Source organism: Streptomyces angustmyceticus, from assembly GCF_019933235.1.
Classification (GTDB): Bacteria; Actinomycetota; Actinomycetes; order Streptomycetales; family Streptomycetaceae; genus Streptomyces; species Streptomyces angustmyceticus.
Map to the genome: position 1 here is coordinate 7,927,800 of NZ_CP082945.1, position 114,195 is coordinate 8,041,994.

Below are 114,195 nucleotides of genomic sequence, written 5' to 3' on the forward strand. Positions count from 1 at the left end.
ACGGGCTGCGCGGCGCCGAGTGGATCCTCGCCGCCTGCTCGTTCGAGCTGGGCGGACTCCCGGTGGCCTGGCAGCTGTCGGCGCGCCCCACCCCGCCTCGGCCATGACCGAGTGGAACGCCCACTTCACCGCAGGCGTCCCCCACGAGGCGCTCGCCGACCTCCTGCTCGCGCTCGACGCCCACCAGGCACCCGACACCGGGTTCGAGGGAGCGGAGGCGGTGCTCACCGCGCTCACCGCGCGAGGCTGGCTGCGCGATCTGGACCGACCGCGCACCACTGCCACGGACCCCCGGCTTCTGTGCCAGCGTCTCCTTGGAGACGCTGCCGTCGCTCGTCCACGACGTCGACCCGCGCGATGACCTCCTGGGGTGGCAGGCGTGGGCGGAGCCCGTGCTCGGAGCGCCGTACCTGTGGTGCGCTGGCTTCAGCGCGAGCGTCCCGCACGAACTGCTTGCGGCCTTCGCCTCCTCGCTCGCTGCACCCGGTCCGGTACCGCGCCACACGCTGCCGCAGGGCGCGAAGGACCGTCTCACCGTTGTCCGCCGCGGCTGACGGCCTGCTCATAGCTGCTGACCGAGTCGGAGATCGACGGCGGTGATGCCCCTTCAGTCAGGCCCGGTGGTGCCGTTCCCTTCACCGGAGCGGCACCACCGGGCCTTCGCCGTACCCCGCCGTCAGCAAACCCGACGGCACCCTGGAACCAAGATCGAGGCCGTACATGGGATCGCCGTCGTGGCAGACAAAGTGATCGGCAAAGGACCCTTGCGCGGCTACCTCCTGGACAGGGCTTCGGCGTGGTCGGCGGGCGTCCGTTTCGTGACCACTTGCAGTGAAGGGAGTGCGAGCTCTTGGTCAGGCGGGCTGTCTCGCGAGGTCATCGAGTGGAACGGCGCTTCGGCGTTCGTGAGTTATTTTCCGACGGCTCCCTGGGCCGCTCAGGGGTCGACCGGGTCCGGCGCATGCGTTCTCGGCGTTCTCTCAGGCCGAGAACGAGAGGTAACGCCGCCTTATATGGTCGGGGTGTCGTCAACAATCGGCCTGTGAATCTCAACGACCGGCTTCCACCCCGCGGAGAACTCGATGAAGTCCGCACGGGTGGGGTAGGTGTCGACCGCGCGACGGTCACGCTTGGGGCGGTCACTCCCCTTGCGCCCCCGGGGAATCTGCTCCTCGAAGATGTCGACCTTCACGTCGGGAACCTCCTTGAGGCCCTGGCGCCAGATCTGCACGACGTCGGCGCCGAAGGCCTGCCGGGCCGCAGCGTAAAGGGCCGTGAGGGCTCCCTTGTCCCCACCAGGGACGAAAAGTGCCAGGTCCAGCACGACACCGGCGGGCTGGAGGACCTCGATGGTCACCGAGCCGTTCTCGTCGGCCAAGTAGATTCCGGCTTCATTCTCGTCGTCGGGAAGGCAGGAGACCTCTTCCTGGAATACGGTTCTCGCCGTGATCGAGCCGCCCTCGAAATCCTCACCGGATTTGGTCAGAAAAGCAGGGACGTAGCAGTCGGGAAGCTTGAGTTCTGCCGTGTCGGCGGAAATGAAGAGCCTATCTTTCACGCCGAGCTTCGTCACCTCTTCCAGCGAGAGGCGGCGAGCGGCGATCTTCTCCGTGTTCACGATTTCCCTTTCAGGTTGCATTGTCCCTCCGAACAAGGACGCTACCACGAAACCATGAGGTCAACTGCCCAGTAATCTTTGGGTAGATGGCCTCCGATGACCTGCACGGGAGGATGTCGGAGCGAGTGTCACTCGGCCGGGAACGCGCATCCGCCAGGTAGTGTCCCTCGTCATGCTGTTGGAGATCAACTGGCGGTTGCATTGCGGTGCGTTGGGTGGCACGGAGGAACTAAAAGAGAGTTACGGCATATATCGCCCATATCCTCTTCGGGGAGGTGGCGGCGCGGTAAGGCGATCTATTCGTCATGCATCTCGAAGAGCGCAGCGGAAGTCAACCGGATGGTCCGACAACGCAACAGCGGAGACCCCAACCGGCAACATCTGGATGAAGCGCGAACCGGAAGTCGCGCACTGCCGCGCCCTCTCCGGTCAGGACTTCGGCGTAGTCGGCTGACGCCCGGTTGCTGACGTCTCGTCATGTTGACCGGGTTCGGTACACCGCAGGCACGGGCGTCCGCGATCACGGAGTTCTCTACGCTCTGTGACCTTGGACTGCCCGTGCCTGCCGACGCATCATCTCTGATCTCCCCTGCCTTTGAACAGCTCAGAGGGGAGTGGCCGGTGTGCCGGACCGGCAGGTCGGCGCGGGCGGTGAGCCGGGTGGTGACGTCGCCGACGGCTTCGGGGGAGGGGCCGGCGTCCATGATGGTGTGCCAGCGCGGGTGCAGGGCGCGGAAGGCGTAGCCGTCGGGGTCGCTCAGGCTGGCGGCTTCGGTCCAGGCGCGCCAGGCGCGGACGGGGCAGGTGGAGGGGCGGGAGCCGAAGGGCACCTTCACCTTGCGGGGGCTGGCCTTGGAGACGCGGACGTCGATGGTGATCTTGTACTCGGTGCGGCCGGTGACAACCACGCCGGACAGGCGGCGGTCGATGGTCGACGGTGAGGTGAAGGTGCCGGCCTTCCAGCCGGGCTGGACCCACAGCCACTCGACGAACGCGGTCAGGGCCCCGGGGGCGGCGGTGGTCGGCAGGCCGAGCAGCGCGCAGAAGGTCTCCCACTGCTTCCAGTCCGCGGCGTAGCCCTCGACGGTGTTCTGCGGCCGGAGGTCGATCTCGTGCTGGGCGGAGCGCTTCTCCCGCTCGGCGAGCTTGGCCAGGACCTCGTCGTCGAAGCCGGTGCCGGCCGGGGCGAGGTCGATGGGGCGGGCAGGTGCGCCTCGGTGATGCGGCACGGCTTCCGTTCCCTCGGATTTGGTTGGACCTTCCCCCTTGCCTGTTGCTGGTGGGATCCTCCCCGCATGTGACGTACTCGTGGGTTGGGGGCCGTCGCGGTCGCGGCAGCAGGATTGCTGCTGGTGACGGGGTGTGGGAATGACGGCGGGAAGAGGGACGGGAAAGTCGTCGCGGTCGCCGCAGGCAGAATCGTGCCAGCGTGTCGTGCCCACCGCATATCGATGACGAACCCCTTCGCGGCAGCCCTGGCTGGATTGTGGCTGGACAGTTGATATGGGCCGCCGGACCATGGCGCACAGGCGCGAGGCCGTTCAGGGGAGGACCGTCGGCGTGGGCTTGAACGATGGAGAAGAGCCAGGCGGACAGCGGCCCTGGCAGCGGTCGCGCGCTAGCGGTAACCCAGGGGCGGCTGGGTCTGGAGGCCCCAGTGGGCCCGGGGCACTAAGCCAGGGGCGGATCCCCTCAGGGGCGCAGATGCCACAGCCGGTAAAGAGCCTTCGCGTCTTGATGATGATCCTGGGCGGTATGCAGGCCCTCCTCGGACTTGCTCTGCTGACCAACAGCGTGGCTATCGCCACAGCCATCTGGGGCGAGGGCGACGCCTCGACCCCGTGCTGCACCACGCCAGGTGAGGCTCACTCCGGGAACATCGTATTCGCCGGAGTGCTCGTGCTTGCGGTTGCTGCATGGGGCATCACTACCGCTTTGAAGTTCCCCACGCGCCACCCTAATCTGCGCGTCTCCGCCTTCGCCTACGGTTGGACGGCGCTGCCCTTCACCCTGGCATTCTTCGAGGTAGCGCCCATTCTGGGTCTGATCTGGCTCGTGCCGGCCATCCTGGCAATCGTCCGCCCTAACCAGCCGGAAAGCCGTGCTTGGTTCGGTCATCAGCCCCTCTGAGGCGGGACCAGCGCAGCTGAACCTGGGCACCTGTTACGCGGCCTAAGAGCGGCTAGCACAGTGAGGTGTATCGCTCCTGATGGCCGTGCTGGACAGGCCAGTTGGACATTGTCCGGGCCATGGGTACTTCGCCGTGAATCGTGTCGGATGACCTGTGGGACCGGATCGAGCCACTGCTGCCGAGGAAACAGCGGCGGTTCCGATACCCCGGGCGTCTGCCGATCCCCGACCGTCAGGTGCTGTGCGGGATCCTGTACGTGCTGCACACCGATATCCAGTGGGAACACCTTCCCCAGGAGCTCGGCTTCGGCCCCGGAATGACGTGCTGGCGCCGACTACGGGACTGGAACAAAGCCGGCGTCCGGCAACGACTCCACGAGGTCCTACTGGCCGAACTGAACGCCGCAGCAAGGCTCGACCGGTCCCGCTGCGTAGTCGACCCCTCCCACGTCGCCTGGGCGCGTGCCCAGAAGGCGGTGGCGGTCTCTTTCTTCTCATCTGCGTGGATCTCGCTGTAGGCGAGGCGGGAGTGGTCGTCAACGGCGGTGTGGATGTAGCTGTAGCCGGCGCCGGCGCGGGTCTTTCGGCCTGCTTGGGCGGCCGGGGGCCTGGTGGCCGCCGCCGTCGGGGATGTTGCCGAGTTTCTTGATGTCCACGTGGACCAGTTCGCCTGGCCGGTCGCGTTCGTAGCGGCGTATGGGCCGGCCGGTGGCCCGGTCCAGGTGGGTGAGGCGGGCCAGGCCGAAGCGAGCCAGCACGCGGTGCACGGTCGAGGGCACCAGGCCCAGCAGGTGTGCGATGCGGGCAGGGCCCCACCGGCGCAGGAGTCGGACCTTGATGATCCGCCGTTCGGTGCGCGTCGGGGTGCGGCGCGGGCTCGTGTGAGGGCGGCTTGAACGGTCCGCCATGCCGGCCTCACCCAACAGCCGGTAGCGCTCAGCCCATCGCTGTGCCGTCGTCGGCGAGACCTGGAAACGCTCGGCCGCCCGACGCAGCGGCCAGCCGTCCTCGACCACGCAGCGGGCCAGGCGCAGCCGTCCGGTCTCGGTCAGGGGTGCATTACGGTGGGGCACGAGGGCCTTTCTGTTGGTGTAGACATCGCAATCCACACCGAACCGAAAGGCCCTCACCTGTTCAAGATCCCTCAGTCGAGACCTGGCTCACCCGTCCACAACCTCCCCGGACAGAACAACTAGGGCTCGTTGCGAACAGGGAGAGCACGCTGTCCAGATCGGCTGTGCCCCGAAGGGACTTGGCGAGGACGACGGCGTCCTACAGTGTTATCGAGGCCCCTTGCTCGGTCGCTGGTGAGGCCGCCTGCGCCGCATCACCGATGAGCAGCGTGCGCCCGGTGCGCCAAGGGCTGCCGGGCGGGACCTCGGTCGCACCGTTCCTAGTCACGACCGCTGTTGTTGGTCGGCGTCATGCTCAGGCGCTGGCGTCGGCGTCGGCGCTTCTCGGAGCGATGCACCAGCTCGCTCACGGCGAGCGTCACGGTCGCCACGCGGCGGGCCCAGCGGGGTCCGCCGCGCTCCGCCCACACCACACATGCACACCCGCCGACGGCGAGCACCACGACGCCGAGCAGCATCAGATTGATCATGTTCTTCACCCCTGCGTTCAGTTGTACGGTCCTGCTGATGGTCTCAGACCAGAAAGTGCCCCAGCGGGACGTCCGACGGAACGGACAGGCAGTCCGCAGCATGGCCAAGGAAGGCATCCGTAAGGAGTGGTGCGGGCCCTCCGTGTACTCCAGAAGGTCCTCGTGGGCCACCCCGGGGCACGCACTTCTCACCAGATGAGTACGCCCTCGCCCCCAGCTTCCAGAGCCCGGCGGCTCGCCGCGATGAAGTTGTCCAGCTTGCTCTCCACATTGACGAGGAGCGCGGGGTCAGAGGGTTCCCGCAGGCCGGCAACGAAGGTTTCGCTCTTGTTCCGAAGAGTCATGCACTCCTCAAGGAAGGCGGCGACTTCATCCGCTTCGACGTAGAGGTCCCCACTGGCCAGCCGGGGCAGGAAGCGAGCCCCCAGAGCGCGCGCGGATTCCGACCCCCATACGGCCGTGCGCCAGCGTTCCCCTCCGGCGAGGTGTCCCCCATCGGGCGGGTCCTCCGTCAGATCCCAGTCTCCGTCGGCGTTCCTTATGAAGGTGTGCACCAGAAGGCTCATGCAGAACTCCTTGTCTCTGAGCTGGCGATCTTGGCTTGGGTGGCTCCAACCTGCAGTCGAGATTCTTCGGCTGCTGGGGGTCTCCCGGGAAGAACTTCGCCGTTCCGTACCGCCCATCCCCGACAACGTGGCTTTGTTCATGAGAACGGGTTCTGGCCCAACTTCTGTGGAGCTCTCACGCTCTGTAACCTGCCGGGGGTGGGTGGCCCTACGTGACTCGTTGACAGACCTGTTTGGGATCATGCCCACATGGACTTCGGCCTCGCCCCGCCGACCGGCGTTGGCCCGTTGCGGATCGGTATGACTCGGCACGTGGCCAACACGGCGCTGGACTCGCTCCGCGATCTCTCTGCGATCTCGGAGTCTGATCGGTCGGGGCAGCACGTCTTCCGTCCCAGCGGGCTGATGATCAGCATCCACTGCATGCGAGACATGCTGGAAGCCATCGAGCTGGGGAGGCCGTTGTCCCAGGCGGACCGAGTGTTGTTCCAGGGTGTGGACGTGTTCGCACTTCCGGCCCGCGAGGTTGTCCAGCGCATGGGCGAGTTCACCTCGATCGAGGAAGATCCTGACGACGCTGCTTCGTTCATCGCCCCGGACTTGCTGCTGAGCTTCTGGCGTCCGTTGGCAGCCGACGATGAGCCTGAGGAAGAGCAGGGCTACCACTTCAGCTCGGTCCTGCTGGCACGGCCTGGCTACTACGACACCCCTGCTCAGGCGGCGGAGCGACTCCAGCAGAGCTCGTGACGGGCCCGTCAGGACGCCAGCAGGACTCGTTTCCGCAAGAGGCCGAAGCCGGCCCGGCCGTACATCTGGCGCTTGATCATTTTGATCCGGTTGACGTGGCCTTCGACGACGCCGGAGCTCCACGGCAGTGTGAGGCCGGCGGTGACGGCTACGAGATCGCGTTCGAGGCCGTTGATGAAGGTGTGGAGGCTGGGCAGGTTGTCGGCGCGGACCGCCTTGATCCATTGCGGGAGCTGGTCGCCCTGGAGCTGGGTGAGCATCTTCCCGAACGCGCGGACGTGCCCGGTGAGGGCATCCAGTTCGGGGCAGCCGGCGAGGATGGATCTAAGCTTCAGGCGCTCGCCCTCCGGCAGGGTATCGGGGTGGGTCAGGATCCAGCTGGTGACCGTGCGTGGGGACGGCGGGCGGGCTGCTGGTGAGGTCGGGGTTGTGCGGAACGGTTGGAGGTAGGCGCGGACGGCTCCGTAGCCGCCGGTGTAGCCGTGGGCCTTGACCTCTTCCCAGAGGGTCCAGGCGTTCGTGCAGCCTTCGGCCCATCGCTCGTGCAGGTAGGGCTTGAAGTCGTCGAGCTTGGTCGGGCGGTTCTGCCACTGCCCCTGAAACAGGTCTTCTGGCCTGGCGGCGTCGGCCAGCCGTTGGACGGTTCGGTAGGTCATGCCGAGCCGGCGCTGGATCGAGCGTCGACTGTGGCCGGCAACCAGCAGCGCGTGGACGATGGCGTGCTTGGCCCGGGTGCGATCGGCGAAACGGTGCCGGCCCCGGCCATCGCGACCCGCTCTCGGCCGGGGCCGGCGCCTTCTCCGGCACCGACTCTACGAAGATCGCACGGAGGCACGGACGGGAGACACACCGCTCAGCCGCTTCGCCGAGGTTGCGCCACAGGTGGAACCGGTCGGCGACCCGGACCGCAGTGGGCGCCCCGATCCTGGCCTCCTCGGCGAAGAACGGAGCACGGTCACGGCAGACGTCCCCGGGCGTACGGCCAGCCAGGCCGCGACAGTGCCCGCCTCACGATCCGGCAGCAGGTCAATCGGCCTGCGAGTCTCGACGTCGACCAGCACAGTTCCGTAGACGCGGCCCTTTCGCATCGCGTACTCGTCGACGCCGACCACCCGCGGGACCTGTGGCTGAGGTTCCGGGACGGCTTCGACCAGCCGCAGGACCGTATTCCGGCTGATCCTGGCCCCGAAGACGTCGGCCAGCCTGGCACCGGCACGGCCGGCCAATGCGAGGCCGACCTCGGCCAGGACTGACCGCATGCGTTCGGTCCGCTGGCTGTATCGCCGAGTCAGGCCAGCGACCTGCTCGACGAACGTCCGCCGCATACAGGCGACGTCCTCGCACGTGAAGCGTCGGACACGAAGCCGCAGCACCACCCGCCGTCCCGCCACGGGGAGGTCAGCTGGAAACCGCAGGTAGGAGCCGTGCACCCGCCCCGACCAGCTCCCACAACCCGGGCGCCGAGCCCCAGCCGTCCGGCATCTGACACCGACCCGAATCACCTCGCCATCGTCCTGCACCGACTCCACCCTGATCCCCGGATCCGCCAGGAAGAGCAGCTCTTCCAGTCCGGGCAGTACCTCGCGCACAGCCCGGAACCATCAGCCCGAACGTTGTCGGCACCAGCAGTTTCCAGACGATCCCGCGAGATCTACCAGCAAGATCAACAGTTTCAGGGAGTAGGCACACCACAGAAGTTGGACCAGAGCCCGTTCTCGGTTCTGGCACAGATCTTGGGGATTCGTCGCGGAGGGTGACGGTGCCGTTCGATTGAGGGCAAGGGTCCGGGGCCCGTCAGCGTTCTCGCATTCTGGTCCACCACCAGCCGAACACCGCCAACTCAATATTGTTGGGGTCGGGCAGGGTGCGGCGCTCGAATTCCTCATCGATGCGTGTGATCAGTCGGCCCAAGTCCCGTTGTGCTCCGGGAGGAAGGTGCCGCATCGCCCACTCGAGGTCATCACGGGCATCTCCCACCCCGGGCGATTCGAACTCGGAGGCGTCCAGATAGCGTCCCGGCTGGTTAAAAGCTCGCTCGAAACACGAGAGCGCATTGGCGACCGCGTTGGGCCACATCTTCTGGTCTTCGACCCTGCGGATCGCTGTACGAGTCCGCGCGGAGACACCACGGACTCTCAGGACCGAACACTGCCATCGTGGCCGCCACCGCTCTGCGCGGACGGCCTTGGGACGCCTACGCGGCATCGCCCTTTCGGATCAACATGAGGCCATCATGCACGGGTGGGCGGCTGCTCGCGCAGTGTTACTGGAGCAGGATCATCTTGCGGAGAAGTTCAAATCCGGCTCGGCCGTAGAGCTGGCATGTGATCTTCTTGACGCGGTTAACGGCGCCCTCGATGTTGCCGGAGCTCCAGTCGAGAGTGAGCCCAGCTATCACGGCGTCAAGGTCCCGCAGAAGGTGGAGCGCGAGCCGGTGAGACCGGGGAGCTGGCTGTCATCGACTGCGTCGATCCAGGTGGGGAGTGTGGAGCCGAGGCGGTCGGTGAGCATCTCGCCGAAGTCGCGGACGTGTCCGGCGGCTGTGTCCAGTTCAGGGCAGCGTGCAAGGACATCCTTCAGGCCGGCCCGGTCTTCCTCGCTCAGCGCAGTGGGGTGTCGGGTGAGCCAGCCGGTCACCTGACGCACCGTCGGAGTTCGGGGTGGCGTGCCTACGGGAGTCCTGCGGAGGGTGGCGACGTGGGCGCGGACCATCTGGTAGGTGACGGACGCGTTGTCGGCGACGAGTTCGCTGTGGAGCTGGGTGACGCTGGTGCATCCCGCGGCGAAGCGTCGCTCCAGGTAGAGCTTGTAGGGGTCCAGTCTGCTGGGGCGGGGCCGGTTTTCGCGGATGGTGTCCTGCCAGTTCGCGGCGTTCGCGTATCTGAGCACGGTGTTGAGACCCCAGCCCAGGTGCCGTGCAAACGCCCGGCGTGAGTGACCTTGAGCAAGAAGCTCGTGGACCAGGGCATGTGCTGCCTTCTTCCGCTCGGCCCGCCGACCGACGGGCACCGATTCGTCCTGCGGCAGACTCGAACTGGACCTGCGACCAGAGCTTGGGAGCGACGATGGGCTCCCACGTTCCCAGCAACGGGCGCCCCTCGTCGTCGAAGAGAACCAGGGACCAGCCGTCCCCGGCCGTGGCAGCTTGGAGTCGGTGCTTGCCGGAGTAGGAGACCATGCCTGCATAGCGAGGATTGCGGAGCATCTTTGCGATCATTGTGGACGACCAGGTGCGGGCGGACGGGGGCTTGATCCCTTCTGCGTTGAAGGCTTTGGCGATGCTGTAGGCCGATTCGCCCGATATGAAGTCCTGGAATATCCGGACGACGACGTCGGTCTCGTCCGGGACAAGCTGCCCCTTGTGCTCGCCTTTGCGGACCCAGCCGTAGGCGATGCGGCCTTGGGCGATTCCGTTCTGGGCGGCGGAGAGATGCCGGCGGGCGACGCGGCGTGCGGTGTCTTCGGAGGACTTGAGCGCCATGACGCACATCATGCGGGCCATGTGGCGGTCGCTGTCGTTGATGAGGTTCATGCGGCCGCCGGTTGCGCCGGTGACCGGCCGCTTCACGTACTCGACGATGTCGATGAGATGTTCAAGGTCCCGGGGTTGACGGACGAGCCGGTCGAGGTCGTAGAAGATGACTCCGTCGATGACGCCATGGGTGAGGTCAGCGAGCAGCTGGCGGAACTCGGGACGCAGGACCATCCAGTCAATGGCGCCGTCGGGCTTGACGACCTTCCGTTTTTTGAAGGCCGAGGTGTCGTTCTCCCGGTAGATCTTTGCAAACGGGCCCCAGCGCAGGCGGCTCCTGGAGTCCTCGGCGTCTTCGGGTTGGCGGTCGACGCCGGCTTCGAGGCCGAAGCGGTCGGAGGAGAGGCGCAGATAGGCTCCCGGTCGTTTGGGGGCGTAGGCGGCCAGGTGGTCGTAGAGGTTGAGGGTGACCTGGCCCCCACGGGCGTGCGCGGGGACATCGAAGTCCTCCCAGACAGTCACGGCTGTTGTCATGGCGTCGGCTCCTGGTGCTCGTCGGCTCCGATACCGGGCACTTTCCGCCGAACTCAGGGGTTTGGTGGTGCCGTGGATCCGCTGTAGGGTCCGCGGCCGCCTCCTGGATACTGATCACCATGCGTACCGACTTTGATCCCGCTGCCATGCCCCGCAACGAGTTCTACAAGCTCCTGACCGCGGTGGTCGTGCCGCGGCCCATCGCCTGGGTCTCGACGATCAGCCCCGATGGTGCTTCTGCGAACCTGGCCCCCCACTCCTTCTTCACGATCGCGAGTGTCGCGCCGCCCGTGGTGCAGTTCAGCTCCGTCGGCCGCAAGGACACCCTGCGCAATGTCGAGGCGACCGGGCAGTTCGTGGTCAACCTGGCGCCGGAGGGACTCTTCGGGCAGATCAATGACACGGGCACCGACTTTCCGCACGGGGTGAGCGAGTTCGAGGCGGCCGGGATCGACACCGAGCCGAGCCTGCGCGTCAAGCCTCCGCGGGTGGCGGCGTCGCCGGTGGCGCTGGAGTGCGAGGTGCACAGCACGCTGGGCATCGGGGATTCCACCGTCGTGTTCGGGCGGGTCGTGCATGCGGTCGTCGCGCAGGACGTACTGGTCGACGGGCACCCCGAGATCTCCAGGCTGAAGCCCCTGTCGCGGCTGGGGAAGGACGAATGGGGCACGGTTGGTGAGGTGCGGGAGATCTCCCGTATTCGGCACGCGGACTGGCGGGGGCCGGCGGGCGATCGGTAGGAGCGGCCCCTCCGGGGGAAGGCGACTGCGCGCGGTCGGTGCCCGTTTCTGTGCGTGAGCCCCGTGGCCGCACGAGTATCGGCTGGATACGGTGAGTGAGGCGAGGAGGTGGCGCCGTCCGCCCGCGCGTGGCTCAGCCGCTGATGCAGTCGGCGGCGGTTCGGCCGGTGGGCCGGCCGGCGGCTCGATCCGTGAACGAGCGGCGACTCAGGGCTGGGAGTGGCGGCGTCCGGCCGGGCCTCGGATCTGGAGGCCGTCGAGGAGTTCCTGGGTCGCGGCTGCCACGGCGTCGACGGCCTGGTCGAAGACCTCGCGGTTGTGGGCGGCCGGGGCGCGGAAGCCGGAGACCTTGCGGACGTACTGCAAGGCCGCGGCCCGGATGTCCTCGTCGGTGACCTCGGGGGTGGTGGGCGGGCGGAGGGTCTTGATGCTGCGGCACATGCGTCCAGTCTGCCTCGGGACGCGGCGGTTATCCGTCGAGTCCGGTGACCCGCATGGTGATGTTGAGGCGCCCGCTGGTCAGGCCGGACGCGGGGTCGCCGGTGCCCGGTCTGACCTTGGGCACGCCGTGGTACGCGAAGCGGGACGGCCCGCCGAAGACGAAGAGATCGCCGGAGGCCAGGTCGATGTCGGTGTACGGCTTGGTGCGCGTCTCCGTATTGCCGAACCGGAAGACGCAGGTGTCCCCGATGCTGAGGGAGATCACCGGCGCGTCGGAGCGCTCCTCCTTGTCCTGGTGCATGCCGAGCTTCGCCTGGCCGTCGTAGAAATTGATCAGTGCGGTGTCCGGCGTGTAGTCGTCGCCCGCGGCGGCGTCCTGATACGCCTCGACCAGCGCCCGGCGCCCCAACTCGACCATCCAGTCCGGGAATTCGGCCACTCGGGCACCGTTCACATCATCGGCCGTGCGGGTGTACGCGTACGGCTGCCAGTGCCAGCCGATGCACACGGTCTGCACGGACATCACACCGCCGCGCGGAAGCTTGGTGTGCCGGATCGGGGCCGGGCCGCGCGCCCAGCCGCGGCAGGCGGTGACGAGCTCGCGCTGCTGGGCCGTGCTCAGCCAGCCGGGGACGTGGACGGCTCCGGGGGCGATTTCCCGGCGGCCCGCGGTGGAGGGGCGGAAGGGTCCGGGACCCACGGGTTCCCCCAAGCCCTCGAAGCCGGGAAGTGGCGTGCTCATGTGCTCCTGCCTTGCCGCATCGCTCGCTGATTACAGCGTGCCATGGGGGTGGGCCGTCGGCCGAAAGGGCGGTAGGGGGTGAAGGGGCGGTGGGGAGTGGCTGACCCAGCCGCGATCGACGGTCCAGGTGCCGCCGTCCGCCGTGGCACCGCGCATGCCCTGCAGGGTCGCCGCCCCGGCCAGCGCAGGCACGCGGGAGTCGCCGAGGGCCGCGAAGCCATAGGTGCGCCCCGGATCCCAGTCGGTGCTGTGCCGCAGCCGGCGGCTCATCTGGGCCCAGCCGAGAGGCGCGGCGGCCACCACCCAGGCGTCGGGTTCGTCGGCCGTGAAGCGGCGGGCCGCCCGGAGCCAGGACGCGGCGGACTCCGGCCAGTCGATCACGGCGAGCACCGGCGGCCGTCCGAGGCCACGCCAGGTCTCGGCGAACGCTGCCGCCGCCGAGCGCGATGCGCTGTCCCGGCTGTGACCGACGACCACCGTGGCGATACGTGTGCCGGGCGCGGTCAACAGATGTAACAGGGCGGCGAGTTCGGTCTCGGAGTGCGAGGCGGGGGCGGGGAGGTCTCCGTACGCGGCCGCCTCTGCGGGGGAGATGAGGGGTGAGGAGGTCATGAGGGCAAGACGGTGAGGGGCGGGTCGTGAGGAGGAGGACATGGGGAGGGCGCCAGGGAGCGGGGGCTTCAGATGAGCGTGGGCTGGAGGGCGCCCTCGTGGGTGAGCAGCTCCACTTTGCGTGCGACGCCCGCCGCGTAGCCGCGCATCGAGCCGTCCGCGCCGATCACGCGATGGCAGGGGCGCACGATCAGCAGGGGATTCGCGCCGATCGCGGCTCCCAGAGCACGTACCTCGCTCCCGGGCACGCCCAGGCTCCCGGCGAGCCGGCCGTAGGTGGTCGTGGTGCCGTACGGGACGGCGTCCAGGGCCCGCCAGACGCGCTCCTGGAAGGCCGTGCCGGTCGTGCGGAGCTCCAGCTCGAAGCGGCATAGCTCCCCGGCGAAGTAGGCGCGGAGCTGCCGGACGGCCTCGTTGAAGGGGCCGGGGGCGCGATGCCAGTGCGGCTGTACGGTGGCCGCGCCCCGCTGCTGGGGCATGGAGAGGGAGGTCAGGGCGGTACCGCCGGGCGCGGTGGACGATTCTTCGCCGACGAGCAGCAGCTCGCCCAGGGGGCTGTCGAGGGTGGTGTAGCTGGGTGTGGTGGTGGGAGCGGTGGTGGTCGCCGCCGTGGGAGAGGTCATGGCGATGGCACTTCCTCGGTCGTGTGCACTGCTTTCACTTCCCGAGTCTGCGGGGTCGGCCTCGTGTCGGCTGGCGGAAATCGGACGTCACGATGGCTTGCGGCTTGATCACCCATGGCCAGTTGCCAGTGGCCAGCCCAGTGGTGAGCGGCGAGCGGTCAGTGGGATACCTGTCGTCGGCCATGGGGCACATCCCACCTTCCGCCGCCACCGGCGTGTCGCTCCTGTCGCACGGGCAGCGGCTGACACGCCGCCCGCCCGCCAGGGGCAGAAGCGAGAGCCACGGTCCCAACGGGGGGCGGCGTGCCGCTCTGGTGCGCATGGGGACAGGGGTCCTCCAGCGGCAGCGGGGATGACGCGACGCGGGCTCCTGACTCCGGGGCGATGGTCCGTCGTCCCCGAGCCGAGAGGCAAGCTTCCTGCCGTGCGGGGCCGGGAGGCCACTGCGCGGAGGTGTGCCCCCACATGCTGCCGCCGCCGTGGACGGGGGAGGTCCACGGCGGCGGGCTGGTCAGAGGTCTCGGTCACGGAGATGAACGGCCCGACTGGTCAGAGCAATTGGCCGCATCGCCTCGACGCTCAGGGGTGGTAGTGCTCGGCGACCTCCGTCGCCACGCCGTCCTCGACGGTGACCCGGACACTGACGGAGTTCGTCCTGGCGGCCTCGTCCAACTGCGATTCGGTGCACGGGGTGGTGCCGTAACCGTTGTCGTCCATCGTGACGTTGCCGTCCGGGTCACCGCACATGGCAGCGGCCCCCAGAACCTTGGTATCCGGGCCGATGTCAAAGCCCTGCTCTGCGCCGGAGTCCGGGGCCACGGTCATCTTGCCGGGGGCCAGGTACTTCAGGACGCCGTTCCAGGTGCCGCTCACACCGTTGGTGTCGGGCGTCGACCCGGAACCGGCCGTCGCGCCGGCACTTGCGCCGCCCCCGCTCGTGCTGCCACCGCCCTTCCCGCCGCCGCTCTTCCCGTTGTGGCGATCCGTGGTGCCGTGACCCGTCTTGGCACCGCCACCGCCGTTCTTCTCGGATGCCGTCCGGCTCGGCGCCGGCGTGCCCTTGGCGCTCGGCTCGTCCGCCACGTCTCCGAGGGCGTCGGCCTCCTTGGCCACATCCGAGGCATCGGGCCGCGACGAGACCTTGGTGCTCGCCTTCGCGTCGTCACCGTCGTTGCCACAGGCGGTCAGGGAGAAGGCGGCAACGGCGATCAGCGAAGCGGCGGCGATCCGACGTCCTCGGCGTAAGGCGGAGCCGGCGGTGGCGGCGGACGTGGTCGCGCTGCGGACGTCGGCGTCGACCTCGGAAGCCTTGTTCCAGGACATGAATCCCCTTTGCGTGCACTCGGCCGCACAGCGTCTCTGCGGGATCGCGCCGTTGCTGCGTTGGCGTGTGGAGGTGCGTTGCTCACGGCCATGAGGTGGCGCATGGCGCGCGTACCGCTTCCCGTCAGCGGTACGAGCACCAGGTTGGTGCCGGCCGCTGCCGATCTACTAACGCATCACTAACGCAGCGTTCGTGCACGACCTACGAGACCTACGAGACCTACGCGGCCTCGACGACCTCCGTGACCTCCGAGCGCACGGCCAGCGTCCAGATCTCCAACAGCACCGCGTACTCCGCCATGTCCTGAGCCGACCACGCCATCCCGCGTCGAGCGCGGACGAAACGCCGGATCGATTCATTGGCTTCGGAAGCAGCAACGGGCGCACCCGTAGGGGCAGAAGGAGTCGGGGACATATGAGCAATGCTAGGGGCAGACACTGACAACGCAGACCCGCGCGCAGGCGCCCGACGCTCGCAGCACGCGCCCCGGCCGATCCTCCGACGCCGTTTCAACTTTCTGACCAGCCAAGACAGTCGGCCCGTCGCGCGCCCCTCACTGCCTGCATGTGTCCATTCCCACACGCTCCGCGATCACTTGGTGTGACGGAGCGGGTCTGCGCGCCCGGCCCCGAAGGTGGTGCGGTGGCCGGCGGACCCGCGCCCACTCACCAACGGCTCGGCCCTCAAGGGAGGAAGAGACAGAACGGGTGCCCCGCCGGATCAATGAGCACCCGCACATCGTCCTGCGGCTGGATCTCCGCCCGTGACGCACCCGCCGCGACGGCATATGCCTCGGCCTCCGCGAGGTCGTCGACCCGGATGTCGAGATGCAGCATCTTCTGCTGCTCCTCGCCCTGTTCGGGCCAGATGGGGGGCCGGTATCCCGGCTCGGACTGGAACGAGAGCCCCGTGCCCCCGTCCGGGCACCTGACCAGCACCCAGTCCGGTTCGCTGGCCTTCACCTCCCAGCCGAGCAGCCGCTGATAGAACCCCGCCAGCGCATGGGCATCCGCGCAATCCAGCACCACCGTCGCAAGCCCGAACCAAGGCTTCCCCGCCATCTCGCTCCCCTCGACGCGCCGGCATCTGCCCGTACGGCCCGGCAGCTGCGCTCGGGACCTTCCCGGACAGGTGGGCGGGCGGGTGGACGAGCGTCGCGCCGTGGACATCTGGACGCTACCCCGATCGGGTGAGGCCGGAAGCCCTGGATCGGGCCGATGCCGACGGCCGATCCGCGTGGTCACCGCATGTACAAGCGATCACCCGCCCGTCCCTCCCGGGCGGAGGGGCTCGTCCTGTGCGCGCCGTCGAGGTCCGCCGGACCCGCCGTTGTCAGTGGTGCCCCCTACGGTGGATCTCGTCACTATCCGAGCTGCTGGCGCTTCTCGGACCCCGCCCCGCTCCCGTGACAGCGCACGGGAGCGGGGCGCACCTCCGCTCGGCGCGACGGGGACGGCTCGGCGTGCGTCCGCTCGCTGGGAAAACAGGCGTTTCCCTGTCCTCCTCAGGCGCGCCGGACGGCTGTGGGCGACGATGGAAGGGCCGAGGTGCAACGGCGCCCGTGCAGCGGTGCCGGGGAACGACTCCCGGAGCACCTGCAGAGTCGTATCGGGAGGTCCCGATGGATTACCCGGAATGCTACGAGCTGGTATTTCAAGCCCCTGCCGTCGAGGACGACGTCGTGACCGTCCACCGTACGGAGCGAGCCGGAGCGGGCGGCTATCCGGTCTACGAGGACGAGTCCGGGATCGTGCGCGCGGAGATCAGTGACCGGGGTGAAGTCCGCATGCTGGCCAGCGGAGGGCATCAGATGCTCCAGACACCGCTGCTGGCCCGACCGCTGACTCATCGCGACCGCTGACTCCGGGAGGGGCGAGGGGGTGAGGGGGCGGTGGGAGGGGCGCATGAGTGAAAACCTTCACGGTGCGTGAGGGTTTCATTGCTTTGGGTTTTCATCTGTGGATACTCCCGATGAGTGACGACATGCCGTGCGCCGCTCCGTCGAACGGAGAGCAGTCGCAGCCGCAACCACAGCCGTAGCCGCACTCGCTACCGAATCCGCTATCGCGGCAACCCTCGGTTACTGTCTGCCGTCTGCCGTCTGCCGTCTGCCGTCTGCCGCCTACGGCTCGTCGGCGCGCAAGAGTGGCTGATGCGAATGCGGGCACGTGGCGGGATCGGCTGCCCCGCTCCGCGGCTCAGAGGCCCCGTAGGTGGTTGCGTTTCCGAGGTGTCCGTCGGCCACCGTCGGGCAGGGCGAGGCGCCGACGGGGCGCGGTGTCCTCGTCGTCCTCGGCGTCTTCGTTCTTGCTTTCGCCGGCCACGCCGAGTCGGCGGACCTCGTCGTTCCCCGCGGGATCAGGATCGGGCTCGGTCTCGGTGCCGGCCGGTGCTGGGGGGTGGGTCATCTGGCCTTCGAGCACGGCCATGGCGCGTTCGAGCGTCTCACCGGTGACCTGTATCCGGATTCTGGCCAGTCGTTCTAACTCGCTACGCGACACCACGTCAGCGTACCTGCCGTGAGTTCAAACCCGCGCACGACCCAAGAATGCGTGTGGATCGGGTAGTTGGCGGTCCCATTGCGCTCAACCCGGACGGCCCTCGGCGGCTCGGCCCTGGCCCTGTACTGCACGCCCTGGATGTGGGTGGTGGTGACGGGACGGTGATGACGGTGGCAATGGCAATGGCAATGGCAATGGTGCGGGAGCGCCGTGCATTCCTTGCCGCTGGCCGTAGTGGCGAGCGTCGACGGTCGATGCGTCGGTATGGACATGTGCAACGCGCCGCCTCTAACCTGGCGTTGGTCTAGACCGCAGCCCCTCTGGCGGTCGTGGACGCCTCTCTGGTTGCCGTTGCAGTGGTGCAGTTGCCCGTCGTACGTCACCTGTTCGTGAACCTGGCCGTTTGATCGTCCCGTGCTCCGTCCCTCCGGCGCCCCCACGCCGGGACGCGTCAGCTGACGCATCTCGATCGACCACAGCTCAACCAGCCGTTCCGTACGGCGCGTAAGGCCCGTACGGCAACGCACCCCTGCGCAATCCGCCCGTTCGGTCAGTCCCCCCCCACATGCCGTGGCCCCTCCCGTCCGGAGGGCGGCCGCGCGAAGGAGTCACCGCGATGAGATCACGTATTGCCGCGCTGCTGAGTGCCGCCGCCGTAGCCGCGAGCCTGGCTGTCGCCGGACCGACGGTGCCAGCGGCCGCCATGGCGGGCTGCTCCGGCTGCGCCGAGGCTCCGGCCGGTGCGGACGTCCGGGCTGAGGGATTCGTCGTCAGCGAGGCGCAGTTCCAGCAGATGTTCCCGAACCGGAACGCGTTCTACACCTACAGCGGCCTGACCGCGGCCCTCAGCGCGTATCCGGAATTCGCGAACACCGGGAGCGACACCGTGAAGCGCCAGGAGGCCGCGGCCTTCCTCGCGAACGTGAGCCATGAGACCGGTGGCCTCGTTTACGTGGTGGAGCAGAACACCGCGAACTACCCCCACTACTGTGATGCCGCTCAGCCGTACGGGTGCCCGGCGGGCCAGGCCGCGTACTACGGTCGCGGCCCGATTCAGCTGAGCTGGAACTTCAACTACAAGGCGGCGGGCGATGCGCTCGGCATCGACCTGCTGCACAACCCCTCCCTGGTGGAGCAGGATGCAGCCGTCGCCTGGAAGACCGCCCTGTGGTACTGGAACACCCAGACCGGGCCGGGCACCATGACCCCGCACCAGGCCATGGTCAGCGGCGCCGGATTCGGCGAGACGATCCGCAGCATCAACGGATCGCTGGAGTGCAACGGCGGCAACCCCGGCCAGGTGCAGAGCCGGATCAACAGCTACCAGAGCTTCGTGCAGATCCTGGGCACCATCCCCGGCGCCAACCTGAGCTGCTGACGGGGCGGCAGTCGGCTGACAGCCGGCGGTCGGCGGGCTGACATTCTGCGGCCGGCTGGTCGGCGTTCCGGTCCCTCGGCGTCCGACCGCCGGTGTCCCGCGGCGTCCCATCGCCGGTGTCCCACCGCGCCACGCTGCTCAGCAGCGGGCGTGGGCCGTGATGTCCGCGCTGAATTCGTCGACCATTTCCGGGGTGACGGTCGGCCGGCACTGGGCGATGGCGGCGAGATAGTCCTCGGTGCTCGCCCCGAGCCGGCCGGGTGCGCCCGCGCCGGCGCCGACCGCCTCCAGGTCCCGTTCGAAGGACGCCTGGGCGGCCACCCGGGCGGCATGCTCGATGTCGGCCGGGGTGAACAGCTCACTGGCCGCCATCAGCGCCGAGACATCCACCTCGGCCCGGCCGTCCGTGTACCGGGACCAGATCGCCGACCGGGCCGCGGCGTCCGGCGTGCCGATCGGGATCAGGTAGTCGAACCGGCCGGGGCGCAGGAACGCCGGGTCGAGCGAGCGGACGGAGTTGGTCGCGCACACCAGCAGCCGTTCGTCCCGCTCCCGGAAGCCGGGTATGAGCTTGAGCAGCTCGTTGGTCACGCCGTGCAGCCCTCCCGGCTGCGCCGCCTCGCCCCGGACCGGTGCGATCTCCTCGACCTCGTCGATGAAGACGAGGACCCGCTCCAGCTCCGCGATCCGGGCGAACGCGCTGCGCAGGGCCGCCGCGAGACGGCTCACCCGCGCGGCGATCAGCCGCCGCTCCAGCTCCACCAGCAGCGCACTCGCCAGCCCCCGGCCGCGCCAGGCCGCCGAGATGGCGATCCGCATCACCCAGCCCCGCTCACCGGCCACACACGCGAGCGCCGCGCCGATCGGCACACCCTGGTGGACGGCCACCACGGCCGGCTGCCGCGAGGTCAGCGCGCTGATGCACTCGGCGAGCGAGAAGACGGACTCCTGCCCGAGTTCTGCCGTGGAGTCGATCAGGTGGACCACTTCGGCGAGATCGTGCTCGCGGTAGTCGTGGATGAGCCAGTGCACCGGTACCGCCCCTCATTGGTGATGGTGGTGATGTGGTGGCAGCGAGGCTAGGGGCGGCGGGGGAGCGGGTCCCGCTCCAACGTGAACAATCCGCGGCGCGCAAACGCTACGGTCCGTACGTAGCCGGATCCGCCGCGGGCGGGGTCGGCGCTCGGTGCCGGCGCACCCGAGAGATCCGGCCGGCCGATGGTCGACGAGGGCCGGCAGGAGAGCGGCGCGGCGCACCCGCGGCACCGCTCCCACCTGCGGTGACCGGCCGGAATCCGTTGGCTCGCCGGGCCCGCCCGATGGCATGCTGTGCGGCGTGAACGGTCCTGAGATCCATGTCAGCTTCGCTCCCGAGCTGCACCTGTTCGTTGCCTCGGAGTACTCCGCCGCCGGCCCCGCGCCCGTGGTGACCGATGGTTCATCGACGCTCGGCCATGTCGTCGAGTCGCTCGGTGTCCCGCTCACCGAGGTCGGCGGACTCGTCGTGGACGGGACCGAGGTCGCCGTCTCCCACGTCCCGGGGGCGGGCGAGAACATCGAGGTGCGGGCCGTCGAACGCCCGCAGCGGATCCCCGGCGCGCCGCTGAGGTTCCTGCTCGATGTGCACCTCGGCACCCTGGCGCGCAGGCTCCGGCTGCTCGGCGTCGACGCGGCCTACACCAACGAGGACCCCGGTGACGCGGCGCTGGCCACGCTCTCCGCCAAGGAGCAGCGGGTGCTGCTCTCCCGGGACCGGGGACTGCTGCGCCGCCGGGAGATCTGGGCGGGCGCGTTCGTCTACAGCGACCGCCCCGACGACCAACTCCGCGACGTGCTGGGCCGCTTCGCCCCCACGCTCGCCCCCTGGACGCGCTGCACCGCCTGCAACGGGCGGCTGGCCGACGCCGACAAGAACTCGGTCCGCGAGCACCTGGAGCACGGCACGCAGCGCACGTACGACGTCTTCGCGCAGTGCACCGCCTGCGGGCGTGTCTACTGGCGAGGGGCACACCACGCGCGGCTGGAGGCCATCGTCGAGAAGGCGCTCCGGGACAGCACGGCTTGAGGGGAGCGGGGCCGGCCGGCCCGCCGTATGCCATGGGACGGAGGCGACGGCCTGTCGGCTCGGCCCGTCGGCCGTACGAATTCCACACTTCGGGTGAGTTCCTTGGAATGCCCTTGAAGACCGCTTGAGGCACGGTTGGAGGGTCTTTGGAGTGTCCTTGGATTGCCTTTGGAGTGTTCTTGGAGTGCAATGAGCGCCTTTGAGTGACGGCCCGTGTGCGGCGGTCCCTGCGCGGAGACGGATTCCCTCGTTGTCGTGATCGGCCGCTGGTCGTGCGGCGAGGGCGCTGGTCCGGCTTCTGGGCGGTGACCCGTGGCGGCGCCGGCTGCGACGCGGCCGCGTCAACTCGCCCTCCGGCCGCGGGACATATCGCCCCGTCGCGTACCCCGGGGTGAGCCGAGCCGCACCTTGGTCCCCGCGCCGCCGAAATCGTCCCGCTCGTCACGTAGCGGAGGACCTGGCAGCCCCTCTCTTGCCGAACAACCCACTGAAGAAGGGAAGTTGAGGGAATCCGGCAAAGATGGTGACGGAGGCGGGTTCCGCGCCGATCCGCCGGCCCCGCTCGTACGGCCGTGCCGCGTCCGGCCTCGAACACCCGTTGCCGTACGCCGTCGTGTCGGCGGGTCACGGCGGCCCGCGCGCTCGTCGCGGCCCTCGGCGTGTCGCGGAGAGCCCGGCTCGCTGTGGGGGTTCCGGGCCTGGTCGTGGCGCCATGGAGGGCCCGCAAAAGCGCCTCTAGCCCACTCGTTGCGCGACACGCCGACGACGCGCGCCATCCAACGGGTGAATCCACCGGCTTCGGCCACCCGAAGAGCCCACGGCGTCCCTCGAATGCGACGTTCTCCGGTGGTGCGAGGCCGCGATCCGGCTGACGGTGATCACGTCGCCACTGCGATCCGATGGCCGGCAAAGAGTCAGCCTTCGCAGTCGCGCCGAAAGGAACATGTCCCCATGCGCACTGCTCGCACCCTGTTCGCCTCGGCCGCCATCACGGCGGCGCTCACAATCTCCGCCCCCGCTGCGCACGCAATGATCACGGCGGACATTGCCTCGGACAGCACTACTTCCGTCAGCGACGACGACCACGGCAGGAACGGCAACGGCGACCGCGATCACGGGCGCGGCGGCGACCGCGACCACGGCCGTGGCGGCGACCGTGACCACGGCCGTGGCGGCGACCGCGACCATGGCCGTGGCGGCTACGGCGACCGTGACCACGGCCGTGGCGGCTACGGCGACCGCGACCACGGCCGCGGCGGTGGCCGCGACAACTGCCGTGACAACGGCCGTGGCGGCTACGGCGACCGTGACCACGGCCGTGGCGGCTACGGCGACCGTGACCACGGGCGCGGCGGTGGCCGCGACAACGGTCGTGACAACGGCCACGGTGGCTACGGCTACGGCGGCCGTGACAACGGCCGTGGCGGCTGGGGCGGCGACAACTGCGGCGGCGGCGACCGGCGCCCGAGCGGCGGTGTGCACACCGGTGGCGGCGCGCTGGCCAAGGTCGTCGTGGCCGACTGGGACCAGGGCAGCGGCTACGGTGACGACCACGACAAGCACGGGCGCGGCGACCGCGACCACGGGCGCGATGGTGGCGGCCGCGACGGTGGCGGCCGTGACAAGGGTGGCTACGGCGGCGGCCGGGACGGTGGCGGCCGCGATGGCGGCGGCTACGGCGGCGGCCGCGATGGCGGCGGCTACGGCGGCGGCCGGGACGGTGGTGGCTACGGTGGCGGCCGCGATGGTGGCGGCTACGGCGGCGGTGGCGAGCACCGCAGGCCGCACGGTGGCATCCACACCGGCGGTGGCGGCCTGGCGACCGGTGGCGGCATGGCTGCCGGCTCCGTGCTGATGCTCGGTGGTCTCGGTGCCGGTGCGTACATGCTGCGTCGTCGCAACAGCTCGGGCGCTGCGGCGGCCTGATCCGGCTGCCCCATACGGGGGCCGCTGCGCTGTCGCGGCCACCGTTCCTCGTGGACGGTGGCCGCGGCGACTGCATTACCGATGGCCCCTACGTCTCGTCGCCCCGTTCATGAAAGGCACCTGCACATGACCGCCCAGCAGTCGCCCCAGCCGAATGCGAACCCATCCCGGACCGCCAACTCGTCGCGCCCCGTCGGCCGCGGCCTGCTGTGGTCCGCGGGAGCGTTTCTGCTGGGCTCCCTCCTTGTCTACAACTCCGTGGACACGTCTGCGGACCCCAAGCCCCCCTCACGCCCCGCCGTGGCGTCCTCCGTCGCGCCACACACCTCCGCGGACCCGTCAGTGCCCGATCTGGCCCTGTCGCGTTCCGCCCCGAAGCGGGTGACGATCCCGCAGATCGCCGTGGACGCACCCTTCACCCAGCTGACCATCGGCCCGACCGGGCAGCTCAACGCGCCGCCGGCGGGCAACAGGAACCTCGTCGGCTGGTACAGGGACGGTGCGGCGCCGGGCGAGCGCGGCTCGGCGATCATCGCCGGGCACGTGGACACCAAGACCGGACCGGCGGTGTTCCTGCAACTCGAATCGCTCAAGCCCGGCAACTCGATCAACATCACCCGTGAGGACGGCATCATCGCGACCTTCAGGGTCGACTCCGTCGAGACCTTCAGCAAGGCCCGGTTCCCCAACGACCGCGTCTACGCCGATGCCCCCACCGCGCAGCTCCGCGTGATCACCTGCGGTGGCGCATACGACAGGAAGGTCAGGGACTACGTCGACAACATCGTGGTGTTCGCCCACCTCGCCTCGTACCGACACGTCTGAGACCGTCGTCCGGGGCGCCCAGCCGGGGAGGACTCTCCTCCTGGGCGTCCCGGGGTGACAAAGGATCCGTAGGACAAGCAGCCCAGGCCGAGAACTCGTCGGCCTGGGCTGTGGCGTGGGCGCGGGTGAGGGCGTCGACGAGGGGGTGGTCGGCTTCACCGCGCCGATTCTGCCGCGGCTGGACGAGACCCCGGCCTTCCAGCGCGGCCTTCACCCCTCCCTCCGGGCCTCCTCCTGCACGTTGCCGTACCAGCGCCATGCGGTGCGGCGGGGGCGCCCCGGCAGCTCGGCGCGCCCCGTGGCCCACAGCAGGGTGGGCCAGGGATCGGCGGCCTCCTGGACGTCGGGGAACAGCCGGACCAGCACGCGTGCGCACACGTCGGCGGGCGGGTTCCAGGCGAGCCCGAGCCCGGTCGCCAGGTCATGGGTGTGCACCAGGGTCTCCAGGGTGCCCATGGCGGCGAAGCCCTCCGGGTCCGACACCCCGAACACATGATGGGCCCGCACCTGCGGCGACGCCGTACGCACCATGGCCACCAGCAGGGCGCCGCTCGCCTCCAGCACCTGCAGCAGCCCGGCAGGCCCCGCCGCGCGGTCGGCGTGCACGGCGTTCGCGGGACCCCCGGGCCGCCGACTCTGCCATACGAAGGGCACATTGCCCTCCAACGGCGGCCTCCGCGGGCCCAGTTGCACGGCGTAGGCGAAGAGATCGTCACTGAGGTGCTCGACGGTCTCCCAGCAGTCCCACTCCAGCGAGCCCGCCTTACCGTCCCACCCGGTCGGGGGAGCCGTGTGCAGTACGGCGACCGCGAGCTGCACGGCGCGGTCGAGATCGTCCGCGGCGACGGCGGACGACGGGCATGCGGCTGCGGCTGATCGCGACATGGGTGGACCGTACCTTGAGCACCGGGGGAGCGCGGGCGGAACGGGGCCCGATGGTGTCCGTGACAGGGGGCCTGACGGTCTATCGTGGGCCCATGTCCGCCCCTGAACTCATCCGTATCGTCTCCCGCGACTCGCCGATGGCCCTGGCCCAGGTGGAGCGCGTCCGCGCCGAACTCGGCGCCCTCCATCCCGGCATCGCCACCGAGGTCATCCCGGTCAAGACGACCGGTGACCGCTGGATGGGAGCGCTGTCCCAGGTCGAGGGGAAGGGGGCGTTCACCAAGGAGGTCGACGCCGCCCTCCTGGCCGGCGAGGCGGACCTCGCGGTGCACTGCGTCAAGGACATCCCGGGCGACCGCCCGCTGCCGGCCGGCACCACCTTCGCCGCCTTCCTCGAACGCGATGACGTCCGGGACGCACTGATCCACCCCGGCGGACTCACCCTCGACGAGCTTCCCGACGGCACCCGGATCGGCACCTCCTCGGTCCGCCGGATCGCGCAGCTCGCCGCCTCCCATCCGCACCTGCAGTGCGTGCCGATGCGCGGCAACGCCAACCGCCGTATGGAAAAGCTCGCCGCGGGTGAGGCGGACGCGCTGCTGCTGGCCGTCTCCGGCCTGGAGCGGATCGGCCGTACGGACGTGATCACCCAGATCCTGTCGGTGGACGAGATGTGCCCGCCCATCGGCGCGGGTGTGCTCGCGCTCCAGTGCCGCGAGGGCGACACCGGCACCATCGACGCCGTCAGCGGCCTCGGCCACCCGCAGACCTTCCAGGAGACCACCGCCGAACGCATGCTGCTGCACGTGCTGCAGGGCCACTGCAACAGCCCGATCGCCGGCTACGCCAAGACCGACCGCCGCGGCGAACTGTCCCTGCGCGCCTGCGTGTTCACCCCCGACGGCAAAACGGTACTCAACGCCCACGAATGGGCCGGCCCGCTCACCCCGGAGACCCTCGGCACCTCCGTGGCCGTCGCCCTGCTCCGGCAGGGCGCCCGCGAGCTGATCGACGGGATTGCGCACTGAGAACGGCTTTTCTGGCGGGCTGGGCGGCTCCGGTCGACTGCGGGAGGACCTGGCGGCCGAAGTCGGGGCGGAGGTCTCGGTGACCGGCCGGGGGCGGCCACCGGACCGCCCGTCCACCCCGGCCGCGGCCGAGGAGTTCGCGGCGCCGGCGGCCCAGAGGTCGTCCGGGCCGCATGCGCCACGCTGTTGAACCCGGCCCTACCGCCCCAGGGTTTCCGTCTCCCACGGCACGACGACCACCTGATCGTCGTCCTCGTAGATGACCCTTCCCGGGTTGGCGGACTCGATCCGCACGCACGGCACGTCGTGCGCGGCGAGCAGTTCCAGGTAGCCGTCCACCCGCTCGATGAGATGCACGGCCTGGGTCTTGAACCACGCCACCGCTCCCGGGTGGAGATCGCGGTCGTAGACCGTGGGATCGCGGTGTGACGGGTTGGTGTAGTGGGTGTCGTACCAGTCGTTGCCGGTGCGCCAGAAGCGGTACTGCTCGTCGGTCAACTCGCCCCGCCGGGCGAGGTCGTTGGCCAGGGCGAAGATGCCGGGGAAGTGCCCTCTCCGGCTGCGCGTCGTCCCCTGAAACCTTACGTATAACGCCCTGTCCACGAGATCTCCTCCACTGATGTGTCGAGCACCACTTCACCCGCTGTCCTCCCCGCGCTCAACTCGACTCAATTCGGCTCAACTCGGCGCGGTGTCGGGTGGCCGTGTCAGGCTGTCGGGGGAGGGGTGTGGGCGTTTGCGGGAGACCGTTCCGCCGGGTCGGTAGTGCGATTCGGACGTTCCTCCCTCAACGGTCTCGGGCTCTGGGATGATCTTTGCGTGCCTGCCGCGCTCATGACACGATGTCCAGCGCCCACGCGGGGGAGCGGCGGTCGAGTGGGGACGGCCTCCCTTGGGTGCACCGAGTATTCCACTGTGGTGCTCCCTGCCTCCCGGAGCGGCGGGAACCTACCGAGCCGCCGTCACAATCACAAGGGAACCGGACACCGACATGAGCACCTCCACGCGCACCGCCAGCCCCACCCCCATCTACGAAGAGCTCGTCGAGGAGCACGGGGACATCCTCGCCGAGGCCCGCGAGGCCGCCGAGCGTTCCCAGCAGACGGCGTCCCAGGCGCTGGACTGGAGCGATCTGCGCCGCCGGCCGTGAGGTGCGGTGGCTTGCCGACGGCCCTCGCCCCGGCTCGTCTTCCTTGCCCCGTTTCGGCGTCCCTCGACGGAACATGGTGAGTGAGAACGCTTCGGCCGGGGACGGGCGTCACGCAGCACTGCCCACCGCTCGATCCGTCTCGTCTCACCCGGGAAAAGCATCGACGAGTCGTGTCGGAGCTGCTTGTTTCCAGGAGTCCACGAGGATGTCCCGCAGCTCGTCCATGTCCTCCAGCTCGGCCAGCCGCACCCGCACCCAGGCGGAGGCGGCTTCGTGCGGCGGGACCCAGAACTTCGCCGGTTCCGCGGCAATCAACTCCCGCCGCTCGTGAATCGGGCATCGCACGGCGAATGACGTCTCATCGTCGGGGATCGTGATGAACATCTTTCCGGCGACCCGGAATGTGGGCATGTCCCAGGCCACCTTCTCCACCGTTTCGGGCAGGGAAAGGGCGATACGGCGGACGTCAGCTGAATCGATCACGATCACCAGCTTAGACGCGCGAGGACGGCGCCCTTCTGGGTTTCCTCGGCCGCGAGCCACTGTCTCCGGGCAGGGATCGTCACCAGTAACCGGGAAGCAAAGCCCGGCTCGGCCCGGCCCGGGCCGACGACCTCGTCCCTCGGTCAAGAGGGGGAGCGTGACCCCTTGTCCCGGATCAGGTTCTCGACGTGGTCGAAGCGCTCGTGCAGCGTGTGCAGCTCCGAGCGCAGCGCCTCCGCGTCCTCGCGGGCATGACTTCCCACGGCCTTGCCCATGCGGATCACGTCCTGCTCCGCGCGGCCGACGAACCAGGTGGCAAGGGCGGCCGTGATGACCCCGAATGCCGTAATGGCGCTGAGCATCAGGAATGAGGCAATGATGCGGCCCCATAGCGTGACCGGATAGAAGTCCCCGTAGCCCACTGTGGTCGCCGTCTCGATCGACCACCACAAGGCCCTCGGATAGGACGTGATATTGGCGTGGGGCGCACCGGATTCGGCGACCACGACCAGGGCGGCCCCGCCGAGAAGTACCGCGGTCATGACGAGGGTGACCCAGAACGCGGCTTGTGCGTGAAGCCGGCGCCACGATTCATTGCCGAAGAGGCGGTTCAAGACGGACAAGAGAAACGACGGCACCACCGGGCGTCACCTTCCACTGCGGGTCTGGTGGGAAACCAGCCTTGAGCCATCGCTGACATTAACAGGGCCCAAGCCCATGCTCGGATATGTCGATGAGTGAAGCCGCGGAAGGCGTAGGGGAAGGAGAGGAGAAGGGTGGGCGGATATTTTCTCGACCTGGCCCTGCTCACTTCGATGGCTGAATGGGGTGTGGTGTGGCAGGTGTGTCGCCGCGGACGGCGTGCAGATACAGCGCGAGCGTGTCGGCCGTGAAGTATGAACTGTAGGAGACGTCGGGGAAATCGCCTCCCGTGTGATATCCCCCGATGACGCCGATCAGGGCGTAACCGGTGAAGTCCCTTACCAGGAAAGGCCCTCCGGAGGTGCCGCCGATGTAGCCCGCGCAGGCGATCTCCAGGAAGTCGCCGGGCGCGGCCGGGTCGGTGCTGGTGTAGCGGTGCGTGGACGAGGTGCAGTCCAGGGGCTTGGGGTGGGTGGTGTCGCTGTTGCCGGGGTAGCCGATGAGCCGTACCTTCCGGTGGTCGTAGCCCGGGTACGGGAGCAGGTCGAAGCCGCCGGTCACCTCCTCCACCTCGGCCCCGTCCTCCCTCGCGGCGAGCCGCACCACGGCGTAGTCCCAGCGGGCCCCCGCGGCCGTACCGAGGTCGTAGTAGCGCTGGTCGAGGTAGATGCGCTCGACGGGGTAGATGCCGTGGGGCTTCAGGCCGTCGTGGTACTGCGGCACGAACGACAGGTGCCGCTTCGGGTCGGGAGAGCGCAGGCAGTGGGCGGCGCTGACCACGAGATCGTGGTGTGGGCTGCGGACGACCGTGCCGCCGCAGAACCGGCCGGTGTTGCTGCCGTCCGTCCAGAAGAAGGTCCCCACCTGGGGGAGGCCGTCGAAGGGGTGGCTCGGCGGAGAGGGTTCGGCCGCCGGGCGCCGGGCCTGCGAACTCCTGGCGGCTACAGCTGGTTTCGCTGCCGCCATCCGCTGTGCGGTCCAGTAGGTGTCGGCCGATGCGGCAGGGCGCCCGGGTCCGTCCGGCGGACTTGCGGCGTACGCGCGGGAGCCGGGCGGGAGAGCGAGCGGCAGGGCGAGCGGCAGTCCGAGAAGCAGGGTGGTGAGCAGGAGGGTGATGCGGCCGCGTGCGGCAATCGGTCTGCTCATGATCCGGGTCCTCCCCAGGTCGGGCACGGCGTACGGGACGGGGGACTGATACGAGGCGAGCGTGCCATCGTCCTACGGGAGGCGGGCGCGGGGCGAGAGGCCCGGCCGGAATTCCCGCTGGCGGGTGGGAGAGTTCGCGCCGGTTGCCGGAAGTGGGCCGGCCGCGCGGGCGTGGTGGAGCTGTGGTCCCGTTACCGGGCCGGACTCCCGGCCCGGTAACGGTGGCCTGTCAGGAGACGTCGGGATAGGCGGCGGTGGCCCGGATTTCGACGAGCAGCCCGGGACTGGCCAGTCCGCTGACGCCGATCAGTGACCAGGTCGGGTAGGGGGGATTGATCAGCTGCGCCTTGGCCTTGGAGAAGCCGGCCAGGTGCTGGTGGATGTCGACGTGGTAGCTGGTCACATCGACGAGCGCGGACAGGTCGATCCCTTCCAGCCGGAGGATTTCCTCGATGCGCCGGATGGCGATCCCGGTTTGTTCCTCGATGTCGTCGGGGATGGTGCCGTCGGCGCGGCGGCCGATCGTGCCGGCGATGAAGAGATGCCCGTGCGAGCGAACCGCGGCGGAGTAGCCGAAATTCGCGAAAGCACTGACGGTTTTCCCGAAGACCTCGGAGTCCTGGGGGATTTCGACGGTGTGGATGGCCATGTGTGGTGTTTCCCTTTCGTTGTGGCCGAATGGTGGGGGTCAGTTGCCCCAGCGGGACGAACGGCAGGAGTGCTCCATCCGGGTCCGGCCGAAGGTCTCGCGTTCGCGGAGGAATTCACCGGGGATCGCGTAGCGGGGCGCGTTCTTCGGGTTTTTCGCGGCGTGCGTGACAATCGCGTCGGTGAGCGAACGGGCCATGTCAAGGCGTGGGTACGCGGCGTGCACGGCATCGGCTTGCTCGTCGGTGAGCGCCTCGACGTGGTCGTTTCCCAGCGGTTCGCCGAAGTCGAGGGTGACGCCTTCGCGGACGAGCAAGCACAGCGTGCCGCGGCGCTCCGCGATACCCGGCGAGGTGTGCAACGCGATCGCCTGCCACACCTGATCGGCGTCCGAGGTGGACACCCCGCGTCCGACGAGGAACTCGGCTGCGCGATCGGCGCCTTCGACCTCGAACCGCTGACGGTGCGGGCCGTCCGGCGCGACACCGAGGTCGTGCATCACGCACGCGGAGAACAGCAGGTCGTCGTCGTAGTCGCGGCCCGCGGACAGGTCGAGGCGGCCCGCCACCAGCCGGGCGAACAGATAGCTGCGGACGCTGTGGTTGAACACCGACGGTGTCTCCACCGAGCGGATCAGACCCACCACGGCCTCGGCGAGCGGTGTACGGGGCAGTGCGATGAGGTCGGCCGACGCCTCGGTGGCCGCCTCATGAAGAGCTTCGGTCATGCCTTCAGCGTGCCTGGAACCGCTCTGACCTGGTGATAGGCAATATTGCCGTACGTCGATAGGATATTGCCATGACGGCTCATCGGATTGCGATCCTGGCCCTGGACGGGGTCATGCCCCTTGACCTGGCGATCCCCGCGCAGATCTTCGCCACTCGGCCGGAGACCCCGTACGAGACGACCGTGTGCACCTCCGCCGCGACGGTGCACACCACCGGGGCCTTCACGGTGCACGCCGAGGGAGACCTGGAGCAGGTACGTGCCGCCGACACCGTGATCGTGCCGGGCACCCAGCCACCCCGCCGGCCGCCGGAAGCCGTGCTCGCCGCACTGGCCGAGGCGCACGAGCGGGGCAAGCGGATGGTGTCGATCTGCACGGGCGCCTTCGCGCTGGCCGCGGCCGGCGTGCTGGACGGTCTGCACGCCACCACCCACTGGCAGTACATCGATGATTTCGCACGCGACTTCCCGGCTGTGTCGGTGGATCGCGACGTGCTCTACGTCGACGAGGGAAACGTCCTGACCTCGGCCGGGGTGTGCTGCGGCATCGACCTGTGCCTGCACATCGTGCGCCGCGACCTCGGAGCGGTGGTCGCCAACCGGATCGCCCGCGGCCTGGTCGCCGCCCCGCACCGCGAGGGCGGACAAGCTCAGTACGTGCCCGCCCCCGTCGCGGTGGCCGGCGACGCGTCGCTGTCCGGCACTCGCGAATGGGCTCTGCAACGCCTCAGCGAGCCGGTCACCCTGCGCCAACTCGCCCGGCACGCAGGCATCTCACAGCGCACCCTCATGCGCCGATTCACCGAGGAGACCGGCACGACCCCCTTGCAGTGGTTGCTCCACGCCCGTCTCGGCCGGGCACGAGAACTCCTGGAGACCACCGACCACCCGGTGGACCGCGTCGCACAGGACTGCGGACTCGGCACGGCCGCCAACCTGCGACTGCACTTCCGACGCGTCCTGGACACCACCCCCACCGCCTACCGGCGCACCTTCGGGAGCTGAAGCCGCCACGACAGACCCACGCCCGCCACAGCCCCCGCCGGGCAGCCCGGCCCACTGGGCCCGGCTACCTGCCCATGCGGGATGGCGGTGGTAAGCGCGCGGGCAGTGGCCGGGGCGCTCCGATACCCACCGTGGAAAGTGGCTACGTACAGTGATGTTCGCCCAGATGTCCGTGGTCTCCAGGTGACCAGGCACTCCGGCCACGTACCGCCCTGTCGCCCCGAGCCCGTCCCGCCCCCGCGCCCTCCGCCCCCGCCCTGAGGCAACTCGCCGCCCCCGATCTCGCGGAGGTAATCTGAAGCGACTGCTCCCGCAGCCCCGTCCCGGGGAGGTCGTATGACCGCCGCTGTGAGCCTCCGCCCGAGCAGGGCGGACGCACTCCGCTATACCCCCATCGCCGAGCACGGCCTGATCGGGGACATGCGTACGGCCGCGCTCGTCGGCACCAACGGCACCATCGACTGGTACTGCTGCACACGATTCGACGCACCCAGCGTCTTCGCGTCGATCCTGGACGCCGACCGGGGCGGCGCCTTCGAACTGGCCCCGGACGTCCCGGCCCGGACGAAGCAGTTCTACTTCCCCGACACCAACATCCTCATCACCCGCTTCTTCGCGGACCACGGCGTCGGCGAGGTCCAGGACTTCATGCCGATCGTCGGTGACTCACGCGAGGCGGACCGCCACCGGCTGATCCGACGGGTGCTCTGCGTACGAGGGGCACTGCCCTTCACCGTCCGGGTGGCGCCGCGCTTCGACTACGGGCGCAGCACGCACACGGTGCGTACCCGGCAGGGCCAGACCGTCTTCGCCTCCCCGGACCTCTCGCTGGCGCTGACCTCCAGTGTTCCGGTGGAGATCGACGGGCCGGACGCCATCTCGTCGTTCCTGCTGGGCGAGGGGGAGACCGCGGTCTTCGCGCTGGACCGGATCGGCGACGGGGTCGAGCCGCGGGCCTGTCCGCTGGCGGAGGCGGAGGACCTGTTCGGTGCCACGGTGCGGTACTGGCGCACCTGGCTGTCGCACTCGCGCTACCGGGGGCGCTGGCGGGAGATGGTGCACCGCTCCGCGCTCACCCTCAAGCTCCTCACCTACGCCCCCACCGGCGCCATCGTGGCCGCGCCAACGACCAGCCTGCCCGAACGGGTCGGCGGCGAGCGCAACTGGGACTACCGCTACGCCTGGGTGAGGGACTCCGCGTTCTGCATCTATGCCCTGCTGAGGCTGGGCTTCACGGACGAGGCGAAGGCCTTTGTGCGCTTCCTGTCCGAGAACCTCTGTCTCCAGGACGGCCCCGACGGACCGCTGCAGATCATGTACGGCATCGACGGCCGCAGCGAACTCCCCGAGGAGGAACTCCTCCACCTGGAGGGCCATTTGGGCTCCTCGCCCGTCCGGGCCGGCAACGACGCCGTCAACCAGCTCCAACTCGACATCTACGGGGCCCTCATCGATTCCCTCTACCTCTACGACAAATGGGGGGAGCCGCTGTCCAGCGATCACTGGGCCACCGTCGGCACCCTGGTCGACTGGGTCTGCGAGCACTGGGACCAGCCGGACGAGGGCATCTGGGAGACCCGCGGCAAGTCCCAGCGCTTCCTGTACTCACAGCTGATGTGCTGGGTGGCGATCGAGCGCGCGATGCGGATCGCCACCCACCGGGGCCTGCCGGCGGACATGCCCCGCTGGGCGCGGGCCCGCGACGCGATCTATCGGCGGATCATGCAGTGCGGCTGGTCGGAGAGGCGGAAGGCGTTCGTCCAGCACGAGGGCGACGATGTCCTCGACGCGTCCGTCCTGATGATGCCGCTGGCCAAGTTCATCTCGCCCACCGACCCGAAGTGGCTCTCCACCCTGGACGCGCTGGGCGAGGAGCTGGTGTCCGACTCCCTGGTCTACCGCTACGACCCACGTCGCAGCCCGGACGGACTGCACGGTGAGGAGGGCACTTTCTCGATCTGCTCCTTCTGGTACGTGGAGGCACTGTCCCGCGCCGGCCGGGTGGACGAGGCGCGGCTCGCCTTCGAGAAGATGCTCACCTACGGCAATCACCTCGGGCTGTACGCCGAGGAGATCGGCCACACCGGCGAGCAGATCGGCAACTTCCCCCAGGCCTTCACCCATCTCGGCCTCATCAGCGCCGCATTCAACCTGGACCGGGCCTTGGGCTGACGGCTCCTGCGCCCCGCCGGCGCGGCTCGCTTCCCTACGCGGTCAGGGGCCCGTCGAGCGTGCCCTTCCGACGCGCCCGCCCCGCTTCTCCCACCGACATGTACTGAACGCGGGAGCGGGAGGGAGGGCAGGGGGCGGAAGCCGGAAAGAAGTATGAGTAACTACCGCTAAATGGCGCATAGTTGACAGTTGATCAGCTTCTTCTTTCGGCATTCCCGGCAGAAGTCTTGACGGGTCGTTCACAGGTGATGAACATGCGTCGGGCAAGAGAGCGCTCCCATGAACATCACTCGTTCACTTCCTGAATCAGGAGAGCCGCTATGCCCACACCCCCCACGTCCTCGACGGATGACACGGCCTCCGGTACGCCGAGGCCCTCGCGTCGTGGAGTTCTCGCCGCGATGACGGCCGCGCTCCCGGTCGTCGGTCTTCCGGCGCTCCCCTCCCGGGCGTCCGCCGCGCCGGTCGCCACCGCGCCGGCCGCCGCCGCGCTGCCGGGCGGTGGCGACCTGGGACCCCATGTGCTGGTCTTCGACCCCGCCACACCCGGCATCCAGGGCAAGCTCGACGAGATCTTCCGCCGGCAGGAGAAGGCCCAGTTCGGAGACGGGCGGTACCAACTCCTCTTCAAGCCGGGCACCTACCACGGCCTGAACGCCCAACTCGGCTTCTACACCTCCATAGCGGGCCTGGGCCTCTCGCCCGACGACACCACCATCAACGGTGATGTGACCGTCGACGCCGGCTGGTTCGACGGCAACGCGACACAGAACTTCTGGCGCTCGGCCGAGAACCTCGCGCTCCGCCCCGTCAACGGCACCAACCGGTGGGCCGTGGCCCAGGCGGCACCGTTCCGGCGGATGCACGTCAAGGGCGGGCTCAACCTGGCACCCGACGGCTACGGCTGGGCCAGCGGCGGCTATATCGCCGACAGCCGCATCGACGGCACGGTGGGCCCGTACTCCCAGCAGCAGTGGTACACCCGGGACAGTGCGGTGGGCGGCTGGAACAACGCCGTCTGGAACATGGTGTTCTCGGGCGTCGAAGGAGCGCCCGCGCAGAGCTTCCCCCACCCGCCCTACACGACCCTCGACACCACACCGGTCTCCCGCGAGAAGCCCTTCCTGTATCTCGACGGGGCCGACTACCGGGTCTTCCTGCCCGAGAAGCGCACCCACGCCCGCGGCACCACCTGGGGCAACGGCACGCCCCGCGGCACGTCCCTGCCGCTCGGCGCGTTCTATGTGGCCAAGCCGGGCATCGACGCGGCGACCCTCAACGCCGCGCTGGCGCAGGGGCTCCACCTGCTGCTCACGCCCGGGGTCTACCACCTCGACCGGGCGATCGAGGTGCGGCGCGCGCACACCGTGGTCCTGGGGCTGGGCTACGCGACCCTCGTCCCGGACAACGGGGTGACGGCCGTGAAGGTCGCCGACGTCGACGGAGTGCGGCTCGCCGGCTTCCTGATCGACGCCGGCCCGGTCAACTCCGCCACCCTGCTGGAGGTCGGCCCCGAAGGCGCCTCCGCGGGTCACGCCGAGCATCCGACCACGGTCCAGGACGTCTTCATCCGGATCGGCGGGGCGGGCGTCGGCAAGGCGACCACCAGCATGGTGATCAACAGCAACCACACTCTCGTCGACCACACCTGGGTCTGGCGCGCCGACCACGGCGACGGCGTGGGCTGGGACATCAACCGGGCCGACTACGGGGTCCGCGTCAACGGTGACGACGTCCTGGCGACCGGGCTGTTCGTCGAGCACTTCAACAAGTACGACGTGGAGTGGCGCGGCGAGCGGGGGCGCACCGTCTTCTTCCAGAATGAGAAGGCGTACGACGCCCCCGATCAGGCCGCGGTGCAGAACGGCGGCACCAAGGGGTACGCCGCGTACAAGGTCGCGGACGGGGTGACCACGCACGAGGGGTGGGGCCTGGGCAGCTACTGCTACTACAACGTGGATCCCACCATCCGCCAGGACCACGGTTTCGAGGCGCCGAACGAGCCGGGGGTGACGTTCCACGATCTGCTCGTGGTCTCCCTCGGCGGCAAGGGCCAGTACGAGCACGTGATCAACGGCGTCGGCGCCGCGACCTCGGGGACCTCCACGGTGCCGTCGACGGTGGTGTCGTACCCGTGAGCGGCACCGGCCGGCGGCGCCGTGCCAGGGGGCCGTGACGGGTTGGCCGTCCACGCGGCCTACCGTAGGGCGGCGCATCTGTTGAGCCTGGAGAGTCATGACCATCGAAGAATCCGCCTTCCGAGGGCGGATGCCTGCCCGGACCGGTGACCTGGCGGTCGAGCGGCACGGCATCGAGCCGGTGCCCGAAAACAACCGCTACGGAAAATCTGCCCGCCTTTTCACCGTGTGGTTCGCCCCCAACCTCACCATGACGGGGGTGTTCTCCGGCACCGTGGGCGTCTCCCTGGGGCTGGACTTCTGGACGGCGCTCACGGCCATGGTGCTCGGCACGATCGTCGGCGCGGTGCCCGCCGCGTACCTGGGCACCTGGGGCAGCCAGACCGGGACGGGCCAGCTGCCGCTGTCGCGGCTGGCCTTCGGCCGCGGTGTGGCGCTGCCCGGCATCATGCAGTGGCTCTCCTCCGTTGCCTGGGACGCGCTCATCGGCCTCTTCGGCGGCGAGGCGCTGGCCCAGCTGCTCGGCTGGCCGTTCTGGCTGGGCGCGCTGGTCGTCCTGCTGCTCCAGGGGGCCGTCGGCGTCTTCGGCTACGAGGCGCTGCACCAGCTCCAGCGGGTGATGACCTTCGTGCTCGGCGCCGCGTTCCTGGTCCTGAGCGTCAAGCTGCTGGGCGGGGTGCCGCTCCCCGCATCGGGAACGGCGCACGGTGCCGACCGGCTCGGGGCCTTCGTCCTGACCAGCACCGTCGCGCTCAGCCTGGCCATCTCGTGGGCCCCGTACGCCTCGGACTTCAGCCGCTACCTGCCCCGTACGACGTCCCGGCCCCGGATGTTCTGGTACTCCGTGCTCGGCATGGTGCTCTCGTTCGGCTGGGTCCAGGCGCTGGGGCTGTGGGGAGCCGCGCTGTTCACCGATCAGACCGCCGCGGGCGTGCACGGCCTGCTGGGCGGCGGGGTCCTCGGCGCCTGCGGTCTGCTGGCCATCGCGGCCGCCGCGGTGTGCAGCAACGCCATGAACGACTACAGCGGCTCCCTGGCGCTCCAGACGGCCGGCATCCGGGTGCCGCGGCCGCTCGCCGCGGCGGCCGCGGCCGTACTCGGCTTCCTGCTGGTGCTGTGGATGCACGCCGCGGACACCACGACCCGGTTCCAGAACCTGCTGCTGTTCGTGGGCTACTGGATCCCGGGTTTCGTGGGCATCGTGCTCGTCGACGCGCGGCTGCGCGCCAGGGCCCGCCGCGGCGCGCCGATCGATGTGGCGGCCGAGTTCGCCCGCCCCCAGCCGTGGTGGCCGGCGTGCCTCGCGTTCGTCGTCGCGTTCGCCGCGGCCGTGCCCTTCATGGACACGACCGTGTTCATCGGCCCGGTCGCGGCCGCGCTGCACGGTGCCGATCTCGCGTACTACGTCGCGTTCGTGGTTTCCGTGGCCGTCTATGCCCCTCTGCGGCTCCTGCTGAGTGCCCGTGCGGACCGCGGGGCGGAGCAGGCCGCGGCCACGCCGGGCGCGGGCGGGTAGGGGCGGCACCAGCACGGTGCCGGGCGCGGCGCCGTCCTCCGCCGTGCCGTCATCGGGCTCCTCCGCCGCATCGGGTACGGCGCCTGGGTCGGGGGATGTAGTCCCCGGCCGCGCCGGCTCATGCCGGAGGAGGGTTTGCCGGTCCGTTCGTGTCGGGCCTGCCGGGACGCGGCTTCATCACCGGTGCCAGGGGCACACGTAGCTCTCGAAAGCTTGCGGGGTGCGGCGGTCCGGTGCCCGCCCGGGTGCTTCCGGAGCCGGGGCGACGAGTCCCACCGGCCCGGTTCGCTGCGCACGGAGGAATCCGGCGGACGACGCGAACGCACACGGACGTACCCGGACGCCCCTCCCGCCGGACGCGAAGGGAGAGCCGATGACCACGACGCACGGCACGACGCCGGCTCGGGGCTCCGCGGGGCGGGCCTGGGGGCGAGCGCTGCTCGGCGGCATAGTGATGGCGAGTGCGCTGGGAGCCGGGAACGCGCTGGGCGAAGCCCTCGCCCGGCTGCTCGGTGCCGACGGCTACGCGCGGCAGCTGCTGCCCGCCGTCCTGGTGAGCGCGCTGGCCGTCCCCGCCGTGCTGGGCCTGCGGGCCGTGCGGTCGGTGCGGCGGCTTCCGATGGGGCTCGGGCCCCGGACCGCGGCGCCGCTCGGCTTCCTCCGCGGTATGGCCGTCACCGTCTCCTGTGCCGCCGCCGTGCTCGGCGCCGGCACGGCACTCGGGTGGGTCCGCTGGTCCGGCCTGGACCCGGCCGCCCTCGCCGCCTTCCTGGTGGGCAACGCCCTGGTGGCCGTGCTGCTGGAGGCACTGCCCGAGGAGGCGACGCTGCGGGGCTACGCCTGGGTCTCCTTGCGCGACCGGCTCGGCGGCGTGGTCTCCGCGCTGGGGACGACCGTGGTCTTCCTGCTGGTGCCGGGGGTGTCCACGGTGGTGCAGGCCGGGGTGTCCCGGTTGGTGGGCGTGGCGCCCGTGCCGATGGGGCTCAGCCCCGAGGGGCAGGATCCGGTCGCCTATCTGGTGCTGCTCACGGTCTTCGGCCTCACGCTGGTGGCCGCGCGGACGGCGCCGGGCGCCGCGCCGCTGTGGACGGCGATCGGCACCCACGTGGCCTTCCTCAGTGTCAACCGTGTCGTGTTCGAGGGCGTACAGCGCGATGCGGGGTGGTCGGCGAAGGTCGCACCGGCCCACGCCGCGGTCCTCGAACTGGGATATCTGGCGGCCACGGCGCTGGTCTTCGTCGTGGCACGGCTGGTGTCGTCGCTGGTACGGGCGCGGGCGCGGCGGCTCGGGACCGGGCATCCGTCGGCGGCGACCGCACACAGCGTCGGCGACTGGACCGCGGTCGGTCCGCTGCCCGTCCCGGCCGAGCGGGACGGGCGGCAGGCCCCGGACATCGAGTGGGCGCGGGCGTCCTCGGGCGTCGAGCGTGTACGGGCGGCGGGCGCCGGCCGGCAAGGGCTGTCATGTGACCGGCGGGGTGCGCGGGTGTTCCGGCGTAGCGGAGTTTGACGGTTATGGGGGAATTGTTCGTGTTTATTGGTGTGGGGTGGAAATGAGCGGACGGGTGGTCGCCGGTCCGGCCCGGTAATCGGTGCGGGCGGGACGGCACGAGGGGCGAGGGGCCGGTGGGCAGCGCCGGAATCCCCTCGCCCCTTGCCGTGCGACGCCGTGAAGGAATCGACTTTTACCCATCGGGTCGAGAAGCAAACAGCCGTAATTTCCGATTGTTCTCGGCGGATGCGGGCACGCGATTGTCCAGAGGATGATGACGGTGGTTCCGCATCTGCCGGTACCGCCTCTCGCGCTGATCCTTTCGGCGCGGAGGCGCGGGGCAGGCCGTATGGGTATGCGGTGGTCGCACCAGCAGTCCGGCTGCCGAAGCGGCGTGAGGTGTTCCACAGCACGCCGCTCACCCTTGTCCGCTAAGGGCGGGCGAGGTGCCGGCCATTCCACCGTCGCGGCGAAACAAAACATTTCGTCCGACCTCGGAGAATTGTGGTTGATAGCCCGGGAAGAGGGCAAGCTTTCCGGCCTGAAGGCAAGTCCACGCGATTGAGGTGAGCTTTATCATGAGCACCGCCGAGGCCCCGCGCACCCTGACGGCGTCGCCGGTGCTGGAGCTTCAACTGGACTGTCGATCCGAAGCCGTCGGGCCCGCACGGCACCTTGCCACCGCCTTTCTGGAACAACTGGAACCCGCCGTGGAGAAGGACGCCAGGGAAGCCGTGATCCTGGTGGTCTCCGAGCTGGTGACCAATGCGGTACGGCACGCGGGCGGAAGGGCCTGCTCCCTGCGGCTGCGGGCCGGTCCGGAGTCGGTGGTGGTCGACGTGCACGACTCCAGCCCCGCGCTTCCCCGCCCCCGTACCCCCGACGTCACCGGTGAGGGCGGCGGTTTTGGATGGTCGATGGTCTGCCGCATTGCGACCGTCGTGAAGATCGATCGGGAATCGGCCGGTAAAACCGTGACCGCGATCATTCCCCGCCTGGGCCACGGTTCTTCCTGACCGGCCAGGCCGTGGCCGGTGAGCCACGGCCGAGCGCACAACGATCCGCCACGGCGGAGCACCGGGTCGACCGACCGGTCCCCGGATGACGCGAGGAATATCGCCCCCGCTGGACCGCCCCGATGGCGCTGGGTTGAGAGTGCGTCACCTTTCGGTGAACCCTCGTCAATCTCCCGCCGCGTGAATTCCCGGGCGACAGCACCGAATTCGCCGTGACGGCACGACAACCGTCGCGAAAACTCACTCCTTCCGGTCGGCATATTTCTGCGGATCAGGCAGCGGCGTCCGGCCAGGGAACTTGCGTCGCGGTCGGGGCCGTGTAGTCGATTCCCGGTACCGCGAAACCGTAGAGGCGCTGGACCTCGGCGTGGAACCAGTCGAGATCGGCGAGGCGGGTGATGGTCTCGGTCGTGGCCGACTCCCAGCGTTCGGTGACGGCGGCCTGGACCGCGCTGTTGAGCTCCCAGCCGTCGAGCCGGACCCGGCCGTCCTCGTCGGTCTCCAGCGGCCGTACGCCGGTCAGCTGGTCCCACAGGTCGGCCAGCTGGGCGATCGGCGGCACCATCCCCTCGCCGAGCGCCCCGCGCAGCAGGCCGACGTAGAGGGCGATGCCGGGGATGGCGGTGGAGGACTGGGTGACCGCGGCACCGTTGACGGAGGTCACCGCGCGGCCGCCGACCAGCTTGGCCAGACGCTCGTCGAGCGTGCGGGCGGTCGCTTCGAGATGGGACTTGGCGGCGCCGATGGTGCCCTGCCGGTAGATCCCGTCCGTCAGAGGGGAACCGATGTACGACAGGGCCGCCGTGCTGAATCCGTCGGCGAGCAGACCGCGGTCGGCGAGATGGTCGACCCACCGCTCCCAGTCCGCGCCGCCCATCACCGCCACGGTCTGCTCGATGTCGTCGCCCTCGGCCGGCGCGGTCTCCACCTCCTTGACCTCCGGCGTCCCGTCGCCGTCGAAGACGAGGGTCTTGGTGCGGTACGCCTCGCCGATGGGCTTGAGGGCCGAGGCGTAGACGGCACCGGTCTCCGGGTCGGTGCGCCGCGGTGCGGCAACCGAGTAGATCAGATGGTCCAGACGGCCGAAGCGCTGCCGCAGGACGTCCGCGACCTGGTCCTTCATCGCGTCGGAGAACGCGTCGCCGTTGAGGAACACCATCTCGTGGCCGTGCCGGCGGGCGAGTTCGGCGGTGGCGGCGGTGCGGTACCAGCCGGCGGTGGCGGTGCGCCGCTCGGTCGGAGCCTTCTCGAAGCAGACGCCGATGCCGCGGATGCCCGTCCGGGCGAGGCCGGCGATCGTCGCGGCCAGCCCGTAGCCGGCCGAGCAGCCGACGATCAGCGCCACCGGAGCGTCATCCGGGACACGGGCAGGCTCGGGGGCGGCCTCCCACATCTCCTGCACCAAGCGCTCGCAGCCGGCCGGGTGGGAGTCGAGGAAGAGGAAGCCGCGGCTGCGCGGGCTGATGACTCGTTCGCTCATGACGCACGTCCTTCGGTTCGTCGAGTTCGTCGCGGTGGAGAAGCGGCCGCCACCGGAGTACCTGCCGCCCTGCCAGTCTGCGACGCCGTACCTCCCCATGATCGTCTCGGCGGAGACAGTGTTGGCGGGGTGGTTTTGGAGGGTTCTCCTCAGTTCGGGCCGTGGGAGGTCTTCCCAGCCCTTCGCGCCTCGAATGTCCGGGGGCGGCCGGCAGGCGGTGGGCTGGGTGGCGGGGCCCTCCGGAGGTGCATCGGATTCATGATCTCCACGAGTTGCGGAACGGCGGAACGCGGCGAAACGCCGGTGGCGTAAGCGTCCCTTCCTGCGGAGAAGTGGATTTGCCCGGGACGAAGCGGAGCGTGATGAAACCGATAGCAAGCAATGCGTGAAGAGTATGTGAGAGTCGGTGTGATGCGTGGCACACTCCCTTCACCGGTCGCGAGCGACGAGGGGGGCGAGCGGGATGCAGCGGATTCCTGTGTGGTTCGGTGCGGAGTTACGCCGGCGAAGGATCGAAGCGGGGCTGTCGCTGGGAGAACTGGCGACCCTGATTCGCTTTTCCAAAGGTCACTTGAGCAAGATCGAACGCGGTGTGAAGGCGCCCAGTCATGATCTTGCCCAGTTATGCGACAGCGCCCTCAACGCCGGCGGGAAACTCAGCGGACTGATATCCGCACCCGAGCGCGGCGCCACCGCGACACCCCTCGCCGAAGCGGATGTCACCACGCCCTGGACATTACGCATGCACGCCGGCGGCGAGAGCGACTTCGTGGCATGGGACCCGGCGTCGCCCGGTGCCGGGATCATGCCCGCCACCCTGGTGAGTTGGTCCCTCGCACCCCCTCCCTTCGAAAGCGGGGAGTCGAATGCGGCATTGCCGTACTTCCGCAATGTCTTCGACGAGTTCCGTCGGATGGGGCAGCTCTTCGGGCCCGCGGTGGTCGCCCAGCTCTGCATCGCCGCCACCAGCGCCCTGCGGGGCATGGCGCACCAGACGCGCCCCGCCGACCGGGACGCCGTCCTCCGGCTCGCCTCCCGGTTCGCGGAGTACACCGGCTGGATGGCGCAGGAGGCGGGCAGCGACGCGGCGTCGCTGTGGTGGACCGAGCAGGCGGTCCAGCTCGCCGCGGACAGCGGGGACGACGAACTGGCCGCCTACGCCCTGGTCCGCCGGGCCGAACTCGCCCTGTACGCAGGCGATTCGGTGGCCACCGTCCAACTGGCCCGGCGGGCCGCCCAGCAGGCCCGCAGTGCGCGCATCCGCGGACTCGCCGCACAGCGCGAGGCACAGGGGCATGCGCTGGTGGGCGACCGTGACGCCTGCCGCCGGGCCCTCGACCGCGGTGCGGAACTGACCGCCGGCGCGGCCCCACCGGGCGGTGAGGAGCCGGTTCTCGGCAGTATCCACCTGCCGGATCTGACGGCCTTCGTCGCCGGCTGGTGCATGCACGATCTCGGTTCCCCGGCGGAGGCGGTCACCCTGCTCGGGGACGGTCTGGACGCCATTCCGCCGGAATCCCGGCGGGCCAGGGCCCGATACGGCGCCCGGCTCGCGCTCGCACTGGCGAACGTCGGCGATATCGAACAGGCCTGTGCGATCGCCGAATTGGTCGCCTCCCATGTCGCCCTCATCGACTCGGCCACGATCCGCGCCGATCTGCTGCGGCTGAGTCGTGCACTCAATCGTTGGCCAAAGAATCCCACGGTCCGCCGGACCCTTCCACACCTCGCGATCGGTCTGCACACCCACCGGGCCGGCCCGGAAAATCCGGCCTGACTTCTCACCCCTCGGCCCGCCCCGCGCGAAGGCCCCCGAAGAACCCCGTCCCGCCGCATCCGTGGTGTTCCGTTGCCCGGCCAAAAGGCCCGGGGCAACGCGTTGACCGCGCCCCAAACCCCTGTGAATCTCGGCTTCATCCCCCCTGCGCCCAGCGACAGCCCGAGTGGCCCGTGCAGCACACGGCTGCCGCAATCCACCGCTGTCACCGTGAGGAAAGGCAGAACAACATGGCCGGCGTTTTCATCAACTACCGGACCGGCGAAGGTGCCGAAGCAGCCGTCCTGCTCGACGAGGAATTGAAGGACGTATTCGGTCCGGAGAACGTCTTCCGCGACCGCCGCGCCATTCCGGCCGGCGCGCACTTTCCGCCCGACCTGTGGCGGGCGCTCGAAAGCTGCGGGGTCCTCCTCGTGCTCATCGGCCCGAACTGGCTCACCCTGCGCGACACCGACGGCCGGCGCCGGATCGACGTACCGGGCGACTACGTCCACGACGAGATCCGCTGCGCCCTGGAGTGGCGCAGGACCGTCGTCCCCGTGCTGATCGACGCGGCCGCGCTGCCCGCCAAGGAGCAACTGCCCGACGACCTCGCGGGGTTGGCGGAACGACAGGCCATGCACCTGCGCGTGCCGTACGCGCACCTCGACCTCCCCGTCATCACCGAGGCCCTGCGCCGCCACGTCCCCGTGAGCGGAACCGCCCGGCAGCCCTCGCCCCCCGCCGACGGGGGGCCGCACGCGGGCCGGGACATCACGTACCAGCGCAGCGCCGTCAGCTACGGCGGGCCCGCCACCTACCACGAGGGCCGGGACACGAAGAGCGGAGAGCAGCGGTGAGCGACACCGAACAGCCCGGCACGGAAAGCGGCGGGCCGGAGGACGCACCGGGTGCGGACCTCGACGCCGCCACTCCGGACGAGCCGGCGCAGAACGCACCCGAGCCGGCCGGTACCGACCCCGTCGCACCGGCCGCCGAAGCCGAAGCCGCCGCCACGGCTCCGGCCGCCGAGCAGGCGGCAGCGGACCCGACCGGCGACGCCCGCCCGCCGGCCCAGGACACCGGCCGGCCCGTCCGCCGACGCGAGACCGCCGACGGCGGCGACTTCACCCGCTACCAGCAGGCCCGGCAGCAGAACGCCCTCAACAAGCTCAAGCGCAGCGCCGTCGCCCACGGCAGCGGCTCCGCCTTCTACGCCGAGCAGCTGACCATCGGCGCGGACACCGGCGTCGAGATCCAGGTGCTGAACGTCTCCGCGCTCACCGTCGCCCAGCAACTGGACTCCCATCAGGACGTCGACCAGCAGGCGCAGATGGCGGCCCGGCTCGCGGCCCAGCACATCGTGGTGCTCGCCGGAAAGCCGGGCAGCGGCCGGCAGTCCACCGCGCTGACGCTGCTCGCCGGCTGCTGCCCCGACGACAGCGTCCGGATCCTGCACAGCGAGGCCCCGGGCATCCTCCAGGCGCTGTGCCGGCGCGCCGACGAACTGCTCACGCCGGGCGGCTACGTGGTGGACCTCGACGACCAGCCGCTGAAACTGTCGACGCTCGAAACGCTCGGGCACCTCGCCCGCAAACAGCGCGCCCACCTCGTCGTCATCGGCGAACCGGGCCCGGTGGACCCCGACCGGCTGCGGCCCCACGCCTTCGAGCACCGGCGCCCCGCCCCCGGGGACGTCCTGGCGGTGCACCTGCGCCGGCTGCTGGCCGGGCACCCCGGCGTCTGCACCCAAGAGGACTGCACCGACGAGCACACCACGTCCTTCATCACCCGGATGCTGGAGTCGCCGCAGGTGCAGCGCACCCTCGACGGAGCCCCGTCCGTGGGCAGCGTCGTGGAGTTCGCCGAGGTCCTGGCACAGAGCGTGCACACCGAGGACACCAGCCTCGGCGAAGTCATCAACCAGTGGCGCGACCGGCTGCGCCGGCTGGCCAAACAACTCCTGCACGTCCCCGCGGAGACCGCGCAGGGACCCGTCCTCGACCCGCACCGCCAGGCGTTCCGTATCGCCTACGCCTTCTTCCACGGCCACCCGCTCTCCGACGTCTTCGAGGCGGGCGAGGTCCTCAGGGCCACCGTCCTGCCCCGCTACGAGACCCGTGAACCGGCGCCCCTCAACCACGTCTTCGAGCGCGAGCTGGACCAGCTGATCCCGCAGGAGATGCGGGCCGCCGCGGACGCCACACCCGGCGCCGCCGACGACAACCCCCGGCGGGCCAGGCTCGTGGACGAGGAGCTGATGCACGCCGTCATCGAGGTGGTGTGGCACGACTACGACAGCCTGCGCGACCCGCTGCGGGAGTGGCTGACCGCGCTGGTCGCCGGGCCGCTGGAGCGCATCCGGGTGCGAGCCGCGCAGATCGCGGGGATCCTGCTCAGCCATGACTTCGACAGCGTCTACCGGGACCTGATCCGGCACTGGGCGGGGGATTCCGCGGCCTATCGGCAGTCCGCCGCGCTGGCCCTGGAGATGGCGGCCCACGACCCCCGGCTGGTGCACCGGGTGCGCGGCCAGATCAGAAGCTGGCTGAGCAGCCCCCGCTGGCAGCTCCAGGACAGCGCGGCCCGGGCGTACGGAACCCTGGTCGGCGCGCAGGACGTCCCGGACACCCTCTGGGCGCTGCGCGAACTCGGCACCCGTCCCGAACTGGCGCTCAGCAGCTCGGTGGCCTTCTCGATGTCCTGGCTCTACCTCGCCGGCGCCCCCGGACCGACCGCCGACGCCCTCGACCACTGGATCACCTCCGACAACGACCACCTGCACCGCCACGCGATCCGCACCCTGCTGATCCTCAGCCGCTACGGCGCGGGGCCCGACCGCCGCGACCGGCCCGTCCTGGCCGACACCGCCATGACCGACCAGGAACGCGCCGACGCCCTGGTACGCCTGTGGCGCCACGCGCTGATGGGGAAGGACAGCTCGACCCGCGCCTGGGACCTGCTGCGGCGCTGGCTGCTCGCGGGCGACGCCGACAAGGAACTCGCCGCCTTCCTGGAGGACCTCGTACCGCGCATCTGCGCCCGGCCGCTCTCCCTGCGCGCCGGGTTCTACCTCGGCATATGGGCCGGCCGCCACCCGGACTCGCGCACCATACGCCGGCTCCGCCACCAGCCGGTCCGAGGCGGCGTCGCGACCGGCTCCGCGTCCTGACCGACGCCCCGTACGAAGAGGAGAACGACCATGTCAGAGCACAAGGGACTGCGCGCCAGGATCCGCGACTGGTGGCGCCGGGCAACGGGCGGGAACGACGCCCGGACCGCCGGCGGACCCGAGGCCGCCGACGAGCCGGCGGAGGGCACCGGCAGCACGCCGGCCCACCCGGCGGCACCGGCCGAAGTGGCGGTGGAGCTGCCGCCGGGCGACGACGTGCTGTCGGTGGCGGCCCGCGGGGACGTGTTCGCCTTCGAGGTCGTCCCGCACTTCCGCTGGAGCAGCCGGGAGATGACGCTGGAGACCCTGCGCGAGCGCGCGGTGCTCCTGGAGGAGGCCGCCCGGTGCAAGCTGCTGCGCCGCGCCTGGTCCGTCGCCCGCACCTTCGACCCGGGCGATCCGGTGGCTGCGGAGAAGGCCGTCAACAAGGAGCTGCGCGGCGGGTGGTGCTACAACGACGAGAAGGGGCTGATCCGCTGCCGGGCGTCGGTGCGGATGCGCATCGACCCGGGCCTGCGCGAACATGTGCTGCCCTTCCACCTCGCCGAACTGAGGCTGACGGAGGAGCACCGCCTCGGTGAGCTGAAGGCGGGACAGGTGCAGGCGCGCACCGAGCGCTGGCTGCGGGTGATGAGCGAGCTGGAGCTCCTCGGCACCCTGGGCCCGGCCGAGCGGCGGCTGCTGGTGCCGTTCGCCGCGGCCCTGGCCGACGAGGACTTCTTCAAGGTCATGCAGGCGCTCAAGAACACCCGCCGCAACGGCGCCCAGGCGCTCGCCGACGTCCTCACCGCCGCGACCAAGCACCACGAGCAGGTGGGGCTGTTCGAGTACGCCAACGCCTACGACAAGGCGTTGAGCGAGTTCTGCCGACAGATGGGGCTGAGCCCCTTCTCGTGGGTGGACACCGTGACCGACGTCGAGGAGCTGGCCCCGTGAACCGCGTGCCCCCGCTCGCCGGAGCCCTGGGCCTGACGCTGCTGGCCGGCCTCCTCGGCGCATGCGGCGACTCCCCGCACCTGGACGCCTGCGCCTGGATGAAGGAACCCGTGGAATCCGCCGGCCGTACGGTGGTCCTCGTCGACGACTCCGCCTCCGTACGGGGCCGGAGCACCGGACGCGACTACGCCCACAGCATCGGCGCGCTCCTCGCCAAGGTGGTCGCGCGCAAGGACCTGGTCTCGGTGGGCAGCTTCAGCGGCGACTCGGCGCAGATCACCTGGATCGCCAAGGACCGGTCGGCCGACTGGGCGACGAACAACGACAACGCCATCAACCGGGAGAAGCGTAAGGCGCAGGCCGTCGGCTGCCTGACCGGCCTGGTCGGCAAGGCCTCGAGCACCGCCCCGCACAGCGGCGGCAGCAATGTCCTCGCGGCCCTCACCGCGGGCGCCTCCTCCCTGGAGGAGGCGCCCGGCCGGCGCAGTCTGCTCGTCCTGACCGACGGGCTCTCCACCACGGGCTGCGCCGATCTCCGTTCGGCCGCCTTCCGGGACACCAGCGAGATCAACGCCATCGCCCGGGTCTGCGCCGCCCGCGACGAGACCCCGGCCCTGACCGGCGTGCACGTCACGCTCGCCGGGCTGGGCCAGCCGGCCGCCGACCAGCCCGCCCCCACCACGGCCCAGCGCACCTGGCTGACCACCCTGTGGCGCACCCTGTGCGGCGCCACCCACCGGGCCGCCCCGGGCACCACCTGCACCGTCGCCCGGACGGCCATCGGCACCGCCGCACACCGCGTGGCGCGCACCAAGCCACCACACGACCTGGTCGTCCGCTACGCCGACGACCGCCCCGAGACCTACCAACTCCCCGGCGCCGCACTCTTCGACACCAACTCCTCCGCCGTCCGCGCCACGGCACTGCCGCTGCTCAACGACGTCGCGGTCCGGGCCCGCACCACCCCCGGAAGCAGGGTCACCGTCTCCGGATACGTCGACCCGCGCGGCCGGCCGGACAACAACCGGCAGCTGTCGCAGGCACGGGCCGACGCCGTGAAGAAGGTCCTGACCGGGCTCGGGGTGACGCGGGTGACGGCACACGGCAGGGGCCTGCCGACGGGGTGCGCGAAGCAGGCCCGCACCGCCGCGGGCCGGATGACGGCCGAGGACAGGCTCCAGTGCGACCGGCGCGTCGACATCGACATCATCAGAAAGTGAGGGTGGCGGTCAGCGATGAACACCATCAACGCAAAGCACCGGCCGGGGCCGGCCGCGCGCTACCAGGCGGCCGTCGACTGCGTCGGCCAGAACCCGGCCCTCGTCGGGCCGGACATCGGGAAACGCCCCGTGTCCCGCCCGGCGGACCAGACCGACAACCGGGAACAGGCCGCCCTCATGCGGGCCTTCACCGACGCCAACACCGTACTGACCGCTGCCCAGCCCGGACTCGGCGCCGCGGTCACCGCGGTCGCCCGCACCTTCCAGGAGGCACGCACCACCATCGAAGCGGCCGAGCGGTTCACCGTCGCCCGCTCCTCCCAGCGGGCCCAGGAGCAGATCGTCGAACTGCACACCCGGCACGCCGGCGACGGGCCGGAAAGCCTGCGCCGCCGCCCGGTGCTCTGGCGGCGCCTGCTGTGGCCCACCCTGGTCGCCGGGGTCGCCTTCGACACCATGTTCATCGGCACCCTGATGCAGCGCTTCTTCGGACTCGGGGAGGGGCAACTCGCGTACCACCTGGCGTACTTGCCCGGATTCGGAGTCGCCGTCTGCCTGCTGGCCGCCGGCAGCATGCTGGCCGAATCCCTCTTCCGCCGGCGCACCCGGACCGCCCGCACCCTGGAGCGCACCCGCCGCGGTCCGGTCGCCGCCCTGCGCGAGGCGCTCTGGCCCGGGAGCCCGCGCACCGAGCGGCGCAGGCCCGGCGAACTGCCCTGGCCGAACGCGGCAGGACCGGTGCTCTTCGCCCTGGCCATCCTCACGATGGTCGGCATCTGGGCCCGGATGCGCGCGGCCGACGCGGTGCGCGAGCACGTCGACCTGGCGCCGGACCAGAGCGCCGTCGTCATCCTCACCCTGGTGCTCAGCACCGCCGCCATCGTGGTCAAGGTGCTCGCCCACAACCCCTGTGCCGACAGCGACCGGGAGGCCGAGCGGTCCGTCGTCGCCGCGGAGAAGCGCGGCCGGCAACTGCTGGGGGACGCGCGGCGCAGGCTGGTCGGGCACACCGAGACCTGGTGGCGGCTGCACTCCAGCGTCGAGGCGGCGGCGAGCGACGCCCACCGTACGCTCGAAGAGGCGTGCATCCGCATCGTCGAGGAGCGCGCCCGCACCGGCGTGGCCGGCCGCTACGACTTCCCCCTCACCATGCCCGCCTGGCCGTACCCGCCGCCGGCACGCAACGGCACCGCCCCGGCCACGGCCGCGAGCGACCGGGCGTCCGGCCGGCCCACCCCGCCCCGCGCGCGCCTCGAACTCCTCGACCGCGCCTACGCCGCCCTCACGCGCTACGCCCCCGAACCGCTGGAGGACCGCCTCAACGGCATCGCCGACGACCTGAACGGGCAGTTCCATGCGGCTGCCGGGCCGCAGCCGGGGGAGCAGACCGCGGCTGCCGGGGAGGCCGCGGTCCCGCGGGAGACCCGAATATCCGAGGCTGCCCCGGCCTCCGAAGCTGTCCCGGCCTCCGAGGCGGCCCCGCTCGCCGAGGCCGACCGCCCGGCCCGTGATCCCGGGACGGCTCCCGCGAAGGAACCCCGTCCCGCCGTCCCGGAGGCTCCCGCCGCTCCGGACGCTCCCGCCACCCCGCCGCGTGCGGAAGGAGACACGGCACCATGACCACGTCACCGCGCTTCTGCCCGGAGGAAGTGAAGCACCTGGAGTTCCTCCAGGCCGTGATCGCCCGGCACGCGAATACCTCGTTCCTCGTGAAGAGCTGGGCCATGACCGTCAGCGGTGCCTTCATCGCGATCGCCACCCGCGGTCCGAGCTGGAAGACGGCCGCGGTCGCCCTGGCCCTGGCGGCGGGCTTCTGGCTGCTCGACAGCTACTACCTCCGCCAGGAGCGGAGGTTCCGCACCCTCTACGAGAAGGTCGCCGACCGCGGGACCCCGCGGGTGATGCCGTTCACCATGGACGCCGAGCGGTACGGCGGCCCGGTGCCCTGGCGCGCGGTGGCACTGTCCAGGACCATGCTGCTCTCCTACGGGGTCCTGGTCGCCATCGACACCATGACGGTCGTCTTCCTCGCCTGAGGGCGGGGCAGTGGTCACCTCTCCGCCGGCCGGGCGACGGTCCACGGCAGCAGCAGGCCGTCGCCGTCGGCGCGCGGGACGACGTGGAGATGGAGGTGGCGGACGGTCTGGGTGGCCGAGGGGCCGCGTGAGGTGATCACATTGCAGTCCCCGGCCTCCGCCGCGAGTTCGGCGGCGCGCCGCATCGTGGCCGCGGACACCTCCGGGTCCTCGGCGACATCTGCGACATGCACCCGGGGGATGACCAGGACGTGTCCGTCGGTGACGCCTCCGTGCCGGGGCCGGATGGCGATGGTCTCCGGCCACTCGCGCAGCACCGTGGCCGGTGCCCGGCCCCGGACGATGAGGCAGAAGGGACACCCGGCCCGCTGAGTCCCGCGGGGAGTGCGCGGCAGGCGCGGGCAGGGGCCCGGCACGTCATCGGACATTTCGTGGAACTCCCCATGACTGACCATGAATCCTCCGCACGGGGCTGTTCGGACCCGGCCGCACCGGTGGGTCCGGGGCGCACGGGTGGGGCCGGGGCCTACGGCTGGCGCCTGCCGTACCGTGCCCGGCCGGGCCGACCGTGCAGGACCGGTGACGCAGGCAGGGACGCACCTCTGCCTCGTCCCTGCCTGCGTCAATAATCGACCATGGAATCCGCTCAGGGGCGGCTTCGCCTCATTCCGGACATTTGACTGCTGTATCGCGGCCCGAGGGTCGCCGCCCGAGCACGGGGGCTCGTCACCACAGCTTGTCGATCTCGCCCGGGTACAACGCGATCCGGGAGTGCGGGAAGGCGGAACGGTGCCGCCGGGCCCGGGGCGAGAAGAAGTCGGCCATGGCGACCTTGTCGAAGCCGGGCCGGTCGCTGGGGAACGGGGCCGCCGGCGTACCGCCGACGAGCACCGCGCCGGGCAGGTGGTGCCAGCCCGCGCTTTCGTAGAAGGCGCGGAGCGGGCGGTCGCAGGTGAACAGGCCGAGGTCCAGGTCCATGCCGGCCATCGCCGCGTGCGCCGCCGTCACCAGGCGGCGGCCGTGGCCCCGTCCCCGGGCGGAGCCGCGGGTCACCACCGTGCTCAGTCCCGCGGCCCGGTAGCGCGCGCCGTCATGGTCGAGCTCCTTGGTGAGGACATCGAGTGCGGCGAGCACCGTGACACCGTCGACGAGCAGCATCGACACCGGTCGCAGCGCCGGGTCGTGGGCGAACGTGCCGGGCACCGTAGGGGATTCCGGTGGCCAAGCCTCGTCCTGCAGCTCGGCCACCTGCGTACGCAGCGCGGGCGGGACGTCGGCTTCCGGGAATGTCATGATCGGCACCCGCCCATTGTGGCTGGCCCGTACAGCACGGGCCAAGGGTTTCCCTGCCTCCAGGGCCCCAGGGCCCAGAGCTGCCGCCCCCGGCACTTCGCGCCCCATGGGTCTCCGACGACCCACGACCGATCGACCGGCCGGCAGCGTTCTTACGCGTGCGTTGCATGTGCCCCCTCGCCCAGGGAAGACGATCTCCATGGGATTGCTGCTGCGTTGGGAACGTGTGGTGGAGGAATGCGAGAGCGCGCTGATCGCCAAGATCTTCCGGATCGACCCGGTCCAACTGCTCGACGCGCTACGGGAGGAGTGCGACGCCCACGCGGTCGTCTGCAGCCAGAGCCGCGTGCTGGTGCCCAATGACTACACCGTCGAACTCGCACAGAAGGTGCATGACGAACTGGCCGCGCACGGCGGCGAGGTGGGACAGCATCTGACCGATGTGCTGGCCCGGCACGCCACCGACCACGGATACGAGTGGGCGGGCCCGCTCACCGTGCACGTCACCATCGGCGAGGTGCCGAACGGCCGGTACCGGATATCGAGCGCGGCCCTCGCCCACATCCCCGCGGACGCCGCCGGGCCGCGAGCCATGTGACCGGAGGGGGCCGGGCGGCCTCGAACCGGTCCGGCCCCTTCCCGCCGGTCTCCTCACTCCGCCGCGTCGGCGAGTTCGGCGATCACCTGGGCGTGGCAGGGCTCCGGAAGGCACCAGCAGCCGAGCCGCCGTCCGCGCAGTTCCGGCAGGAGCGCGAGCAGGTCGGGACGCTCCAGCAGATAGGCGCGGTACTTCGCTAGGACCTCCGCGCGGGACCCGTCCCGGCCCGGCCGGAACGGGCTGGCCAGCGGCGACGCGGCGAGATGCCAGCCGCCGCGGTGCATCGCCCGCCCGACGTAGACCACGTCGGCGTAGTCGGGGTCGTCCCGATGGCCCTTGAGATTGACGACCGTCGTGCGTTTCATGCCTGCGTCCTCACGCGACCCACGGTATCCGGCAGCACCGCGATGACCACACAGGGCATGCTCGCGGGCCGGACAGGCGCCGCGCGACCGGCTCGCCGGCTCCCCCGTGGCCGACCGGCCGGCCGCGCCGTGACCGACCGGGCGGCCGTCCCATCCCCCGCGGGAGGGTGTGGGGGACGGGCCGCCCGGTGCGGGCTCGCTGTCTGCGACTATCCGTCAGCCGCCCGATGCGGCGAGCGGTTTAGAGGGGCCGGGCCCACAGGTCCCACTGCAGACCCCCGCCGTCGCAGAAGGGGTCGGCCCACTTGCCGCTGCTGACCAGGTCGGTTCCCGCGGCCTGGCAGCCGCCGAGCGTCCAGAACTTCTTGCCGGTCCACACGGTTCCGGGCGGGCCGTCCATCGGCTTGGCCTGGACGTGGGCGGCGGCCGGTGCGGCCGCGGCTCCGGTGGTGGCGTGGGCCTGGGCGGCACCGCCCAGTCCGATGACCGTGAGTGCGGCGGCCGCGAGCGCAGTGGTGAAGATTCGCCTGTTACGCACGTGATGTCCTTTCCCCGTAGCGGCGGGCCCCGTGTGGGCCCGTCACCCTGCATACGGATAAGGCCGCTTCGCCGTATGACACGTCGATGTGTGATGTGGGTCACATGAGGGGTTTCGCTTCCTCCCGCGCGGGCGGTTCCTTTCGCCCTCGCCCCGCCGGGCGCGAACACGCATGACCGAAAAGCTATTTGACGAAGCGTCACAACCCTTCGGCGGCTCCGGGAGTCTGATTGTGAAGTGTGCCGGGGCGTCCGAGTTTGTCCGTCCGGGGTGACGTCGTGGTGGCGGCGGCTCCGGCGGTGAGGTGCCGGGGCGCGTGTGCGAGTGGCCGGCGGACGGAAGCGGAGGTCGTCGGGTGAACTATTCCGACCTGCCGGTTTACCTGTTCTTTTCGGGGTGTTGTCCGGAGTCGCTTGCCTTGGGGGTGCGGGCATGGATAGCGTAACCAGCACCTAAAGCTTTCTGGACAGCTTTAGTGAAAGCTAAACATCGTATTGGTCCCGGGTGGGGGAGAAACATGCAGATCAAGGTTGCGGTGGCGTACCACAGTGGATACGGCCACACCGCAAAGCAGGCGGCGGCGGTCGCGGCCGGCGCGGAGAAGGTCCCCGACACTCAGGTGCGCCTGGTCTCCCTCGCCGAGCTGAACGACGAACTGTGGGAGGTGCTGCAGGAGTCGGACGCCCTGATCTTCGGCACGCCGACCTACATGGGCGGCAGCAGCGCCGTCTTCCGCGCCTTCGTCGAGGCCACCAGCCAGGTCTGGGGCGACAACATGCGCTGGAAGAACAAGATCGCGGGTGGGTTCACCAACAGCGGCAACATGGCGGGCGACAAGCTCAACGCGCTGATCGACATCGCGCTGTTCGCCGCCCAGCACGGCATGATCTGGGTCGGTCTCGCCGAGTACGGAGGCTGGAACACCTCCGCCGGCAGCCCCGAGGACATCAACCGGCTCGGCAGCTGGCTGGGCGCCATGTCCCAGTCGAACAACGACGAGGGGCCCGACGTCACCCCCTGTGCCAGCGACCTGCGGACCGCGGAGGCGCTCGGCCGCCGGATCGCCGAGACCGCCCATGTGCACCGGGCCGGCCGCGCGGCAGTCGGCTTCGACGAGGTCTCCGCCTGACCTGCGACAGCCCGTACCGAGGCAGCTGCGACCGGGGAGGGGGACCCGATGCACAGCCGTCAGCGGCATCTGACGCCGGCCGTGGACGCGCCGTCCGAGGCGGCCCGCGGCGACCTGCTCAGCCGTCACGCCGGTAGCGGGGCGGCCGAGGCACCGGGCGTGGCCGCTCGCACCGCACCGGCGGGGGCGCCGCGTCCGGCCCCGCCGCCGTCCGTGTCGTCGGCGCGCGCAACTCCTTTCGAGGCAGCGCCTTCTGCCGCGGGGTCCTCGGGGTCGAGCCCCCCGGCCCCGCACCCGGCTCGTGCGCCGCGACGGAGACGGTCCGGCGACCCGTGCGACGTCCGATGGAGCGACCGACATCGACTATGGCGCCCGCCGCTCGACTCCCGGTGGAGCGGCGGTCGTGGGTCACACGGGGGCTCCGGTCGCCGCCCAGGGGCATCCCCGGGCGCTCCCCGGGCCGGGGGCGACCGCGTCCGGCACCATCCAGAAGGCCGGGAGGGTGCCACGGCACGGTTCTGTCCCCACGCCTGACCGCCGGCTCGCCACCGAGCCGCCGCCTCTCCACCGGACGCATCGCACGCACCGCACCACGCGGCCGCGGACGCCGTCGTCCGCACCGCACCGGCCACGGACACGGAGCCGGCGGGGAGCGTCGGCCCGGCGCCCCGTGAACCGCGACGTCCGGACAAGCGAGCGGTCCCGCCCGTGTCGTGACGGACCGGGGCACGGTCACGGCGTCGCGGCCGGAACATCCAACCGCACACCACCCGAGGGGTCCGCCCCTCGGCATCGCGTACCACGGCCGACACGGCGTGGCGCACCTCCTTCGCTCTTGTGGCACGGCCGGAGCCGCATCGCCCCGACGCGTATCCGCTCCCCGGTCCCGGCCGGCTGAAGCTCGTCCCCGTTCGGCAGTCCCATCGCTCTTCACCGTGCCCGCGGGCCGCCGCGCGCACGGCAAGCCCTGGCCGCGTGCCGTCCGCGCGGCCGTTGTCACCTGCCTTCCCGAGGAGATCAGCCATGTTCAAGACCACCACCGACGCCGAGCTGGCGGGCAACCCGATCGACGAGGTGATCGGCTCGACCATCCGCTACGCGGCCCTCACCTCCGCCGCCAAGCTCGGCATCTTCCGCACCCTGGAGGAGAACGGCCCCCAGACCCTCGACGAACTGGCCACGGCGATCGGGGCAAGCACCGACGGCACCCGCGCGGTGGCCGACGTCGCCGCGGTGCTGGGCTGGCTCACCCTGGAGGACGGCCGCTACCGCAACGGCCCGCTCGCCGAACGCTGGCTGGGTAAGGACGCCGAGTACGACTTCACCCCCGCGCTGCTGTGGGCCTACGAACTCACCAACGTCATGTGGGAGCTGCCGCAGGCCGTACGGGACGGCAAGCCCACCCAGTCGCTGTGGGAGCGCTGGGCCGACAACCCCGAGGCCGGGCGGGACTTCTCCGCGTACATGCGGGTCAAGTCGCGCCTGACCGTGCAGGCCATCGTCGACGCCGTCCCGGTGCCCGAAGGGGCGCGGCGCCTCCTCGACCTGGGCGGTTCGCACGGACTGCACTCCATGGCCATGTGCCGGCGCCACCCCGAGCTGTCCGCGACCATCCTCGACCTGCCCGAGGCGCTCGCCGACACCGGCGCCTCGATCGCCGAGGCCGGGCTGGCCGACCGGATCAGCCTGCAGCGCGGCAGTTTCCTCAGTGGCGACCTCGGCACCGGATACGACGTGGTCTTCCTCTTCGAGATCGTGCACAACCACACCGACGAGGAGAACCAGGACCTGATCGCGCGGGCCGCCGAGGCGCTGCGGCCCGGCGGCAAGATCGTGGTGCTGGAGGACGTCCGGGGCGAGCAGCTCGACGAGCACAACGCGGCATTCTCGCTCGCGATGTACGCCTGCTCCGGCGACCGCACCTACAGCCTGCCGGAGATCTCCGGATGGCTCACCGGGGCCGGCCTGAAGACCGTCGAGCGGATCGCGCTGCCCTCATCCGTGTCCCTGGTCGTCGGCACCAAGTAAGGCCGGCAGCCGGGGAAGGGGGGAGCACCGTGCAGATCGATCTGGCACACCGGGCGTCCAGCGCATGGCTGGACGCCGCGGACCTCGCTAGCGAGGTGTACGCCCAGGCATACGGCGCCGATGTGGCGCCCCGGCCCGACTCGTTCATCGTCGCCCGGCCGGCCTGCGGCGGGGCGGCGGAGCCCTGCCCGCCACTGGCCTGTGCGGGGCTCACCTTCGGCAGGGACCAGGAGCTGTTCTCCGAGCGGTACCTCGACACCGGGATCGAGGACGCCGCACTGGCCCACCTCGGGGTCACCGTGGACCGCAGGCGGGTGGTGGAGGTGGGGGCGCTGGCCACCCGCCGCGCCTCCGTCGGCCGCGAACTGATCAGAGCCACCCCGATCATCTCCTGGTGCCTGGGCATGGAGTACATCCTGTGCACCGTCACCCGGAGCCTGATCACGATGCTGGGCCGGACCGGCATCTGCTTCGTGCCGTTCGGGCCCGCCGACCCCGGCCGGCTGTCTCCCGACGAGGCGGCGCGCTGGGGCTCGTACTACGACCACGAACCACAGGTCGGCGTCATCGCGCTGAACGCCCTGGACCGGCTGTTCTCCGACGCCACGGGGCGCTACTCGGTCACCGACCTCCAACTGAGCATCAGCGCCATGGAGGTGGCCGGCCATGCGGGCCATTAGGGAGAGCCTGGTCCGGTTCGGCGAGTCCGCGCACCCGATGATCGAGGTGCTGGGGGAGGACGGCGTCCCGGCACGGACCCTCAGCTACCAGGAGGTCACCCGCCGGGCCGCGGAACTCGCCGACCGGATAGGACAGGGGGACGGCCGGCCGCCGCGCGTCGGCGTGGTCTGCGGCAACACCCCCGAATTCGTGGTCGCCGACCTGGCGCTGATCGCCGCACACGCCATCGAGGTGCCGGTCCCGCTGGCCTTCTCCGCCGAACAGGCCGCCGGCCTGCTGGAGGAGACCGACCTGTGCCTGGCGGACGCGGCCGGGCAGGAACGCCTGGAGCAGTGGGGGAGGGACCGGGTCCTGGGCCCGCACTGCCGGGTGCTGCCGCTGTCCGTGGACGAACCGGCGCCGGCCGCGCCGCTGGTGCTGCGGCCGGCCGACGCCGGGGCGGACTGGGAGTGCAAGGTCATCCACACCTCCGGCACGACCTCGCGCCCCAAGGGCGTGCGGATCAGGGCGGCGGCGCTGAACGAACTGCTGGGCTCGCTGCGGTCGGTGATGCCCCGCGGGGCCTTCGCCCGCTACCTCTCCCTCGTCCCGTTCAGCCTGCTCATCGAGCAGGTCACCGGCCTCTACCTGGTCCTGCTCGACGGCGGCACGCTGGTCCTGATGCCGCCGGGCAAGGCACTGGTCGGCACCGCCGCGGCGGCCGCCGCCGACGCCCTGCCGTATGTGACGGCGTCCCGCCCGACCGCGATGGTCGCCACCCCCGCACTCGTCGACGCCTTCGCCACCGCCGCCGACGAGGCCGCCGAGCGCGGACGGCCCGCGGCCGAAGCCCTGTTCGGGACGCCCGGCGCACCGCTCATCTGCTGCGGCGGCGCGCCCGTGCACCCCGAGCTGCTGCACCGCCTGGAGGAGCACGGCCTGCCCGTCCACGAGGGGTACGGGCTGTCCGAGAACAGTTCCGTGGTCAGCTGGAACACCCCGTCCGCCCGGCGTCCCGGCACCGTGGGCCGCCCGCTGCCGCACGTCCGCGTCAAGATCGCCGACGACGGCGAACTCCTCGTCAAGAGCACCTCGCTGTTCGCCGGCTACACCCGCGACGACCCCTCCAGCCTCGTCCTCACCGACGACGGCTGGCTGCGCACCGGCGACCTGGCCCGGGTCGACGAGGAGGGCTTCCTCAGCATCACCGGACGCAAGAAGAACGTCATCATCACCGCCGCCGGCCGCAACGTGGCCCCCGAATGGGTCGAGGCGCAGTACGCCCGGCTTCCGTTCGTCCGCGCCGTCGCGGTGGTCGGCGACGGACTCACCGTCCTCCACGGGCTCTTCCTCGTCGACGGCTCCACCGATCTCGCGGCGGCCGGGGCGGCCGTGCGGGAGTTCGGCGAGGCACACCTCTCGGAGGTGGAACGGGTCGCCGTACCGCACCTCGCCGTGGCCGACGAACGCCTCTACCGCAGGTTCTTCACCGTCACCGGCAGGCCCATGCGGGCGGCGGTCCGCGCCGCGCTGTCCAACGGAACGCTGTACGACCACCAAGGAGCTGACGCATGACCACGACCGCTGACGTCCGGCCCTACGGCACCGCCACCGGCCGGCTCGTGCAACCCGCCGGGGACAGCTCGCTGGGTGCCCTGGACCCCGCGTGGGTCACCGGCCTGCTCGCCGACGCCGGCTTCCTGCTCTTCCGCGGCTTCCGCACCGACCTGGAGGAGTTCACCTCGTTCGTGAAGGCGCACTCCAGCCGGATCACCCTCGACCCGGCCCGCTCCTTCCACGGCGGCGAGGTCGCCCAGAAGGTGGACGCGGGCACCGGCGCCGTCGGCCTCCACCTGGAGAACGGCAACAGCCCCTTCGGCCCCGACCTGACCTGGTTCCTGTGCGAGAAGGCCGCCGCCAGCGGCTCGCAGACCACGGTCTGCGACGGCTACCGGGTCTGGGACGCGGCCGGCGACACCGCCCGCGCGGTCTTCGGCATCAAGGACATCATGTACAGCCGCCGGGTCGAGGAGCCCAAGTGGAAGGCGTTCGTCTGCCACCAGACCGAAGGCCGCAAGAAGCTCGACGACATCACCTTCGCCGATATGAAGGAGCTGGTGGGCGGCAGCGTGTCGACCACCCTCCAGCTCAACGACGACGGCTCCGTGCACTACGCGTTCCGCACCGGCGCCGCCCACGCCACGCTCTTCGGCAGCCGCCTCGCCTGGGCCAACAGCATCTTCGGGCCCTCGTACAACTACGAGGCCCCGCGTATCACCTTCTCCGACGGCACCGAGATACCCGACGATCTCCTCGCCGAATTCCGCCGCCTCACCACCGAGATCACCGAGGAGCTCGACTGGCGGGACGGCGACGTGGCGCTGATCGACAACACCCGGGTGATGCACGGCCGGCGCGAGATCCTCGACACCGACCGGACCGTCTACAACGCACAGAGCTACCTCGACCCCGCGCTGCTGGCCGCCGTGCGGGACGGGAGGTCCGAGCGATGACCACCGCACCCTCCGGCCTCGACGACGCGCGGGTGAGCGCCGTCCTGGACGAGATCGCCCGGACCGCCGAGCACACCGACCCGGAGGTGATGAAGCGCGCCTACGCCACCGCGGCGGACTGGCCGCAGCCGCCCACCGCCCAGGAGGCCGCCGACCTCTGCGCCCAGGCCGCGCTGCCCGTCCACCCCCATGTCGGCACCTTCCTGTACCAGCTCGTACGGAGCCTGCGGCCGGCCCTCGTCGTGGAATTCGGCACCTCCTTCGGCGCTTCGACGCTCTATGCGGCGGCCGCGCTGCGCGACAATGGCGGCGGCCGCATCATCGGCTCGGAGCTGCACCCCGGCAAGGCCGACCGTGCGCGCGGCCACCTGGAGCGCGCCGGGCTCGGCGGCTACGCCGAGATCCGGACCGGCGAGGCCCGCGAACAGCTCGCCACGCTCCCCGGCCCGGTCGACCTGGTGCTGCTGGACGGATGGAAGGAGCTCTACCTGCCGGTCCTCGAGGTGCTCGAACCCGCGCTGCGGGCCGGCTCCCTGGTCGTCTCCGACAACCTGCCGATGCTGCCGCCCGAGTTCACCGACCACGTCCGGACCGCCGGCAACGGCTACCTCTCCCAGCAGCTTCCGCTGGGTGACGGCATCGAGTTCTCGCTCCGCCTGCAGAACCCGGCATGACGCCGCCGCCGGCCCGGTCTCGCGCCCGGGCCGGGCGGCGCACCACCCCCTGCGCACCGAAAGGGAACTGAAGAACCGTGAACCCCCGCACCCCGCGCCGCACCCTGCTCCGGGCCGGCCTCGCCACGCTGCCCCTGGCGGCCGTCGCACCGGCCGCCCACGCCGCCGAGCAGACCGGCCGGCTCACCGTCGCCGACGTCTCCCGCTGGACCGACGCCTACCTGGAGGCCTGGCGGACCAAGAACGACACCGCCGCGGTCCGGCTGTTCACCCCCGACGCCGTGTACGAGGCGGTGCCCGGCGTCCCCGCGCAGACCTTCCGCGGCCGCGACGCCATCGGCCGCTACTGGCGCGACATCACCGCCGGCCAGAGCGAGATGACCGGCCGTCACGGCACCCCCGTCGTCACCGGGAACCGGGCGGCCGTCGAACTCTGGGTCACCCTGAAGGCCCCCGCCATCAACCCCGACGGCGACCACTGGGTCACCTTCCTGGAGAGCAACATCCTGCTCTTCGCCCCCGACGGCCGCTGCCGGCGCAACACCGAGTACTGGAACCTCCAGATGGGCCGCCTGGAACCGCCCCAGGGGTGGGGCACTGCATGACCGTCGTCCGTTCGCTCGTCACCGGGGGCCGCGTCCTGACCATGGACCCGGCCCTCGGCGAACTGCCGTCCGCCGACATCCTGGTGGAGGACGGCCGGATCACCGCCGTCCGCCCCGGCATCGACGTGCCGGAGGTGGACGAGCGCATCGACGCCCGCGGGTGCCTGGTGCTCCCCGGTTTCGTCGACACCCACCGGCACATGTGGCAGGCGGCGCTGCGCGGCAGCGGCGCCGACCAGACCCTCGACCAGTACTTCGCGACCGTGCTGCACACCCAGGCGCCCCGGCTCACCGCCGACGACCTCCACCTGGGCAACCTGCTGAGCGCGCTGGGCGCCCTGGACGCGGGGGTGACCACCGTCCAGGACATCTCCAACGTCCCCAAGCCGGCCGAGGAGCACACCGACGCCCTGCTCGACGCCCTCACCGGCTCCGGGCTGCGCAGCGTCTTCGCGTACGGACACGGCACGGCCCAGGACGCCCGCCGGGTCCGCACGGGCCGCCTGCACGCCGGCGACGGCCTGGTGACCATGGCGCTCAACGCCGAGGCCGGCAGCGACGAGACCATCCGCCGCGGCTGGGCCCTGGCCCGTGAACTGGACCTGCCGACCGCCCTGCACGTCCGGGGCGGCAGTCCGGTCTCCCGGCTGCGCCGCCTGGGAGTCCTGCGGCCCGGGACGGTGTTCATCCACGGCACCGGCATGGACGCCGGTGAGCTGGAGCTGATCCACGACAGCGGTGGGGCCCTGTCGGTCGCGCCCGCCATCGAGATGACCATGGGCCACGGGCTGCCGCCGTTCGCCGCGGCGCGGGCCGCCGGACTGCGGCCCAGCCTCAGCGCGGACGTCGAAGTCGCCGCGGCCGGCGACATGTTCACGCAGTTGCGGGCCGCCTTCCAGATCGGCCGGTTCGCCGCGCTGCAGGGCCATGCGGGCCCGGACGCCCCGTTGCTCACGGTGCGGGAGGTCCTGGAGTTCGCCACGCTCGGCGGCGCCGAGGCGCTCGGGATGGCGGACCGCATCGGATCGCTGACCCCGGGCAAGCAGGCGGATCTGATCGTGCTGCGGACCGACCGGCCCGGTGTGGCACCGGTCTACGACGCCGCCGCGGCCGTCGTGACGTCGATGGACCGCGGCGACGTGGACACCGTGATGGTCGCCGGGCGGATCGCCAAGCGGCAGGGAAGGCTGGCGTACGCCGGGCTGCCGGGGCTGCTGACCCGGGCCCAGGAGATGCGCGACCGGCTGGCCCGCTGACCCGCTGTGTCAGCGGCGGATCAGCACGCCCTCCTCGATGGCGGCCAGCGCGATCCGCAGCTGCTCGCTGAGCGCCTTCGCGGTGCGCTCCGGGATGCGGTCGACGAGGCGGGCGTGTACGGCGGTGGTGGCGCGCACCGCCGCCTCGGCGGTCTCCACCCCGCTCGGCGTGAGCTGCACCCAGCTGCTGCGGGCGTCGTCCTCGGCCGCGGCGCGGGTGACGTGGCCGGCGGCCACCAGGCGCTTGACGACATTGCTGGTGCCGCCGGAGGACAGCAGCAGGGCGTGCGTGAGGTCGGTCGGCTTGAGGCGGTAGGGGGCGCCGATCCGCCGCAGGGTGGCGAGCACGCCGTACTCGGCCTGGGTGAGCCCCAGCTTCTCCAGTTCGGCGCCGGCGGCGACATCGAAGGCCGAAACGAGCAGGGCGCTCCTTTTGGCCAATTCCAGGGGGAGACCGGCGATTTCGGGCAGCTCGTGTCCCCATGCCGAGATGATCTCGTCTACGTGGTCAGGCTCCACCGAGAACCGCCTTCCCTCTACCGAATAGCTCAGTCCAAAGATATCTCACCGTCCGGACAGGTGCGTTCTGACCTGGGGAGACTGTGTGGCTGCCAGATGCAGACACCGTGAAAAGCTTTCCATCTACCTTTCAATATAGCTTTTCCCAATGCTTTCTCTCTATGCTTCTCGCATGTTCACGCATGAAGCGAAGCGTGCGGCGACCCTGGCGGCGGTCCTGCTTCTGGCGCTGACCGGGGCCACCGCCTGCGCCGGCCGCGCCACGGACACCGCCCCACAAGGGGGCGAGGTGGCGGAAAAGCGACGCTCCACCCAGGAAGGAACCGTCGGAATGCGAGAGTTCAGCGCCGCCCCGGACCGGCTGCCGTCGTGCTACCGCGGCGCCCGGGACGCCACCGCGTACCGCCTGCCCGGGTCCCCGGGGCGCGGCCGGATGGTCGCCATGGGCAGCGGCCCCCGCGGGGTGGTCTTCGCGCCCATCTCCTGGGGCGACGCCTGCGAGTGGGCCGCCGAGGCCAAGCGGCTCGCGGCCGGCGGCTACCACGTCGTCACCTTCGACTGGGGAACGGACCGCCGCCGGACCGTGTCCGACGCCACCCGGCTGCTCCGCTCCCGCGGCACCACGGACGTGGCCTGGGTCGGCGGCTGCATGGGCGGCACCCTGATGCTCGGCATGCTGACGGACCGCACCGCCCGCCCCGTCGGCGTCGCCGGGATCAGCCCGCTGGCCTCCCTGGGCGGCTACTCCGCCGGGAGCGGCACCTCCTACCAGGGCGAACTGCTGCTCCTGGGCACGGCCGACGACCCGCTCTCGGACGAGGGCAAGCTGCGCGAGGTGGCCCGCGGCTTCCCCGAGGCCGAGGTCGCCGTGCTGCCCGGCACCCTCCACGCCGCCGAGATCTTCACCGGCCCGCACGGTGACACGGCCCGGCGCAGCCTGGACGGCTTCCTCGACCGCACCTTCTCCCCGGCGGCCGGCTGACCCCGCGGGCCACGGTCCGGCCGAGCGGTGCCGGACCGGACCGCCGGAACCCCGGGCCGCCCCCGCCCGCCTCCGCCGGAGAAGTCGGAGAAGGAGCGGGGGCGGCGCCGGTCCTGGCCGTCCGGAGGCCGGTCAGGAGGCGGTGACGGATCAGGAGTGGGTGGCGAAGTCCTGCGTCCACCACGGCCCGTTGGCGCTGAGATTGACGCCCACGCCGGTGGACTTGTAGGAGCAGTTGAGGATGTTGTCCCGGTGGCCCGGGCTCTTCATCCAGCCGTCCATCGCGGTGGCCGGGTCCTTGGGGCTCTTGAAGATGTTCTCCGCCCAACTGGCCCACGGGAAACCGGCCTTGGTCATCCGGGTGCCCGGGTCGACGCCCTCCGGGGTGTTGTGCTCGTAGTAGTTGCGGGCGGCCATGTCGTCCGAGTGGGCCTGCGCCGCGGCCTGCAGCCGGCGGTCGACGCTGAGCGGCCCGCAACCGTGCTGTGCCCGCTGGGCGTTGACCAGCTCGACGATCTTCTGCGCGAACGCCGCCGCGGTGCCCTTCGCCGCGCCCGTGCCGGCCGGGGTGCCGCCCCCGGTGCCGGAGCCGGGGCGGGCCGCGCGGGGCGTGACGCTCCTGGCCGGCTCGGCGCTGCCGCCGGTGCGGGAGGACTGCGGCCGGGGCGTCGCGTGCCGCTTGCGGTGCCGCTCGGCCGCGGACGGGGAGGCCGCGGGCTGGTGGCTCTTGGGCGAGCGCGAGACGGTCGGCTCCGGGGAGGCGGGGGTGGTGGCGGCCGGCGCGGCCTGCGCGACCCCGTCCGCCGCGAGCGCCCGGTCGGCCCCGGAGTCGGGACGTATCAGCACCACGCAGGACCCGCCCACGACGACCACGGAGGCCACCGCCAGCAGGGTGGTCTTCCGCGTGGGGCGGCTGCCACCGCGGTGCAGGCCGCCGTTGCGTCCGTGCCGGCCGCCCGAACGGCCGCCGCCGGCCGGTCCGGAACGCCGGTGCGCGGCGGACGCGTCCGCCCGGCGGCCGTTCCCGGTCGGGGCCTCGTCGTGGAACTCGGGCTGCGGGTGGTGGTCGTTGTTCATGGTTCCGTTTCCTGTGGGGGACGGGGATGTGCCGGCCGCCGGTGCCGTGCGGCGCAGGGTCCGCACGGCGGCCCGTGGCGGCCGACACATGGGAGACCGCGGGCCCGGGCCCCGATAACGGAAACCGGGAAAAAAGTTTTTGCCGCGATTTCCCGGGCGTCCCACCAGCCCCCTCCGGCCGACGCCACGCCCCCTCGCCGGACCGCAACTCACCGGACCGCAATGCGACCGGACGGCGCCCGGGCCGTTCCCCGGGCGTCGTCGCTCTCCGGATCCGCGTAGGTTTTTCTGTTATCGCGACGAGCCCACGGGATCACCTGAGTGCGGGGGCTACGAGTACGCACGAACGAACAGGGATGAATGGGCGTGAAGCAGGAAAACGGGACGGCTGCCGTCGAGGCCGCCAGGGCCGGGGACGAGCATGCCCGGGAGGAGCTCCTGGCCTCCTACCTGCCGCTGATCTACAACGTCGTCGGACGCGCACTGGACGGCCATGCGGACGTCGACGACGTGGTGCAGGAGACCATGCTGCGCGTCCTGGAGTCGCTGGCGGACCTGCGGGAGCCGGCGTCCTTCCGCTCCTGGCTGGTGGCGATCGCCATGAACCAGGTACGCCGCCGGTGGACCACCGACCGCAAGGCGCCCGTCGTCGGCCTGGACCAGGCACCGGAACGGGCCGACCGCTCGGCCGACTTCGTGGATCTGACCATCCTGAAACTGGGACTCTCCGGCCAGCGTCGTGAGGTCGCCGCGGCCACCCGGTGGCTGGACGAGGGGGACCGGTCGCTGCTGTCCCTGTGGTGGCTGGAGGCCGCCGGGGAGATCACCAGGACGGAGCTGGTCGCCGCCGTCGGGATCGGCTCGCGTCACGCGGCGGTCCGGGTGCAGCGCATGAAGGAGCAACTGGAGGCCGGACGCGTGGTGGTGCGCGCGCTCGCGGCCGATCCGCCGTGCGCCGACCTGGCCCGGCTGACGGCCACGTGGGACCACGAACCCTGCGCGCTCTGGCGCAAACGCATATCCCGCCACGCCCGCCGGTGCGCGGCCTGTTCCGGACACTGGAACGACCTGCTCCCCGCCGAAGGATTGCTGGCCGGCCTCGCCCTGCTGCCGCTGCCCTCGCACCTCGCCCCGCCCGCCGCACCGGCCCCCACCGCCGCGACGGCGGCGACGACCGCGGCACCCGCGCACCACACCTCCGCGACCTCCGGCACACCCCACACCCACCCGCTGCCGAACCGCCTGCCCCGGCCGCGCCGGGTGACGAAGGGCGCCACCGTCGCGGGGACCGCCGCCCTCGCCGTGGCCGTCACCGCCGCCCTGTGGTGGTGGCCCGGTACGCCGGCCGACCGGAAGGCCGAACGGAAGGAGGAGCCGAAGGCGGCCCGCACGGTGGTCAAGCCCTCACCGACGCGGCACCCCACCCCCACCCCCACACCCACTCCGACCCCCACCCCCTCGCGCACCGCGACCGCGTCCCCCACCCCGTCCGCGACGCCGTCCCCCGCCCCGCCCAGCCTCGAAGAACAGGCCACCGCCCTCATCAACGCCCGGCGGGCCCGGGCCGGCTGCGGGCCGCTGCGCATCGACCGCAGACTGCACACCGCGGCGCGACGCCACTCCGCCGACATGGCGGCACGGCAGTACTACGAGCACGACGCCCCGGACGGCACCGGCCCCGACGACCGGATCACCGCCGCCGGATACCGGTGGAGCAGCTGGGGCGAGAACCTCGACCGCGGCCCGCGCACCGCAGCCGCGGCGGTCAACGACTGGATGGGCGACGCCATGCACCGCGGCAACCTGCTCGACTGCCGGTTCACGGCGGTCGGCATCGGCGTCGTCGAGGGACCGGGCGGACCCTGGTGGACCCAGGACCTCGCCGCGCCGCGCTGATCTGCGCGCGCCGGGCATCACCGCTGACGACGCGGGCCGCGGGTGGCCGGGCAGGGGAGCCCACCGGTCGGTCCGGCTCGCCCGGCGCCGGCCCGCCCGCAACCAGCCCGCCCGGCACCGGGGCGGCAAAGCAGCGCCGCCCCGGCCCGGCGGCAGGAGTATGACGACACCTCCTAGCGGGCCACCCGCCAGCTCAGCTTCCCAGACAGCTGCTTGCGCAACGCCGGATCACGGACCGCGGCCGTACGGTCGGTGGCCCTGGCCGTGACCGTATGGGTGCGGCCGTCGTGCGGGACGCCGAGGGCCCGTACGACGACCGTGGACCGGCCGCGCGCGGCCTTGCGTTCGCGTCCGTCGACGTACCACTTCAGCTGCGCGGACGCGGGCGCGCCGACCCGGAGACGGGCCGTGCGGGGCACGGCGCGGTCGGTCGGTACGGGGCTGCTCAGCACGCTCGCCCAGCGGTAGAAGCCCGCGATCATGGCCTCCCGGCCGGGGAGGTTGAACTCCCGGCCGAGCGTCCGCATGATCGAGTTGTCGGTGGGCCGGTTGAGCCCGTACTCGTAGTAGCCGCCGCCCTCGAACGCGCCGACCGCGCCCCCGTCCGGCGACTCCTGGCCGATCCAGCGGTACCACTTCTGCCGCTGGGCGGTCATCTGGTCGGCGGAGAGCGTGGTGAGGTTGGCCTCGGCGGGCTCGGGGCCCGAGTAGGTGCCGGACTCGCCGTAGGCGTACTCGTCGGCGAGCTTGCCGAGCGAATGGCCCGTCTCGTGCACCGCGATCTGGTCGGACCGGTCGTTGTCGGAGGAGGCGGTGGCGATCCCGTCGTAACCGACCTGCGAGGAGACGTCGTTGTAGCCGGCGCCGCCGTACTTGGTGGAGTTGCCGAGCACCACGACGAGGTCGGCGGCCGGGGCCTTGGCGGCGTACGACTCGACCTTGCCGGTGTCGACGCACAGCAGCCGCTCGGTACCGTCGCAGAAGAAGGCGGAGTCGAGGGCGGTGTCGCGGACCACGTCCTGGGTGGGATCCCCGGAGACGCCGGACTCGTGGGAGACGGCGTCCACGGCCCAGACGTTGAACAGCCCCGCGTACGAGGCGTAGGGCTCGACGGCGGACATCTTGGCCCACTTGGCGCGGACGTCGGCGTGGAAGTCCTCCTGCTGGGCGGCGGTGTAGCCGTCGCCGACGAAGACCACATCGAGTTTGGTGCCGACCGGGCCGTTCTGCACGATCGAGGTGACGTCGCCGTCGCCGGCGATCGCGGTCTTCTCGGCGGGGGAGAGCGGCGGGGAGGCCGGGACGGTGGTGTGCCGGGGGTGGCCGCCTGGTTCGGTGAAGTACTCGACTTGCTGGGTGCTTGGCCCGTGCGGGGCGGGGGACGGGGACCGGTCGGCACCTTGGGCGGTGGCCGCCGTGGCCGTTGCGGCCAGTGTCACCGTGGCGAGGGCGGCCGACACCGCGGTGCGTATGGACAGGCGTCGGGGGGTGTCCTTGGAGGTGCGTCTGTGCATGGGGGGTTTCCTCTCGAAGCCCGCCGCACCGGCGGCGGGTTGAGCCGGATTCAGGCGCGCTCAACGTAGAGGCTCCGGGGGCTCCGAGCAACGGATGGGGTGCAAGTTACGTGGCAGCACGAAGAGTTGGGCGAGGAGTGTCCCCTGTTGTCATGGTTGTCCTGGGCTCCGCGGCCCTCGCAGCCACCGCCCTGCGCAGCGACCGCCACCGGGTCGTCGACACCGTGGCATGGGGGCGCCGTCACTGACCCGGAACGGACCCGACCGGTGAGGGGGCCGCCCCGCCCTCACCGGCCGGAGCTTTCGCCACCCGGTGCGCCGCGGACAGCCCGTCCGCGGCACACCGCCATGAGGACATGAGGGCATGAGGGCATGAGGAGCGGTCCGGGCGCCGGGGCCCGGACCGCTCCCGCGACGCCGTTCAGGCCAGTCGTGACGGTTCCGCCGTCTCCTCGCCGGGCGGGGTGTCCGGCAGGCCGGCGGGCCGGTTGCGGCGGGTGAGGCGGTAGCCGGCCACGAGGATCACCGCCCACACCGGAGCCACGTACAGCGCGATCCTCGTCTCGGCGTCGAAGGCCAGCAGGACGAGGACGAGACCGAGGAAGGCCAGGACGAAGTAGTTCGACGCCGGCGCCAGCGGCATCCGGAACGCGACCGGCCGCAGCCGCCCGGCGCGGACCGCCGCCCGGTAGCGCAGATGGGCGCAGACGATGATTCCCCAGGTGAAGACCGCGGCAATGGTCGCCACGCTCGTCACGTACGCGAAGGCCTCCTTCGGGACGAAGTAGTTCGCGGCCACGCCCAGCAGCATCACCGCCATCGACGCGAGGATGCCCGCGGCGGGCACGCCCTGGCGGCTGACCTTCCCGAACGCGGCCGGCGCGTGCCGGTCACCGGCCAGGGTGAGCAGCATCCGGCCGGTGGAGAACACCCCGCTGTTGCAGGAGGACAGCGCGGCGGTGAGCACGACCATGTTCACCACACCGGCCGCGGCGGGCACCCCGACCTTCGCGAAGACCAGCACGAACGGGCTGACGTCCGGATCGAGTTGGGTCCAGGGGACCAGCGCCATGACCGCCGTGAGGGCGCCGAGGTAGAACAGCGCGATCCGCCAGATCACCCGCCGCACGGCGGAGGGCAGCGTCTTCTCGGGGTCCTTGCTCTCCCCGGCGGTCACACCGAGCAGCTCTACCCCGACGAAGGCGAACACGACCACCTGGAGGGCGAGCAGCGGTCCGGCCGTGCCGTGCGGGAAGAAGCCCCCGTGCGTCCAGATGTTGCTCAGCGCGGCGGTCTTCCCCAGGGGGCCGAAGCCGAAGACCAGGATGGCGACGGCCATGACCAGCAGGACGACGATGGTGGCCACCTTGATGATGGCGAACCAGAACTCGAACTCCCCGAACAGCCGCACCGCCAGGAGATTGGCCACGCCGAGGATTGCCAGGGCGATCAGGCCCGGCAGCCACTGGGGCACCTCGGGCCACCAGTAGCGGACGTAGATCCCGGCCGCGGTCAGCTCCGCCGTACCGGTGACGACCCACATCAGCCAGTAGCTCCAGCCGGTGGCGAACCCGGCCCACTTGCCGATGAACTCCTCCGCGTAGGTGGCGAACGAGCCGGACACCGGCCGGTGGACCAGCAGCTCGCCGAGGGCACGCATCACGAAGAAGACCACCAGGCCCGCCACCGCGTAGGTGATCAGCAGGCCCGGGCCGGCATCGTGGAGCGCCTGCGCGGACCCGAGGAACAAGCCGACGCCGATCGTCCCTCCGATGGCGATCATCTGGATGTGACGGGGCTGCAGATTCCGCTGGAGATCCTCGGAGCCGTCGTTGTCGGGGCCGGTGGGGCGTGGCGGGGAGGGCGGGGACGGGTGGGTCATGGTGCGCTCTTTCGACGGTGACGGTCGGACGGGGGAGACGGTGTCGGTGGTCCAACGGGACGGGGCGGTGGTCGGTGTCGGTACCGGTGTCGGTTCAGCACGTGCCGGCGGGCGTGTCGCCGGTGTACGTGCGGGGCACCCGGGCGCCGATGCGGGTGACGATGTCGTGCGAGATGGTGTCGGCGGCGCGGGCCCAGTCCTGGGCGCCGGGCTCCCCGCGGTCGCCCGGTCCGAAGAGCACGACCTCGTCCCCGGGGGAGGCGGGGGCGTCACCCAGATCGATCACGAACTGGTCCATGCACACGGTGCCCGCCACGGTGTGCCGCCGGCCGGCGACGAGAACCGGTCCGGCCTGCGAGGCATGCCGGGGCACGCCGTCGGCATAGCCCAGGGGGACCAGACCGAGCGTGGTCTCGCGGGCCGTGCGGTAGCGGTGCCCGTAGGAGACGCCGTGCCCGGCCGGTACCCGCTTGACGGAGGCGAGCCGGGCGGTGAGCGCCATCGCCGGCCGCAGCCCCAGCTCCGCGGGCCCGGCCCGGTCGGGCACCGGGCTCAGTCCGTAGACGGCGAGCCCGGGACGCACCAGGTCGAAGCGGGCCTCCGGCAGGGTCAGGGTGGCGGCCGAGTTGGACAGATGAAGGACCTCGGGGGTGAGCCCGGCCCGCCGGGCGCGTGCGACGGCCGAGCGGAAGTGCGCCAACTGCTCCTCGCAGCCGGGGTGTCCGGGCTCGTCGGCCCGCGCGAGGTGCGACCACACCCCGACCACGCGCACCGACCCGGCCGCTTCGGCGCGCGCCACCGTGTCCAGCAGCGCCGGCCAGTCGCCCGCGCAGGCGCCGCCGCGGCCGAGCCCGGTCTCCACTTCGAGGTGCAGCCGTGCCGGGCGGCCGGTGGCGTGCGCGGCCCGGACCGCGGCCCGCACCGCCCAGTCGGCACCGGCCGACAGGTCGATCCCGGCGGCCACCGCGGCATGCCAGTCGTCGCCCGGCGTCAGCAGCCACGCGAGCAGCGGGCCGGGGACCCCGGCGGCGCGCAGGGTCAGCGCCTCCTGCATACCGGCGACGCCGATCCAGGTGGCGCCGCCGGCGAGCGCGGCGCGCGCCGCCGCGACCATCCCGTGTCCATACCCGTCCGCCTTGACCACGGCCATCACCTCCGCCGGGCCCGCCGCCTCGCACAGCCGGCCGACGTTGGCGCGGATCGCCGCGAGGTCGATCCGGGCCCGGGCGTGCGGCGTTCCGGGCCGGTACGGCTCCCCGGTGTGGCGTGCGAGCACGGGCGATCCGCCGGCCGGGCCCGTCCCCGGGGGCGTGGCGGGGACCGGAGTCCGGCCCGGTTCGGCGCCTGCCGCCGTCCCGCCGGGCGCGGCCGCGGGCCGTACGTCCGCCACGGCGGTCACCGCCGCCCCTGATCCGGCTCCGGCGCTCTCGGCCTCGCGGGGAATGCCGAATGTCATGCCACCGTCCTTCCACGGAATCCATTGCCGCCCGGTGAACGGGCTGCGGGTGGAGCCATGGTTTCGGCGGGAGAACCGGCCGTCATCGTTCGCTCGGCACCGTCTCGGGGCGCCGGGCGGTGGGCACGGAACAACGGGGCGCGGTGGGGGACGGGGGAGGGGCCCGCGAGCGGAGGCGCGCCGGGGCGGCGGAGATCCGGGACGGCCGACGGGCCGGGGTCAGGCCGCCGGCCCGCCTCCGTGTCCGTCCGCCTCCGGTCCGGCCTCCGTGCCGTATTGGCGGGCGGTGAGCTGGAGCAGCAGTGCGGTACGGACCTCGGGGTCGTCCAGCGGCAGGGCCACCACGTCCCGGAGGCGGCGCATCCGGTGCCGCAGGGTGTTGGGGTGGATGTGCAGCCGCGCCGCGGCCGCCCGTGGGTCGCCCATCTCCCGCAGCCAGGCGTGGAGCGTCGGCACACAGCTCGTGCCGTACGCGCGGTCGTGGTCCGCCAGCTGCTGCAGCGGCCCGACAGCGGAGATCCGGGCCGCCGCGGCGGAGCGTGCGACATGCCGGAGCACGACCGTGGCCCACACCTCGTCGTGGACGGCCTGGGCGCGCGCGATCAGGCCCGTCCGGAGCAGGTCGAGGGTGTCGTCGGCCTGCTCACGCGAGCGCGCGAGCCCGGGGACCGTCGCCGCGAGCCCGCCGACCGCGACCAGCGGGGCGGGCTTCCCGGTGGCCTGGCACAAGGTCTCCAGCCAGGCGGACTCCCCGTCGGCCTCCGCGGTGACCCGCTCCGCCGGCACGATCCCGTACACCACCCCGCCGACGATCGCCGCGGGGGAGCGGAGCCGCGAACCGCGGAACCGGGACATCCGCTCCCATACGGTCAGCCGCTGCCGTTCCGCCTCGCCCTCGTCCTCGCAGCGCACCCCCACGGCGATCACCCGCCAGGGGCCGGCCGTCAGGCCCAGGCGCCGCGCCGCGTCCGCCGCACCCTCCTGGCCGTGCAGCACCGTGGCGACCATGTCGGTCAGGACGAGGCGCTCCACATCCGCGCCGGCCCGTCGGCGCAGCAGATGCAGGGCGGCCACCGCCGCGGCGTCGGCGAAGGCCGCGGCCCGCTCGGCGGCCACCGGCCCCGGCACGATCGCCCAGATCGAGCCGAGCACATCCCCGCCGGCGTGCACCGGCATCACCAGCCGGGGCTTGGTCCCTTCCACCACGGCGGGAACGTAGATGGGGCCGGTGTCCTGGGCGATCCGGTGGAAGACGCCGTGCCGTCGGAAGTGGGCGTTCACGTCGTCGGGGACATGCCGTCCCATGATCGTGGCGACCCGCGCCTCGTCACCGCGCTCCTGCCGGGCGGAGTAGGCAAGGACGCGTGAGCTGCGGTCCTCGATGGTGACCGGTGCGTCGATCACGGCGGCGATCGCATCGGCCAGCCCGAAGAGATCTCCCGCCTCGGCGCCGACCGCCCGGGTGCCGGAGTCCGCATGGCTCTCGCTGTCGAGCACCGCGCGCAGCAGGGACACCACCTGCGCCCAGCCCGCCTGCTGCTCGACCTGCACCAGCGGCAGTCCGGCGGCGCTCGCGGCCGTGACCACGGATTCGTCGACCGCCGCCGGTGCCTTGAGCAGCAGGGCCCCGGCAGACCGCTCGGCGCACGCCGACAGCAGCCGCAGGGCCTGCGCGCGGTCCGTGAGGTTCACCCCGAGGACGAGGTCGCCGGGCCGCAGATCGAAACCGCCGTCGGGTTCCGCGATCACCACGTCGCCCACCGGCACCGCCGTGCCCCGAGGCGCGCACACCCCCGACAGCACCGCGGGACCGACGGAGCCGAGAAGCCGCTGCAGACTCATCACCGGTCATCACCCGCTCACCGTTCCGCCCACCATCCTGCACCACGGAATGCGCACCTCCGCACGCAGCCCTTGCCGACGGCCCCGCGCACGGGCCCACCCGCCCCGGAACCGGTGCGGCGACCGGCCCCGCACCGCGGCACCCGCGGTTTCCGCACGAAGACCGATGGTCATGAACGTGCCGGGAATTGAACAACGGCGGCGGCCGCTGCGTATCCCTCCACATCCGCGCCCCGTGGGGCACCGGTCCACGACGTGAGGAGGGCACCATGACTGACCCTGGTATCCCGCAGCTCCAGGCCCTGCCGGAGGGAGACGCCGAAGTATCCCTGGTGATTCGTCTGCAGTGGGAGGACGTTGCCGCGCTCGGTCAGGACGCCGCCCGGCTGGCTGCGCGCTGGAAGCGCCCGGTGACCCTGGACGAGGCCGCCAGCCAGCGGCTGCGCATCCGCCCGCCCGCCACGCATGCCAAGACGGTGGCCCAGGAGCGGGCGCAGCCCGCCGTGACCTCCACGACGGTCTCGCCCCTGCCCGCCCGTTCCCCGCAGGAGCAGGCCCGTCAAGCGATAGAGAAGATCAACGGCGTCGCCGCCCATGAGACGGCGTAGCGCCCCGCCGCACTGAGGAGAGCGGCGAAGAGCGGAGTCCTGGTCCCCTGGGGCAGGGGGTGCGGCAGTCCTGAACCGCCGCACCCCCTGCCCTTCGGTATGTCCATGCCCTCCGTACGTCCACGGCGCGGGGCGGTAGCCGGCGCCCCGCCCGCCGTCCCGCGCAGGGAGGCCCGCCAGGCGCCGCCGGGACGCGGCCTGCGCCGACCGAGGGAAGATCATCGGCCCATACGGCGCAACGCGGGCCCGCCGTGCGTGCTGCCCGCACCCGCCGGTGCTTTGGTGACGAGCCGGGCGCGACCGGCGCGGTCCCGCGGGGCAGGACCGGGCGGGGCGGGACCGAGCACCGAGGAGGCGGGCCAGCGTGGACTCCACCGTCGGTGCGGCACGCGAGCCGGGGCCGGTACGGGGTGTGGGGCCCGGCGGACCGGGCCGGTGGCGGGGCCCGCCCGCCGGCGGCACCGAGGCGGCCCTCCCCTGAACGTCCCGAGCAGCAAAGGCACGGCGCATGCACACCACGGTCACCCTGCTGGCGGACGCTCCGGCCCAACTGCTCCCCGCCAGGCAGCTGATGGCGTTCACCCTGGCGTCCCACATCATCCTGGTACCGCTCGGCGTGGCGCTGCCGCTGATCACCCTGGTGATGCACTACCGAGGACTGCGCCGCAACGACCCCGTGGCCCTGCTCCTCGCCCGGCGCTGGTCGGCGGTCATGGCCGTACAGTTCGCGGTCGGCGTCGTCACCGGCACCGTGCTGTCCTTCGAGTTCGGGCTGCTCTGGCCGGGCATGATGGGCACCTGGGGCGGTGTCTTCGGCATCGGATTCGGCGTCGAGGCCTGGGCGTTCTTCCTCGAAGCGGTGCTCATCGCCATCTACCTCTACGGCTGGCGCAGGCTGAAACCCGGCACCCACTTCCTGCTCGGCCTGCCCCTCCCGGCCGCCGCCCTGCTCGGCGCGTTCGGCATCCTGGCGGCCAACTCGTGGATGAACACGCCCCAGGGATTCACCCTCGATGCCGCCGGCAGGCCCGTGGACGTCCACATCCGGTCGGCGATCTTCACCCCCATGTTCGGCCCCGAGTACTGGCACTTCGTCGTGGCGATGCTGGTCACCGCCGGGTACGTCGTCGCCGGCGTCTACGCCACCGGCTGGCTGCGCGGCCGGCGGGACCGCTACCACCGGCTCGGCTTCACCGTGCCCTTCACCCTCGCCGCGGTGTTCACGCCGGTGCAGATGCTGCTCGGGGACTCCATCGCCCGCTCGGTCTTCCACAAGCAGCCGGTGAAGTTCGCCGCGACCGAGATGGTCTGGCGGACCGACACCCACGTACCGGAGTACCTCTTCGGCCGGCTGCACCCCGACGGACACATCTCCGGCGGTATCAAGATCCCCCAACTCGACTCCGTACTGGCCGGGTTCCGGCCCGGGACCAAGGTGACCGGGCTGACCTCGGTCCCGGCGAGCGACCGGCCGACGCCGGCCCAGGCCACCATCGCCCACTGGGCCTTCGACCTCATGGTCGTGATCGGCTCGCTGCTGCTCCTCCTCGCCCTCTGGTACGGCTGGTGCCGGCTGCGGCACCGCCGGCTGCCCGGCTCACCGTGGTTCTTCCGCGGCGCGGCCTGCGCGGGCGTCGCGTCCGTCGTCGCCGTCGAATGCGGCTGGGTCACCGCCGAAGTGGGCCGCCAGCCCTGGATCGTCTACCAGCACATGCGGATCAGCGAGGCGGTGACGGCGACCCGGTCCACCAGTCTGTGGATCATGCTCGGCCTGGTGATGGTGGTGTACGTGTTCATCTTCGGCTCGCTGCTCGCCGTCCTGCTCAAGATGCGTACCGGCTGGCGGCTCGCGGACGCGGAGCCCGCGGCGGGGGAGCGGCACGAAGGGCCGGAGACCGACACCCCCTACGGGCCGCGCTCCCCGGTGCCGGCCGGCGACCCACCGTCGTCCGGCGGGCCCGGGACGCCCCCGGCCGAGGGCGGCCGGCCGTGATGGCCGCCGTCATCGCCGTGGTGCTGCTGCTCGGCGTGGCCGCCTACGCCTGCGCCGGCGGCACCGACTACGGCGCCGGATTCTGGGACCTGACCGCCGGCGGCGCGGAGCGCGGCAGGCGGCCCCGGTGGCTCATCGACCATGCCATGGCCCCCGTGTGGGAGGTCAACAACGTCTGGCTGGTCTTCGTCCTCGTCATCATGTGGACCGGGTTCCCGGTCCTCTTCCAGACCGTGTTCTCCGCGATGTGGCTCCCCCTGGCCCTGGCCGTCGTCGGCCTCGTCCTGCGCGGCGCCGGCTTCGCCCTGCGCAAGCCCCTCCGCCGGATCGCGGGGCGACGCCTCTACGGCGCCGTCTTCGCGCTCTCCTCGCTGCTCACCCCGTTCTTCCTCGGCGCGGCCGTCGGCGGCATCGCCTCGGGGCGCGCGGTACCGGGCACGGAAGCGTCGGCGCACGCCTGGGCCAACCCGACCTCCGTCCTCTTCGGCCTGATCGCCATCGTGGCGACGGCCTTCCTCGGCGCCGTGTTCCTGACCGCCGACGCCGCCCGCTTCGGCGCACCCGACCTCGTCGGCTACTTCCGGCGGCGGGCGCTGCTCAGCGTCGTCGCGCTCGCCGTACTCGCCGCGATCATGCTGACCGTCACCCGGAGCGATGCCCCGCACGTCTGGCACGGCCTCACCCACGGCGTCGGCCTCGGCCTCGTCGTCCTGGCCGGTGTCTGTTCCCTCGCCACCGGGTGGCTGCTGCTGCGCCGGTCCGGCGCCTGGTCCCGGCTCACCGCCGTCGGCGTTGTCGCGGCCGCCGTCCTGGCCTGGGGCGCGGCCCAGCGCCCCTATCTCATCCCCACCTCGCTCACCGTGGCCGAGGGCGCCGGTGCCCCCAGCAGCCTGCGATGGGTCGGCCTGGTCACCCTCGTGGCCGTGGTGGTCGTCTGCCCGGCCGTGGCCTTCCTGTACTGGCTGGACACCCACGGCGAGCTGGAACCGCTCTCCGGCGCCGACCTGCAGGAGGCCGACGGGAAAGTGACGGACCTGCGGACCCCGGACCTGCGGAACCCCGGACCGAAGGAGACCGAGGGGCAACGGACCGAGCCGGGCCGCGGCGAACCGGAGAACCCGGCTCCCTGACCGACCGTCTCTCCAACGGGCCGGCCGCCTCCCCCAAGGCAGCGGTCAGCAGCGCTGGGCCACATGCCCCTCGGTGCCGGCGGCCCGCACCTCGCGGTCCCGCAGCGAGATCGAGAGGGACCTGCCCCAGGCGCGGCAGGCGGCGGTGAAGTCCTTCTTCTCGTATTCGATGACGAAGACCTTGTCGGCGTAGGCCGCCGCGAAGCCGGTGCACTCGTGGTAGCGGGCGCACTCCTCGACGACGGCGAAGTCGAAGCCGATGCGGCGGCGTTGCGGCAGCAGGTCGGTGGTGTTCTTCTGCGCGACGGCCAGTCGGCGCTGGTGGGCGCGCTGGGCCAGGAGCCGGGCGAAGGCCGCGGCGTGCCGGGCGGTGAGCCTGCCGCCCGACCGCTCGTAGGAGTCGAGGTTGTCGGGTTCCACGGCCTGAAAACCGGCCGTGGCGCAGCCGTCGATCCAGGGGCCGACGATGGTCATGAGCGCCCGCCGTTTGGCGGCGGTGGAGATGTCGAGGAGGGGCTCGTCCCAGTCCTCGTCGACGACGGGCTTTCCGCGCTCGTCCCGCAACAGCAGCTCCGGGTGGCGGCGCTTCCAGAGGCCGCCCGCGTCGGGCTGTGCCTGGAAGGCGTTGACGTAGCAGATGTTGTAGAGACCGGGGGCGGGCCTGGCCGTGCGGTCGCGGGAGACGGCCCGGACTCCGGAGGGCGGGGGATGGGCGCCGCCGAGCTGGTAGTCGAAGGCGGCGTTCGCGGCCGGTGGCCGTACGGCGGTCGGGGCGGCCGCCGTGCCCGACGGCGCCGGTGTCCCGGAGCCGGCAAAGTGCGGGGCGCGGTCGGCGGAGCACGCCGTGCTGAGCGCCATGACCAGGACGAAGGCGCCGACGGCGAAGGGGCGTGAAGAGTGCACGGGCGGAGCTTACGGGCGGCGGCGCGCATGGCTCCCGGTGACGGCGTCCCTGGGGACAGTTCACACCGGGCGGGCGGCGAACTCCCGGGCGCGGGCGTGCGGCGCGGGCAGTTGGGTGCACTGCGCGCACCTCGGCGCCGCCGCGCGCAGAAGAGTGCCTCCCGGCTCGTGGCACTGAGCAGGGAGGCACCGTGGCCGACGGTGGCGGTCGTCCGTCCCGTGCCCGAAGACACGGGGCGGCCCCCTGGTGCCACCGTCGGCCCTGTCGTGGTCGGCTCAGCGCTTGACCACGAACGCCTGGCCCTTCTTGGCGTCGGCGGAGCAGGACGCCTTCTCCGACGCGGTCATCTTGCGCGTCTTGACGGTCACGGCGTTGTTCTGCCCGTCCGTTCCGTTGGGCGCGGGCCCGGTGACGGTGTCCGGCACGAACCAGAAGTAGTGGCCCCACTTCTGGTTGTCGTAGTGCGTCTGCCAGGTGCCGGTGACGGTCTGCATGACCTGGGCACGGGAGATCCAGCCCACCTCGCCGGGCTTCACCGTCATGTTCATGGAGCTGTTCTCGGTGTGCGAGCTCGACCAGGTGTGGCTGTAGGTCGCGGTCACGCTCAGGTCGATGATCCCGGCGATGTTCCCGCCCGCGGTGACGGAGACGCCGGCGGAGTCGGTGGAGCCCACCGTGTCCGACCAGCCCATCGACTGCGTGGCGTCCGACGTGCTGCAGTTGTAGAGGGAGTTGGAGACCTGGCGGAAGTCCCCGAGGTACGCCTTGCCGAGGGCCGGCTCGTTGAAGCTGCACTTCCCCTCACCGGAAGCGCAGTCGGCTATGAGCTGGTCCCGGGTGGGCTGGTCGTCCGCCGCGGCCGGTGCGGCCATCGCTCCGACCAGGCCCAGTGACACCGCGGACAGCGCCAGCAGCCGGCGTCCGTGGCGGATGGTTCTGCTCTTCGTCATCGTGCTTGTTGCCTCTCGCCCAGCTTTGTGGAAGCGACGAGTCCGTGTGAGGGGTTCGTCGCTGTTGCGTATGAGGCTGGTATGAAAACTGTGCCAACTACACCAAGGATTGGCAAAGTTGTAGTTGATAGTGGAACAGCCCCTTTACAGGGAGCCGAAACGGAGGCAGAATCAGTTTCTTTTTGTTACTCCGGCGGCCAGGCGCGCCGGGCTTCAGCCGGCCGCCCGTGCTCCGTTGAGGACGATGTTCACGGTGCGCGCCACGAAGTCCTTCTCCAGGGGTAGTTGGCGCAGGACGGCACGTACCCACGCGGCCCCCGCCAGCAGGTCCACCAGCAGCATGGCGTCGGTGTCCGCCGTGATCTCGCCGCGCGCCACGGCCCGGTCGAAAACCGACTGCTCGCGGGCGATCCGGTCGGCGAAGAAATCCTTGACGTGGGCGGCGAGTTCCGGGTTGTGGGTGGCGGCGCCCAGTACGGAAACGGCGATGTCGGAGGCCGGCCGCACGGTGAGGAGGGTTGCGATCGTGCCCAGCAGCGCTTCCAGGTCCCCGGCGAGGGTCCCGGTGTCGGGTGGTGTGAGTTCCAGTTGGCGTGCGCCGATGAGTGCGGCGCCCAGGAGGGCTCCCTTGGAGGGCCACCAGCGGTAGATCGTGGTCTTGTTGACGCCGGACCGCTGGGCGACCCCCTCGATGGTCAGCCCCTCGTAGCCCTTGTCCGCCAGCAGGTCCAGCGTGGCGTCGAAGATCTCCTGTGCCTTCCGCGGGCCGCCGCTGCGCCTCGACCCCTTGTGCTCCTCGTTCATGAGGGGAGGTTAACACCAAATGCAACGCAACGTTGCGTTGCATTTGGTGTAGCGTGCCGGGCATGGAGACCAACGAATCCGGTCTGCCGCTCGTCTTCGTGCACGGCACGCGGGTGAGCGGCACGATGTGGCGACCCCTGATCGACGCCATCGGACCGCGCCATCCCACGGCCGCGCCCGACCTGCCCGGCCACGGGAGCCGGCGAGGCGAACCGTTCAGCATCCCCGGCGCAGTCGAGGCGGTGACCGACGCCGTGGACGAACTCGGCGGCCGTGCCCTGCTCGTAGGGCTGTCCCTGGGCGGCTACGTCACGATCGCCACCGCCGCCGCCCACCCCGAGCGGGTCCTCGGCGCGGTGGCCATGGGCTGCACGGCGCTCCCGCACGGGCTGTTCGGCACCGTCTACCGGGGAGCCGCCCGCCTCGCGGCCGGACACCCCCGCGGGGCCGACCGGCTCAGCGCCTTCGCGTTCCGCCGCGCCCTGCCCCGCCGGCATGCCCGGGCGATGGTCTCGGGCGGCCTGAGCTGTGAGATCGCACCGAGCGTCGTCGAGTCCGTGCGCGCGATGCAGCCGCTGGCCTCGCTCCGCGCGTATCCGGGGCCGGTCTGGCTGCTCAACGGCGAGCGTGACCACTTCCGCCGCGACGAACGCCGCTTCCTGCGCGCCTGCCGCGACGGCCGCCTCGTCGTCCGGCCGGGGTGCGGACACCTCACCAGCCTCACCGACACGACGGAACTCGCCCGCCATGTCCTCGACGCCGCGGCGGTCGTCGCGGCCCGTACGCACGGCACATCGACAGCGACCCCGAAGGAGACACCGTGACCGCCCGAGTGTGGACCGTGGAGGAATCACTGGAGGTCCCGCTGCCGCCGCATGCCGTCTACGCCGCCCTGGCGGACGTCCGGCGGATGAGGGAGTGGAGCCCCGAGGTCATCTGGGTGTGGCCCCGGGGCCGCCGCTTCGTGGGCGTCAACCGGAAGGCCGGATGGGTGTGGTTCGGCACCTGCCGGATCGTGGTCGCCGACCCCGGCCGGGAGTTCGCCTTCGACAACATCACGTTCGGCCTGCCGGTGGCGCGTTGGGGCTACCGGCTGACCCCGACGGAGCGCGGCACCCTGGTCACCGAATACTGGACCGACCTCCGCCGCCACGGGTGGCGCCGCCGGATCGCCGAGGTGCTCGGCCTGGTCTTCACCGGAACCCCGCCCGCCCGGCGCGCCGACCACAACCGCACCGGCATGCGGGAGACCCTCCGCCGCCTGCGCGCCGCCTGCGGGCCGGCCGCCTGAACCGACCGGCCCCGGCGCGTCCCTCCCGCTCGCGGCATCCGGTCGGCGAGCGGGGCCCCTCACCCCACATGCCCGCCGGATTCTCCTGCGATCGCCGCACCGGAAGAGACGTTCCGTGCGCAAAGCACAAGATCCGCCCCCTCTTCCTCTTCCGGTCCACGGCGCGGTACTTCTGGGTTCCGTACGCGCCCACGGCACCATTCCCGTAGGGCACTACCCACCCCCCACCAGGAAGGACGGACCCGTGATGACCGGCAAGCGGTTACCCGAGGCGGTACCGGAGGAAGGGGGCGGCGGAGGCTGGCACGTCGACGCGCGCTGCACCAACTGCGATGTCGCCCGCCAGCTCGCCCCCGAGCTGATCCACGAGAAGGACGGCCGGGCGGAAGTGATCCGGCAGCCGCGGAACGACGCGGAGGCCCGGCAGCTGTACGCCGCCGCCTTCGCCTGCCACACCCGGTCGATCCGTCACCCCGTCCAGCGCCTCACCCCCGACCTCGACCCCTTCCCCCTCGCCCTGGACGACACCGTCCAGCTCTGCGGCCACAACTCCCCGCACACGGCCGGCGCGAACGCCTATCTGCTGCGCCGCCCCGCGGGAACCTCGATGATGATCGATACGCCCCGGTGGAGCAGCGCGCTGGCCGACCGGTACGAGGCGCTGGGCCCCGTCACCGACGTCCTGCTCACCCACCGGGACCACGCGGCGCACGGCCGTCAGTACGCCGACCGGTTCGGCGCCCGCCTGTGGATCCACGAGGGCGATCTCGACGCCGCTCCGGACGCCGACCGCGTCCTGCGCGGCACCGACCCCGTCGACATCGGCGACGGCGTCACCGCCCACCCGCTCCCCGGCCATACGCGCGGCAGCGTGCTCTACCTCGCCGACCACCGGTACTGCTTCAGCGGGGACAGCTTCTACTGGTCGCGCACCACGGCCGACCTGGAGGTGGCCGCCTCCGTCACCTGGTACTCGATCGAGGAACTGGCCGCCTCTCTGACCCGGACCGCCCCTCGGCTGCGCTTCGAGTGGGTGCTGCCCGGCCATGGCGACCGCCGGCGGCTCCCCGCCGGGGAGATGGCGCGGCGGCTGGCGCAGTTGACCGCCCGCACCCGCCAACTCCGGCCGCAGCCGGTGGACTTCACCGCACTGCGCTGGTGACGGCGCGCCCGTCCCTCAGGCCGGCCGGGTGGCCACCACCAGCCGGCACCGCGGGCTGCCGTCGGGGCGCCGGCCGAGTTCCGGCAGGTCCTGCAGCCGTACGTCGAACCCGGTCCGCGTCAGTTCCGTACAGACGTTGGTGAGCCGGAACGTCCGGTAATACATGACGAAGCGCGGCCGCCACAGCGCGTTACGGACCCGCATCGCCGCGTCGAAGCCCAGCAACGCCCAGTAGCCGGGAGATCCGGGCCGCGCCGGGGCCCCGATCGGGAAGGCGAACCGGCCGCCCGGGCGCAGCACGGAGTACACCTGCGCGAACAGTCCCGGCCGTTCCCGCGGCAGAAAATGCCCGAACGCGCCGAAGCTCACCGCGAGGTCGAAGACCGGCCCGAAGGGGAGCGCCCGGGCGTCCGCACGCACCCACGCGGCAGAGGGCGCACCCGCGGTCACCCCCGCGCGGGCGCGGCCCTCGGCGAGCATCCCCGCGCTGAGATCGACGCCGGTGACCCGCTCCCGGCAGACCTCCCGAAGGACGTCCATGCCCGCCCCGGTGCCGCAGCACAGGTCGAGGCCGCTGTCGAACGGCCCGAGCCGCCGCAGCGCCCGCGACACGGGCGCCAGGATCGCGTCCGGGGTGCGGAACGGCGTGTGGTCGAACTTCGGCGCGAGCAGGTCGTAGCCACGCTCGACGGAGGAAAGCGCCTGCACGGCGAGTTCACGGAAGGTGGGACCCTGAGGTGCGAACATTGCCCTCAGCATAGAACTCGTCCGCACCTGGCCGCACCGGCCGCGCGGTGTGGTACCGTGCCAAAGGAACGCACATCATCCAGTCGCCTTTCTGGCGCCCAAGCGTTCTTTCACTTTCACTTCATTCCGCGCTCGCATCGCGGTTGTGCCTGTCCTTCTCGACCGGCCAACCAGCAGTAGCCGACTGTTTCTCTTTCACGGTCCGGCGATGCGGCATCGCTTTTCTCTCTCCGGCCGCGGGCCTTTCTGACGGCCTGCGGGGCGTGTCCACTCCGCCCTCTCCTGCCGGAATTCCCCTTCCCGTAGACCGACCGCAGAAGTATTTCCGAGAGGACACCCGTGACCACCGATACCCACGTCGGCAGGAAACCTGCCGTGACCACTTCCCCCGCCGCCCCGTCGTCCGCCTCCCGTCCCTTCGCGCAGCAGCCCGCCGAGGCCCCGGAGAAGCCCGCCGTACCAGTAGCCGGGGTGCTGGATATCGTCAACGACCGGCAGGAGACCGGATTTCTCCGCGTGGAGGGCTGCCTTGCCTCGTCCGGCGATGTCCGGGTGCCCGCCGCGCTGATCCGTACAGCGGGGCTGCGCACCGGGGATCTCGTCGTCGGGACGTGCGCCCGGCCCCGGGTGCTCGACCAGGTCGCCTCGGTCAACGGCCGCAGCCCGGACGCGGCGCGCGGACGGCCGCGCTTCCGCGATCTCACGCCGCTGCACCCGCACCGGCGGATGCGCCTGGAGAGCGCGGCCGGCGGGCTGACGGCCCGTATCGTCGATCTGATCGCCCCGGTCGGCAAGGGGCAGCGGGGGCTGATCGTGGCGCCACCGAAGACGGGCAAGACGGTGCTGCTGCAACAACTCGCCGCCGCCGTCGCCGAGAACCACCCCGCCGCCCACCTGATGGTCGTGCTGATCGACGAACGGCCCGAGGAAGTCACCGACATGCGCCGTTCGGTCCGCGGAGAGGTCCTCGCCTCGACCTTCGACCGGCCGGCGAAGGAGCACATCGCCCTCGCCGAACTGGCCGTGGAACGCGCCAAGCGACTCGTCGAGGACGGGCAGGACGTGGTGATCCTCTTCGACTCCCTCACCCGCCTGTGCCGGGCCCACAACAACGCCGCCACCTCGGGCGGCCGGACGCTGAGCGGCGGCGTCGACGCCGCCGCGCTGCTCGGCCCCAAGAAGCTCTTCGGCGCGGCGCGGTCCGCGGAGGAGGGCGGTTCGCTGACCATTCTCGCGACAGCCCTGGTGGAGACCGGTTCCCGGGCCGACGACTATTTCTTCGAGGAATTGAAGAGCACCGGCAACATGGAACTCCGGCTGGACCGTGCGCTCGCGGGAAAGCGGCTCTATCCGGCGGTCCATATCACCGGATCGGGCACCCGCCGGGAAGAACTGCTGCTCCCGCACGCCGAATTGACGGCCGTCCGCCGGCTGCGCCGCGCCCTGAGGACCGGAGACGGCCAGACGAACACGGAAAGCCTGCTCGACAAGCTCCGGCGGACACCCGACAATGCGACGTTCCTGCGGCAGGTGCAGCACACCGCGCCGGACGGATGACCGGGGTGCCGGGGGCGACTGACCCGGAGGACGCGAACGGGTCCTCCGGCGGTCACGGCACGCGGCACCTCCACGGTCACCGGGGCCTGGGCCCGCCCGGGGCCGCCGGCAGGACATGGGCGCCGGTCCTGTCGGTGCTCAGGCACAGCGAGCAGACCACCGCGGCGTGCTGGTGGCAGGCGGCCAGGTCAGGGCGTTCGAACTCCTGCCGGCAGACGTGGCACTCGGACAGTTCCGGGCTCGGGTTGCCGTCCGCGTCCAGCAGCGGGGTGTCGATCCCGTCGGTGGTGCGCCGCAGGTAGAAACGGCCCTTGGTCAGGATGGCCATCGCGGGGGTGAGGACGAAGGCGATCACCGCGGCGGCGACGGGGGAGTACGGCTGGAGGGCGTCACCCAGCGCGTGGAAGTACAGGGCGATCGACAGGCCGGACGCGAGGGTGAAGGCCACCACGCCCACCGGGTTGACCGCGTAGAGCATGCCGCGGCGGAACTCGGGTGCCTGCGGGGAGAGTTTCAGCAGGTACTTGTTGACGATGATGTCGGTGGCGACGGTCACGATCCAGGCGATGGCGCAATTGGAGTAGAACCCCAGGATGCCGTTGAGGAAGCTGAACATGTCCGCCTCCATCAGGATCAGCGCGAACGCCAGATTGGCGAGCACGAACACCATCCGGCCCGGGTAGCGCTTGGTGACCCGGGTGAACGAGTTCGTCCACGCCAGCGAACCGGAGTAGGCGTTGGTCACGTTGATCTTGATCTGGCTGATCACGACCAGGGCCACGGCCAGCGGGACGACCAGCCACGACGGCATCATGGCCGCGAAGGCGCCGGTGAACTGCCGGATGGGCTCGGTGGCCGAGTGCGCGCCCACCCGGGAGAGGACGTAGACGGCCAGGAAGACGCCGATGGCCTGCTTGAGCGCGCCGAGCACGACCCAGCCGGGGCCGGCCATCACGACGGCCGTCCACCAACTGCGCCGGTTCTGCGCGGTCTTGGGCGGCATGAAGCGCAGATAGTCCACCTGCTCGCCGATCTGCGCGATCAGGGACAGGCACACGCCCGCGCCCAGCAGCACCGACGCGGCGTCGACACCGCCGCCGTGGGAGCCCGGGTACGCGAGGAAGGTGTGCACGGTGCCGGGGTCCGTGGCGATCAGGTAGAGCAGCGGGCCCACCATCAGCAGCAGCCAGACCGGGGTCGTCCAGACCTGGAGTTTGGTCAGCGCCTTCATCCCGTAGACGACCAACGGGATGACCATGCAGGTCGAGATGGCATAGCCCAGCCACAGCGGCAGACCGAAGCCCAGCTTCAGGCCCTGCGCCATGATCGAGCCTTCGAGGGCGAAGAAGATGAAGGTGAAGCTGGCGAAGATGACGCTCGTCAGGACCGAGCCGTAGTAGCCGAATCCGGAGCCCCGGGTGATCAGGTCCAGGTCGATGTTGTAGCGGGCCCCGTAGTAGGCGAGGGGGAAGCCGGTGAGGAAGATGACCACGGCGGCGACCCCGATCGCGGCCAGGGCGTTCCCCGTGCCGTGGGCGAGCCCGATGCCCGCGCCGATCGAGAAGTCGGCCATGTAGGCGATGCCGCCCAGCGCTGTGGTGGCCACGACCATCGGCGTCCACCGGCGGTAGCTGCGCGGGGCGAACCGGAGGGTGTAGTCCTCCAGGGTCTCGTCGGCCGCCGTGCCGGCGGGCGGCTCGGCGCCCGCGGGCCGTCGGCCGCTGTCGGGGACGGTCAGTTGTGGCTCGACGCTCATGCCGGACCTCCTGGGGCAGTGGGAACACGACGGGCGGCCACGCGCACGGCAGGGGGCCGTGCGGCGCGCGCCGGCGTCGGCGAAGCGGGTGTGCGGTGCTGGGGAGATTAGGGAGCGTGTGTTTCCCGCAGCGTCCTCCCGGGTGAAGCGGGTGTTTCCGGGGCGAGGGAAGAACGGCCGCGCCATGAGCGGGATGTGCTCGCTGCGCGTGCGGGAGAGCGGGTAGACATGAGGCTGCCGACGGCGCGGCGGGGTCCGGGAGGGCACCCGGCGTCACCGCCGCCGCCCGGCGAGCCCCGTTCGCCCCGTCCCCTCACACCGCAGGAGCCACCATGACAGCGGACCGACACGGGCACCCGATGAGCGAGACCGGCGCCGAGGCCCTCGCGCACTACGAACAGGCCCTGGACGACCTGCTGTTCTTCCGGCCCCGGGTCGCAAAGACCTCGAAGGCCGTCCTGACCGCCTCGCCGCGGTCCGTGATGGGCCACGCGCTGACCGCCTATCTGGGGGTGCTGGGCACCGAGGAGAAGGACGCGGCCACGGCCCGCGACCGCTTCGCCCGCTTCCGCTCCGGCCTGGACACCGGACGGCTGACACCCCGCGAACGTATGCATCTCGCCGCCGCCACGGCCTGGCTCGACGGCGACATGCACGGCGCCGGACGCACCCTCGGCGACCTCACCGTCGCCTACCCCCGCGACGCGCTGGCCCTGTTCGCGGGCCACCAGCACGACTTCCTCACCGGGGACGCCCAGCGCCTGCGCGACCGCGTCGGCGGAGCCCTGGACGTCTGGGACGGCGACGACCCCCACCACGGTCCGCTGCTCGGCATGTACGCGTTCGGGCTGGAGGAGTCGGGCCACTACGAACGCGCGGAGGAGGTCGGCCTGGCGGCCCTCGCACAGCACCCCGGCGATGTGTGGGGCATCCACAGCGTGGTGCACACCTACGAGATGCGTGGACGCTTCACGGACGGCATCCGCTTCCTCGACGCCCGTACGGACGACTGGTCCCGGGACAGTCTGCTCACCGTCCACAACTGGTGGCACTACGCCCTCTACACCCTGGAACTGGGCGCCACCGACCGGGTCCTGGAGATCTACGACGCCGCGCTCCACCACGACGCCTCGGCCGGGGTGGCGATGGAACTGCTGGACGCCGCCGCGCTGTTGTGGCGGCTGTACCTGGCCCAGGAGGATCAGAGCGCACGGTGGGCCCGGCTCGCCGACGCCTGGGAGAACCGCCAGGACGGCCCGCACTACGCCTTCAACGACGCCCATGCCGTCATGGCCTACGTCGGCGCGGGCCGCTTCGCCCAGGCGCAGCGGCTCGTCGAGGACCGGGAGCGCTGGGCGGCGGCGGAGTCCGGTGTGTCCAACCGCGCCATGACGGCCGAGGTCGGACTGCCGGTCTGCCGCGCCCTGATCGCCTACGGGCAGCAGGACTACGGCCGGGCCGCCGATCTGCTGCTGCCCGTCCGCCACCGCCTGCACACCTTCGGCGGCAGCCACGCCCAGCGCGACGCGATCCAGCGCACTCTCGTCGAGGCGTCGCTGCGCGCGCACCGCGCCGACCTGGCGCGGACCCTGCTCAGCGAACGCATCCACCTGCGCCCGGTCTGCCCGTACAACTGGTCGGCCAAGGCCCGGTTGGAGGAGCAGCTCGGCGATCCGGTACGCGCCGCGGCCGCCCGCGAGCGTGCCGCCGCGCAGGCGTCCGCGTGAGCGGCGGCGTCAGGGACGGCCCGCGGGCAGGCCCGCGCCCGCGACGGCCGGCGCGGCCTCGGGTGCGGTGAACTCCGGGTCCGGTTCGAGGAACCGGATGGCGACGGCGGTGGCCAGGTGCAGGCCGGCGAAGATCCAGACGATGCCCTCCACGCCGACCGGGCCCAGGGCGAGGGCGACGATGGCGGGCCCGGCGAAGGTGCTCGCCCCGGCGCCCAGGTTGAGCGCGGACATCGCCTGCCCCTTGTGGCGGGGCGCCAGCGCGGGCACCAGCGCCGAGATCGGTACGTAGCCGGCGAGGGCGATGCCGTAGAGGGCGGCGGCCACCGCACAGGCGGCGAAGTGCGGGCCCGCCACGGCCGGTACGTAGTACAGCGCCAGGCAGGTGAGCGCGCAGGCCACGGCGCCGAACCAGGTCATGGTGCGCTGCCAGCCGAGGCGGTCGCCGACGGCGCCGAAGAACAGGTTGGCGAAGATGTTCGCGGCGAACATCACGCTGAGCAGGCGCAGCCAGACCGAGGTGCTGAAGCCGACCGTCTCGGTGAAGAAGAACGGCAGGCAGACCAGGAAGCCGAACTGGGAACCGGTGCTGAAGACGCGCACCGCGGCGCCGATGGCCACACGAGGGCGGCGCCGCATGATCGAGACGCTGCCGGCCAGGGTCGCCAGCGGGCCCCCGCCGTCCGGCGCGAGTCCGGTCCGGCCGGTGGGCTCGCGCACCAGCAGCAGCGTGAGCAGGCCGCCGAGCAGCACCAGAGCGAGCGCGAGCCACAGTGTCCGGTACGAGCCGACCACCGGGATCGTGGCGCTGGCGACGAGGGAGCCGAGGGTCGGCAGGCCGCCGGTGAACGCGAACCAGTACCAGCCGACCGCCGTTCCCAGCCGCCGCGGCGGGGTCGCCGCGGTGACCCAGACCAGGAACCCGTAGGCGAACAAGGGGTATCCGAAGCCGCGCAGCCCGTAGATGAGCAGCAGCAGCGGATAGTTCATGGCGGGCAGCGCCACCGTCAGCATGAGCACCTGGAAGACCAGCCAGATGGCGAAGCCCGCGGTCATCACCCGGCGTGGCCCCCACAAGTCCGAGAGGGCTCCCGAGAGCCAAGCGCCGAGGGCGACGGTGATGCCGTAGACGGCGATGACCACCGCCGCGTCGGCCTTGGCCAGGCCCTGGTCGGCGAGGTACTTCGAGAAGAAGCCGGTCTCCACGCCGTCGCCGGTCATGAAGAGCAGCACGCCCAGGAAACCCCAGGCCAGGGCCGGGGGTATGCCCAGGCGGGCGCATCGGGAGCGGGGGCGGTCGGCCGGCGGGCGGCCGGCGTCCGGTGTTCCCGCCGGGCGGGGGCGAGCGGAGCTGCTCATGGACTCTCCAGGGGCTGAGCGTGATCGGGCGAGCGCGGGGCGCACCGTCAGCTGCGTCGGCTGTCGGGGAGCCGGCGCAAGTCTTCTCGTATTTTGTGCGAAGTCAAGGCTTCTCTGATAAAAAAAGAAGCGGTACCGTGCTGACACCCAGGGGCGCGCCGGTCCGGAGCCGGACCGTGCACGGCCCCCTGCCCCACCCCCCGCACCGAGGGAGCCGTGACCCCGCCATGACCACCACTTCCGGGATTCCCGCCACCATGCGCGCCGCCGTACTGCACGGACCCGGGCGGCTGAGCATCGAGGAACGCCCCGTGCCCGCCCCCGGCCCCGGAGAGGTCCTGGTCCGCGTCGAGGCGGTCGGCACCTGCGGCTCGGACGTGCACTACTACCGGCACGGGCGGATCGGCGACTTCGTCGTGCGCGAGCCGCTCGTACTCGGGCACGAGGCCGCCGGCACCGTCGTGGCCTGCGGTCCGGGCGCCGACGCGCGCCGGACGGGACGGCGCGTGTCCATCGAGCCCGGCACGCCCTGCGGCAGCTGCGACGAGTGCCGGCCGGGCCGCTACAACCTGTGCCCGGACATGCGTTTCCTCGCCACGCCACCGGTGGACGGCGCCTTCTGCCAATACCTCGCCGTCCGCGAGGACTTCGCCCACGAGGTCCCCGACACCCTCACCGTCGAGGAAGCCGCCCTGCTGGAACCGCTGTCGGTGGCGGTCTGGGCCTGCCGCAAGGCCCGCGTCGCCCCCGGCGACCGGGTGCTGATCACCGGCGCCGGGCCCATCGGCCTGGTCGCCGCTCAGACCGCACGCGCCTTCGGCGCACGGGAGGTGCTGGTCACCGACGTCCTCCCGCACCGCCTCGCGCTCGCCCGCGCCGCCGGTGCCACCGCCGTCGACGTCTCCCGCACGCCGCTGGCCGAGGCGGACTACACCCCCACCGTCCTCCTGGAGTGCTCCGGTGTGCCCGCGGTCAGCAGCGAGGCGATCCGTACGGTGGGCCGCGCCGGGCGGGTGGTGCTCATCGGGATGGGCGGCTCCGAGGCGTCGCTGCCCGTGAGCCGGGTGCAGAACTACGAACTGGAACTGACCGGCACCTTCCGCTACGCCCACACCTGGCCCGCCGCGATCTCCCTGGTGGAGTCCGGAAGGGTCCGGCTCGACTCCCTGGTCTCGCACGGTTACGGTCTTGCCGAGGCCGAGAGCGCACTGACCGTCGCCACCCACGACGCGACTGCCGTGAAGGCCGTCATCTACCCGCAGCGGTAGGCGCGCCGCCGCTGTCCGACCGGAAAGGGGCGGCCCCGATGGCTTCCACTCGGTCGTCGCTGGCGGAGGTCGACCGGCGACGGCAGGACGTACTGGCACATGTCGTCGCGCACGGAGAAGTGCGCATCGACGAACTCGCCGGGCACTTCGGGGTCAGCCTCGCGACCATGCACCGCGATCTGGACCAGCTCGTCGAACGCCGACTGCTGCGCAAGGAGCGCGGCCGGGCCGCGCCGTTCCCCACCCTGACCATGGAGACCGCCACCCGCTTCCGCGTCGGCGTGAACCTGGCGGTGAAGGAGGCGCTGTGCGCCGCCGTCGCCGACGAGATCCGGCCCGGCAGCACCCTCGTGCTCGACGACTCGACCACGGTCTTCCCGCTCGCGGCCCGCATCGCACGGACCGAGGCGGTCACCGTGGTCACCAACTCCCTCGGCGTGGCCCGGCTGTTCGACGAGACGCCGGGCGCCGATGTCACCCTCCTCGGCGGCCGCTACCGCGGCGAGTTCGGTTCCTGCGTCGGCCCCGAGGTGCTCCGCGCCCTCGGCCGCATCCACGCCGATGTCGCGGTGATGTCCGCGGTGTCCGTGCTCGGCGGCCGGCTCTTCCACCCGATCCGCGACTACGCCGAGATCAAGGAGGCCATGCTGGACTGCGCCGAGCGGTCACTGCTGCTCGTCGACCACACCAAGTTCGGCAAGTCCGCCACCCACGCCTACAGCGACATCGCCCGCTACGACCGGGTCGTCACCGACCGCGGCGCACCGGCCGGGGAACTCGCCGCACTGCGCCGCCGGGGAGTGACCGTCGACGTGGTCGACGCCTGACGGTACGCCGCGGCGGGGCCGTGCCCGCCCCACCCGCTGCGGCTGCCCCGAACCGCCGGGCCCACCCCGCCGCAGGGCCCGTTCCCACCCGCGGGACCTGCCCCGGACCTCAGTCCCGGTGAGACCGCGGTGACTCCGGGGCGGGAGCGAGCAGGCCCGCCAGCACCCGGCGGACCACCCGCTCGAACAGGTCTTGAGCGTCCTGCGCCGGGTCGGCCGCGGGGTGGGCTGCCGGGCGGGCTTCCGGGGAGTCGGTGAGGGCCTGCGCGAGGAGCGGATGAGCCCCCTTCCCGGCCGCGGTGGCGAGATAGGCGGCCTGTGCCGACTGGCGGGCAGTGGGCGACCGGACGCTCTGCAGGGTGGCGCGGGACACCATCGCGACCAGCGCGTTCAGCACGGCGACGGCTTCCAGCTTGGCCGGGCCCGTCATCCGCACCGGTGCCAGGGCCCCGAGGGCGAATTCGAGATAATCCAGCCCGCGGGGCCCCACCCGCATCGCCTCCGGCGTCACCTCGAGCAGCCAGGGGTGCCGGAGGTGGACCTCCCGGGTGCGGGTGGCCAGTGCCACCAGATCCGTCACCGGTTCCCCGGTCAAGGCCACCGTGAGGTCGATCTCGCCGGTTGCGGCATCGACCATCAGATCCACCAGATCGTCGCGGCCGGCGACATAGCGGTAGAGGGACGCAGGACCGGTGCCCAGCTCCTTGGCCACCTGCCGTACGGACACGGAGGCCAGCCCGGCGGCATCGGCCAGACGGACCGCGGCCCGGGTGATCTGCCCACGGCTGCGCTCGGGTGCCGGCCCCCGTGCTCCCCGCTCGGGACGTTCCCACACCACTACCGGCTCCTCGGCCACCGAGACCTCACCCGCCCCTCTCCCGCGTCCGTGCCGCTATGCTAATAACTGCGAACATCGATCGCAGTATTGAGGGGGATCATGACCACATGGACGCCGACCCGCCGGGCCCGCAACGGCGAAGTGGAGCTGGCTTACGACGAGTTGACGGCGCCTCAAGGCAAAGCGCCACTCCTGCTGGTGACCGGCCTGGGCGTCTCGCGTCTGTGGTGGCCCGACGGCCTGGCCCGGGCTCTGGCCGCACAGGGCTTCGCGGTGGCCCGCTATGACCAGCGCGACGCGGGAGAATCGACCCATCTGCCGCCCACCGCGACCGGCAACCCCATCACGGCGCTCTTCCGCAAGCGGGGCGCGTCGTATACGGCCGAGGACATGACCGACGACGCCATCGCCGTGATGGACGCGCTGGGTTGGGAGTCTGCCCATCTTCTCGGTCAGTCGCTCGGGGGCGCGGTCGCCCAGCGCATCGCGCTGCGCCATCCGGGGCGGGTACGCACGCTGACGTCGGTGTCGGCCGTGCCGGGCGACGCCGCGGGCCTGGGCGCTCTGCGTTACATCCGGCTGCGGACGCTCGGCAAGCTCGCCAGGATGACGTACCCGGACACTCCCGAAGGTGATATCGAGGCCGGGATCGCCCTCGCCCGCCTCCTGCACTCGCCCGCGCATCCGCTCGACGAGCAGGCCGTCAGGGACTCGGTCACCAGCCTCGCGGACCCCGGGGTCCGCGACGGGCACAGCCAGAGCCGCCAGATCGGCGCGCCGTGGCACGGCCCCGCCATCAGCCGCATCACGGTGCCGACCCTGGTTCTGCACGGCGCGGACGATCCCCTGGTCAAACCCGCTGCCGGGCGCGCCGTTGCGGCCCGTATCCCGGGTGCGCGGTTCGTTTCATTGCCCGGGGTCGGCCACGACCTGCCGGAGCCGGTCTGGAACGACGTCGCGATGCGGGTGCGCCGCCTCGCCGACCGGTAGGGCCGCGGCGGGAGAGCCTTCGGGGCGCCGGCGCCCCGGCGGGGCAGCCGGACCCGGTCCACCCCTTCGATTTCGCGACAACGCGGCCCACCCGTCGGCCATATGCCGGCCGGCGGACAACTCCGCCGCAGCCCCGTTCGTCCCACCGCACGTATCGGTACGCACTCTTCTTCGGAGGTTCCTTCATGCGACGGTTGGGGACAGTGGCCGCGGCGCTCGTGCTGGCGGGTGCCGGGGTGGCGGGTACGGCCACAGCGGCCGGCGCCGCGACCGGCCCGGCGGACAAGGCCCCCGCGGCCTGCTCGACCGCCTGGGGCAGCGGCAGCAAATCGGCGACGACCGCGGACGCCAAGCCCTTGACGGACGTCAAGACCAGTCGCGCGGCGTGCTACGACCGGATGGTCTTCGATATCAGCGGCGCACACGGCAAGCTCGGCTACCACGTCGGTTACGTCGACGCGTTCCACCAGGACGGTTCGGGCGAGCGGATACCCGTCAAGGGCGGCGCCATCCTGCAGATATTCGTGTCCGCGCCCAGCCACGACCCGGCGACCGGAAAGCAGACCTATGCGGGGACGGCCGGCAAGCCGCTCCCGGGAGTGGACATCACCGGTTACCGGACGTTCACGGACACCAAGTTCGGGGCGAGCTTCGAAGGGCAGACCCAGGTCGGCCTCGGCCTGCGCGCCAAGCTGCCCTTCCGGGTGGTCCAGGCCGGTCACCAGCTGATCGTGGACGTCGCCCACAAGTGGTGAACGGCCTCGTCGTGAGCGCCCGTCCCCGCTTCTCCGGGAGAGGTGCGGCGACCCGTCCGACGCCCGGGTGAAAACCCCGCGGCAGACAGAGAAATACCCCGGTCCGCATTGGCGGCCGGGGTATTTCTCTGTGTATATTGGGGGCTTCTGTGTCTTCATGCTGTGCCTTTGTCAAGCAATGAAGTAAGCCCAACTTCATTACCGAACTTTACCCGAGCGGAGCTGAATTGTCAAACGAGGAATTGTGGCAGGAGCAGGAATTCATCGACCTGCTCCATGAACGCCTCGCCGAATTGCGGGCCGGAGCCGAGAAAGCGGTGAACGCGGCCCTTCCGCAGAGCGGCAACAACGCCCAGGCACGGCTGGAGCGGGATGTCCTGGTGGCCGAGCACGCGAGCGTGCTGGCCGCCTTCGACGCCGGCGAGAACGGCCTGTGCTTCGGCCGGCTGGTCTTCCGCGACGGCAGCGACCACCACATCGGCCGCATCGGCATCCGGCGCGACGACGCGGACCGCACCCCGCTGGTCCTCGACTGGCGGGCCGACGTCGCCCGCCCCTTCTACCTCGCCACCGGGCACACCCCGATGGGACTGCGCCGCCGGCGGCATCTCACGACGGAGGGCCGGAAGGTCACCGCCCTCCACGACGAGATCCTCGACCTCACCGACCCCGAACGCACCGGGTACGAGGGGACCGACGCGGACGCCGTCCTGCTGTCCGCGCTGGACGCCGCCCGCACCGGACGGATGCACGACATCGTGCAGACCATCCAGGCGGAGCAGGACGCGATCATCCGCGCCCCGCACCACGGCGTCCTCGTCGTGGAGGGCGGCCCCGGCACCGGCAAGACCGTGGTCGCGCTGCACCGCGCCGCCTACCTGCTCTACGCGCACCGCGAACTGCTGGCCCGCCGTGCCGTCCTGATCGTCGGGCCCAACCCCGCCTTCCTCGGCTACATCGAGGAGGTGCTGCCCTCGCTCGGCGAGACGGGCGTCCTGCTCGCCACGCCCGGCGAGCTCTTCCCCGGTGTGACCGCGACCGGCACCGACACCGCCGAGGCCGCCGCGGTCAAGGGCCGCGCGGCGATGGCCGACGCCCTGGCGCAGTACGTGCGCGACCGGCAGACACTGCCCGACCACGAGATCGTCATCGACCACGACGACGGCGAACTGCGGCTGGACGCCGACGTGGTGCACGAGGCACGGCGCCATGCCCGCGAGACCAGGCTGCCGCACAACCTCGCCCGCCCCCACTTCGCCTTCCGGATCATCGACGCGCTCACCGCGCAACTGGCCGACACCCTCGGCGCGGACCCCTTCGGCGGGCCGAACTTCCTCGGCCCCGACGACCTCGCCCAGCTCGGCAAGGCGATCGCCACCAGCACCGAAGTGCACCGCGCCATCGAGGAGCTGTGGCCGGCCCTCACCCCGGAGCGGCTGGTCGCCGACTTCCTCGCCGCGCCCGCCCACCTCCCGGACACCGACGCGGAGGCGATCCGCCGCACGGACGGCGACTGGACCCCCGCGGACGTCCCCCTGCTGGACGAGGCCGCCGAACTCCTCGGCGAGGACGACTCGGCGGCCCGCGCCGCCGCCGAAGCGGAACGCCAGGAGCAGATCGCCTACGCCCAGGGCGTCCTGGAACTCTCCTACGGCTCCCGCACCCAGGAGTTCGAGGACCGCGAGGACGAGGACTCGGAGGTGCTGGCCGCGCACGACCTGCTGGACGCCGAACGGCTCGCCGACCGGCAGGAGGAGGCCGACCACCGCACCGCCGCCGAACGCGCCGCGGCCGACCGGACCTGGGCGTTCGGCCACATCATCGTGGACGAGGCGCAGGAGCTGTCCGCGATGATGTGGCGGCTGCTGATGCGCCGCTGCCCCACCCGCTCGATGACCCTGGTCGGCGACCCGGCCCAGACCGCCGAGCCGGGCGGCTGCGGCTCCTGGCGGAGCATCCTCGCGCCGTACACCGGCGACCGCTGGCAGCACGTCAGGCTCGGGGTCAACTACCGCACGCCGAGCGAGATCATGGACATCGCGGCGCAGGTGCCCCGGGCCGCGGACCCCGCCTTCGAACCGCCGCGCTCCATCCGCTCCACCGGCGTACCGCCGTGGGCGCACCGTACCGACGACCTGGCGCAGGCCGTCGCCGAGGCCGTCGCCCGGGAGTCCCACGAGGAGGGCCGCCTCGCCGTGATCGCCCCGGCCGCCCGCCACGAGGCACTCTCCGCCGCCCTTCCCGGGGCCTCCGCCGGCGCCTCCCCGGACCTGACCAGCCCGGTGGTCCTGCTCGACCCGCGGCAGGCCAAGGGCCTGGAATTCGACACGGTGATAGTCGTGGAACCGGCGGAGTTCGGAGCCAGCGACCTCTACGTCGCGCTCACCCGGGCCACCCAGCGGCTCGGCGTCGTCCACACGGCACCCCTGCCGCCGGGACTGGCGACGCTCCCGCCGTGGACGGCCGCGCTCACCGGTCGGTGACCGCGCGCCGCCGGGGCGCCGTACGGAGAGAGACGGCGCCCCGGGGGAGGGGCAACCCCCGGGGAGGCGGGCGGCGGAGCCGTGCTGTCGGTGCCATGGCTGGCCTTTCGGGCCGGTACCGGTGGTCTGTCGGGAACTGTCGGTCCGATATCGGCAGGGTCCGGCACCTTTCAAGAGGTCCGGCCGGGTCCACCCGGCTGTCGGGAAGGGGATCTCTTGTGCATGACGTAGTGATCGTGGGCGCCGGCCCGGTCGGTCTGTTCCTCGCCTGCGAACTCGGCCTCGCGGGCCGTTCCGTCCTGGTGCTGGAGCGGGACCCGGAAGCCCGCTCCCCGTTCAAGCAGCGACTGCTCGGGACGCGGGGGCTGTCCGCCGCTTCGGCCGAGGCGTTCCACCGCCGCGGGATGCTGCACCGACTGCGGACGGCGTCGGGCGTCCCCGAACCCGGCGCGGACCCCGCGGCGTACGAGCCGATGTCCCTGCGAGGCGTGGGCCATTTCGCGGGCATGCGGCTCGACCCGGCCCGGATCGACCCCGCCGCTCTGCCGTACCGGCTTCCCAACGCGCAGCTGGACGGCATGAGGACCCACCTCGAAGCGGTCGAGACGCTGCTGTCCGAGCAGGCATCCCGGCTCGGTGTGGAGATCAGGCACGGCGTCACGGTCTCCGCCCTCACCCAGAACGACGAGGGTGCGATCGCGTACGCCGGCGAGCACGCCTACCCGGCACGCTGGGTCGTCGGCTGCGACGGCGGACGCAGTACGGTACGCGGACTCGCGGGCTTCACGTTCGTCGGCACCGAGCCGCAGTTCACCGGCTACACCATGCAGGCCACCACCGCCGACGACGAGAAGCTGCGCACCGGCATCAACCTGACGCCGACAGGCATGTACCTCCGGTTCATGGAGGGCCACATCGCCATGGCGGACTTCGACGGCGGCGCGTTCGACCGCTCGCAGGAGCTGACCCGCGACCACCTGCAGGCCGTGCTGCGCAGGGTGTCCGGCACCGACGTGACGCTGAGCGAAGTGCACCTCGCCTCCAGCTTCACCGACCGGGCGATGCAGACGACGACCTACCGGCGAGGACGCGTCCTGCTCGCCGGCGACGCCGCCCACATCCACTCGCCCCTCGGCGGACAGGGACTCAACACCGGCATCGGCGACGCCATGAACCTGGGGTGGAAGCTCGCGGCGACCCTGCACGGACACGCCCCTGACGGGCTGCTCGACACCTACACCCGCGAACGCCATCCGGTCGCGGCGAAGGTGCTCGACTGGTCGCGCGCCCAGGTGGCGGTCATGCGGCCGGACCCGCACTGCCAGGCGATCCAGGGAGTGGTGCGTGACCTGATCGCGACCCGTGACGGAACGAACTATGTGGCCGAGCGGCTGTCGGGAGCGTCGATCCGTTACGACCTCGGCGGCGAGCACCCCCAGGTCGGCCGCAGCGCCCCCGACTTCCGTCTCGAAGACGGCACGCGCCTGAGCGACCTGATGCGGGACGGGCGGGGCGTCGCGCTCGAATTCAGCGCCGAACCATGCCTGCGCGATGCGGCGAAGCGCTGGGAGAGCCGGATGCGGTACGCCGCGGGTCCGGCGGAGAACGACCTGGGACTGGGCGCCGTGCTCGTCCGCCCCGACGGCGTCGTCGCCTGGGCCGGTGAACGCACCCCTGAACGCGAGGCGTTCGAGCAGGCCGCCGGCGAGTGGTTCGGAGACCCGGACCGCTGAAGCGGCCCCCGTTCTCCTGAGCGGCCGCCCGTTCTCCCCCCTCGCCCCGAGTTCAAGGAGCGCACATGACGATCACCATCAGGCCGGGAAGCACCGTGATGTTCACCGGCGATTCGATCACCGACTGCCAACGACTGGCGAGCGAGGACGGGCTCGGCTTCGGCTACCCGCTGCGCGTCGCGGGCGAGTGGGGCCTCCGCTCCCCGGACCGGCCCGTGACCTGGCTGAACACCGGGATCGCGGGCCACAAGGTGAGCGACCTCGAAGCCCGCTGGCAGACAGACGTACTCGACGCGGGCCCGGACGTGGTGTCGATCCTCGTCGGGGTCAACGACATGGGCTGGCACACACTGGACCCGGAGGGGCGCGTGATCCCCGTGGAGGAGTTCACCGCGGGCTACGACCGGCTGCTCGCGCCCCTCGCCGAGGCGGGCACGGACCTGATCCTCATCGAGCCGTTCCTGCTGCCGGTCCACGGCGTCGTCGAGGCCGGTGCCGCACGCATCGGAGTGGCGGAGCGAAAGGAATGGCGTGCCGACCTGGACCCGAAGATCCAGGCCGTACGCGAACTCGCCGACACCTACGGTGCCCAACTGCTGCCCGCCGACGGCATGTTCGCCGGACTCGCCGCGACGACCGGGCCGGAACACTGGTCCGAGGACGGCGTGCACCCGACGCCGGCCGGTCACGCGGCACTCGCGGCGGCCTGGCTGAACCTGGTCGCCTGACCGGGCTACCCGGTCACGGCCGTCCCGGCGGAGACCCGGTACACCACATTGCGGCGCAGCGGGCCGTCGGGGACGCCGGGATCGTCGAAGCCGTCCGCGGGGTCGTGGGTCATGCCCAGGCGGCGCATCACGGCCTGGGAGCGGAGGTTGGTGGCGGTCGTCACCGCGAGGATCTCCGGCAGACCGAGGGTGGTGAAGCCGAAGTCCACGGCGGCTCGGGCGGCCTCGGTGGCGTAACCGTGCCCCCAGGCCGACCGGGTCAGACGCCAGCCGGTCTCCACTCCGGTGAAGGGCATGTCCTCGTCCACCGGGTCGAGCCCGGTGAAGCCGATGAACTCCCCGGTGGCGCACACCTCGACGGCCCACCATCCCCAGCCGCGCTCGTCGAGGGCGGCCTGGAAGCGGGCGGCGGAGGCCGCGCTCTGCTCCTGCGTCAGCACTGCCGGGAAGTACCTGCGGACCTCGGGATCGGCGTTCATCGCCGCCCAGGGCGCCAGGTCGGTGGGCCGCCACGCGCGCAGCAGCAGGCGTGCGGTTCGCAGTTCGGACATCGCGCCAACCTAGCCCGCTCGTGCGGGGGAGACGAACGAATAAGGACGAGCGTGCAGGGCGCGCGCAGAAGGACGGGCGAAGAGGCAGACGACGTTGCGGCGCGGACGGCCCCCCGTCCGCCCGCGCCGCAACGCCCCTGCCGCAAAGGGCCCGTCCGGCTCCCCTCACCCGTGTCACCGGCGGCGGGGCTACTTGACCGAACCCGCCATGATTCCCTGCACGAAGTGGCGCTGGAAGGCGAAGAACACGATCAGCGGCACGATCAGGGACAGGAACGCGCCGGGGGCCAGGACGCCGATGTTGCTGCCGAACTGCCGCATCTGCGACTGGAGGGCCACCGTCAGCGGCTGGGACGCGTTGTCCGCGAAGAGCAGCGCGACCAGCATGTCGTTCCAGACCCACAGGAACTGGAAGATGGCCAGGCTGGCGATGGCGGGGCGGCCCAGCGGCAGGATCAGCCGGGAGAAGATGCGCCACTCCCCGCCGCCGTCCATGCGCGCGGCCTCCAGCATCTCCTTCGGGATCTCCGCGAAGTAGTTGCGCAGCAGGAAGATGGCGAACGGCAGGCCGTAGGCGGTGTGGAAGAGGACCACGCCGGGGATCGAGCCGAACAGGCCGAGCGCACCGAACAGTTTCGCCACCGGCAGCAGGCCGATCTGGACCGGCACCACCAGCATGGCGACCACCACCAGGAAGATCCAGTCCCGGCCGGGGAACTCCATCCAGGCGAAGGCGTAGCCGGCCAGGGCCGCGATCACGACCACGGCGAGGGTGGTGGGCACCGAGATCAGCACGGTGTTCCAGAACGCCTGGACGATGCCCGAGTCCTTCAGCAGCGCCGTGTAGTTGTCCAGGGACAGCTGCCCGGGCGTGGTCAGGGCGGTCCACCATCCGCTGCCGGCGTTGGCCTCCTCCGTACGCAGCGAGGAGAGGAAGAGGCCGGCGGCCGGGGTGAGCCAGACCAGGCCGATGATCAGCAGGAACAGCTGGATCGCGCCGCGGCCGAGACGCTTCCCCGGCCGTGCCGTCGCCCGCCTGCGGGGCGTGGCGGCTGTGGGGGCGGTGGTCATGACTGGCTCCTGCGGAAACGTCGGATGTTGAGGGCCATGGCCGGGACCACCAGGAGCAGCAGCAGGACACCGAGGGCGCTGCCGAGGCCCTGGTTGTTGCCGCCGCCGAAGGAGACCAGCCACATCTGCAGGGCCAGGACGTTGGCGTCCTGCTGTACGGGACCGGGGGCGATGATGTAGACGAGGTCGAAGACCTTCATCACGTTGATCACCATCGTCACGAACACCACGCCCAGGACCGGCCCGAGCAGCGGCACGGTGATCCGGCGGAAGACCTGCCACTCGTTCGCGCCGTCCATGCGGGCGGCTTCCAGCACATCGCGCGGCATCGAGGAGAGTCCCGCGCCGATGAGGACGAGCGCGAAGCCGGTCCAGATCCACATGTAGGCGCCGATGATGGCGGGGGTGACCAGGGCCGGGCCGAGCCAGGAGATGCCCTCGTACGGCGGGGCGAAGTCCTCCGCGGGGAGCTGGACGGCGTAGGACCCGGGAGCCAGACGGGGCAGGCGGTAGGAGCCGTCCGCCGCGGTGGTGGCCCGCGCGGCGACCTTGCCGTGGGCGTCGACCGCCTCGACGGCGAGTCCGGGCAGACCGCGTTCGCGGCGGTCCACCGTGCCGGGGGTGCCGCCACCGCCGGGGGTGAAGTCGAGGTAGACCACACCGCGCAGTTCACCCTTGCGCGCCGGGGACGTGGCGGCCCGCGCGGCGGGCCGCGCCCGCGCCGGCATGTCCTTGGGCGCGACGCCGACCAGGCCGAGGTCGACGGTGTTGCCCGGGCCGGTGCGGTGCGCCGTGCGGTAGGAGCCGTCGTGGCCCTTGGTCAGCCGCTTGTCGCCGAGACGCGCCTTGGCGGTGGGGAAGGATACGGACTCCCCCTGGACCTTGTCGTGGATGCCCACGGTGATCGCGTTGAGCACACCGCGCTGCGGATCCTGCTCGTAGGCGAGGCGGAAGATGATGCCGGCGGCGAGGAAGGAGATCGCCATCGGCATGAACATCAGCAGCTTGAACGCCGTCTTCCAGCGGATCTTCTCGGTCAGGACGGCGAGGACCAGGCCGAGTCCGGTCAGCAGCGCGGGGGCGAAGACGACCCAGATCGCGCTGTTGCGGATGGCCCGGAGCGTGGCGGGGTCCTGGAACATCGCGGTGTAGTTGCCGGCGCCGACGAAGGTGGTGCCCGAGGCGTCGTAGAGGCTGCGGACCACCGAGAACACGATGGGGTACGCGACCAGGGCGCCCAGCAGCAACAGCGCGGGGAACAGGAACAGCGCGGCGATCCGGCGGCGGCGCCGGACGGCCCGCCGCCCGGGGGCGGTTGCCCGGCCGGGCGCGCCGCCCCGGGGGAGGGACGCGGCGGCGCGCGAGGGGGCGGGCGCCGCCGCGGGAGTGGTGACTGGCATGGATCGGGCCCTCGGTCCTTACTTTCCGTACGCCTTGGCCGCGGCGGCCTCGAGCTTGCGGGCCGTGCCCTTGGGGTCCGACGGGTCGCGCAGGAAGTCCTGGAGCAGCTTCCACTCGCCGGCTCCCTGGGTGCCGCCGAACGCCGCGGGGGCCTGGTCGGACATGTCGAAGCGCACGGAGTTCCCGGCGCCGGTCAGCGAGGCGGCGGCCTTGCGGGTGACCTCGTCGTGGTACGCGTTCGCGGGCACCTTCTTGTTGGGCGAGAGGTAGCCGCCCGCCTTGGCCCAGACGCCGGACGCCTCCGGCGTGGCCAGGTACTTCACCAGTTCCATCGCGGCCTTGCGGTTCTTGCCGGCCTTGAGCACCACCGCGGCGTCGCCGCCGCTGACCACCGGGGCCTTGCCGCCGTCGACCGCGGGGAAGGGGAAGAACTTCGCGTCCTTGCCGACCTCCTTGTGCAGCTCATCGGTGACCAGCGCGCTGACGAAGTCACCTTCGTAGACCATGGCCGCCTTCGGCTCCGGGCCGAACACCTGCTGGACGGACTCGGGGAAGTCGGTGCGCAGGGCGCCCGAACCGCCGCCCGCCACCAGGCTCTTGTCGCCGAACAGCTTGCCGAGCGAGGTGAGCGCCTTGACCACGCTGGGGTCCGTCCACGGAATCTTGTGGGCGGCGAGCCGGTCGTACTTCTCCTGACCGGCCTGGGAGAGGTAGACGTTCTCGAACCAGTCGGTGAGCGGCCAGCCCGCCTCGCCCGCGACGGAGAAGGCCGGCACACCCGAGTCGGACAGCGTACGGCCCGACTTCAGCAGCTCCTGGTACGTCTTCGCGGGGGCGACCCCGGCCTGGCCGAACGCCTCCGGGCTGTACCAGACCGTCGACTTGTGCGAGGCCTTGAAGTACAGGCCGTAGTACTTCTTGCCGACCGTGCCGTAGTCCTTCCAGACCTTCGCGAAGTTCTTGTCGGCCTCCGCGCCGACCTCCGCCGACAGCGGCACCAGCCAGCCCTTCTTGGCGAACTGCTGGAGCACACCGACCTGCGGGACCATCACCACGTCCGGGGCGTTGCCGCCCTCGACCTGGCTGCCGATGACCGTCGAGACGTTGTCGCCGGTGGAGGCGAAGGTGACCTTCGCGCCGGTCTTCTCGGAGAACGCGTCCAGGACCTTCTTGAAGTTCCGCTGTTCCACGCCGGTCCAGACGCCCGCCACGGTCACGGTCTGGCCGGTGAGCTCCTGCTTCTTGCCCCCGGCGGACACCGTGCCGCCGCATGCGGTGGCACCGAGCGCCAGAGCGAGGACCGCGGCGCCGGACCCGGCGGCTCGGATGTGTCGTACTGCGGGTCGTCTCATGGTGGGTTCCCTTCGAAGGACTGACGGGGGAGGGACGGTGGAGAGGTGGGGCTATCGGGGGGCGGGCGCGTGCATCCACCAGGCGGCGGTGGAGCCCGGCAGCGTCCCCGCGGGGCAGTCGCCGCTCGCCAGCAGCGGCACTCCCGGTACGGGCGCGGCCACCGGCTCGGTACCGAAGTTCACGGCGCAGACCAGCCCGTCGCCGCGGACGAAGGAGAGCACCTGCGGCGGTGAATCCAGCCAGCGCAGCGTGCCTTCGCCGAGCTGCGGAAGGCTGCGGCGCAGCTGCAGCCCGTCGCGGTACAGGTGCCAGAACGACCGGGTGTCGGCCAGCGCCCGGTCCGTGGCGTGCTCGGCGAACCAGTCGGGCTGCGGCAGCCAGGGCCGCGCGGCGCCGGTACCGGAGGTGAAGCCGAACGGGGAGGCGTGCCCGGACCAGGGCAGCGGCACCCGGCAGCCGTCGCGGATGTGCTCCCGGCTGCCCGTACGGTGGTAGATCGGGTCGGTGAGGACCTCGTCCGGCAGGTCGACGACCTCCGGCAGGCCCAGCTCCTCGCCCTGGTAGACGTACGCGGCGCCGGGCAGCGCCAGCATCAGCAGGGCGCCGGCGCGGGCCCGCGCCGGGCCCAGCCCGCCCGCGGACTCCACCGGCCCGGCGCTTCCCGGGGCGGTCGCGTACCGGGTGACGGTCCGGACCTGGTCGTGGTTGTTGAGCACCCAGGTGACGGTGGAGCCGGTGCCGGCGATGTCGGTCAGCGCCTCGGAGATGACCCGGCGGAAGGTGCCGGCGTCCCAGTGCGCGGTCAGCAGGTGGAAGAAGAACGCCTGGTGCAGCTCGTCGGGCCGCACGTACGCGGCCTGTTCGCCCGGCGTCCGTACGGAGACCTCGCCGACCAGCAGCCGGTCGTGGCCGTCGCGGGCGGTGTACTCCTCGCACACCGCGCGCCAGTCGCGCCACACCTGGTGGACCTCGGGCTGGTTCCAGGCCAGGGGGTTGACCGAGTCGCGGGTCCGCTCGTCGGCCGCGGGGTCGGGGGAGTCGGGCAGCTCGGGGTGCTTGAACAGCCCGGCGGCCACGTCGATGCGGAAGCCGTCGACACCGCGGTCCAGCCAGAAGCGCAGCACTTGGTCGAAGTCGGCGGCCACGGCGGGGTTGCGCCAGTTCAGGTCGGGCTGCTCGGGCGTGAACATGTGCAGGTACCACTGGCCCCCGGCGCCCGACTCCTCCTCGACCCGGGACCAGGCCGGGCCGCCGAACATGGCCCGCCAGTTGTTGGGCGGCAGCTCCCCAGCGGTCCCGCGGCCGTCCGCGAAGTGGAACAGCGACCGTGCCGCGCTCCCCGGACCGTCCTCCAACGCGGCGCGGAACCACGGGTGCTCGCTGGAGCAGTGGTTGGGGACGATGTCCAGGAGCACCTTGAGGCCCAGCCGGTGGGCGTCGGCCACCAGGCCGTCGAATTCGGCGAGGTCGCCGTAGACGGGGTCCACCTCGCGGTAGTCGGCGACGTCGTAGCCGTGGTCGTGCTGCGGCGAGGGGTAGAAGGGGCTGAGCCAGATGCCGTCCACGCCGAGCTTCTTGAGGTACGGCAGGCCCGTGCGGACGCCGGCCAGGTCGCCGATGCCGTCGCCGGTGCTGTCGAGGAAGCTGCGGACGTAGACCTGGTAGATCACCGCATCGCGCCACCAGCGCTGTGCCGTGTCCGGGGACGGGGCCTCGGCGGCGCCCTGCGGGAGTGCGGGGGAGGCCGGGCCGGGGAGGGGGAGAGAGGGCGCGGAGTCGGCCGGGGAGCCGTTCCCTGCCGTGGCTATGAGCATCTGCCGTGATCCCGTTCTTGCAGGAGCATGCATGCCGTGCGGCTGCGTTCGCTGTTATGCATGCATGTTAAGTAGGGATGTCTTTTGAGTGTCAACGAAACTGTCGAAACTCGCTGCGAGATGCCCGGATTTAGGGGGAATGTGCCCGCAGTCTGTAATTAACAAGTAAGTAGAAGAGAGGGAGGGGAGGGAGCGTCGAGCGTCAGCCGCGGCCGACGATGGCCCGCAGTTCCCGCGACAGCCGTGCGACGGTGGCGTCCGTGCTCCGGTCGTGCACCAGCGCGTCGTGCACGACCGCCTGCACCGCCAGACTCACCTGGTCGTAGTGCGGGCTCTTCAGGCGCGGCTTGGCCGCCAGGACGCCCCGCTTGAGCGTCGGGAGGTAGGGGAAGCGGCGCACCAGCCCGGGATCCGTGTACAGACCGGCCCACACCGGAGGCAGCGCGCCCTCGGTGAGCACCCGGCGCTGGACCGGCTCGCTCGTCAGATACGAGATCAGCTCGGCGGCCGTCTTCTGGTGCCGTGACTGCGCGTTGACCGCGAGGTTGGACCCGCCCAGCGCGTTGGAGCCCGGCCCGTCGGGGCCCGGCAGCGGCACCGCGCCGAACTTCCCCGCCACCTTCGACGACGGGGCGCCTGCCAGCGCGTACGCATACGGCCAGTTCCGCAGGAACAGCAGCCGGCCGTCCTGGAACGCCTTGCGGGACTCCTCTTCCTTGTACGTCAGCGCCCGCCGCGGGATCCAGCCCTCGCGCACCCCGTCGAGCAGGAACGACAGTCCGCGACGGGCCGCGGGGGAGTCCACCGTCACGCGCGAGCCCTCGCCCGCGAGCACCGAACCGCCCGCCGACTGCACGGCCTCGCCGACATTGGCGGTCAGCCCCTCGTACGGCAGGAACTGGCCCGCGTAACCGTCCATCCCGTACTTCGGCGCGACAGTCTTCGCCAGGTGCGCCAACTCGCCCCAGGTGCGCGGCGGCCGCGCACCTTCCCGGGCGAGCACATCCTTGCGGTAGTACAGCAGCCCCGCGTTGGTCACATAAGGGACCGCGTAGAGCCGCCCCCGGAAGGTGGCGGTGTCCACCACGGGAGGCAGGAAGTGCTTCAGTGGGAACCGCGCGCCGTCCACGGGCCTGATCCAGCCCGCGGCCGCGAACTCCGACGTCCACGCCACGTCGATGTTGAGCACGTCGAAGCGGTCACTGCGGGCGCGCAGCTCGGTGACCAGTTGCGCCCGCACCTCGTCGGCCGCGTCCGGCAGCTCCACCAGCGTGACCTTCTCGCGCGGATGCCGGTCGTTCCAGCCGGCGAGGACACCCCGCAGGTAGCCCGTGAGGTCGCCGCCCGTCACCAGGGTGACGGGACCCCGGCCGTCCGCGCCGCCGGCCGGCTCCCCGGCCTGCGCACCGGCATGGCCCGTGAACAGCAGCGAGCAGACCAGCAGAGCCCGTCCCGCGGCACGCTTCCACCGCATGGGCTCCTCCTCGTACCAGGCGCCGAAAAGGACACAGGACCGACAGCCCGCCCCATGTATACCTGTTAGCCATGCGGGATACTAGATGCCGCAGGAAGATACGACGGCGACCCGGCTCACAGCCGGAGGAGTTCAGATGACCGTCAACTAGGGCGGGGAGGGAGAGGGAGAGCGTGCGGCTGCCACTCCTCGCACTGTTGGTCAGCGGCCCCGCGCACGGCTACGAACTCAAACAGGCCCTTGAGAACCTCCTGGGCGCGGCATACCCTCAGCCGAACGTCGGCCAGATCTACGTCACCCTGGGCAGGCTGGAGAAGGCGGGCCTGATCGCGGGGGAGGACGTCGAGCAGTCGGACCGCCCGAACAAACGCATCTACCGGATCACCGCGGCGGGACGCGAAACGGTGGACGCGTGGTTCGAGGAGTCCACCGCCGAACCACGGGTACGGGACGAATTCTTCATGAAGCTCGCCCTGGCCCCCCACACCGGGACCGCGGACCAGATCGCCCTGATCAACAAGCAGCGCCGCCACTACCTCAACACCATGCGCGACCTGTCCAGACTCGCGGCGGCCGAGGACCGGGACAACCGGGTCGCGCAGTTGCTGATCGAGGGCGCGATGCTGCACCTGCAGGCGGATCTCGACTGGCTGGAGCGCTGTCAGGAGGAGTTGGAATGAACCGGGACGAGCCGTCCGGCCCGATAGTCCGGGCAGCCGGCCTGGTCAAGACCCACCGGCCGGAGGGCGCCGCGCCCGTCCCCGCGGTACGGGGCGTCGATCTGTGCATCGAGCGCGGCGAGTTCGTCGCCGTCACCGGGCCCTCTGGAGCCGGTAAATCCACCCTGCTGCACCTCCTCGGCGGCCTCGACCGGCCCGACAGCGGTGCGCTCTGGTTCGACGGCCGCCGCGTCGACGCCTACCGCGAGGCACGCTGGGCGGAGCTGCGCCGCGACCACATCGGCATCGTCTTCCAGTTCTTCAACCTGGTCTCCAACCTCAGCGTCGCCGACAACGTCGAACTCCCCGCCCTGCTGGCCGGCCGGTCCCCCCGGCAGGCCCGCACCGACCGGGCCGGACTCCTCGACGAACTCGGCCTGACCGGCAAGGAGAACTGCACCCCCGGCGAGCTGTCCGGAGGCGAACAGCAGCGCGTCGCGCTGGCCCGCGCCCTGGTCAACGCGCCCAGCCTGCTCCTCGCCGACGAACCCGCCGGCAGCCTGGACAGCAAGGGCACCCGGGAGGTGCTGCGGCTGCTCGCCCGCTTCCACGGCCGCGGCCAGACGATCCTGCTGGTCACCCATGACGCCCGGATGGCCAGCGCCGCGGACCGCGTGATCAGCTTCTACGACGGCCAGGTGGCCGACGACGCGCACCTCGGCGGCAGCCGGAACCGCCCCCCGGCCGGTGTGGCCGACGTCCTCAAGCTCCAGGGCTGACCCGTGCGAGCAGCGGCACGCTGGACCCAGGCGCACCTGCGAGCACACCGGCCCGCCGCCGTGCTCCTCGTGCTGGCCACCGCCGGAATCACCATCACCCTGCTGCTGGCCACCGCGTTCTTCGCGTACGCCACCGACCCCTGGCAGCGCGTCTTCACCCAGTCCTCCGGCGCCCACGTCTGGATCCACACCCGGGCCGGCACCGACGCCGGGTCGCTCGCCGGACTCGACGAGGTACGCGCCACCGCCGGCCCCTTCCGCACGGTCCGCGCCACCGCCGGCCTCCAGCCCGGCGGGGCCAGGGCGACCCTGGAACTGCGGGGGACGGCGCAGCGCCCCACCACCGCCGCTCCCCAGATCGTCGCGGGCCGCTGGCTCGACGCGGACACCGACGCGGGCGCCACCCCCGGCATCGTGCTGGACAGCTCGGTGGCCCGTGCCATGTGGGCCAAGCCCGGCGACTCCCTGGTACTCAGCGGCATCGCGGCCCATCTGCGCGTCGTCGGCGTCGCGGACACCGCCGAGGCCGGCTTCCGCGCGGGCGAGTCCCCGGGCGCGGCCTGGGTGCTCCCCGCGACCCTCGCCGCCTCCGACGCGGGCGGCGACCAGCGCGGCCGCACCATAGGACTCCAGCTCACCGACCCCGCCGACACCGACTACGTCGTCCAGCGGGCGGTCACCCGGCTCGGCGCCGACCAGATCACCGATGTCTCCACCTGGCGGCAGGCCAAGGCCGCGGCCGAGGGGGACAACCAGCTCCTCGGGCGGCTGCTCGGCCTCTTCGGGCTCGGCGCGCTGCTCGCCGCGGCCCTGGCGGTGGGCGGCGCCATCAGCACCCGGGTACGCGCCCACCTGCGGGACATCTCGATCCTCAAGGCCATCGGGTTCACGCCCGGCCAGGTGGTCCGCATGTTCCTCACCCTCCACCTGGGCTTCGCGCTGGGCGGCGTCGGCCTCGGGGCGCTGCTCACCGAGGGGCTCGGCACGCTGGTCCCCGGCCGTATCGGCGACGCGATGGCCCTGTGGCGGCAGCTTCCCGAGCACGCCTGGCTGCCCTGGGCGATCTCCGGCGGGGTGGTGGCCTTCATCGGCTCGGCGACCTGTCTGGCCGCGTGGCGCGCGGGGCGGGTACCGCCGGTGCCCGTCGCCCGCGCCGTCACGGCCACCGGCGGCCGGGCGACGGGCCTCACCCGGCGGGCGCTCGGCCTCCGGATCCCGCCGGCCCTGGTCCTCGGCTGGCGCGGCGCCTTCCACCACCCGCTGCGCGCCTCGGCGGCCGTGGCGCGGCTGGCGGTTCCGCTGCTGCTCATCACCATCGCACTGGGCACCTGGACCACCCTGGACCGCTTCACCTCGCACCCCGAGACGGTCGGCCTGCCCGCGGCGCTCACCGCGCGCTCCGACACCCTCGGCGACCGGGAGCTGCACCAACTCCTCACCTCCGGGCCCGGGGTGACCGCCTACCCAGGCGCCGAAGTACAGGCCCTCGTACCGGGGCAGACCGGGACGATCACCCTGCGCGGGCTCGGCACGGAGAAACACCCCTACCCCTTCACCGTCGTGGAGGGGCGCGCCGCCCACGGCCCCGACGAAGCGATCGCCGGACAGGGCCTGCTGGACCTCCTGGACGCCCGCGTCGGCGACTGGGTCCGGATGACCGTCGCCGGCGACCCGCACGTCCTCCACCTCGTCGGCCGCACCATCGAAACCGCCGACGGCGGCCGGGTCGTCTCCACGAGCCTGGACACCCTGCGCGACGGCGGCACCGCCGGCGCCACGTCCGCCGGGTCCCCGCCGCCCCGCCCGGACTTCTACCACCTGGTCCTGTCGCACGGCGCCGACCCCGGCGTGGTCCGCGACGCCCTGACCAAGGCGTCGGCCGGCCGTCTCGAAGTGCGCGAGATCCCCAACCCGGCGGACCAGCTGACCGCGGTCCGCGCCGTCGCCCTCGGCCTGATCGCGGTGCTGATCCTCATCGGGCTGGCGGAACTCGCGACCACGATCGGCGCCGGCGTGCGCGACCGCGGCCGCGACCTGCTCGCCCTCAGGGCCGTCGGCCTCACACCCCGCCAGATCACCGCCGTCATCGTCTCGGCCACCGCCTTCGTCACGCTGGCCGCCGCGCTGGCCGGCACGGCCCTGGGCCTGCTCGTCTCCGAGTGGCTGATCAACCTCCAGGGCCGCACCAGCGGCTGGGGGACCGGCATCGCCCAGGACCCCGCCCCGGCGGTCCTGCTGCTGGTCGTCGCCGTCGCGGTGACCGTCGCCGCGACCGCCTCGCTCCTCCCCGCCGCCCGCGCGGCACGCCGCCGCCTCGCGGACTCGGCAGGCGCGGTGCTCTAGGCCGTCCCGGTCCGAGGGCCGCGTCCGAGAACCCCGGACGCGGCCCTCCTCTCAGGCGCCGACGTAGGCCGCGAGGTGTTGGCCGGTCAGAGTGGAGCGGTCGGTGACGAGGTCGGCGGGGGTGCCCTGGAACACGACCTGGCCGCCGTCGTGGCCGGCGCCGGGACCCAGGTCGATGATCCAGTCGGCGTGTGCCATCACCGCCTGGTGGTGCTCGACGACGATGACCGACTTGCCGGAGTCGACGAGCCGGTCGAGCAGGCCGAGCAACTGCTCGACGTCGGCGAGGTGCAGGCCGGCGGTCGGCTCGTCGAGGAGGTAGACGCCGCCCTTGTCCGCCATATGGGTGGCCAGCTTGAGCCGCTGCCGCTCCCCGCCGGACAGTGTGGTGAGCGGCTGGCCGAGGCTGAGGTAGCCGAGCCCGACGTCGGCGAGCCGGTCCAGGATGCGGTGCGCCGCCGGGGTACGCGCCTCGCCGGAGCCGAAGAACTCCTGGGCCTCGGTCACCGACATCGCGAGCACCTCGCTGATGTCGCGGCCGCCGAGGCGGTGGTCCAGCACCGCGGCCTGGAACCGCTTGCCCTCGCAGTCCTCGCAGGGGGTGGCGACGCCGGCCATCATCGCCAGGTCGGTGTAGACGACGCCGACGCCGTTGCAGGTGGGGCAGGCGCCCTCGGAGTTGGCGCTGAACAGCGCCGGCTTCACGCCGTTGGCCTTCGCGAACGCCTTGCGGATCGGGTCGAGCAGCCCGGTGTAGGTCGCCGGGTTGCTCCGGCGCGAGCCGCGGATCGGCTCCTGGCCGACCGACACCACACCGCCGTCGGCGGCCGCCCCCGCCTGCCCGGGCAGCGACCCGTGCACGAGCGAGCTCTTGCCGGACCCGGCGACACCGGTGACGACGGTGAGCACCCCGAGCGGGATGTCGACATCGACGTCGCGCAGGTTGTGCGTGGTCGCGCCGCGGATCTCCAGGGCGCCGGTGGGCTTGCGCACCGACTCCTTGAGCGCGGCCCGGTCGTCGAAGTGACGGCCGGTGACGGTGCCGCCGGCCCGCAGTCCCTCGACGGTGCCCTCGAAGCAGACGGTGCCGCCGGCCGCACCGGCTCCCGGGCCGAGGTCGACGACATGGTCGGCGATCGCGATCGTCTCCGGCTTGTGCTCCACCACGAGCACTGTGTTGCCCTTGTCCCGCAGTCGCAGCAGCAGGTCGTTCATCCGCTGGATGTCATGGGGGTGCAGGCCGGTGGTGGGCTCGTCGAAGACATAGGTGGTGTCGGTGAGCGAGGAGCCGAGGTGGCGGATCATCTTGACGCGCTGCGCCTCGCCGCCCGACAGCGTGCCCGAGGGCCGGTCCAGCGAGAGGTAGCCCAGCCCGATCTCCACGAACGAGTCGAGGGTGTGCCGCAGCGAGGCGAGCAGCGGTGCCACCGACGGCTCGTCGAGCCCGCCGACCCATGCGGCCAGGTCGCTGATCTGCATCGCGCAGGCGTCGGCGATGCTGATCCCCTTGATCTTCGACGACCGGGCGCCCTCGCTCAGCCGGGTGCCGTCGCACTCGGGGCAGGTGGTGAAGGTGACCGCCCGCTCCACGAACGCGCGGATGTGCGGCTGCAGCGCCTCCTTGTCCTTCGACAGGAACGACTTCTGGATCTTGGGGATCAGGCCCTCGTAGGTGAGGTTGACGCCTTCGACCTTCACCTTGGTGGGCTCCCGGTGGAGAAAGTCCTGCATCTCCTTCTCGGTGAACTCGCGGATCGGCTTGTCCGGGTCGAGGAGGCCCGACTCGGCGTAGACCCGCACGGTCCAGAAGCTGTCGGACTTCCAGCCGGGGATGGTGAACGCGCCCTCGGCGATCGACTTGGAGTCGTCGTAGAGCTGGGTGAGGTCGATGTCGGAGACGGTGCCGCGGCCTTCGCAGCGGGTGCACATGCCGCCGGTGCGGGAGAAGGTCGCCTTCACCGCCTTCTTGGCGCCGCGCTCGACGGTGATCGCACCGCTCGCCCGGACCGAGGGGACATTGAACGCGTACGCGCCGGGCGGGCCGATGTGCGGTATGCCGAGCCGGCTGAAGAGGATGCGCAGCATCGCGTTGACGTCGGTGACCGTGCCGACCGTGGAGCGGGAGTCGGCGCCCATCCGCTGCTGGTCGACGATGATCGCGGTCGTCAGCCCGTCGAGTACGTCGACCTCGGGCCGGGCCAGCGTCGGCATGAACCCCTGCACGAAGGCGCTGTACGTCTCGTTGATCAGCCGCTGCGACTCGGCGGCGATCGTGTGGAACACCAGCGAGCTCTTGCCCGAGCCGGAGACGCCGGTGAACACCGTCAGCCGCCGCTTCGGCAGCTCGATGCTGACGTCCTTGAGATTGTTCTCGCGCGCGCCGTGCACGCGGATCAGATCGTGGCGGTCCGCGGCGTGTGGCTCGCCCGCCTGCGCGTTCGTCCCCGTGGGCATGCTCATCGTGTCTCCATCTGTGAGGCGGGTCCGCCGTCGCGGTGTCCGCCGGCGTCACCCGCTCGATCCAATCAGCTTCGATGGAGTACGTCCCGCTTTCCGCCGCCGCGGTCCGTGGAACCTACGGGTCCGCCGCCGCGCGCAGCTCCGGCCGGGGCGTCGGGCCGGCCGGCCGCGGCCGGGCATCGGCCCTCGGCGGCGCGGCGCGGGCGGTGGTTCACCGGTCCTGGAGCAGCCCGAGGACGTTGCCGTCCGGGTCGGTGACGGTGGCCACCAGACGGCCGCCGCCGACCTCGTGCGCGGGCTCCTTCACGGTCGCGCCCGCGGCGGTGACCTCGGCCAGCTTCGCCTCGATGTCCGGTACGTGCCAGTAGGCCACCGGTGCGGTCATGCCCTGCGGCCCGCCGCCCGGCACCAGCCCGATGTGCTGGCCGGCGACCTCGAAACCGACGTAGTAGGACTCGTCGGCCTGCGGCGGTACGCCGAGCAGCGCGGTGTACACCGCTTTGGCCGCCGCCAGGTCGGTCACCGGGTGCAGCACGGTCTTGATGCCCTGGGGGGAAGAGCCGGTCATGGTCACTCCTGAGGTCGTCGGGGGGTGAGGCCCATGACCGTCACGCTAACCGCGGCGTGCGCGGCGCGCGCCTCGATCGCCCGCCGGTCCGCCGCCGGCACCGGCCGGGAAGCGGGCTGCTGGCGAGTGCCGCCGACGCCGCCGCGGCGCAGCAGTGTCCCGTGCGCCCGATGCGCCGTGTCCTGTGCTGCGCCGCGGCGGCCCGGCCGGTCACCTGCGCGACCGTGCCTCCAACGGGGGCGGTACTAGCCGGCCGTGCCGAAGTCCTGCGTCCAGTAGTCGCCGGGCTGCGCGAGGCCGACGCCGATCTCCTTGAAGGAGCAGTCGAGGATGTTCCGCTTGTGGCCGGGGCTGGACATCCAGCCCTTCATGACCTCGTCGGGCGTGGAGTAGCCGTAGGCCACGTTCTCGCCGTAGGAGTTCCAGTGGTAGCCGGCACGCGTGATCCGGTCGCCCGGGGAGGAGCCGTCGGAGCCCGTGTGCGACATGTTCTTGTGGCCGGCCATGTCCTTGCTGTGGTCCTGGGCGGCCTTGGTCAGCTTCGCATTCACCTTGAGCGGGGAGCACCCGGCCTTGTCGCGCTCCTTGTTGACGAGTTCCACCACCTTGGCCGTGTCGCCGGACGCCGCGGTGGTTTTCGAGGCGGTGGTGGTCTTCGAAGCGCCGGCGGCAGCGCTGGGCTTTTCAGCGGCGCCCGAGCTCGGCTCGTGGGCCCACTTGGTTTTCGCCTGCCGGTGGTCGTAGGACGCATTCTGCCAAGGGCCGTGATGCCGGCCGGCCTCGTTCCCGTG

At 71.5% G+C, this 114,195-nt stretch carries 102 protein-coding genes and 4 pseudogenes (2 of these 106 running past the window's edge); 54 read left to right on the plus strand and 52 right to left on the minus strand.

Annotated features, from left to right (window positions below):
* Positions 1–554: pseudogene (locus tag K7396_RS34715) on the plus strand (DUF317 domain-containing protein); it begins 109 nt to the left of the window's first position.
* 455 nt (positions 555–1,009) lie between these two features.
* On the opposite strand, the gene K7396_RS34720 reads toward K7396_RS34715, so the two are convergent.
* Positions 1,010–1,618, minus strand: coding sequence for a hypothetical protein (locus K7396_RS34720; RefSeq protein ID WP_086715692.1), 609 nt, complete (start codon positions 1,616–1,618; stop codon positions 1,010–1,012).
* A 296-nt stretch (positions 1,619–1,914) separates the two neighbouring features.
* Positions 1,915–2,847: a site-specific integrase gene (locus tag K7396_RS34725; RefSeq protein WP_174886983.1), complete on the minus strand. Its 933-nt coding sequence runs from the start codon at positions 2,845–2,847 to the stop codon at positions 1,915–1,917.
* A gap of 505 nt (positions 2,848–3,352) precedes the next feature.
* On the opposite strand from K7396_RS34725, the gene K7396_RS34730 reads away from it, so the two are divergent.
* A complete protein-coding gene (locus K7396_RS34730) occupies positions 3,353–3,748 on the plus strand; it encodes a hypothetical protein (RefSeq protein ID WP_143589028.1) in 396 nt (131 codons plus the stop codon).
* Between the two features lie 137 nt (positions 3,749–3,885).
* Positions 3,886–4,200: pseudogene (locus K7396_RS34735) on the plus strand (transposase); the annotation flags it as partial.
* Here the strand turns inward: K7396_RS34735 and K7396_RS34740 are convergent.
* The 3 genes and pseudogenes from K7396_RS34740 to K7396_RS34755 form a co-directional block, all read right to left on the minus strand.
* Positions 4,200–4,821 (minus strand): annotated as a pseudogene (locus K7396_RS34740) (helix-turn-helix domain-containing protein); the annotation flags it as partial. The pseudogenes K7396_RS34735 and K7396_RS34740 sit on opposite strands and share 1 nt — an antisense overlap.
* Before the next feature lie 320 nt (positions 4,822–5,141).
* Positions 5,142–5,351 carry a hypothetical protein gene (locus tag K7396_RS34750; protein WP_086715752.1) on the minus strand — a complete coding sequence of 70 codons (210 nt, stop codon included), beginning with the start codon at positions 5,349–5,351 and terminating at the stop codon, positions 5,142–5,144.
* Between the two features lie 188 nt (positions 5,352–5,539).
* The gene (locus tag K7396_RS34755; protein ID WP_086715688.1) at positions 5,540–5,917 is read right to left on the minus strand and encodes a hypothetical protein; all 378 of its coding nucleotides are present in this window, start codon (positions 5,915–5,917) and stop codon (positions 5,540–5,542) included.
* A gap of 249 nt (positions 5,918–6,166) precedes the next feature.
* On the opposite strand from K7396_RS34755, the gene K7396_RS34760 reads away from it, so the two are divergent.
* Complete coding sequence (locus K7396_RS34760; protein WP_086715686.1) at positions 6,167–6,664, plus strand: hypothetical protein; 498 nt, start codon at positions 6,167–6,169, stop codon at positions 6,662–6,664.
* Positions 6,665–6,672: 8 nt separating this feature from the next.
* On the opposite strand, the gene K7396_RS34765 is transcribed toward K7396_RS34760, so the two are convergent.
* The 5 genes and pseudogenes from K7396_RS34765 to K7396_RS36095 form a co-directional block, all read right to left on the minus strand.
* Positions 6,673–7,320, minus strand: a complete 648-nt coding sequence (locus tag K7396_RS34765; protein ID WP_223660331.1) for a transposase — start codon at positions 7,318–7,320, stop codon at positions 6,673–6,675.
* A gap of 156 nt (positions 7,321–7,476) precedes the next feature.
* Positions 7,477–8,253: a transposase family protein gene (locus tag K7396_RS34770; RefSeq protein ID WP_317852141.1), complete on the minus strand. Its 777-nt coding sequence runs from the start codon at positions 8,251–8,253 to the stop codon at positions 7,477–7,479.
* A 205-nt stretch (positions 8,254–8,458) separates the two neighbouring features.
* Positions 8,459–8,740, minus strand: coding sequence for a hypothetical protein (locus tag K7396_RS34775; protein ID WP_086715683.1), 282 nt, complete (start codon positions 8,738–8,740; stop codon positions 8,459–8,461).
* A 318-nt stretch (positions 8,741–9,058) separates the two neighbouring features.
* Positions 9,059–9,553, minus strand: coding sequence for a hypothetical protein (locus K7396_RS34780; RefSeq protein WP_223660467.1), 495 nt, complete (start codon positions 9,551–9,553; stop codon positions 9,059–9,061).
* Between the two features lie 157 nt (positions 9,554–9,710).
* Positions 9,711–10,670 (minus strand): annotated as a pseudogene (locus K7396_RS36095) (recombinase family protein); the annotation flags it as partial.
* A gap of 119 nt (positions 10,671–10,789) precedes the next feature.
* Here K7396_RS36095 and K7396_RS34790 point away from each other — a divergent pair.
* Positions 10,790–11,410 (plus strand): flavin reductase family protein, encoded by a 621-nt coding sequence (locus tag K7396_RS34790; RefSeq protein WP_086715675.1) that lies wholly within the window; start codon positions 10,790–10,792, stop codon positions 11,408–11,410.
* Between the two features lie 207 nt (positions 11,411–11,617).
* Here the strand turns inward: K7396_RS34790 and K7396_RS34795 are convergent, their stop codons facing one another.
* The 6 genes from K7396_RS34795 to K7396_RS34820 all read right to left on the minus strand — a co-directional run bounded on the left by K7396_RS34795 (position 11,618) and on the right by K7396_RS34820 (position 16,213).
* Positions 11,618–11,851 carry a DUF2277 domain-containing protein gene (locus tag K7396_RS34795; RefSeq protein ID WP_086715672.1) on the minus strand — a complete coding sequence of 78 codons (234 nt, stop codon included), beginning with the start codon at positions 11,849–11,851 and terminating at the stop codon, positions 11,618–11,620.
* Positions 11,852–11,879: 28 nt separating this feature from the next.
* Positions 11,880–12,593, minus strand: a complete 714-nt coding sequence (locus K7396_RS34800) for an alpha-ketoglutarate-dependent dioxygenase AlkB family protein (protein ID WP_152104941.1) — start codon at positions 12,591–12,593, stop codon at positions 11,880–11,882.
* 30 nt (positions 12,594–12,623) lie between these two features.
* The gene (locus K7396_RS34805) at positions 12,624–13,205 is read right to left on the minus strand and encodes a hypothetical protein (protein ID WP_174886982.1); all 582 of its coding nucleotides are present in this window, start codon (positions 13,203–13,205) and stop codon (positions 12,624–12,626) included.
* A gap of 68 nt (positions 13,206–13,273) precedes the next feature.
* The gene (locus K7396_RS34810) at positions 13,274–13,828 is read right to left on the minus strand and encodes a methylated-DNA--[protein]-cysteine S-methyltransferase (protein WP_086715669.1); all 555 of its coding nucleotides are present in this window, start codon (positions 13,826–13,828) and stop codon (positions 13,274–13,276) included.
* Between the two features lie 579 nt (positions 13,829–14,407).
* A complete protein-coding gene (locus K7396_RS34815) occupies positions 14,408–15,151 on the minus strand; it encodes a hypothetical protein (protein WP_086715667.1) in 744 nt (247 codons plus the stop codon).
* A gap of 684 nt (positions 15,152–15,835) precedes the next feature.
* Positions 15,836–16,213, minus strand: coding sequence for a VOC family protein (locus tag K7396_RS34820; RefSeq protein ID WP_086715665.1), 378 nt, complete (start codon positions 16,211–16,213; stop codon positions 15,836–15,838).
* A gap of 560 nt (positions 16,214–16,773) precedes the next feature.
* Between K7396_RS34820 and K7396_RS34825 the strand changes: the two genes are divergently transcribed.
* The gene (locus K7396_RS34825) at positions 16,774–17,013 is read left to right on the plus strand and encodes a DUF6296 family protein (RefSeq protein ID WP_086715663.1); all 240 of its coding nucleotides are present in this window, start codon (positions 16,774–16,776) and stop codon (positions 17,011–17,013) included.
* Between the two features lie 337 nt (positions 17,014–17,350).
* Here the strand turns inward: K7396_RS34825 and K7396_RS34830 are convergent, their stop codons facing one another.
* Entirely contained in the window at positions 17,351–17,653 is a 303-nt protein-coding gene (locus K7396_RS34830; protein ID WP_143589134.1) for a hypothetical protein, read from the minus strand.
* Positions 17,654–18,356: 703 nt separating this feature from the next.
* Here K7396_RS34830 and K7396_RS34835 point away from each other — a divergent pair.
* A complete protein-coding gene (locus tag K7396_RS34835; protein ID WP_373866957.1) occupies positions 18,357–19,031 on the plus strand; it encodes a chitinase in 675 nt (224 codons plus the stop codon).
* A 138-nt stretch (positions 19,032–19,169) separates the two neighbouring features.
* Here K7396_RS34835 and K7396_RS34840 read toward each other — a convergent pair whose 3' ends face one another.
* A complete protein-coding gene (locus K7396_RS34840) occupies positions 19,170–20,063 on the minus strand; it encodes a bifunctional GNAT family N-acetyltransferase/ATP-binding protein (RefSeq protein WP_086718991.1) in 894 nt (297 codons plus the stop codon).
* A 304-nt stretch (positions 20,064–20,367) separates the two neighbouring features.
* Between K7396_RS34840 and K7396_RS34845 the strand changes: the two genes are divergently transcribed.
* From K7396_RS34845 to K7396_RS34855, 3 genes are all read left to right on the plus strand, one after another.
* Positions 20,368–21,096: a Mut7-C RNAse domain-containing protein gene (locus K7396_RS34845; RefSeq protein WP_086719001.1), complete on the plus strand. Its 729-nt coding sequence runs from the start codon at positions 20,368–20,370 to the stop codon at positions 21,094–21,096.
* Between the two features lie 951 nt (positions 21,097–22,047).
* Positions 22,048–23,022, plus strand: a complete 975-nt coding sequence (locus K7396_RS34850) for a hypothetical protein (protein WP_086718992.1) — start codon at positions 22,048–22,050, stop codon at positions 23,020–23,022.
* A 126-nt stretch (positions 23,023–23,148) separates the two neighbouring features.
* A complete protein-coding gene (locus K7396_RS34855; RefSeq protein ID WP_086718993.1) occupies positions 23,149–23,847 on the plus strand; it encodes a class F sortase in 699 nt (232 codons plus the stop codon).
* A 210-nt stretch (positions 23,848–24,057) separates the two neighbouring features.
* On the opposite strand, the gene K7396_RS34860 is transcribed toward K7396_RS34855, so the two are convergent.
* Positions 24,058–24,732: a hypothetical protein gene (locus K7396_RS34860; protein WP_086718994.1), complete on the minus strand. Its 675-nt coding sequence runs from the start codon at positions 24,730–24,732 to the stop codon at positions 24,058–24,060.
* A 92-nt stretch (positions 24,733–24,824) separates the two neighbouring features.
* Here K7396_RS34860 and hemC point away from each other — a divergent pair, with 92 nt between their 5' ends.
* Positions 24,825–25,760: a hydroxymethylbilane synthase gene (hemC, locus tag K7396_RS34865; RefSeq protein ID WP_086718995.1), complete on the plus strand. Its 936-nt coding sequence runs from the start codon at positions 24,825–24,827 to the stop codon at positions 25,758–25,760.
* Between the two features lie 198 nt (positions 25,761–25,958).
* On the opposite strand, the gene K7396_RS34870 is transcribed toward hemC, so the two are convergent.
* Positions 25,959–26,363 (minus strand): hypothetical protein, encoded by a 405-nt coding sequence (locus tag K7396_RS34870; protein WP_086718996.1) that lies wholly within the window; start codon positions 26,361–26,363, stop codon positions 25,959–25,961.
* Between the two features lie 388 nt (positions 26,364–26,751).
* On the opposite strand from K7396_RS34870, the gene K7396_RS34875 reads away from it, so the two are divergent.
* A complete protein-coding gene (locus K7396_RS34875; RefSeq protein ID WP_167392785.1) occupies positions 26,752–26,910 on the plus strand; it encodes a hypothetical protein in 159 nt (52 codons plus the stop codon).
* A gap of 144 nt (positions 26,911–27,054) precedes the next feature.
* Here K7396_RS34875 and K7396_RS34880 read toward each other — a convergent pair whose 3' ends face one another.
* The 5 genes from K7396_RS34880 to K7396_RS34900 all read right to left on the minus strand — a co-directional run bounded on the left by K7396_RS34880 (position 27,055) and on the right by K7396_RS34900 (position 30,556).
* On the minus strand, positions 27,055–27,393 hold the full coding sequence (locus K7396_RS34880; RefSeq protein ID WP_086719002.1) for an MmcQ/YjbR family DNA-binding protein: 339 nt from the start codon (positions 27,391–27,393) through the stop codon (positions 27,055–27,057).
* 143 nt (positions 27,394–27,536) lie between these two features.
* Entirely contained in the window at positions 27,537–28,034 is a 498-nt protein-coding gene (locus K7396_RS34885) for a potassium channel family protein (RefSeq protein WP_167392786.1), read from the minus strand.
* Between the two features lie 166 nt (positions 28,035–28,200).
* Positions 28,201–29,181 carry a trypsin-like serine peptidase gene (locus K7396_RS34890; RefSeq protein ID WP_086718997.1) on the minus strand — a complete coding sequence of 327 codons (981 nt, stop codon included), beginning with the start codon at positions 29,179–29,181 and terminating at the stop codon, positions 28,201–28,203.
* Positions 29,182–29,410: 229 nt separating this feature from the next.
* On the minus strand, positions 29,411–29,830 hold the full coding sequence (locus K7396_RS34895; RefSeq protein WP_086718998.1) for a Rid family hydrolase: 420 nt from the start codon (positions 29,828–29,830) through the stop codon (positions 29,411–29,413).
* A 39-nt stretch (positions 29,831–29,869) separates the two neighbouring features.
* On the minus strand, positions 29,870–30,556 hold the full coding sequence (locus K7396_RS34900) for an HD domain-containing protein (RefSeq protein WP_086718999.1): 687 nt from the start codon (positions 30,554–30,556) through the stop codon (positions 29,870–29,872).
* A gap of 71 nt (positions 30,557–30,627) precedes the next feature.
* On the opposite strand from K7396_RS34900, the gene K7396_RS34905 reads away from it, so the two are divergent.
* From K7396_RS34905 to K7396_RS34930, 6 genes are all read left to right on the plus strand, one after another.
* Positions 30,628–31,560, plus strand: coding sequence for a GlxA family transcriptional regulator (locus K7396_RS34905; protein ID WP_086719000.1), 933 nt, complete (start codon positions 30,628–30,630; stop codon positions 31,558–31,560).
* Positions 31,561–31,896: 336 nt separating this feature from the next.
* On the plus strand, positions 31,897–33,732 hold the full coding sequence (locus tag K7396_RS34910) for a glycoside hydrolase family 15 protein (protein ID WP_152104940.1): 1,836 nt from the start codon (positions 31,897–31,899) through the stop codon (positions 33,730–33,732).
* Between the two features lie 320 nt (positions 33,733–34,052).
* Positions 34,053–35,870, plus strand: coding sequence for a coagulation factor 5/8 type domain-containing protein (locus K7396_RS34915; RefSeq protein WP_086721167.1), 1,818 nt, complete (start codon positions 34,053–34,055; stop codon positions 35,868–35,870).
* Between the two features lie 97 nt (positions 35,871–35,967).
* Positions 35,968–37,386, plus strand: a complete 1,419-nt coding sequence (locus K7396_RS34920; RefSeq protein WP_086721166.1) for a purine-cytosine permease family protein — start codon at positions 35,968–35,970, stop codon at positions 37,384–37,386.
* Between the two features lie 373 nt (positions 37,387–37,759).
* Entirely contained in the window at positions 37,760–38,896 is a 1,137-nt protein-coding gene (locus K7396_RS34925) for a CPBP family glutamic-type intramembrane protease (RefSeq protein ID WP_086721165.1), read from the plus strand.
* A gap of 560 nt (positions 38,897–39,456) precedes the next feature.
* Positions 39,457–39,894: an ATP-binding protein gene (locus tag K7396_RS34930; protein WP_086721164.1), complete on the plus strand. Its 438-nt coding sequence runs from the start codon at positions 39,457–39,459 to the stop codon at positions 39,892–39,894.
* 271 nt (positions 39,895–40,165) lie between these two features.
* Here K7396_RS34930 and fabV read toward each other — a convergent pair whose 3' ends face one another.
* Complete coding sequence (gene fabV / locus K7396_RS34935) at positions 40,166–41,374, minus strand: enoyl-[acyl-carrier-protein] reductase FabV (RefSeq protein ID WP_086721163.1); 1,209 nt, start codon at positions 41,372–41,374, stop codon at positions 40,166–40,168.
* Positions 41,375–41,837: 463 nt separating this feature from the next.
* On the opposite strand from fabV, the gene K7396_RS34940 reads away from it, so the two are divergent.
* The 7 genes from K7396_RS34940 (at position 41,838) to K7396_RS34970 (ending at position 50,494) form a co-directional block, all read left to right on the plus strand.
* A complete protein-coding gene (locus tag K7396_RS34940) occupies positions 41,838–43,151 on the plus strand; it encodes a helix-turn-helix domain-containing protein (RefSeq protein WP_152104939.1) in 1,314 nt (437 codons plus the stop codon).
* Positions 43,152–43,381: 230 nt separating this feature from the next.
* The gene (locus tag K7396_RS34945; RefSeq protein WP_152104938.1) at positions 43,382–43,990 is read left to right on the plus strand and encodes a toll/interleukin-1 receptor domain-containing protein; all 609 of its coding nucleotides are present in this window, start codon (positions 43,382–43,384) and stop codon (positions 43,988–43,990) included.
* On the plus strand, positions 43,987–46,302 hold the full coding sequence (locus K7396_RS34950) for a hypothetical protein (RefSeq protein ID WP_152104937.1): 2,316 nt from the start codon (positions 43,987–43,989) through the stop codon (positions 46,300–46,302). Before K7396_RS34945 ends, K7396_RS34950 begins: the two co-directional genes overlap by 4 nt.
* Positions 46,303–46,332: 30 nt before the next feature.
* Positions 46,333–47,238: a hypothetical protein gene (locus tag K7396_RS34955; RefSeq protein ID WP_086720879.1), complete on the plus strand. Its 906-nt coding sequence runs from the start codon at positions 46,333–46,335 to the stop codon at positions 47,236–47,238.
* The gene (locus tag K7396_RS34960; protein ID WP_086720878.1) at positions 47,235–48,458 is read left to right on the plus strand and encodes an OmpA family protein; all 1,224 of its coding nucleotides are present in this window, start codon (positions 47,235–47,237) and stop codon (positions 48,456–48,458) included. Before K7396_RS34955 ends, K7396_RS34960 begins: the two co-directional genes overlap by 4 nt.
* Before the next feature lie 15 nt (positions 48,459–48,473).
* On the plus strand, positions 48,474–50,078 hold the full coding sequence (locus K7396_RS34965; protein ID WP_086720877.1) for a hypothetical protein: 1,605 nt from the start codon (positions 48,474–48,476) through the stop codon (positions 50,076–50,078).
* Entirely contained in the window at positions 50,075–50,494 is a 420-nt protein-coding gene (locus K7396_RS34970; RefSeq protein WP_086720876.1) for a hypothetical protein, read from the plus strand. The genes K7396_RS34965 and K7396_RS34970 overlap by 4 nt, the downstream gene beginning before the upstream one ends.
* 14 nt (positions 50,495–50,508) lie before the next feature.
* Here the strand turns inward: K7396_RS34970 and K7396_RS34975 are convergent, their stop codons facing one another.
* Both K7396_RS34975 and K7396_RS34980 read right to left on the minus strand, forming a co-directional pair.
* Positions 50,509–50,922 carry an HIT family protein gene (locus K7396_RS34975; protein WP_223660332.1) on the minus strand — a complete coding sequence of 138 codons (414 nt, stop codon included), beginning with the start codon at positions 50,920–50,922 and terminating at the stop codon, positions 50,509–50,511.
* 298 nt (positions 50,923–51,220) lie between these two features.
* A complete protein-coding gene (locus K7396_RS34980; RefSeq protein ID WP_223660458.1) occupies positions 51,221–51,787 on the minus strand; it encodes a GNAT family N-acetyltransferase in 567 nt (188 codons plus the stop codon).
* A 199-nt stretch (positions 51,788–51,986) separates the two neighbouring features.
* On the opposite strand from K7396_RS34980, the gene K7396_RS34985 reads away from it, so the two are divergent.
* Positions 51,987–52,385, plus strand: coding sequence for a DUF3662 domain-containing protein (locus tag K7396_RS34985; RefSeq protein ID WP_086720873.1), 399 nt, complete (start codon positions 51,987–51,989; stop codon positions 52,383–52,385).
* Positions 52,386–52,438: 53 nt separating this feature from the next.
* On the opposite strand, the gene K7396_RS34990 is transcribed toward K7396_RS34985, so the two are convergent.
* Positions 52,439–52,750: a DUF4326 domain-containing protein gene (locus K7396_RS34990; protein WP_086720872.1), complete on the minus strand. Its 312-nt coding sequence runs from the start codon at positions 52,748–52,750 to the stop codon at positions 52,439–52,441.
* A 241-nt stretch (positions 52,751–52,991) separates the two neighbouring features.
* Complete coding sequence (locus K7396_RS34995; protein WP_086720871.1) at positions 52,992–53,288, minus strand: hypothetical protein; 297 nt, start codon at positions 53,286–53,288, stop codon at positions 52,992–52,994.
* 517 nt (positions 53,289–53,805) lie between these two features.
* Between K7396_RS34995 and K7396_RS35000 the strand changes: the two genes are divergently transcribed.
* The 8 genes from K7396_RS35000 (at position 53,806) to K7396_RS35035 (ending at position 62,153) form a co-directional block, all read left to right on the plus strand.
* Positions 53,806–54,417 carry a flavodoxin family protein gene (locus K7396_RS35000; protein ID WP_086720870.1) on the plus strand — a complete coding sequence of 204 codons (612 nt, stop codon included), beginning with the start codon at positions 53,806–53,808 and terminating at the stop codon, positions 54,415–54,417.
* A gap of 1,023 nt (positions 54,418–55,440) precedes the next feature.
* A complete protein-coding gene (locus tag K7396_RS35005; RefSeq protein ID WP_086720869.1) occupies positions 55,441–56,445 on the plus strand; it encodes a methyltransferase in 1,005 nt (334 codons plus the stop codon).
* Positions 56,446–56,474: 29 nt separating this feature from the next.
* Entirely contained in the window at positions 56,475–57,125 is a 651-nt protein-coding gene (locus K7396_RS35010) for a thermostable hemolysin (RefSeq protein ID WP_086720868.1), read from the plus strand.
* Positions 57,112–58,680: an AMP-binding protein gene (locus tag K7396_RS35015; protein WP_086720867.1), complete on the plus strand. Its 1,569-nt coding sequence runs from the start codon at positions 57,112–57,114 to the stop codon at positions 58,678–58,680. Before K7396_RS35010 ends, K7396_RS35015 begins: the two co-directional genes overlap by 14 nt.
* Positions 58,677–59,618, plus strand: a complete 942-nt coding sequence (locus tag K7396_RS35020; RefSeq protein ID WP_086720866.1) for a TauD/TfdA family dioxygenase — start codon at positions 58,677–58,679, stop codon at positions 59,616–59,618. The genes K7396_RS35015 and K7396_RS35020 overlap by 4 nt, the downstream gene beginning before the upstream one ends.
* Positions 59,615–60,292 (plus strand): O-methyltransferase, encoded by a 678-nt coding sequence (locus K7396_RS35025; RefSeq protein WP_086720865.1) that lies wholly within the window; start codon positions 59,615–59,617, stop codon positions 60,290–60,292. The genes K7396_RS35020 and K7396_RS35025 overlap by 4 nt, the downstream gene beginning before the upstream one ends.
* A 77-nt stretch (positions 60,293–60,369) precedes the next feature.
* Complete coding sequence (locus K7396_RS35030; RefSeq protein WP_086720864.1) at positions 60,370–60,897, plus strand: nuclear transport factor 2 family protein; 528 nt, start codon at positions 60,370–60,372, stop codon at positions 60,895–60,897.
* Positions 60,894–62,153, plus strand: coding sequence for an amidohydrolase family protein (locus K7396_RS35035; protein WP_086720863.1), 1,260 nt, complete (start codon positions 60,894–60,896; stop codon positions 62,151–62,153). Before K7396_RS35030 ends, K7396_RS35035 begins: the two co-directional genes overlap by 4 nt.
* A 9-nt stretch (positions 62,154–62,162) precedes the next feature.
* Here K7396_RS35035 and K7396_RS35040 read toward each other — a convergent pair whose 3' ends face one another.
* Complete coding sequence (locus K7396_RS35040) at positions 62,163–62,672, minus strand: MarR family winged helix-turn-helix transcriptional regulator (RefSeq protein WP_086720862.1); 510 nt, start codon at positions 62,670–62,672, stop codon at positions 62,163–62,165.
* A gap of 172 nt (positions 62,673–62,844) precedes the next feature.
* Here K7396_RS35040 and K7396_RS35045 point away from each other — a divergent pair, with 172 nt between their 5' ends.
* Positions 62,845–63,654 (plus strand): alpha/beta hydrolase, encoded by an 810-nt coding sequence (locus K7396_RS35045; RefSeq protein WP_086720861.1) that lies wholly within the window; start codon positions 62,845–62,847, stop codon positions 63,652–63,654.
* A gap of 150 nt (positions 63,655–63,804) precedes the next feature.
* Here K7396_RS35045 and K7396_RS35050 read toward each other — a convergent pair whose 3' ends face one another.
* Positions 63,805–64,731: a CAP domain-containing protein gene (locus tag K7396_RS35050; protein WP_223660333.1), complete on the minus strand. Its 927-nt coding sequence runs from the start codon at positions 64,729–64,731 to the stop codon at positions 63,805–63,807.
* A gap of 360 nt (positions 64,732–65,091) precedes the next feature.
* On the opposite strand from K7396_RS35050, the gene K7396_RS35055 reads away from it, so the two are divergent.
* Positions 65,092–66,627, plus strand: a complete 1,536-nt coding sequence (locus K7396_RS35055) for a sigma-70 family RNA polymerase sigma factor (RefSeq protein ID WP_223660334.1) — start codon at positions 65,092–65,094, stop codon at positions 66,625–66,627.
* Positions 66,628–66,800: 173 nt separating this feature from the next.
* On the opposite strand, the gene K7396_RS35060 is transcribed toward K7396_RS35055, so the two are convergent.
* The 4 genes from K7396_RS35060 to K7396_RS35075 all read right to left on the minus strand — a co-directional run bounded on the left by K7396_RS35060 (position 66,801) and on the right by K7396_RS35075 (position 73,321).
* The gene (locus tag K7396_RS35060) at positions 66,801–68,141 is read right to left on the minus strand and encodes a M64 family metallopeptidase (RefSeq protein ID WP_152104935.1); all 1,341 of its coding nucleotides are present in this window, start codon (positions 68,139–68,141) and stop codon (positions 66,801–66,803) included.
* Between the two features lie 421 nt (positions 68,142–68,562).
* Positions 68,563–70,023, minus strand: coding sequence for an amino acid permease (locus K7396_RS35065; RefSeq protein ID WP_152104934.1), 1,461 nt, complete (start codon positions 70,021–70,023; stop codon positions 68,563–68,565).
* A 94-nt stretch (positions 70,024–70,117) separates the two neighbouring features.
* Complete coding sequence (gene alr / locus K7396_RS35070) at positions 70,118–71,479, minus strand: alanine racemase (protein ID WP_152104933.1); 1,362 nt, start codon at positions 71,477–71,479, stop codon at positions 70,118–70,120.
* A gap of 219 nt (positions 71,480–71,698) precedes the next feature.
* Complete coding sequence (locus tag K7396_RS35075; RefSeq protein ID WP_218039132.1) at positions 71,699–73,321, minus strand: PucR family transcriptional regulator; 1,623 nt, start codon at positions 73,319–73,321, stop codon at positions 71,699–71,701.
* A 269-nt stretch (positions 73,322–73,590) separates the two neighbouring features.
* Between K7396_RS35075 and K7396_RS35080 the strand changes: the two genes are divergently transcribed.
* The 3 genes from K7396_RS35080 to K7396_RS35090 all read left to right on the plus strand — a co-directional run bounded on the left by K7396_RS35080 (position 73,591) and on the right by K7396_RS35090 (position 77,052).
* Positions 73,591–73,929, plus strand: a complete 339-nt coding sequence (locus K7396_RS35080; RefSeq protein ID WP_086718427.1) for a hypothetical protein — start codon at positions 73,591–73,593, stop codon at positions 73,927–73,929.
* Between the two features lie 508 nt (positions 73,930–74,437).
* Positions 74,438–75,922: a cytochrome ubiquinol oxidase subunit I gene (locus tag K7396_RS35085; protein WP_086718428.1), complete on the plus strand. Its 1,485-nt coding sequence runs from the start codon at positions 74,438–74,440 to the stop codon at positions 75,920–75,922.
* Positions 75,922–77,052 (plus strand): cytochrome d ubiquinol oxidase subunit II, encoded by a 1,131-nt coding sequence (locus K7396_RS35090; protein ID WP_086718429.1) that lies wholly within the window; start codon positions 75,922–75,924, stop codon positions 77,050–77,052. Before K7396_RS35085 ends, K7396_RS35090 begins: the two co-directional genes overlap by 1 nt.
* A 45-nt stretch (positions 77,053–77,097) precedes the next feature.
* Here the strand turns inward: K7396_RS35090 and K7396_RS35095 are convergent, their stop codons facing one another.
* The 3 genes from K7396_RS35095 to K7396_RS35105 all read right to left on the minus strand — a co-directional run bounded on the left by K7396_RS35095 (position 77,098) and on the right by K7396_RS35105 (position 79,710).
* Positions 77,098–77,910 carry an endo alpha-1,4 polygalactosaminidase gene (locus K7396_RS35095; RefSeq protein ID WP_086718442.1) on the minus strand — a complete coding sequence of 271 codons (813 nt, stop codon included), beginning with the start codon at positions 77,908–77,910 and terminating at the stop codon, positions 77,098–77,100.
* 321 nt (positions 77,911–78,231) lie between these two features.
* Positions 78,232–78,906 (minus strand): hypothetical protein, encoded by a 675-nt coding sequence (locus K7396_RS35100; protein ID WP_086718430.1) that lies wholly within the window; start codon positions 78,904–78,906, stop codon positions 78,232–78,234.
* Between the two features lie 213 nt (positions 78,907–79,119).
* A complete protein-coding gene (locus K7396_RS35105) occupies positions 79,120–79,710 on the minus strand; it encodes a TetR/AcrR family transcriptional regulator (RefSeq protein WP_086718431.1) in 591 nt (196 codons plus the stop codon).
* A gap of 62 nt (positions 79,711–79,772) precedes the next feature.
* Here K7396_RS35105 and K7396_RS35110 point away from each other — a divergent pair, with 62 nt between their 5' ends.
* The 3 genes from K7396_RS35110 to K7396_RS35120 all read left to right on the plus strand — a co-directional run bounded on the left by K7396_RS35110 (position 79,773) and on the right by K7396_RS35120 (position 82,163).
* On the plus strand, positions 79,773–80,534 hold the full coding sequence (locus K7396_RS35110) for an alpha/beta fold hydrolase (protein WP_086718432.1): 762 nt from the start codon (positions 79,773–79,775) through the stop codon (positions 80,532–80,534).
* The gene (locus tag K7396_RS35115) at positions 80,531–81,001 is read left to right on the plus strand and encodes an SRPBCC family protein (protein WP_086718433.1); all 471 of its coding nucleotides are present in this window, start codon (positions 80,531–80,533) and stop codon (positions 80,999–81,001) included. Before K7396_RS35110 ends, K7396_RS35115 begins: the two co-directional genes overlap by 4 nt.
* Before the next feature lie 247 nt (positions 81,002–81,248).
* Positions 81,249–82,163, plus strand: coding sequence for an MBL fold metallo-hydrolase (locus K7396_RS35120; RefSeq protein ID WP_086718434.1), 915 nt, complete (start codon positions 81,249–81,251; stop codon positions 82,161–82,163).
* 15 nt (positions 82,164–82,178) lie between these two features.
* On the opposite strand, the gene K7396_RS35125 is transcribed toward K7396_RS35120, so the two are convergent.
* Complete coding sequence (locus tag K7396_RS35125) at positions 82,179–82,910, minus strand: class I SAM-dependent methyltransferase (RefSeq protein ID WP_086718435.1); 732 nt, start codon at positions 82,908–82,910, stop codon at positions 82,179–82,181.
* 375 nt (positions 82,911–83,285) lie between these two features.
* Here K7396_RS35125 and rho point away from each other — a divergent pair, with 375 nt between their 5' ends.
* Positions 83,286–84,467: a transcription termination factor Rho gene (rho, locus tag K7396_RS35130; protein ID WP_086718436.1), complete on the plus strand. Its 1,182-nt coding sequence runs from the start codon at positions 83,286–83,288 to the stop codon at positions 84,465–84,467.
* 76 nt (positions 84,468–84,543) lie between these two features.
* Here the strand turns inward: rho and K7396_RS35135 are convergent, their stop codons facing one another.
* Positions 84,544–86,223 carry a purine-cytosine permease family protein gene (locus K7396_RS35135; protein ID WP_086718437.1) on the minus strand — a complete coding sequence of 560 codons (1,680 nt, stop codon included), beginning with the start codon at positions 86,221–86,223 and terminating at the stop codon, positions 84,544–84,546.
* A 332-nt stretch (positions 86,224–86,555) separates the two neighbouring features.
* Here K7396_RS35135 and K7396_RS35140 point away from each other — a divergent pair, with 332 nt between their 5' ends.
* Entirely contained in the window at positions 86,556–87,950 is a 1,395-nt protein-coding gene (locus K7396_RS35140; RefSeq protein ID WP_086718438.1) for a tetratricopeptide repeat protein, read from the plus strand.
* 9 nt (positions 87,951–87,959) lie between these two features.
* Here the strand turns inward: K7396_RS35140 and K7396_RS35145 are convergent, their stop codons facing one another.
* Positions 87,960–89,309, minus strand: coding sequence for an MFS transporter (locus K7396_RS35145; protein ID WP_174886981.1), 1,350 nt, complete (start codon positions 89,307–89,309; stop codon positions 87,960–87,962).
* Between the two features lie 227 nt (positions 89,310–89,536).
* Between K7396_RS35145 and K7396_RS35150 the strand changes: the two genes are divergently transcribed.
* Entirely contained in the window at positions 89,537–90,577 is a 1,041-nt protein-coding gene (locus tag K7396_RS35150; RefSeq protein WP_174886980.1) for an NAD(P)-dependent alcohol dehydrogenase, read from the plus strand.
* Between the two features lie 38 nt (positions 90,578–90,615).
* The gene (locus tag K7396_RS35155; RefSeq protein WP_152104931.1) at positions 90,616–91,404 is read left to right on the plus strand and encodes a DeoR/GlpR family DNA-binding transcription regulator; all 789 of its coding nucleotides are present in this window, start codon (positions 90,616–90,618) and stop codon (positions 91,402–91,404) included.
* Between the two features lie 109 nt (positions 91,405–91,513).
* Here the strand turns inward: K7396_RS35155 and K7396_RS35160 are convergent, their stop codons facing one another.
* Positions 91,514–92,239, minus strand: coding sequence for a TetR/AcrR family transcriptional regulator (locus K7396_RS35160; RefSeq protein ID WP_208629113.1), 726 nt, complete (start codon positions 92,237–92,239; stop codon positions 91,514–91,516).
* A gap of 102 nt (positions 92,240–92,341) precedes the next feature.
* On the opposite strand from K7396_RS35160, the gene K7396_RS35165 reads away from it, so the two are divergent.
* The 5 genes from K7396_RS35165 (at position 92,342) to K7396_RS35185 (ending at position 98,931) form a co-directional block, all read left to right on the plus strand.
* Positions 92,342–93,232 (plus strand): alpha/beta fold hydrolase, encoded by an 891-nt coding sequence (locus K7396_RS35165; protein WP_086717706.1) that lies wholly within the window; start codon positions 92,342–92,344, stop codon positions 93,230–93,232.
* Positions 93,233–93,417: 185 nt separating this feature from the next.
* Positions 93,418–93,987: an AMIN-like domain-containing (lipo)protein gene (locus K7396_RS35170; protein WP_174886979.1), complete on the plus strand. Its 570-nt coding sequence runs from the start codon at positions 93,418–93,420 to the stop codon at positions 93,985–93,987.
* A gap of 227 nt (positions 93,988–94,214) precedes the next feature.
* Positions 94,215–96,470 (plus strand): HelD family protein, encoded by a 2,256-nt coding sequence (locus tag K7396_RS35175; protein WP_223660336.1) that lies wholly within the window; start codon positions 94,215–94,217, stop codon positions 96,468–96,470.
* Positions 96,471–96,688: 218 nt separating this feature from the next.
* On the plus strand, positions 96,689–98,203 hold the full coding sequence (locus tag K7396_RS35180; protein WP_086717700.1) for an FAD-dependent oxidoreductase: 1,515 nt from the start codon (positions 96,689–96,691) through the stop codon (positions 98,201–98,203).
* Between the two features lie 65 nt (positions 98,204–98,268).
* Positions 98,269–98,931, plus strand: coding sequence for an SGNH/GDSL hydrolase family protein (locus K7396_RS35185; RefSeq protein ID WP_086717698.1), 663 nt, complete (start codon positions 98,269–98,271; stop codon positions 98,929–98,931).
* Between the two features lie 5 nt (positions 98,932–98,936).
* Here K7396_RS35185 and K7396_RS35190 read toward each other — a convergent pair whose 3' ends face one another.
* The 6 genes from K7396_RS35190 to K7396_RS35215 form a co-directional block, all read right to left on the minus strand.
* Positions 98,937–99,482, minus strand: coding sequence for a GNAT family N-acetyltransferase (locus tag K7396_RS35190; protein WP_086717696.1), 546 nt, complete (start codon positions 99,480–99,482; stop codon positions 98,937–98,939).
* A 189-nt stretch (positions 99,483–99,671) separates the two neighbouring features.
* Positions 99,672–100,553 carry a carbohydrate ABC transporter permease gene (locus K7396_RS35195; RefSeq protein WP_223660337.1) on the minus strand — a complete coding sequence of 294 codons (882 nt, stop codon included), beginning with the start codon at positions 100,551–100,553 and terminating at the stop codon, positions 99,672–99,674.
* Positions 100,550–101,953: an ABC transporter permease subunit gene (locus tag K7396_RS35200; protein WP_086717694.1), complete on the minus strand. Its 1,404-nt coding sequence runs from the start codon at positions 101,951–101,953 to the stop codon at positions 100,550–100,552. The genes K7396_RS35195 and K7396_RS35200 overlap by 4 nt, the downstream gene beginning before the upstream one ends.
* An 18-nt stretch (positions 101,954–101,971) precedes the next feature.
* On the minus strand, positions 101,972–103,306 hold the full coding sequence (locus K7396_RS35205) for an ABC transporter substrate-binding protein (protein ID WP_086717692.1): 1,335 nt from the start codon (positions 103,304–103,306) through the stop codon (positions 101,972–101,974).
* 51 nt (positions 103,307–103,357) lie between these two features.
* Positions 103,358–105,121, minus strand: coding sequence for a glycoside hydrolase family 13 protein (locus K7396_RS35210; protein ID WP_152104930.1), 1,764 nt, complete (start codon positions 105,119–105,121; stop codon positions 103,358–103,360).
* Positions 105,122–105,323: 202 nt separating this feature from the next.
* On the minus strand, positions 105,324–106,595 hold the full coding sequence (locus tag K7396_RS35215) for an ABC transporter substrate-binding protein (RefSeq protein ID WP_086718695.1): 1,272 nt from the start codon (positions 106,593–106,595) through the stop codon (positions 105,324–105,326).
* Positions 106,596–106,768: 173 nt separating this feature from the next.
* Between K7396_RS35215 and K7396_RS35220 the strand changes: the two genes are divergently transcribed.
* From K7396_RS35220 to K7396_RS35230, 3 genes are read left to right on the plus strand one after another with little or no spacing between them, the layout of a single operon-like run.
* Positions 106,769–107,275, plus strand: coding sequence for a PadR family transcriptional regulator (locus K7396_RS35220; RefSeq protein WP_086718696.1), 507 nt, complete (start codon positions 106,769–106,771; stop codon positions 107,273–107,275).
* On the plus strand, positions 107,272–108,033 hold the full coding sequence (locus K7396_RS35225) for an ABC transporter ATP-binding protein (RefSeq protein ID WP_086718697.1): 762 nt from the start codon (positions 107,272–107,274) through the stop codon (positions 108,031–108,033). The genes K7396_RS35220 and K7396_RS35225 overlap by 4 nt, the downstream gene beginning before the upstream one ends.
* A gap of 3 nt (positions 108,034–108,036) precedes the next feature.
* Positions 108,037–110,376: an FtsX-like permease family protein gene (locus K7396_RS35230; RefSeq protein ID WP_086718698.1), complete on the plus strand. Its 2,340-nt coding sequence runs from the start codon at positions 108,037–108,039 to the stop codon at positions 110,374–110,376.
* 51 nt (positions 110,377–110,427) lie between these two features.
* Here K7396_RS35230 and K7396_RS35235 read toward each other — a convergent pair whose 3' ends face one another.
* The 3 genes from K7396_RS35235 to K7396_RS35245 form a co-directional block, all read right to left on the minus strand.
* On the minus strand, positions 110,428–112,836 hold the full coding sequence (locus K7396_RS35235; protein ID WP_086718699.1) for an ATP-binding cassette domain-containing protein: 2,409 nt from the start codon (positions 112,834–112,836) through the stop codon (positions 110,428–110,430).
* A gap of 211 nt (positions 112,837–113,047) precedes the next feature.
* On the minus strand, positions 113,048–113,404 hold the full coding sequence (locus tag K7396_RS35240) for a VOC family protein (RefSeq protein WP_086718700.1): 357 nt from the start codon (positions 113,402–113,404) through the stop codon (positions 113,048–113,050).
* Between the two features lie 245 nt (positions 113,405–113,649).
* Positions 113,650–114,195: the 3' portion of a CAP domain-containing protein gene (locus K7396_RS35245; protein WP_086718701.1), read on the minus strand. It continues 102 nt past the right edge of the window; only the last 546 of its 648 coding nucleotides appear in the window; the start codon falls outside the window, past its right edge; its stop codon occupies positions 113,650–113,652.

Bases quoted from the DNA above. Each gene is read 5' to 3' on its own strand.
- K7396_RS34750 (WP_086715752.1), bottom strand. From the start codon at position 5,351: ATGATCAATCTGATGCTGCTCGGCGTCGTGGTGCTCGCCGTCGGCGGG.
- K7396_RS34755 (WP_086715688.1), bottom strand. From the start codon at position 5,917: ATGAGCCTTCTGGTGCACACCTTCATAAGGAACGCCGACGGAGACTGG.
- K7396_RS34760 (WP_086715686.1), top strand. From the start codon at position 6,167: ATGGACTTCGGCCTCGCCCCGCCGACCGGCGTTGGCCCGTTGCGGATC.
- K7396_RS34765 (WP_223660331.1), bottom strand. From the start codon at position 7,320: ATGACCTACCGAACCGTCCAACGGCTGGCCGACGCCGCCAGGCCAGAA.
- K7396_RS34775 (WP_086715683.1), bottom strand. From the start codon at position 8,740: ATGTGGCCCAACGCGGTCGCCAATGCGCTCTCGTGTTTCGAGCGAGCT.
- K7396_RS34790 (WP_086715675.1), top strand. From the start codon at position 10,790: ATGCGTACCGACTTTGATCCCGCTGCCATGCCCCGCAACGAGTTCTAC.
- K7396_RS34795 (WP_086715672.1), bottom strand. From the start codon at position 11,851: ATGTGCCGCAGCATCAAGACCCTCCGCCCGCCCACCACCCCCGAGGTC.
- K7396_RS34800 (WP_152104941.1), bottom strand. From the start codon at position 12,593: ATGAGCACGCCACTTCCCGGCTTCGAGGGCTTGGGGGAACCCGTGGGT.
- K7396_RS34805 (WP_174886982.1), bottom strand. From the start codon at position 13,205: ATGACCTCCTCACCCCTCATCTCCCCCGCAGAGGCGGCCGCGTACGGA.
- K7396_RS34810 (WP_086715669.1), bottom strand. From the start codon at position 13,828: ATGACCTCTCCCACGGCGGCGACCACCACCGCTCCCACCACCACACCC.
- K7396_RS34815 (WP_086715667.1), bottom strand. From the start codon at position 15,151: ATGTCCTGGAACAAGGCTTCCGAGGTCGACGCCGACGTCCGCAGCGCG.
- K7396_RS34820 (WP_086715665.1), bottom strand. From the start codon at position 16,213: ATGGCGGGGAAGCCTTGGTTCGGGCTTGCGACGGTGGTGCTGGATTGC.
- K7396_RS34825 (WP_086715663.1), top strand. From the start codon at position 16,774: ATGGATTACCCGGAATGCTACGAGCTGGTATTTCAAGCCCCTGCCGTC.
- K7396_RS34835 (WP_373866957.1), top strand. From the start codon at position 18,357: ATGGCGGGCTGCTCCGGCTGCGCCGAGGCTCCGGCCGGTGCGGACGTC.
- K7396_RS34850 (WP_086718992.1), top strand. From the start codon at position 22,048: ATGCGCACTGCTCGCACCCTGTTCGCCTCGGCCGCCATCACGGCGGCG.
- K7396_RS34855 (WP_086718993.1), top strand. From the start codon at position 23,149: ATGACCGCCCAGCAGTCGCCCCAGCCGAATGCGAACCCATCCCGGACC.
- K7396_RS34860 (WP_086718994.1), bottom strand. From the start codon at position 24,732: ATGTCGCGATCAGCCGCAGCCGCATGCCCGTCGTCCGCCGTCGCCGCG.
- hemC (WP_086718995.1), top strand. From the start codon at position 24,825: ATGTCCGCCCCTGAACTCATCCGTATCGTCTCCCGCGACTCGCCGATG.
- K7396_RS34875 (WP_167392785.1), top strand. From the start codon at position 26,752: ATGAGCACCTCCACGCGCACCGCCAGCCCCACCCCCATCTACGAAGAG.
- K7396_RS34890 (WP_086718997.1), bottom strand. From the start codon at position 29,181: ATGAGCAGACCGATTGCCGCACGCGGCCGCATCACCCTCCTGCTCACC.
- K7396_RS34895 (WP_086718998.1), bottom strand. From the start codon at position 29,830: ATGGCCATCCACACCGTCGAAATCCCCCAGGACTCCGAGGTCTTCGGG.
- K7396_RS34900 (WP_086718999.1), bottom strand. From the start codon at position 30,556: ATGACCGAAGCTCTTCATGAGGCGGCCACCGAGGCGTCGGCCGACCTC.
- K7396_RS34905 (WP_086719000.1), top strand. From the start codon at position 30,628: ATGACGGCTCATCGGATTGCGATCCTGGCCCTGGACGGGGTCATGCCC.
- K7396_RS34910 (WP_152104940.1), top strand. From the start codon at position 31,897: ATGACCGCCGCTGTGAGCCTCCGCCCGAGCAGGGCGGACGCACTCCGC.
- K7396_RS34915 (WP_086721167.1), top strand. From the start codon at position 34,053: ATGCCCACACCCCCCACGTCCTCGACGGATGACACGGCCTCCGGTACG.
- K7396_RS34920 (WP_086721166.1), top strand. From the start codon at position 35,968: ATGACCATCGAAGAATCCGCCTTCCGAGGGCGGATGCCTGCCCGGACC.
- K7396_RS34925 (WP_086721165.1), top strand. From the start codon at position 37,760: ATGACCACGACGCACGGCACGACGCCGGCTCGGGGCTCCGCGGGGCGG.
- K7396_RS34930 (WP_086721164.1), top strand. From the start codon at position 39,457: ATGAGCACCGCCGAGGCCCCGCGCACCCTGACGGCGTCGCCGGTGCTG.
- fabV (WP_086721163.1), bottom strand. From the start codon at position 41,374: ATGAGCGAACGAGTCATCAGCCCGCGCAGCCGCGGCTTCCTCTTCCTC.
- K7396_RS34940 (WP_152104939.1), top strand. From the start codon at position 41,838: ATGCAGCGGATTCCTGTGTGGTTCGGTGCGGAGTTACGCCGGCGAAGG.
- K7396_RS34945 (WP_152104938.1), top strand. From the start codon at position 43,382: ATGGCCGGCGTTTTCATCAACTACCGGACCGGCGAAGGTGCCGAAGCA.
- K7396_RS34955 (WP_086720879.1), top strand. From the start codon at position 46,333: ATGTCAGAGCACAAGGGACTGCGCGCCAGGATCCGCGACTGGTGGCGC.
- K7396_RS34965 (WP_086720877.1), top strand. From the start codon at position 48,474: ATGAACACCATCAACGCAAAGCACCGGCCGGGGCCGGCCGCGCGCTAC.
- K7396_RS34970 (WP_086720876.1), top strand. From the start codon at position 50,075: ATGACCACGTCACCGCGCTTCTGCCCGGAGGAAGTGAAGCACCTGGAG.
- K7396_RS34975 (WP_223660332.1), bottom strand. From the start codon at position 50,922: ATGTCCGATGACGTGCCGGGCCCCTGCCCGCGCCTGCCGCGCACTCCC.
- K7396_RS34980 (WP_223660458.1), bottom strand. From the start codon at position 51,787: ATGACATTCCCGGAAGCCGACGTCCCGCCCGCGCTGCGTACGCAGGTG.
- K7396_RS34985 (WP_086720873.1), top strand. From the start codon at position 51,987: ATGGGATTGCTGCTGCGTTGGGAACGTGTGGTGGAGGAATGCGAGAGC.
- K7396_RS34990 (WP_086720872.1), bottom strand. From the start codon at position 52,750: ATGAAACGCACGACGGTCGTCAATCTCAAGGGCCATCGGGACGACCCC.
- K7396_RS35000 (WP_086720870.1), top strand. From the start codon at position 53,806: ATGCAGATCAAGGTTGCGGTGGCGTACCACAGTGGATACGGCCACACC.
- K7396_RS35005 (WP_086720869.1), top strand. From the start codon at position 55,441: ATGTTCAAGACCACCACCGACGCCGAGCTGGCGGGCAACCCGATCGAC.
- K7396_RS35015 (WP_086720867.1), top strand. From the start codon at position 57,112: ATGCGGGCCATTAGGGAGAGCCTGGTCCGGTTCGGCGAGTCCGCGCAC.
- K7396_RS35020 (WP_086720866.1), top strand. From the start codon at position 58,677: ATGACCACGACCGCTGACGTCCGGCCCTACGGCACCGCCACCGGCCGG.
- K7396_RS35025 (WP_086720865.1), top strand. From the start codon at position 59,615: ATGACCACCGCACCCTCCGGCCTCGACGACGCGCGGGTGAGCGCCGTC.
- K7396_RS35035 (WP_086720863.1), top strand. From the start codon at position 60,894: ATGACCGTCGTCCGTTCGCTCGTCACCGGGGGCCGCGTCCTGACCATG.
- K7396_RS35045 (WP_086720861.1), top strand. From the start codon at position 62,845: ATGTTCACGCATGAAGCGAAGCGTGCGGCGACCCTGGCGGCGGTCCTG.
- K7396_RS35050 (WP_223660333.1), bottom strand. From the start codon at position 64,731: ATGAACAACGACCACCACCCGCAGCCCGAGTTCCACGACGAGGCCCCG.
- K7396_RS35055 (WP_223660334.1), top strand. From the start codon at position 65,092: ATGGGCGTGAAGCAGGAAAACGGGACGGCTGCCGTCGAGGCCGCCAGG.
- K7396_RS35060 (WP_152104935.1), bottom strand. From the start codon at position 68,141: ATGCACAGACGCACCTCCAAGGACACCCCCCGACGCCTGTCCATACGC.
- K7396_RS35065 (WP_152104934.1), bottom strand. From the start codon at position 70,023: ATGACCCACCCGTCCCCGCCCTCCCCGCCACGCCCCACCGGCCCCGAC.
- alr (WP_152104933.1), bottom strand. From the start codon at position 71,479: ATGACATTCGGCATTCCCCGCGAGGCCGAGAGCGCCGGAGCCGGATCA.
- K7396_RS35075 (WP_218039132.1), bottom strand. From the start codon at position 73,321: ATGAGTCTGCAGCGGCTTCTCGGCTCCGTCGGTCCCGCGGTGCTGTCG.
- K7396_RS35080 (WP_086718427.1), top strand. From the start codon at position 73,591: ATGACTGACCCTGGTATCCCGCAGCTCCAGGCCCTGCCGGAGGGAGAC.
- K7396_RS35085 (WP_086718428.1), top strand. From the start codon at position 74,438: ATGCACACCACGGTCACCCTGCTGGCGGACGCTCCGGCCCAACTGCTC.
- K7396_RS35090 (WP_086718429.1), top strand. From the start codon at position 75,922: ATGGCCGCCGTCATCGCCGTGGTGCTGCTGCTCGGCGTGGCCGCCTAC.
- K7396_RS35095 (WP_086718442.1), bottom strand. From the start codon at position 77,910: ATGGCGCTCAGCACGGCGTGCTCCGCCGACCGCGCCCCGCACTTTGCC.
- K7396_RS35100 (WP_086718430.1), bottom strand. From the start codon at position 78,906: ATGACGAAGAGCAGAACCATCCGCCACGGACGCCGGCTGCTGGCGCTG.
- K7396_RS35105 (WP_086718431.1), bottom strand. From the start codon at position 79,710: ATGAACGAGGAGCACAAGGGGTCGAGGCGCAGCGGCGGCCCGCGGAAG.
- K7396_RS35110 (WP_086718432.1), top strand. From the start codon at position 79,773: ATGGAGACCAACGAATCCGGTCTGCCGCTCGTCTTCGTGCACGGCACG.
- K7396_RS35120 (WP_086718434.1), top strand. From the start codon at position 81,249: ATGACCGGCAAGCGGTTACCCGAGGCGGTACCGGAGGAAGGGGGCGGC.
- K7396_RS35125 (WP_086718435.1), bottom strand. From the start codon at position 82,910: ATGTTCGCACCTCAGGGTCCCACCTTCCGTGAACTCGCCGTGCAGGCG.
- K7396_RS35135 (WP_086718437.1), bottom strand. From the start codon at position 86,223: ATGAGCGTCGAGCCACAACTGACCGTCCCCGACAGCGGCCGACGGCCC.
- K7396_RS35140 (WP_086718438.1), top strand. From the start codon at position 86,556: ATGACAGCGGACCGACACGGGCACCCGATGAGCGAGACCGGCGCCGAG.
- K7396_RS35145 (WP_174886981.1), bottom strand. From the start codon at position 89,309: ATGAGCAGCTCCGCTCGCCCCCGCCCGGCGGGAACACCGGACGCCGGC.
- K7396_RS35150 (WP_174886980.1), top strand. From the start codon at position 89,537: ATGACCACCACTTCCGGGATTCCCGCCACCATGCGCGCCGCCGTACTG.
- K7396_RS35155 (WP_152104931.1), top strand. From the start codon at position 90,616: ATGGCTTCCACTCGGTCGTCGCTGGCGGAGGTCGACCGGCGACGGCAG.
- K7396_RS35165 (WP_086717706.1), top strand. From the start codon at position 92,342: ATGACCACATGGACGCCGACCCGCCGGGCCCGCAACGGCGAAGTGGAG.
- K7396_RS35170 (WP_174886979.1), top strand. From the start codon at position 93,418: ATGCGACGGTTGGGGACAGTGGCCGCGGCGCTCGTGCTGGCGGGTGCC.
- K7396_RS35185 (WP_086717698.1), top strand. From the start codon at position 98,269: ATGACGATCACCATCAGGCCGGGAAGCACCGTGATGTTCACCGGCGAT.
- K7396_RS35190 (WP_086717696.1), bottom strand. From the start codon at position 99,482: ATGTCCGAACTGCGAACCGCACGCCTGCTGCTGCGCGCGTGGCGGCCC.
- K7396_RS35195 (WP_223660337.1), bottom strand. From the start codon at position 100,553: ATGACCACCGCCCCCACAGCCGCCACGCCCCGCAGGCGGGCGACGGCA.
- K7396_RS35200 (WP_086717694.1), bottom strand. From the start codon at position 101,953: ATGCCAGTCACCACTCCCGCGGCGGCGCCCGCCCCCTCGCGCGCCGCC.
- K7396_RS35205 (WP_086717692.1), bottom strand. From the start codon at position 103,306: ATGAGACGACCCGCAGTACGACACATCCGAGCCGCCGGGTCCGGCGCC.
- K7396_RS35210 (WP_152104930.1), bottom strand. From the start codon at position 105,121: ATGCTCATAGCCACGGCAGGGAACGGCTCCCCGGCCGACTCCGCGCCC.
- K7396_RS35215 (WP_086718695.1), bottom strand. From the start codon at position 106,595: ATGCGGTGGAAGCGTGCCGCGGGACGGGCTCTGCTGGTCTGCTCGCTG.
- K7396_RS35225 (WP_086718697.1), top strand. From the start codon at position 107,272: ATGAACCGGGACGAGCCGTCCGGCCCGATAGTCCGGGCAGCCGGCCTG.
- K7396_RS35235 (WP_086718699.1), bottom strand. From the start codon at position 112,836: ATGAGCATGCCCACGGGGACGAACGCGCAGGCGGGCGAGCCACACGCC.
- K7396_RS35240 (WP_086718700.1), bottom strand. From the start codon at position 113,404: ATGACCGGCTCTTCCCCCCAGGGCATCAAGACCGTGCTGCACCCGGTG.